This window comes from Mesotoga sp. Brook.08.YT.4.2.5.2. (assembly GCF_003351125.1).
Lineage (GTDB): Bacteria > Thermotogota > Thermotogae > Petrotogales > Kosmotogaceae > Mesotoga.
The window spans coordinates 1-89,839 of the sequence record NZ_JPGZ01000001.1 but is presented as its reverse complement, the minus strand read 5'-3'; the positions used below and the strand labels follow the sequence as shown (position 1 = coordinate 89,839).

79 protein-coding genes, 1 other RNA gene, 3 pseudogenes and 1 riboswitch are annotated in these 89,839 nt (G+C 46.6%); of the genes and pseudogenes, 36 read left to right on the top strand and 47 right to left on the bottom strand.

Going from position 1 to position 89,839, the window contains the following annotated elements:
• The first annotated feature begins 602 nt into the window (after nucleotides 1–602).
• From Q502_RS00420 to Q502_RS00400, 5 genes are all read left to right on the top strand, one after another.
• Complete coding sequence (locus Q502_RS00420; RefSeq protein WP_099831022.1) at nucleotides 603–1,316, top strand: glycerophosphodiester phosphodiesterase family protein; 714 nt, start codon at nucleotides 603–605, stop codon at nucleotides 1,314–1,316.
• Complete coding sequence (locus Q502_RS00415; protein ID WP_099831021.1) at nucleotides 1,313–1,837, top strand: hypothetical protein; 525 nt, start codon at nucleotides 1,313–1,315, stop codon at nucleotides 1,835–1,837. The genes Q502_RS00420 and Q502_RS00415 overlap by 4 nt, the downstream gene beginning before the upstream one ends.
• A 56-nt stretch (nucleotides 1,838–1,893) precedes the next feature.
• On the top strand, nucleotides 1,894–2,532 hold the full coding sequence (locus Q502_RS00410; RefSeq protein WP_243392457.1) for a lipid-binding SYLF domain-containing protein: 639 nt from the start codon (nucleotides 1,894–1,896) through the stop codon (nucleotides 2,530–2,532).
• A gap of 162 nt (nucleotides 2,533–2,694) precedes the next feature.
• On the top strand, nucleotides 2,695–3,183 hold the full coding sequence (locus Q502_RS00405; protein ID WP_099831019.1) for a hypothetical protein: 489 nt from the start codon (nucleotides 2,695–2,697) through the stop codon (nucleotides 3,181–3,183).
• A 47-nt stretch (nucleotides 3,184–3,230) separates the two neighbouring features.
• Complete coding sequence (locus tag Q502_RS00400; RefSeq protein WP_099831018.1) at nucleotides 3,231–6,035, top strand: response regulator; 2,805 nt, start codon at nucleotides 3,231–3,233, stop codon at nucleotides 6,033–6,035.
• A gap of 72 nt (nucleotides 6,036–6,107) precedes the next feature.
• On the opposite strand, the gene Q502_RS00395 is transcribed toward Q502_RS00400, so the two are convergent.
• The 3 genes from Q502_RS00395 to Q502_RS00385 form a co-directional block, all read right to left on the bottom strand.
• Nucleotides 6,108–6,359, bottom strand: coding sequence for an MMPL family transporter (locus Q502_RS00395; RefSeq protein WP_258006136.1), 252 nt, complete (start codon nucleotides 6,357–6,359; stop codon nucleotides 6,108–6,110).
• 12 nt (nucleotides 6,360–6,371) lie between these two features.
• A complete protein-coding gene (locus Q502_RS00390) occupies nucleotides 6,372–7,004 on the bottom strand; it encodes a hypothetical protein (protein WP_102819070.1) in 633 nt (210 codons plus the stop codon).
• A 322-nt stretch (nucleotides 7,005–7,326) separates the two neighbouring features.
• Nucleotides 7,327–7,905, bottom strand: a complete 579-nt coding sequence (locus tag Q502_RS00385; protein ID WP_099831016.1) for an MMPL family transporter — start codon at nucleotides 7,903–7,905, stop codon at nucleotides 7,327–7,329.
• A 185-nt stretch (nucleotides 7,906–8,090) separates the two neighbouring features.
• Here Q502_RS00385 and Q502_RS00380 point away from each other — a divergent pair, with 185 nt between their 5' ends.
• Nucleotides 8,091–8,294 carry a hypothetical protein gene (locus Q502_RS00380; RefSeq protein ID WP_133117348.1) on the top strand — a complete coding sequence of 68 codons (204 nt, stop codon included), beginning with the start codon at nucleotides 8,091–8,093 and terminating at the stop codon, nucleotides 8,292–8,294.
• Between the two features lie 480 nt (nucleotides 8,295–8,774).
• Nucleotides 8,775–9,845, top strand: a complete 1,071-nt coding sequence (locus tag Q502_RS00375; RefSeq protein ID WP_099831014.1) for a DUF362 domain-containing protein — start codon at nucleotides 8,775–8,777, stop codon at nucleotides 9,843–9,845.
• 35 nt (nucleotides 9,846–9,880) lie between these two features.
• Here the strand turns inward: Q502_RS00375 and Q502_RS00370 are convergent, their stop codons facing one another.
• Nucleotides 9,881–11,149 (bottom strand): glycosyltransferase family 4 protein, encoded by a 1,269-nt coding sequence (locus Q502_RS00370; protein WP_258394271.1) that lies wholly within the window; start codon nucleotides 11,147–11,149, stop codon nucleotides 9,881–9,883.
• A gap of 220 nt (nucleotides 11,150–11,369) precedes the next feature.
• Here Q502_RS00370 and elbB point away from each other — a divergent pair, with 220 nt between their 5' ends.
• Nucleotides 11,370–12,035, top strand: a complete 666-nt coding sequence (gene elbB, locus Q502_RS00365; protein WP_114794101.1) for an isoprenoid biosynthesis glyoxalase ElbB — start codon at nucleotides 11,370–11,372, stop codon at nucleotides 12,033–12,035.
• A 25-nt stretch (nucleotides 12,036–12,060) separates the two neighbouring features.
• Here elbB and Q502_RS00360 read toward each other — a convergent pair whose 3' ends face one another.
• The 3 genes from Q502_RS00360 to Q502_RS00350 form a co-directional block, all read right to left on the bottom strand.
• Entirely contained in the window at nucleotides 12,061–13,011 is a 951-nt protein-coding gene (locus Q502_RS00360; protein ID WP_099830282.1) for a lysylphosphatidylglycerol synthase domain-containing protein, read from the bottom strand.
• Nucleotides 13,011–13,886, bottom strand: a complete 876-nt coding sequence (locus Q502_RS00355; protein ID WP_099830281.1) for an acetamidase/formamidase family protein — start codon at nucleotides 13,884–13,886, stop codon at nucleotides 13,011–13,013. Before Q502_RS00355 ends, Q502_RS00360 begins: the two co-directional genes overlap by 1 nt.
• A 67-nt stretch (nucleotides 13,887–13,953) precedes the next feature.
• Nucleotides 13,954–14,847: an SMR family transporter gene (locus tag Q502_RS00350; RefSeq protein WP_099830280.1), complete on the bottom strand. Its 894-nt coding sequence runs from the start codon at nucleotides 14,845–14,847 to the stop codon at nucleotides 13,954–13,956.
• A 104-nt stretch (nucleotides 14,848–14,951) separates the two neighbouring features.
• On the opposite strand from Q502_RS00350, the gene Q502_RS00345 reads away from it, so the two are divergent.
• Entirely contained in the window at nucleotides 14,952–15,968 is a 1,017-nt protein-coding gene (locus Q502_RS00345) for a TIGR00341 family protein (RefSeq protein ID WP_099830279.1), read from the top strand.
• A 75-nt stretch (nucleotides 15,969–16,043) separates the two neighbouring features.
• Nucleotides 16,044–16,361: a cupin domain-containing protein gene (locus Q502_RS00340; protein WP_243392369.1), complete on the top strand. Its 318-nt coding sequence runs from the start codon at nucleotides 16,044–16,046 to the stop codon at nucleotides 16,359–16,361.
• An 81-nt stretch (nucleotides 16,362–16,442) separates the two neighbouring features.
• On the opposite strand, the gene Q502_RS00335 is transcribed toward Q502_RS00340, so the two are convergent.
• Nucleotides 16,443–17,474 (bottom strand): GNAT family N-acetyltransferase, encoded by a 1,032-nt coding sequence (locus Q502_RS00335; RefSeq protein WP_099830284.1) that lies wholly within the window; start codon nucleotides 17,472–17,474, stop codon nucleotides 16,443–16,445.
• A 7-nt stretch (nucleotides 17,475–17,481) separates the two neighbouring features.
• Entirely contained in the window at nucleotides 17,482–19,431 is a 1,950-nt protein-coding gene (locus Q502_RS00330) for a S9 family peptidase (protein ID WP_099830277.1), read from the bottom strand.
• Between the two features lie 98 nt (nucleotides 19,432–19,529).
• On the opposite strand from Q502_RS00330, the gene Q502_RS00325 reads away from it, so the two are divergent.
• Nucleotides 19,530–20,132: a pyroglutamyl-peptidase I gene (locus Q502_RS00325; protein ID WP_099830276.1), complete on the top strand. Its 603-nt coding sequence runs from the start codon at nucleotides 19,530–19,532 to the stop codon at nucleotides 20,130–20,132.
• Nucleotides 20,129–20,878, top strand: coding sequence for a nitrilase-related carbon-nitrogen hydrolase (locus Q502_RS00320; RefSeq protein WP_099830275.1), 750 nt, complete (start codon nucleotides 20,129–20,131; stop codon nucleotides 20,876–20,878). The genes Q502_RS00325 and Q502_RS00320 overlap by 4 nt, the downstream gene beginning before the upstream one ends.
• A gap of 37 nt (nucleotides 20,879–20,915) precedes the next feature.
• On the opposite strand, the gene Q502_RS00315 is transcribed toward Q502_RS00320, so the two are convergent.
• Nucleotides 20,916–21,158: a (2Fe-2S) ferredoxin domain-containing protein gene (locus Q502_RS00315; protein ID WP_099830274.1), complete on the bottom strand. Its 243-nt coding sequence runs from the start codon at nucleotides 21,156–21,158 to the stop codon at nucleotides 20,916–20,918.
• A gap of 136 nt (nucleotides 21,159–21,294) precedes the next feature.
• Between Q502_RS00315 and Q502_RS00310 the strand changes: the two genes are divergently transcribed.
• Together Q502_RS00310 and Q502_RS00305 are read left to right on the top strand one after the other, a co-directional pair.
• A complete protein-coding gene (locus tag Q502_RS00310) occupies nucleotides 21,295–21,972 on the top strand; it encodes a response regulator transcription factor (protein WP_099830273.1) in 678 nt (225 codons plus the stop codon).
• Nucleotides 21,953–23,239, top strand: a complete 1,287-nt coding sequence (locus Q502_RS00305) for a HAMP domain-containing sensor histidine kinase (RefSeq protein ID WP_099830272.1) — start codon at nucleotides 21,953–21,955, stop codon at nucleotides 23,237–23,239. The genes Q502_RS00310 and Q502_RS00305 overlap by 20 nt, the downstream gene beginning before the upstream one ends.
• Nucleotides 23,240–23,823: 584 nt before the next feature.
• Here the strand turns inward: Q502_RS00305 and Q502_RS00300 are convergent.
• Nucleotides 23,824–24,873, bottom strand: coding sequence for a BMP family ABC transporter substrate-binding protein (locus Q502_RS00300; RefSeq protein ID WP_099830271.1), 1,050 nt, complete (start codon nucleotides 24,871–24,873; stop codon nucleotides 23,824–23,826).
• Between the two features lie 179 nt (nucleotides 24,874–25,052).
• Between Q502_RS00300 and Q502_RS00295 the strand changes: the two genes are divergently transcribed.
• The 3 genes from Q502_RS00295 to Q502_RS00285 all read left to right on the top strand — a co-directional run bounded on the left by Q502_RS00295 (nucleotide 25,053) and on the right by Q502_RS00285 (nucleotide 27,867).
• The gene (locus tag Q502_RS00295; protein ID WP_099830270.1) at nucleotides 25,053–25,433 is read left to right on the top strand and encodes a hypothetical protein; all 381 of its coding nucleotides are present in this window, start codon (nucleotides 25,053–25,055) and stop codon (nucleotides 25,431–25,433) included.
• A 323-nt stretch (nucleotides 25,434–25,756) separates the two neighbouring features.
• On the top strand, nucleotides 25,757–26,428 hold the full coding sequence (locus Q502_RS00290; protein WP_099830269.1) for a response regulator transcription factor: 672 nt from the start codon (nucleotides 25,757–25,759) through the stop codon (nucleotides 26,426–26,428).
• Nucleotides 26,425–27,867, top strand: coding sequence for a cell wall metabolism sensor histidine kinase WalK (locus Q502_RS00285; protein WP_099830268.1), 1,443 nt, complete (start codon nucleotides 26,425–26,427; stop codon nucleotides 27,865–27,867). The genes Q502_RS00290 and Q502_RS00285 overlap by 4 nt, the downstream gene beginning before the upstream one ends.
• 314 nt (nucleotides 27,868–28,181) lie before the next feature.
• On the opposite strand, the gene Q502_RS00280 is transcribed toward Q502_RS00285, so the two are convergent.
• The 3 genes from Q502_RS00280 to Q502_RS00265 all read right to left on the bottom strand — a co-directional run bounded on the left by Q502_RS00280 (nucleotide 28,182) and on the right by Q502_RS00265 (nucleotide 31,930).
• Nucleotides 28,182–29,042, bottom strand: coding sequence for an ROK family protein (locus Q502_RS00280; RefSeq protein ID WP_258001713.1), 861 nt, complete (start codon nucleotides 29,040–29,042; stop codon nucleotides 28,182–28,184).
• A 685-nt stretch (nucleotides 29,043–29,727) separates the two neighbouring features.
• Nucleotides 29,728–31,104 (bottom strand): NADPH-dependent glutamate synthase, encoded by a 1,377-nt coding sequence (gene gltA, locus Q502_RS00270; protein ID WP_099830265.1) that lies wholly within the window; start codon nucleotides 31,102–31,104, stop codon nucleotides 29,728–29,730.
• Entirely contained in the window at nucleotides 31,097–31,930 is an 834-nt protein-coding gene (locus tag Q502_RS00265) for a sulfide/dihydroorotate dehydrogenase-like FAD/NAD-binding protein (protein WP_099830264.1), read from the bottom strand. Before Q502_RS00265 ends, gltA begins: the two co-directional genes overlap by 8 nt.
• A gap of 356 nt (nucleotides 31,931–32,286) precedes the next feature.
• On the opposite strand from Q502_RS00265, the gene Q502_RS00260 reads away from it, so the two are divergent.
• Both Q502_RS00260 and Q502_RS00250 read left to right on the top strand, forming a co-directional pair.
• A complete protein-coding gene (locus tag Q502_RS00260; RefSeq protein ID WP_099830263.1) occupies nucleotides 32,287–33,756 on the top strand; it encodes a catalase in 1,470 nt (489 codons plus the stop codon).
• Between the two features lie 30 nt (nucleotides 33,757–33,786).
• Nucleotides 33,787–34,236 (top strand): annotated as a pseudogene (locus Q502_RS00250) (YbaN family protein).
• 120 nt (nucleotides 34,237–34,356) lie between these two features.
• Here the strand turns inward: Q502_RS00250 and Q502_RS00245 are convergent.
• The 6 genes from Q502_RS00245 to Q502_RS00215 all read right to left on the bottom strand — a co-directional run bounded on the left by Q502_RS00245 (nucleotide 34,357) and on the right by Q502_RS00215 (nucleotide 41,377).
• Nucleotides 34,357–34,959 (bottom strand): DNA polymerase ligase N-terminal domain-containing protein, encoded by a 603-nt coding sequence (locus Q502_RS00245; RefSeq protein WP_099830260.1) that lies wholly within the window; start codon nucleotides 34,957–34,959, stop codon nucleotides 34,357–34,359.
• Between the two features lie 163 nt (nucleotides 34,960–35,122).
• Nucleotides 35,123–35,818, bottom strand: coding sequence for a queuosine precursor transporter (locus Q502_RS00240; protein WP_099830259.1), 696 nt, complete (start codon nucleotides 35,816–35,818; stop codon nucleotides 35,123–35,125).
• Nucleotides 35,819–36,516: 698 nt separating this feature from the next.
• Entirely contained in the window at nucleotides 36,517–37,761 is a 1,245-nt protein-coding gene (gene rmuC, locus Q502_RS00230) for a DNA recombination protein RmuC (protein WP_099830257.1), read from the bottom strand.
• Between the two features lie 236 nt (nucleotides 37,762–37,997).
• Complete coding sequence (locus tag Q502_RS00225; protein WP_099830256.1) at nucleotides 37,998–38,633, bottom strand: corrinoid protein; 636 nt, start codon at nucleotides 38,631–38,633, stop codon at nucleotides 37,998–38,000.
• A 68-nt stretch (nucleotides 38,634–38,701) separates the two neighbouring features.
• Nucleotides 38,702–39,763, bottom strand: coding sequence for a nitronate monooxygenase family protein (locus Q502_RS00220; protein ID WP_099830255.1), 1,062 nt, complete (start codon nucleotides 39,761–39,763; stop codon nucleotides 38,702–38,704).
• Between the two features lie 132 nt (nucleotides 39,764–39,895).
• Nucleotides 39,896–41,377 carry a DUF2779 domain-containing protein gene (locus tag Q502_RS00215; RefSeq protein ID WP_099830254.1) on the bottom strand — a complete coding sequence of 494 codons (1,482 nt, stop codon included), beginning with the start codon at nucleotides 41,375–41,377 and terminating at the stop codon, nucleotides 39,896–39,898.
• Nucleotides 41,378–41,638: 261 nt separating this feature from the next.
• Between Q502_RS00215 and Q502_RS00210 the strand changes: the two genes are divergently transcribed.
• The 4 genes from Q502_RS00210 (at nucleotide 41,639) to Q502_RS00195 (ending at nucleotide 46,369) form a co-directional block, all read left to right on the top strand.
• Nucleotides 41,639–42,697, top strand: coding sequence for a uroporphyrinogen decarboxylase family protein (locus Q502_RS00210; protein ID WP_099830253.1), 1,059 nt, complete (start codon nucleotides 41,639–41,641; stop codon nucleotides 42,695–42,697).
• A 33-nt stretch (nucleotides 42,698–42,730) separates the two neighbouring features.
• A complete protein-coding gene (locus tag Q502_RS00205; RefSeq protein WP_099830252.1) occupies nucleotides 42,731–43,429 on the top strand; it encodes a vitamin B12 dependent-methionine synthase activation domain-containing protein in 699 nt (232 codons plus the stop codon).
• A gap of 201 nt (nucleotides 43,430–43,630) precedes the next feature.
• On the top strand, nucleotides 43,631–45,409 hold the full coding sequence (locus Q502_RS00200; RefSeq protein WP_099830251.1) for an ASKHA domain-containing protein: 1,779 nt from the start codon (nucleotides 43,631–43,633) through the stop codon (nucleotides 45,407–45,409).
• Nucleotides 45,410–45,412: 3 nt separating this feature from the next.
• Nucleotides 45,413–46,369: a uroporphyrinogen decarboxylase family protein gene (locus Q502_RS00195; RefSeq protein WP_099830250.1), complete on the top strand. Its 957-nt coding sequence runs from the start codon at nucleotides 45,413–45,415 to the stop codon at nucleotides 46,367–46,369.
• A gap of 45 nt (nucleotides 46,370–46,414) precedes the next feature.
• Here the strand turns inward: Q502_RS00195 and Q502_RS00190 are convergent, their stop codons facing one another.
• Nucleotides 46,415–47,626 (bottom strand): uroporphyrinogen decarboxylase family protein, encoded by a 1,212-nt coding sequence (locus Q502_RS00190; protein ID WP_099830249.1) that lies wholly within the window; start codon nucleotides 47,624–47,626, stop codon nucleotides 46,415–46,417.
• Nucleotides 47,627–48,724: 1,098 nt separating this feature from the next.
• Between Q502_RS00190 and Q502_RS00185 the strand changes: the two genes are divergently transcribed.
• Nucleotides 48,725–50,542, top strand: coding sequence for an Ig-like domain-containing protein (locus tag Q502_RS00185; protein ID WP_099830248.1), 1,818 nt, complete (start codon nucleotides 48,725–48,727; stop codon nucleotides 50,540–50,542).
• A gap of 49 nt (nucleotides 50,543–50,591) precedes the next feature.
• On the opposite strand, the gene Q502_RS00180 is transcribed toward Q502_RS00185, so the two are convergent.
• The 6 genes from Q502_RS00180 to Q502_RS00160 all read right to left on the bottom strand — a co-directional run bounded on the left by Q502_RS00180 (nucleotide 50,592) and on the right by Q502_RS00160 (nucleotide 54,828).
• The gene (locus tag Q502_RS00180) at nucleotides 50,592–51,305 is read right to left on the bottom strand and encodes a hypothetical protein (RefSeq protein WP_099830247.1); all 714 of its coding nucleotides are present in this window, start codon (nucleotides 51,303–51,305) and stop codon (nucleotides 50,592–50,594) included.
• A gap of 66 nt (nucleotides 51,306–51,371) precedes the next feature.
• Nucleotides 51,372–52,151, bottom strand: coding sequence for an amidohydrolase family protein (locus Q502_RS14520; protein WP_243392366.1), 780 nt, complete (start codon nucleotides 52,149–52,151; stop codon nucleotides 51,372–51,374).
• A gap of 45 nt (nucleotides 52,152–52,196) precedes the next feature.
• Nucleotides 52,197–52,661, bottom strand: a complete 465-nt coding sequence (locus tag Q502_RS14515) for a hypothetical protein (RefSeq protein ID WP_243392365.1) — start codon at nucleotides 52,659–52,661, stop codon at nucleotides 52,197–52,199.
• A complete protein-coding gene (locus Q502_RS00170; protein ID WP_099830246.1) occupies nucleotides 52,645–53,577 on the bottom strand; it encodes an ATP-grasp domain-containing protein in 933 nt (310 codons plus the stop codon). The genes Q502_RS14515 and Q502_RS00170 overlap by 17 nt, the downstream gene beginning before the upstream one ends.
• A gap of 154 nt (nucleotides 53,578–53,731) precedes the next feature.
• Nucleotides 53,732–54,631 carry a carbon-nitrogen hydrolase family protein gene (locus tag Q502_RS00165; protein WP_099830245.1) on the bottom strand — a complete coding sequence of 300 codons (900 nt, stop codon included), beginning with the start codon at nucleotides 54,629–54,631 and terminating at the stop codon, nucleotides 53,732–53,734.
• On the bottom strand, nucleotides 54,628–54,828 hold the full coding sequence (locus Q502_RS00160; RefSeq protein ID WP_099830244.1) for a hypothetical protein: 201 nt from the start codon (nucleotides 54,826–54,828) through the stop codon (nucleotides 54,628–54,630). The genes Q502_RS00165 and Q502_RS00160 overlap by 4 nt, the downstream gene beginning before the upstream one ends.
• A 50-nt stretch (nucleotides 54,829–54,878) precedes the next feature.
• Nucleotides 54,879–54,956: riboswitch (Fluoride riboswitch) on the top strand.
• Here Q502_RS00160 and Q502_RS14510 point away from each other — a divergent pair.
• The 4 genes from Q502_RS14510 to Q502_RS14495 all read left to right on the top strand — a co-directional run bounded on the left by Q502_RS14510 (nucleotide 54,937) and on the right by Q502_RS14495 (nucleotide 56,145).
• Nucleotides 54,937–55,224 carry a cation:proton antiporter gene (locus tag Q502_RS14510; RefSeq protein ID WP_308410404.1) on the top strand — a complete coding sequence of 96 codons (288 nt, stop codon included), beginning with the start codon at nucleotides 54,937–54,939 and terminating at the stop codon, nucleotides 55,222–55,224. It overlaps the preceding riboswitch by 20 nt.
• Before the next feature lie 99 nt (nucleotides 55,225–55,323).
• Nucleotides 55,324–55,578, top strand: coding sequence for a hypothetical protein (locus tag Q502_RS14505; RefSeq protein ID WP_243392363.1), 255 nt, complete (start codon nucleotides 55,324–55,326; stop codon nucleotides 55,576–55,578).
• Entirely contained in the window at nucleotides 55,533–55,880 is a 348-nt protein-coding gene (locus Q502_RS14500; RefSeq protein WP_243392362.1) for a cation:proton antiporter, read from the top strand. The genes Q502_RS14505 and Q502_RS14500 overlap by 46 nt, the downstream gene beginning before the upstream one ends.
• Nucleotides 55,881–55,965: 85 nt before the next feature.
• Nucleotides 55,966–56,145 carry a hypothetical protein gene (locus Q502_RS14495; RefSeq protein WP_243392361.1) on the top strand — a complete coding sequence of 60 codons (180 nt, stop codon included), beginning with the start codon at nucleotides 55,966–55,968 and terminating at the stop codon, nucleotides 56,143–56,145.
• A gap of 290 nt (nucleotides 56,146–56,435) precedes the next feature.
• Here the strand turns inward: Q502_RS14495 and Q502_RS00150 are convergent, their stop codons facing one another.
• The 4 genes and pseudogenes from Q502_RS00150 to Q502_RS00130 all read right to left on the bottom strand — a co-directional run bounded on the left by Q502_RS00150 (nucleotide 56,436) and on the right by Q502_RS00130 (nucleotide 60,085).
• Nucleotides 56,436–57,377: a DMT family transporter gene (locus Q502_RS00150; RefSeq protein ID WP_099830243.1), complete on the bottom strand. Its 942-nt coding sequence runs from the start codon at nucleotides 57,375–57,377 to the stop codon at nucleotides 56,436–56,438.
• A gap of 772 nt (nucleotides 57,378–58,149) precedes the next feature.
• A pseudogene (locus Q502_RS14980) lies at nucleotides 58,150–59,148 on the bottom strand (glycerophosphodiester phosphodiesterase).
• A 332-nt stretch (nucleotides 59,149–59,480) separates the two neighbouring features.
• Nucleotides 59,481–59,783: a hypothetical protein gene (locus tag Q502_RS00135; RefSeq protein ID WP_099830240.1), complete on the bottom strand. Its 303-nt coding sequence runs from the start codon at nucleotides 59,781–59,783 to the stop codon at nucleotides 59,481–59,483.
• The gene (locus Q502_RS00130) at nucleotides 59,780–60,085 is read right to left on the bottom strand and encodes a hypothetical protein (protein ID WP_099830239.1); all 306 of its coding nucleotides are present in this window, start codon (nucleotides 60,083–60,085) and stop codon (nucleotides 59,780–59,782) included. The genes Q502_RS00135 and Q502_RS00130 overlap by 4 nt, the downstream gene beginning before the upstream one ends.
• 196 nt (nucleotides 60,086–60,281) lie before the next feature.
• Between Q502_RS00130 and Q502_RS00125 the strand changes: the two genes are divergently transcribed.
• Both Q502_RS00125 and Q502_RS00120 read left to right on the top strand, forming a co-directional pair.
• Nucleotides 60,282–61,268, top strand: a complete 987-nt coding sequence (locus tag Q502_RS00125; RefSeq protein WP_099830238.1) for a coenzyme F420-0:L-glutamate ligase — start codon at nucleotides 60,282–60,284, stop codon at nucleotides 61,266–61,268.
• Between the two features lie 257 nt (nucleotides 61,269–61,525).
• The gene (locus Q502_RS00120; protein ID WP_099830237.1) at nucleotides 61,526–61,999 is read left to right on the top strand and encodes a hypothetical protein; all 474 of its coding nucleotides are present in this window, start codon (nucleotides 61,526–61,528) and stop codon (nucleotides 61,997–61,999) included.
• Here the strand turns inward: Q502_RS00120 and Q502_RS00115 are convergent.
• From Q502_RS00115 to Q502_RS00100, 4 genes are all read right to left on the bottom strand, one after another.
• Entirely contained in the window at nucleotides 61,982–62,485 is a 504-nt protein-coding gene (locus Q502_RS00115) for a flavin reductase family protein (protein ID WP_099830236.1), read from the bottom strand. The two genes, Q502_RS00120 and Q502_RS00115, sit on opposite strands and share 18 nt — an antisense overlap.
• A 43-nt stretch (nucleotides 62,486–62,528) precedes the next feature.
• The gene (locus Q502_RS00110; protein WP_099830235.1) at nucleotides 62,529–62,996 is read right to left on the bottom strand and encodes a peroxiredoxin; all 468 of its coding nucleotides are present in this window, start codon (nucleotides 62,994–62,996) and stop codon (nucleotides 62,529–62,531) included.
• A 78-nt stretch (nucleotides 62,997–63,074) separates the two neighbouring features.
• An RNA gene (ffs, locus tag Q502_RS00105) (signal recognition particle sRNA large type) lies at nucleotides 63,075–63,336 on the bottom strand.
• 45 nt (nucleotides 63,337–63,381) lie between these two features.
• On the bottom strand, nucleotides 63,382–64,806 hold the full coding sequence (locus Q502_RS00100; protein WP_099830234.1) for a phosphoribosylaminoimidazolecarboxamide formyltransferase: 1,425 nt from the start codon (nucleotides 64,804–64,806) through the stop codon (nucleotides 63,382–63,384).
• A 135-nt stretch (nucleotides 64,807–64,941) separates the two neighbouring features.
• Between Q502_RS00100 and glnA the strand changes: the two are divergent.
• Nucleotides 64,942–66,265, top strand: a pseudogene (glnA, locus tag Q502_RS00095) (type I glutamate--ammonia ligase).
• Nucleotides 66,266–66,586: 321 nt separating this feature from the next.
• Here glnA and Q502_RS14975 read toward each other — a convergent pair.
• From Q502_RS14975 to Q502_RS14480, 5 genes are all read right to left on the bottom strand, one after another.
• Nucleotides 66,587–66,799: an FmdB family zinc ribbon protein gene (locus Q502_RS14975; RefSeq protein ID WP_374704132.1), complete on the bottom strand. Its 213-nt coding sequence runs from the start codon at nucleotides 66,797–66,799 to the stop codon at nucleotides 66,587–66,589.
• Between the two features lie 8 nt (nucleotides 66,800–66,807).
• Complete coding sequence (locus tag Q502_RS00085) at nucleotides 66,808–68,151, bottom strand: TldD/PmbA family protein (protein ID WP_099830232.1); 1,344 nt, start codon at nucleotides 68,149–68,151, stop codon at nucleotides 66,808–66,810.
• Nucleotides 68,151–69,536, bottom strand: coding sequence for a TldD/PmbA family protein (locus Q502_RS00080; protein WP_099830231.1), 1,386 nt, complete (start codon nucleotides 69,534–69,536; stop codon nucleotides 68,151–68,153). The genes Q502_RS00085 and Q502_RS00080 overlap by 1 nt, the downstream gene beginning before the upstream one ends.
• An 88-nt stretch (nucleotides 69,537–69,624) precedes the next feature.
• A complete protein-coding gene (locus tag Q502_RS14485) occupies nucleotides 69,625–70,008 on the bottom strand; it encodes an EamA family transporter (protein ID WP_243392360.1) in 384 nt (127 codons plus the stop codon).
• Nucleotides 70,009–70,031: 23 nt separating this feature from the next.
• Nucleotides 70,032–70,412 carry an EamA family transporter gene (locus tag Q502_RS14480; protein ID WP_243392359.1) on the bottom strand — a complete coding sequence of 127 codons (381 nt, stop codon included), beginning with the start codon at nucleotides 70,410–70,412 and terminating at the stop codon, nucleotides 70,032–70,034.
• Between the two features lie 1,509 nt (nucleotides 70,413–71,921).
• Between Q502_RS14480 and Q502_RS00060 the strand changes: the two genes are divergently transcribed.
• Together Q502_RS00060 and Q502_RS00055 are read left to right on the top strand one after the other, a co-directional pair.
• On the top strand, nucleotides 71,922–73,301 hold the full coding sequence (locus Q502_RS00060) for an MATE family efflux transporter (protein WP_099830228.1): 1,380 nt from the start codon (nucleotides 71,922–71,924) through the stop codon (nucleotides 73,299–73,301).
• A 93-nt stretch (nucleotides 73,302–73,394) separates the two neighbouring features.
• Nucleotides 73,395–73,739 (top strand): MarR family winged helix-turn-helix transcriptional regulator, encoded by a 345-nt coding sequence (locus Q502_RS00055; RefSeq protein ID WP_243392358.1) that lies wholly within the window; start codon nucleotides 73,395–73,397, stop codon nucleotides 73,737–73,739.
• Nucleotides 73,740–73,844: 105 nt separating this feature from the next.
• On the opposite strand, the gene Q502_RS00050 is transcribed toward Q502_RS00055, so the two are convergent.
• The 3 genes from Q502_RS00050 to Q502_RS00040 form a co-directional block, all read right to left on the bottom strand.
• On the bottom strand, nucleotides 73,845–75,392 hold the full coding sequence (locus Q502_RS00050) for an ankyrin repeat domain-containing protein (RefSeq protein ID WP_099830227.1): 1,548 nt from the start codon (nucleotides 75,390–75,392) through the stop codon (nucleotides 73,845–73,847).
• Between the two features lie 246 nt (nucleotides 75,393–75,638).
• Nucleotides 75,639–76,328 carry an aspartate/glutamate racemase family protein gene (locus Q502_RS00045; protein ID WP_099830226.1) on the bottom strand — a complete coding sequence of 230 codons (690 nt, stop codon included), beginning with the start codon at nucleotides 76,326–76,328 and terminating at the stop codon, nucleotides 75,639–75,641.
• Nucleotides 76,325–77,554: a S9 family peptidase gene (locus tag Q502_RS00040; RefSeq protein WP_099830225.1), complete on the bottom strand. Its 1,230-nt coding sequence runs from the start codon at nucleotides 77,552–77,554 to the stop codon at nucleotides 76,325–76,327. The genes Q502_RS00045 and Q502_RS00040 overlap by 4 nt, the downstream gene beginning before the upstream one ends.
• Nucleotides 77,555–77,682: 128 nt before the next feature.
• Here Q502_RS00040 and Q502_RS00035 point away from each other — a divergent pair, with 128 nt between their 5' ends.
• Nucleotides 77,683–78,693, top strand: a complete 1,011-nt coding sequence (locus Q502_RS00035) for a phospholipase (RefSeq protein ID WP_099830224.1) — start codon at nucleotides 77,683–77,685, stop codon at nucleotides 78,691–78,693.
• A 109-nt stretch (nucleotides 78,694–78,802) separates the two neighbouring features.
• Here the strand turns inward: Q502_RS00035 and Q502_RS00030 are convergent, their stop codons facing one another.
• The 3 genes from Q502_RS00030 to Q502_RS00020 all read right to left on the bottom strand — a co-directional run bounded on the left by Q502_RS00030 (nucleotide 78,803) and on the right by Q502_RS00020 (nucleotide 83,962).
• Entirely contained in the window at nucleotides 78,803–81,151 is a 2,349-nt protein-coding gene (locus Q502_RS00030; protein ID WP_099830223.1) for a Lon protease family protein, read from the bottom strand.
• A 109-nt stretch (nucleotides 81,152–81,260) separates the two neighbouring features.
• Nucleotides 81,261–81,770: a 2'-5' RNA ligase family protein gene (locus Q502_RS00025; RefSeq protein WP_099830222.1), complete on the bottom strand. Its 510-nt coding sequence runs from the start codon at nucleotides 81,768–81,770 to the stop codon at nucleotides 81,261–81,263.
• Between the two features lie 68 nt (nucleotides 81,771–81,838).
• The gene (locus Q502_RS00020) at nucleotides 81,839–83,962 is read right to left on the bottom strand and encodes an RND family transporter (protein WP_099830221.1); all 2,124 of its coding nucleotides are present in this window, start codon (nucleotides 83,960–83,962) and stop codon (nucleotides 81,839–81,841) included.
• Nucleotides 83,963–84,149: 187 nt separating this feature from the next.
• On the opposite strand from Q502_RS00020, the gene Q502_RS00015 reads away from it, so the two are divergent.
• Nucleotides 84,150–84,905, top strand: coding sequence for an ABC transporter ATP-binding protein (locus Q502_RS00015; RefSeq protein ID WP_099830220.1), 756 nt, complete (start codon nucleotides 84,150–84,152; stop codon nucleotides 84,903–84,905).
• 9 nt (nucleotides 84,906–84,914) lie between these two features.
• Nucleotides 84,915–86,417 carry a hypothetical protein gene (locus tag Q502_RS00010; protein ID WP_099830219.1) on the top strand — a complete coding sequence of 501 codons (1,503 nt, stop codon included), beginning with the start codon at nucleotides 84,915–84,917 and terminating at the stop codon, nucleotides 86,415–86,417.
• Here the strand turns inward: Q502_RS00010 and Q502_RS00005 are convergent.
• Nucleotides 86,414–89,353 carry an HD domain-containing phosphohydrolase gene (locus Q502_RS00005; protein WP_258006128.1) on the bottom strand — a complete coding sequence of 980 codons (2,940 nt, stop codon included), beginning with the start codon at nucleotides 89,351–89,353 and terminating at the stop codon, nucleotides 86,414–86,416. The two genes, Q502_RS00010 and Q502_RS00005, sit on opposite strands and share 4 nt — an antisense overlap.
• Nucleotides 89,354–89,839: the final 486 nt, after the last annotated feature.

Here is an 89,839-nt window from a genome sequence, read left to right as displayed (position 1 = left end):
TGCTTTTCATTTTCTTCTTCTCTGGTAAATAGAAACAAACGTCAAAACTTTCACTGGATATGTCCACTCCTACATACAACATGAGGGTTCCTCCTTTCACAACCTCGTACAAGGTGCGGTCTTTTCGACCATTACTCTCAATCGTGTTAAGAAGGGTGCCCAACCTGGCATACAGGCTCTAAGCCTAAGGATGACGACTGGCTACTCCCTCTACCCTCATTCTATACTCTCTACTTCCTCTCTTATGACAATACACGAGAATGACGGGATTTGACTTTTTCTTTACTTTAGGGCTTGCAACTCGGAACTGAGAACTTGCAACTGCTCCATCTCAAGGACGGCGGACCGTTGACGGGCAACGGTGTTTTTCATCAGCGACCAGCGGGTTCACCGCTTTTAAGCGCACAGCGGCTCTTATGCCTGCAACTTGGAACTGACAACTTGCAACTGATCTTTCGAAGGACGTCTTTTCAAAGCTTACGTGCGTCTTCACCTGCGTCAGCAGACTGGCGTGTTCTTGCCTTCGAATGCCTTGACTGAGTTGGGCTAACAAAGTAGAATGAATTCAGCAACGCTATATGCCGTTTTTGGAGGCGATTCTGATGTTGGTTTTAGCTCATAGGGGTATGGGGAAGGGCAGATACGAGAATACGCTGAAGTCTTTTGAGGAGGGTCTGTCCTTTGGCGCACATGGCATTGAGCTCGACGTAAGGCTTACGAAGGACGGCGCAGTGATCTTGAATCACGATCCCGATCTCAAGAGAACTCTGGGATTGGATGTCAAGCTATCTGAAACGACACTCGACGAACTGGACAAGATGGACCTGATTGGATTTGATTCTCTAACTACTCTCGAAACGGTTTACAAAGAGCTCCCCGAAGAGACATTTATTGATGTCGAAATCAAGGCCGTTGAAGCCGTCCCTCAAGTAATAAAGATTATCAAGAGGTTTGATGCGGTTGAGAGAACAATGTTCTCCTCTTTTCATCATGATTGTTTGCTTGCATTCACCGAGGAGTTCTTCGGCAATCCAATGATTGCACCTATAATAGATAAAGAGATCCGCCAAGTCGGCGGCGAAGAGTATCTGGCGGGCGTCATAAAGAAGTACAAGCCCTACTCAGTAAATCTCAACAAGGATCTCTTCGAATATTTGGGATTGGAAAAGGGCCTCTCTATGTTGCGGAAGGTACGTGAAGGCGGAACAAAAATTTCACTCTGGACGCTGAACGATCAGAATTTGCGCCTCAAGGTCAGGGAAGTCTGCGACTTTTTGATCACCGACTGTTCTGATAAGATGAGGGAGGTAGTATGAAGAAAACTATACGCAAAAGTCTAATTGTCACCTTTCTAATCTTAACTTCACTGACGATGCTTCTTGTATCCTCTTGCGGAGAGAAGACAGTCCAGCCCGAAGAGCAAATATCGCTTTCTCGGGAAGAGATTCTTGCTCTTTCGGGAATTGAGGAGAGTGAGATCGATTTCAGAAAGGTCAAGCTAGACGTTTCAGGAAAGCCTCAGCTTACTATTGCCGTTTACGACGGAGAAGGGAGAGAGATCTTCTCAAAGGACTTCCCTCAAAGTGAAGTTAAGGGAGGCTACGTTGCGGTTGCAGTGATCAAATCAGAGGTACTCGATGCCTTGCGATTTCTATATGGCGTGACCGACTCGAAGGGAAGTTTCTTCCCAATAGTTCAGGACTTGCCGTACTTCCAGTATCAGAACGTTGTTGTCAACAACGCCGATGTTCCAAGAATATCCTCAAAAGGAGAGTTTAGATTGTCTAGCGTAACCTTCGGTCAGGAAAGGCAGGAGGTTTTTCTTAGAGTGAAGTAGACTCGATACTTCGGGAGGGGATTGACCTGAAAAGGCTTTTCGTGGTGGTGATTCTTATGGCTTCTTTAATGGCATTCGGAGCAAGCTTGCCCAAAGAAAGGATTCAAAATGCCCTAAGTATTCTTCAAGAGCTTTCGGAAACGGAAGACAGTGGATCTTTTGCTGAGTTGATGAGTAAGTCTAGCGGAATAGTGATTTACCCTGAGATGGTGAAAGCCGCGCTTGGATTCGGCGGGCAGTTCGGAGAGGGTTTTCTGCTCAAGAGAGGAGAAGATGGCCGCTGGTATGGACCGTTGTTTCTCAAGCTGTACGGTATAAGCTACGGATTTCAGGCCGGCGTTCAAAAGAGCGGTCTGGTGCTTGTCATTATGAACGAGAAGGGCATTGAAGGTTTTCTAAGCAATAACGTTACCCTTGGCGGAAGCGCCTCAATTTCAGCCGGGCCCACGGGCAAGACCCTCTCTGCAGATACTGATTACAAACTAGAAGCTGCCATTTACTCTTATTCAGTCAGTAACGGCATCTTCGCCGGTGTATCACTGGGCGGTTCGATTGTACGCCAGGACACCGAAACAAACAGGGAGTATTATGGGCTATCGCTTACTCCCACCGAGATTATTGAGAGGGAAGCAAGCGGAGTGGGAATCGAAGAGCTTGTTGGATTTCTCAATTCATTGATTGGCCCCAAAGAATAGGCTTGCGCTTTAGCAATAAGAAACTGCAATATTCCGAAAAGCAAATCGAGTCTCAACTTCGATGCTCAGGTTTGAGAGCTTCTGTTTTTTCGATATCCAGCCTTCACGTACTATAATGGCACCAAGGCAGTTCTTCCTTTGCCAGATAGGGTAGGTGAGGTTTTGAGACTTCTCTTGGTTCTGTTCATTGCTCTTGTAGCGGTTGGTCTTGCTGTGAATATCGAAACGATTGAGAGCCTCAAGGACAGCTGCCATAGTGCGGATTCTAAGGGCTTTGAGATGGAAGGCGGCAGCTCCGCAACCGTTACTGCAATTCCCTATGAAGCCGTCTCGGAACTGGGCATTCCGATCGATGATCTAGTAGGGCTCTTGTTTTTTGAGCTGCCGGAGAACTCTTCGGAAGTATCCTTTCTAAATGTTACTGTGGCAGGGAAATGCAAACGTGGCGAAGCTGTGGATGGGGTTTGGGCAGATCTTTATGTAATTGGGGAAGGGTTCCTTGTTCAAACTACAAGGTATGATCCATTTATTCTGATAGATTCAAATAGACTAGTAGTTGCTCTTTCGAGTTATCTCGATACGTCAGTTTACTATTCGGTTGTTCTGAACGGAAGTAGAGCAACCTTCAAATGGGAGTTCAACGTTGACTAATGATGTAGTTAGACGATCGCATTCAGAGAATAGAGCGGAGAAAGTAAATGAGAAAGCTTAGCAGAAAGATCTCACTACAGTTCCTGCTCTTCGTTCTTGCGGTGCTAACTTTGCTTGTAACGTTGCTGGCGATCACTTTCATCCAAACAGCAACCGATGAGTACAAGAGCTACCTAACCGAAAAGAAACAGTCTGTCTTTCAGTGGTTCATAGATCTGCGCAGAGATCTGAAACTCTTTGTCGATCGTTACGCTCTCGAGCAGGTCCTTGAAAGTGGGTATGACATTCTCGTTCAACTCGGTGATGAGAGAGAGATTATTCTTAACAGGTCGGCTCTTTCCGACGAAGAGATTGATGAGATCGAAAGGTCGGGAAACGGATTTAAGATGCTTGAAAGGCAGCTCGTGTACTTCTCTACAATAGTTAGCAATGAAGTTCCGTACCTCGCAGGGATTATCTTCGACAACAACGATATCGAGAGTCTTTCGTCGTTTATCGGACAGGATGGGATTGCCTTCCTGCTAATCGGCGATTACTTTGTTATTCCGAGAGAGTTCTCGGACTCAGGATTATATGTGAGGACTGTTCTGGATGAGGAGAAGTGGTCGGAAGAGACACCTTTCACTGTCAGCGAACCCAGACCGGCTTTCTCTTTCTTCTCGTCTGGTTCTCTGTTCATTGTGGACAAGGTCTCAATTGGGGGCGCAGATATCTATGTGCTGCAATCACAGGGCCTCCTCGTCAAGCTAAGAAACAGACTGCTTCCAATTATCAGCATCGTTGTCCTGGGTGTCTTCGGTTTTTCCTTCGTACTTTCATTCTCGCTAAACGCTCATATATCCAAAGCCCTCTCGGAATTGCTGAAGGGATTTGAGTCGATAAAGAAGGGGTCGTTTTCCAGAGTCAAAATCAATTCGAATGACGAGCTTGGCGAGATAGCCTCTGAACTCAACAACACCATGGTCTTCATAGAGAGGACACTGGACAGATTGAAGAATTCCAACGAGCTCCTGAGAAAAGTATCTAAAGAGGCCCAGCAGGCAAGTAAGATGAAATCGGAGTTTTTGGCGAACATGTCACACGAGATGCGGACTCCAATGAACGCTATCCTTGGGTTCGCCGAGCTTCTTATGAACGACGAGACGAACCTCGAAAAGATGAAATACCTTAAGACTATCTATAGAAGCGGTGAACACCTTCTAAGCCTTATCAACGATGTGCTTGATCTCTCCAAAATTGAAGCGGCCCGTTTCGACCTCATGATCTCCCCTTACAGCCCATCGAAACTTGTCAATGAGCTTACTGAAACTTACCTGCCGATGGCCTATTCTAAGGGTCTGCATTTTGCAAACAGCGTAACGGAAAGAGTCCCGGAGTATGTGGATGGTGACGAGTTCAGGATGAGGCAAATCCTGACCAATCTGATTTCCAACGGACTGAAGTTTACCGAGAAGGGATACGTCTCGATACTGCTTGATTATGATGGAAAGTATCTCATATATACCGTTCAGGATACAGGCTTCGGGGTCTCCAGGGACGAGCTGGAAGAGATATTTGAGCCATTCATTCAGGCAGACGGAACCATGTCCAGAAAGTTTGGTGGGACGGGTTTAGGTCTTGCAATAACCAAGAAGATAGTTGAGCTCATGGGGGGAAGGATCAGATTCGAGAGTAAGGTTGGGGAAGGATCTAAAGTGACCGTCAGAATACCTTCGCAGGTTTCTAAAGAAGCTCCAAAACAAAAGGAGAGAGCCGAAATCTCTGTGGCCGGAAAGGTCATTCTCGCATCTGACGATGACGATTTCTTGATTATCGTCGGCTCCATGCTAACGAGAAACGGCATTCATTATCAACCCGTCAAGAACCTTACAAATCTCTCCAGAGCGGTTAAGGATCTCGGAGCATCACTTGCGATCGTAGACACTCCAAAAAAAGCTAGCGAGGCCCTTACTGCCCTTGATGGTATCTACGACGCTTCAATTATCGCAATCACGGATGCTGCCAAAGACGAAGTCCAGTTCGGCGACAGAGTAGATGAAGTTATCCAGAAGCCGGTAAGAGAAGAGGAGCTGATGAAAAGTATAGGCAACTACTTCGAACTCGCTCCGAAAGCAGGCGGTAAGAAGTACAGGATTCTGCTGGCCGAAGACAACGAGGCCAACCAGCTGTTGATAAAGGAAGTGCTGGAGAAAGCAGGATATTCGGTCGATCTGGCGAGCAATGGCAAAAATGCTGTTGAGATGATACGGAACAACAAGTACAATCTCGTTCTGATGGATATGCAGATGCCGATCATGGATGGATACGAAGCCACAAAGGTATTGAGAGAAGAGGGCTACAAGATTCCTATAGTAGCTCTGACTGCCCATACCATGCAGGGAGATGAGGAGAAAACCATAGAAGCCGGTTGTGACGGCTTTCTGGGTAAGCCTGTGAGTCAGTCTGATCTTCTCGAGGTAGTTCGCTATCATCTTGGCATCTATGACAAGACCGGCAAAAAGAGAGATGGAGAACAGGCAAGATCTTACAAGGCTAAGCATACGCAAGACAGCATCTCTCTCTTCGCTAAGGATATGGGCTTGTCGTTCGAAGAGGCCTCGGCGATGTTCGAAGAATATGGGGAACACATCCACAAAACCATTGACGATATTCAGAACGCTTTGGAAAGAAGAAACTTCGACTCCATCTCCAGAGACGGACACAGCCTCAAGGGCTCCGGAAGAATGTACGGCGTTGAAGAGCTGTCTGAAGTTGGATTCAAGCTTGAAACAGCAGGAAAGAGCGGAGACGACAAGACGATTGCAGACTGTATATTGGAGCTTAAGAAACTCTATAGAAAACTCTGGGCGTAGTGCTGGCCGAAGTAACCTGAGGACGTATCACTTTGCTTTTCTCGAGAGCTTCTCTGTCAACTTTGATTCAAGTCAGCTAGAGCTAAGAATCGCCGGTATTATTACAAGTGTGGACATAGAACTGATCGCCATAGTAAAAATCGCTAGCAAACCAAATACCGAAACGGTTAGAAATCTCGAAAAAGCGAGAACTGCAAATCCCGAAATCAGAGTCGCCGCATTCACCAGCAACGCATGGCCCGCGGTTCTTGAAGCTTTGCTAGAAAGCTCCTGAAGACACAGCCCCATCTTGAGCTCTGGTCTTACTCTTTCGATGAAGTGGATCGCATAATCTATTCAGACTCCCACTGAAATGCTAGCCACGAGAACAGTTGCCGCATCAAGCGAGACCCCTAGAATACCCATGGTCCCCACACTGAACGTAACGGCAAAGAAAAGGGTAGCATGGCCACCGATCCCACCAGGAGAGAAGAAAACATTAGCGATACAAGCGACCATACGACCAGAACCGAGAATGCGAGACTGATCGCCTGGCTTCTGGAGAAACTCTCCATGTGAAGCTGAATAATACGGGGGTGTGCCCTTAAGGGTGACGCTGAATTCCGCTGGAAGTATCTCCTTAAGGCCATTCTCAACGCGGACAAGAGTTCGGGAGATGTCTCTTGCGTTGGTATTTCTTATGTAGGTGTGAATTGCTGCTCTTGACGAGTCTTGATTAACGGAGCCCTGAATAACGGTCCCCGCAGTCGTACCTCTAAGAAGGTTCAGCTGCACTTGAGTCGGCAGGCCAGAATAGACGCTCTCAATCAGATTTGCAAAAGTTGAGGTCTTCGAGAGAATATTAAAGCCTTCCAGGAAACTTTCCAGATCATTCAGAGTATCTATGAAGGCCGGTGTCAGTACACCGCCCGACTGGTTTGAATCAACGACTTTCAGGAGGAAGGAGGATCCACCAACCCTTTTTTTCAAAGGCCTCTACTTCCTTTGAGACTTCGCTCTCCTTCCTGAAATATTCCGAAAGATTCGACTCGAACTGCAAGTTAGCAATTCCAAACGCGCACAACTACCGCCAGAATTGACAGATATGTCACCGGTTTTCTGTGTCTGGATACTGAAAGAGAGAGTCTGTGGAGCAACCTTTCTATGAGCGGCTCCTTGAGTCCTCTTTAGGTGGCGATCACAAACCTAGTAGTTGGCAAGACTTTAATAAGCGCAAGGACGGCTAAGAGTGAGAATATCATAGCGTAGAGAATCCCGAATACGCTGAAATAACCTAATTCATGCATTGGAATCACGCTTGAGAAGGCGAGAGAACCAACCCCCCCGCTGTGGTTAGCGAGGTCATCATAACCGGCTGAATCATCGATTTCATCATCTGCATTATCGCCTCCCTCTTTACCGAGCCCTTCAAGATCTCCACTCTGTACCTGCTGAATATGTGAATACTGTCGGGGCGGCCCATGGCTATCAAAAGAATTGGAAGAACTGCACTCATAATAGTGAGTGGAGTATCCGCCACTGCCATTGGTCCGAGAGTCACCGCCACACTTGAGAGCGCTCTGATTGACGGTGTTAGAACACCCGCAACACTCCTGAAAGTGAGAAAAGTCACGAGAAAGGCAATGACTATGGCTATCGGAAACAGCAGGAGAACATCTGCAGTGACAGTGTTGTCAACTGAATAACCCAGAAATAGTTCGCCGGTCAATCTATATCTGTCCGCGCCCCACTGTGAATCGAGTGTATTCTGAATTCCCTGAATAGCCGTTTTTCCCCTGCTGCCCAGTCCGCCTCGTACATACAGTTTCACGAGGGCCGCGTCGCCTTTTGAGCTTGCCGCGAAGTAGCTATCAAAACTCTTTTCGAGCAACTTCCTGAAAGCCTTGACTTCCTCAACCGTAAGTGGAACCTGGTCGTAACCGGAACTGTCTTATGACCAGACCCTGAAGAGTGATATAGGTAGTATCAAGAGGGCTCAGAGCCCTCGAAACATTTGGAATTTGTCTTATGGTCGAGATTGTCTCGGAGAGTTTCTGCCATGAGGCGGGATCATCCATGTTTCTTAGAAGCGCAAGGTACAGCGGCTCCCAGACAGAGAACTCTCTGGCGGCCAGTTCATTCTTTCTTATGACTCCCTCGGAGTCCGAGGCAAGATTGTCGATATTTGTTTCAAATCTCAATGAAGTAACCGTCAATCCGAAAAGAACTGTGATAGCAAGAAACGCAAGAATTGCCAACTATGGAAAGATTATGCTGTAAGGCATCAGTCTTTCCGATGCTTTCAAAAAGATTCGGGTTATGAATGGCTGCTTCCCGGCCTGTAGTCTTTTCAGCTTCTCCAGCCCCCCAAAGAGGCGGTCGATTATTGATATGATACCATTGAGAATGTAGGTTGAAACATTTCGTCCTTGATAGCGATCGGCTTTCAACGTGTTGGAAATAAGAGCGAGCCTTCCAGGGTTCGCGGAGCTTTGGATCAACGTTTATTCTAGAGAGTTAATATGGAGGGAGATGCAGGTTGGATATTTCCGGAAGAATCAGAGGTGGTCTTCTTCACCTCCCTGAGTTCAGTTGCAAACTCCTCTTTTGATGCATCGTTTTTGCTTTGAGTAGCTTCAGTCATGTTATATTGATTAGTCGGATAGTTAGCCCGGGATAGGGGAAAGTGAAGGGGATCATGGACCCGACCCGAAGTTTTGGGCTTCCACAGAGGTTTTTCCTATAAGGGAGGAGAGATATATGAGCACAGTCTATTTCACGGATATCGATACTACTCCGCAGATGGGGCTCCTGAAAAAGGTTGAGGCTCTTCTAAAGAGAGCGAAACTTGAAGAAGTGGTGGAAAAGAACAGGCTGGTTGCCGTTAAGCTCCACTTTGGAGAGTACGGAAATCTCGCATACATCCGTCCAAACTTTCTGAAGGTTATAACGGATCGGATCAAGGAACTGGGAGCCGTGCCTTTCTTGACAGATGCCAACACTCTTTATAAGGGCAGCAGATCCAATGCTGTAGACCATATGAAAACCGCTTCACTGAACGGCTTCACGATGGAATCTGTGGGTGCTCCAGTTGTAATTGCAGATGGCTTGAGAGGTTCAGACGAGATTGAAGTGGAGATTGACGGCGAGTACATAAAGAAGGCGAAAATAGCATCGGCAATCGCTCTGGCTGACTCCCTGGTAGTCGCAAGTCATTTCAAAGGACATGAACAGACGGGATTTGGGGGAGCTCTTAAGAATATCGGAATGGGAGCAGCCTCAAGAGCGGGAAAGATGGAACAGCACTCCGAATCTAAGCCCGTTGTTAGAGAGTCAAGATGTGTGGCCTGCAGAATGTGCGAAAGGAACTGCCCAACAGGAGCAATAACCGTTGAGAGAGTCGCAAGAATAGACTATGAGCTCTGCATTGGCTGCGGTCAATGCATCGCTATGTGCAACTACGGTGCGATGACGGCCGGACCTGGAGGAACCCCCGAATCGCTGAGCAAGAAGATCGCCGAATACGCTCTCGCCGCTACGAAGGGTAAGAAGGCCCTTTACATCTCCTTCATCAACAATGTATCACCCGATTGCGATTGCTGGCACATAAACAGGCCCCCGGTGGTTGATGATATTGGAATAGTCGCCAGTAGAGATCCCGTTGCACTGGACAAGGCATGCATAGATCTTGTAGTAGCAAGGCTGGGATACGATCCTTTCGAAAGGGCCCATCCCGGTATCACATGGCGTTATCAACTTGAACACGCCGAGAAGATCGGCCTTGGCAAGACAGAATACAAACTCGAGAAAGTCGCCTGCTTCGGTGAGTAATAGTTCCGTGTTTGATCAGAGACCCGGCTCTTGAATCAGAGTGGCTCCTCTACAAGTTCTCGAATAATCGCGCTCAGTGTTTCAAAGCTGAATTTCCGGCTTCCTAGCTCGAAATTGCTTTCTGTTACTTCCCTGTATCTCACCGGATCGAAGAGAAGTCCGAGCGTATCCTCGCTCGCTCTCTTTAGATTGAGTTCTGGAACTTCAACCAGTCCTTCTACATAGCTGTACTGATCGCCTAGATCCACAAAGGAGATTCCACTGTCCTGAATATCGCTCTTGAAGACACTGTATCTAAAGAGGGCAATCGGTTTTCTGGCGAAAAGGGCTTCTAAAAGCTGATTACCCCAGCCTTCATAAACGGTTGGATATACCACGATATCTGCGATACTATACGATTCGAAGAATGACTGCTGAATCGATGATGTCAGAGAAGAGATATCGATTACTTCAACACCCAACCTTGAAGCGAGACTATCCAGCTTATTTCTGTAATTCAAAGACTGTTTCTCCGTCAACCCGGTCAAGACAAGAACCGTCCTCCCGGTGAAAACCTTATTGCTGTACAACTTCTTTCCTGCAAAACCCTCTGCAATCTTTCTAAACTCGGCCGTGAGCCTTATTGCTGTCTCAACCGCCTTTCTCTCTGTTATCCTTGTCGCCTGCAGAAATACGATGTCTCCATCGTCTATCCCGGCTGCGCTTCTAAATTTCCGATTGTTCTCTTCCGACACCCAGCTCATACAGTGAAAGTCCATAACATTCGGCACGACCTTGGCCCGAATGCCTCTCCTTGCCAATAGGTCTGAAGCGGAGATCGAGTTTATTGCCAAGTTCCTCACGTTCTCAAGATCCGGCGGGAAGTTGTTATTCAGTAATTCCATGACACTTCCGTATGGGCTTCTGTAGTATGGGCGGTCCCACCAGAAATCGTGATTGTGGGAGATGAAGGACTTTCCGCTCTCCTCAGCAAAGTCGTGCAAAGCCAACCCCGAAGGTATTGACCACCCGAGAGACCAGATATTGTTTGGAATCACAAGATCGTATCCAGAAAGAGCGTATCTGAAACTGCCGAGAATCTGAGAGGTCCGTATTGAAAGCTCCTCATGAATCTCCCTTTCGGTAGCCGGTTCATAGCCGTAGAGCTTCAAATTCAGCTTCTCATTTGCCTCGTCGTTGTACTCGATCTCGGGAATAATTACATCTACTCCCGGGGCAGCATTCCCGGCGACAATATCCACCTCATGTCCCATTCCGGTCAGTACTTTCTTCCACTTCTCCATTTCCAGAGAGACGCCGTCCATCAAACCGGCCCTATAATGAATCAATCCTATTCTGATAGAAACACCCCATTTCTAAAAGCATATTTCGATACCAATATCCTACATTCCCACTCCAATGTCAATAGAATGGTAGCAAGCACGTATCGTTTTGTAACCGGTGACAAAGATGCTAGAATCCATTGAGTTTTTCCAGCTGAAACTGGTCAAAGTTTCTTGCAGGCATAGGAAGAGAGGTGATGTTTTGAAGAGTGGTGTGGTGCTATCCGGATGCGGAGCTGAAGACGGAACGGCAATCGGTGAAGCGATACTGACCTTTCTTGCTCTGGAAAGAGCGGGAGCAGAGATCATCTGTGTTTCCCTTGACAAGGATCAATACGAGGTATTCAATCATCACACGAGGAAGTCGGCAGAACTTGAGCAGAAGAGGAATCAGCTCATAGAATCGGCCAGAATTCTGAACCGCCCGGTGAAAAGTATAGAAACAATCAGTGAAGATGAGTTCGACCTGCTTGTCATTCCTGGTGGAAATGGTGTACTCAAGAATCTATCAACCTTCGTGGACGAAGAAGATCAGTTCAGAGTGAACAACGGGCTACAAAAACTCCTTGCCGGCTGTTTCATCAAGAAGAAGCCTCTGGGCGCGATCGGAGAAGGGGTCTTTCTGATCGCAAGATCTCTGGAGGGTATTGCCGAAAACCTAGTAATCACGGCTTCCGGAAATCCAAGTGAGAGAGTGAATGTAGTTGAAAGACTTGCGATCAATCACGTCCCCTGTGAAAAAGGAGAAGTCTGTATCGACAGATCTAACAGAGTCGTTACGGCCCCGCTTATAGAACAAGGAGAGAGTCTTCTGGAGAAGAACTCTACCATCGAGAAGCTCGTCGAGAAGCTTTTGGAAATGCTATGAGAGAAATGAGCAGCAGGCAACTGACTCACTCCGTTTTTTTAAAACCTGTAAAGAGAAACTCATTCACTCCGAAGACAACCAAGGCTATCAAGAAAGGAGCGATGTAAAAAACTATCCTGTAGAGAATGAGCGTGGCCATCAGAGCATCTGCCTGATAGGCGGGGGAGAGAATGACAATCGTGAGTGCTTCGAAGACTCCCAAGCCACCCGGTACCTGACTCGAAAGGCCGGCGAACTGTGAAAGGAGGAAGACGCCAAGCACCTCGAAATAACCGGTTCCAGCGGGTAGAAGCATGAAGAGCACGCCGGCAGATAGCAGCCAGTCAAGAACCGATATTCCGGTCTGAACTAGAGTGAAAGACCTTCCTGGAAGAGTGAAGCTCCTACCCTTGATTCTGAACGGACGCTGCCTGAGATTCACAAGAAGAAAGTAAAGCACATACAAACCGACACAGACTACTCCGATGACCTTGAGCGATCCGAAGGGCACCGTTACGGCCTTCTGAAGAACCGGGGGCCATACTATGAATAGTATCCCTGAAAGAGCGAAGAAGCCAAGCCAAAAAGTTAGATAGTTGAGGATTATTATTGCGAGAATCTTCCCTCCTGAGACGCCCCACTTCCCATATAACCTGAAGCGGACGCTTGTGCCCGAAAGAAACGTGAAACCGATATTCTTGCTGAAAGTGTATCCAACGAACGAGGCAAGAGCCGTCGAGCTGAGCTTCAATTTTGCGCCTGCTCTTCTGGAGGCGATCAGGTCGTAAAAGGTGAGGTTGAGATAAGTAAGAAAGGTCAGGAAGATCGCCAAAACGAACCTTGAAGCGGGAATTTCCCCGACCTTTGCGAAGATGTCGCTTAGTGTGTATCGTCTCAACTCGCTGACAAGAACGAATACCGAAACACTGAATAATGCGATTCCCAGAAAGGGTAAAAGCTTTCTGAAAGAGAGCACAAATCTGTTCAGAGTAATCACTAGAGAATCACTTTTGGGACTCTCACCCTTACGGTTACCAGAGGATTCACCACCTGGCTAATCATCAGATCGCAGGCGATACTCGCAAGCATGTAGGCCTTCTCTTCGGGAATCGACTTCCAGTCGGCTATGAACTCAACTGCTCTCTTAACCGCTCCGTGGCTCGCTTCTTCCAGCGACTTTGCGCTGAACAGAAGATAAAAGGCTTCGTCGTTCTCAACAGTGGGGCTTTCTACGGGCATTTTGTCCATATCCACGGTAAGCCTTACAAGAGCCCTTATCTCAATTCCGCTTCCTCCGACTTCTCCGTCTCCCATCCTTGCGTGGACGTCTCCGAGCGAGAGATTCCCTCCCTTAACGAACACCGGCAGATATACTCTCGACCCTGATACTATATCCCGGGTATCGAGATTTCCTCCGTGCCTTCCCGGAGTTGTACAGGGAATCGACTTATCTGCAGGTGAATTGCCGATAACGCCTATCATCGGCTTTATCTCAATTCGCTCTCCCATAAACGACGCGTAATTGCCCTGAATCTTCACTATCTCGGTAACACAGCTCTTTGAAACATTTTTGACCGGTCCCCAGGCAGGGCAGGTCTCGACGACTCCCTGATCGTCCAGCTCTATGTTCTCTATACTGACTACTATCGTGTCACCCGGCGTCGCTCCCTTTACTGCGATGGGCCCGGTGGCAGGATTCACATGAGTAAAGTCGAAGTCTCCCCCAACGGTCTGAGACTCTGAAACGATCTTATGGCAGAAGCAATCCTCCGTCTCCACAATCACCGTATCACCCGGGCTCACCTCCAGAACGGGCTTGTGTTCAGGCGACATATCGTACACTACTTTGTCTCTTCCAATTCTGTGTAACATGGGACGCACCTCCATTGACTGATATTGTCTCAATACTACCTCGTGGTTGTATTAATCCAAAGAGACATCATATGTTTATTACAATCAGGGAGACCAGCACCATTCCCAGGGAAATCATCTCGAGCTTCTTGAGCTTTTCACCGAATAGCAACAGGCTTCCAAGACTGATCATCACAACGCTTCCGGCACTGTATATGGGGAAAACCACCGAACCCTTCATTTCTTCAAGAGCCATTATGAGAAAGAAGGAAGAGAAGAGATTAGGTAGTCCCACAATCAGCCCTACAAAAGCTTCTCTTTTCATTGCCGGTTTTCCAGACTTCTTGAGAAAGATCGCGCTTATTATGAAGGCGCTGGCAAAGACGCTGAAGAGAAAGATGCTTTTGTAACCGCCCACGGTGTAGTTCTGGAAGAGCTTGTTCATGAATTCGGCAAGTCCTCCAGTAATAAACAACATAATTAGAGCGGGTTTGAAGTTTCTTCTGGTTGATCCGAATGGGTTGTTTACAAGAATTATTGAGAATATCGCGAGAGATATCCCGACCCACTGGATAGCTTCAGGGTATTCCTTCCACACCAGAAGCGACAAAAGCATTGGGATTAGAATCCCCAGCTTTCCGAAAGCACCGGAAAGGCTTGCCCCGCTTTCCCTGACGCTCTTCTGATAGAAGATGAAGGAGAGAAAGAAGAAGAGGCCGGAAACGAGTCCCAAAGACAGGCCCCAGACTACGCTACTGGTGAGACTGAAAAGACGTTCTCCCTTCGCGATCACTTCTGAAGGAGATCCTCCGCCGGGACCTACGGCCGGTCTTTCAACCGCTACCATAACCAGCGCTATGAAGAACGCGCTCAGGTAATTAAACGTCGTAACCGCAAGCCTGTTGTAACATCTCCCCTCGGTCACCTTGAAAATCATTGCTATAGAGGAACTGGAAAGTATCGCCAGCAAAAGATAGACCACTCCGACCTCCCTGATTCCACGCCTTCTCTTCTTAGTCGCAGGTGTAGTATATTCTTAGCAAGCACAACAATTATGCCACAGTCTCTCAACGGGATGGTGATTAGATGGCCGAAAGACTGATAGAAGTATTTTCAGGCTCCGACCCTGAAAAAGATCTTGAGGAAATGCTGGAAGAAAAATCGATAATCGCTCACTGGACGGTTAAGACATCGGAAAAGCTCTGGCAGACGAAGATACTGGCGCTTGCCGAAAACAGCGAGAAGGTCCTGGACTCTCTCGAGCAGCGCTTCACCCAGGATGAGTCCTTCAGGGCGATACTCTTTCAGGTGGAAGCCTCGCTTCCAAGAACTCAAGAAGAGGAGAAAGAAGAGGAACAGGCCGAGGAAGAAGAGAAGAAGCCCGAGAAGGGAATCTTCAAGCGAATAAGCAGAGAAGAGCTGTATCACGACATCTCTGAAATGATATCTAACGACGCAGTTGACATAACAATGATTATTCTTTCGACCATCGTCGCAACGATAGGGCTTCTTAGGAACAGCCCGGCAATAATAATCGGGGCGATGGTCATCGCTCCAATGCTCGGGCCAAATGTCGCACAGTCTTTCGCAACGACGCTCGGAGATTTCGGACTTCTTGCAAAATCCGTGAGAACGAATCTGATCCGCATCGGACTGGGCTTTGCCTTCGCTCTTGTCTTTGGGCTCCTGTTCAGGCCAGATTACACTACTCACGAGATAACCAGCCGCACGGTGGCCAACCTGGGTGACATTGTGCTCGCCTTTTCATCCGGGACGGCCGCAGCTCTCTCAATTACCTCCGGCGTCTCGACATCTCTTATCGGAGTTATGGTGGCCGTTTCCCTGATGCCACCGTTGGCTACTGCAGGAATGCTGCTGGGCAGCGGCAATGTGGCCGGCTTTTCCGGGGCGATACTCCTTTTCTTTGTAAACATAGTCTGCATAAACCTCGCCTCGATAATCACGTTTAGGCTTCAAGGGATAGGACCGCGCTCATGGTGGGAGGCGAACAAGGCAGGTAAAGCCGTCAAGGTGACGATAATTGGCTGGCTGGTCGTTCTTGGATTACTTGCGCTGTCCTTATTCCTGAGCAAGGCACTGTAAGAGGGTAACATATGTTACCGCTCAGAAGCCAAATTTCGGCTAAGATAATACTAGATCAAAAGCGAGGTGATGGAGATGTTGAAAAGTTCAATAGAAAAAGGGAAAGTCGTGCTTGACAAGTCAGGTCTCAAGGGTCGGATTATCTACGACAAAGAGACTGCACAGGCAGTCATTATAGATATTGAAAGGGGAAAAGAGTTAGCCGAGCACAAGACTCCGGTAGATGTATTCATTCTAGTTCTAGCCGGAAAGGGAATAATCACTATCGGTGGAGAAAGCCATGAAGTTGTGAAAGACGACATCATAGACAGTCCGAAAATGATCCCGCACGGAATAATCAATACCGGAGAGGAGCCGATGCGCGTTCTGGTAGTGAAGGCGCCGCATCCATAGACATTAATACCGGGTCTGACTTTTTCGACCCGGCATTTAATTTGTGAAGCCTTCAGTTCATCACGAAACAGGATTTTACAGCTATATCGTCGGAGTTCTGATTATAGGTCTGCTTCCTCTGTTTATGCCGTTCTTCTCATAGATCATTATCTCAAAGGGAATCCTGAAACTGAGTAGACCCAACGCATCCTTCATGCTCCCAAGGCTTCTGTCCCTCGAAAAGTTGATCAGCGTTATACCCTCTTCCCAGGCGCATCTGTGAATCTTTCTTACGGTCCTTCTGGCGCTTCGAATATCGCCCCAGTCAAAGAGAAGAACGTCCCAGGATCTCAACCGCTCATTCATCCTCGGAATCCTTACCAGTGGCGAAAGAGTTCTCTGGGCCAGAAGCTGGAATGCCCTCAATCCCTTTGAAAGTCGCGTAATTCCGAAATCCTGCTCGCCGCTCGTGTCGAGAACCAGGGCGGACGCCCCTTCCGTCTTGAACAACCTCAATCTTCTCTCTGCAACCATAGACTCGAAGGCCTTCGTACCCTGAAGGAGGAAGTCACGATCCTTCTCGAGAGGTCTGTACAGGTCCAATATTGTTTCGAGGTCTACCTCCCTTTCCACAAAAACCGACTTCTCCCGGGAGGTCTTCCTCACCGGACAGGCGTAGAAGTCCAGTGTAGCCGTAGTCGAGAACCCCATGTGTTCCAAGATCTTCTTCGAGGCAACGTTGTCGGCCTTGACCGACGCATATCCGAAATCGAAATCCGTGGGGCCAAGGAGATTCTGCAGTTCCTGGATGATCGATCTAAGCCAGCGGGCGACCTTGAGCCTGTATTTCGGATTGGTGCGCAGTCCGAAGAGATATATTGCTTTCTTGATTTCCCCATTGACTATCAATCTGTCGATTCCAACACCGATGCATCCGATAATGTCGTATGCGTCTTCGGCAATCATAATAAAGCCCTCTTCAAAGTACTTCAGTCTTCCAAAGAAGTCTTCTCTGAAAGCGACGAGCCAGATATTCCCCTCCTGAGCCGATTCTTGCTCTATCTTGAGGAGCCTTTCGTTGTCATCGATTGTGGCGAACCTTACATGTATGTTTCCTGCCTTTTTGTTTTCCATCAACGACTCATATCTTCAGGTGGGAATCGAACCATTCCAGTATTGCCCTCAAACGCTTTTCCCTGTGTACGGGAAGGCCTCCTCTGGAAAGCTCGTGGTTCTCCTTCGGGAAGAGCACCATTTTGGCCTCTTTTCCGAGATACCTTAACGCCGTGAAGAACTGCATCGCTTCGGGGACCCAGCATCTGTAGTCTTCAAGGGAGTGAATGAAAAGAATCGGAGTGACGACGTTGGGCGCCGACATCAGAGGAGACTGTCTGAGATAACCCTCGAGGTTGTCGAAGAAATCGCTGCCGGTCTGGTCGCTTGCAAAGAAGTATCCAATATCTGTGGTGCCGAAGAAGGAAATCCAGCTCGAGATAGACCTCTGAGAGACGGCAGCCTTGAAGGCGTCCGTATGTCCTACAATCCAGTTTGTCATAAAGCCGCCGTAAGAACCTCCGGTGACTCCAAGCCTATCCTCGTCAACGAAATCATATTCGTTTATGACATACTCGACGATCTCCATTATGTCTTCGAAATCCCTTTCCCCGTAGTGACCCCTTATGTCGGCGAAGTCGGTTCCGTAACCGGCACTTCCCCTCGGGTTGCAGTAAATAACTGCGTACCCTTCAGAGGCTAGAGTCTGGAATTCATGTACATATCCGCCGCCGTATGCCGTCTTAGGACCTCCGTGGATCTCTACGACTGCCGGGTACTTCTTGCCTTCCTCGAAGTCTACGGGCTTCATTATCCAGCCTTCGATCTTCTGCCCGTCGGAGGCCTCCACTTCGAAGCTTTCAGGTTTCGACAGCTTAAGACCTTTCATCCATGAGTTGAAGTTTGTGAGCTTCTTCCTCTTGCCTTTGACAAAAGAGTAGATCTCAAGCGGCTCGATCGTCGTCATCTCAGAAAGGAGAAGCACTTCGCCTGTGATATCGAAGCAGTCAATGCTCCCCAAAGAGACAGCGATTTCCTCTACCTTTCCCTCTTTATCCATAGAAATCAGCTTTATTTGCGATCCCGCAGTTACCAGTGAAAACAGCTTGCCTTCCAAAACCTTCATGGAAGTGTTCGGCGACACACCCCTCACATCGCTGTTCAGGCTGTTGCCAAAGTACAGGTCCAACTCTCTGGCAACTATATTAAGCGTAAGAGATTCCAGATCTACATGGACAATGAAGGGATTGGTCGGGAAGCCTTTTTCAAAGTCGGTTGCGACAGCGAATAGCTCGCGTTCGCCTGACCACTGGCAGTGATAGAAAGAGAGAGTGTCGTCTCCGATTCTCTTCGCCATTCCGTTCTGCAAATCGAGGATGTAGAGACTGCTCCATACCGGCCTCTTCTCCATATCTTCGGTCGTCATCACCGCGACTCTCTTTCTCTCGGGAGATACAACAATGTTTTCGATATCGCCTCCAATGGCTTCAACCGGTTCCATCTTTCCGTTTTCGAGTTTCATCTTATACAGACGGCCTACTCTGTTCTCCGTGAATCCAACTCCGTTAGAGACAAATGGTATTTTGTCTATCTCGTAAACCTTCTTCTCTGGCGGATCGTCTTCTTCCATCTTCTCGGGATCTTCCCCGGGCGCATGCTTCGTTATGAAGAGAATCGTCTCCGAATCGATCCACGAAACAGAGGAGAATCCTCCTTTGAGAGTCTTCACCAGTCTGCTTTCCCCGCCCTCAAGGGGCAGAAGATAAAGCCCGGATCCTTTCGCGTCCTTGTCTCTTCTCGAGACAAAGAGAATGCTCTTGCCGTCTGGACTGACGGCGGGGGAACCGTCCTTCCCGCCCCGGGTCAGCTGACGGATTTTCCCATTTTTCATGTTGCCCGACCAGATGTTGCTTTCGTACCGGTTCTCCTTCTTGTCTATCGTCTTTCTTACAAAGACAAAGTTTTCCCCGTCGGGAAAGATGTGAAGATCGCCCACAGTGGAGTATTTGTAAAGATCCTCAAGCTTCAGCTTCTTCAACTAGATCACCCCTTTCAGAATCATTCTACCAGAATGGCGGCTTTTCCTTCTCGACTTCCATGTGATGCTAGAATTATACTGAATGAGAGGTGTAAGAGATGATACTAGTGACCCACTTCGATCCTTTCGGAGGAAGTAAAATGAACGCTTCGCAGATAGTCGTGGAGCTTCTAGCGGAAATCAGGGAAGGCATTGAGCTCATGAGCCTTCCAACGATCTTCGGCGACGCCTTTTCTCGACTGAGGCAGCGTTTATTGGTCGGCGTCCCGGAGGCATTGATTATGGTCGGCCAGGCGGCCGGGAGATCTCTCATCACTCCGGAGAAGGTTGCGATCAACTGGAAGGAATCGGCGACTCCAGACAACAACGGATTTATTGCGATCGGGGAGAAGATTATATCTGATTCTCCCGACGCATATTTCTCGAAGCTTCCGGTCGACCGTATTGTCTCGAAGCTGAAGGCTGAGGGCCTTCCCGTCGAAAAATCTTTCTCGGCAGGCGCATTTGTCTGCAACTATCTCTTTTACAGGTGTATGGATTTTCTGACGAAGAAAGGCATAAACATACCCTCCGGATTTGTACATATACCTTGCATTCCCGAACAGATAGGTCCGGGAGAAGACAGACCTGCAGTAGAGGCGGAAGTCTCGGCTAGAGTCCTTTCGAGGATAATAGATCTTGCACTGGAGGAGAATAGATGAGAATAGGCGGCGTTCCTCTCAACATCGTCTGGGAGTCTCCGGAGATCAACATGAAGATAATCGAAAGACTTTTCGCAGGGGCCTCGGCGGCCGGGGTCGAGCTGATTGTCTTTCCTGAAACTACCTTGAGCGGGTTCACTCGTAACGCAGAGAGAGCCTATGTGAAAGATGCGTGTGATTTCTTCAAGAAGCAGGTAGATTACTGGGGTATTCCGGCTGTCTACGGTTTCATAGACAAAAGAGAATCGAAATTCTACAATTGCGCCGCTTTTCTCGCTTCGGGCTCGGAACCTTTGATATATCGAAAGAGAAAGCTTTTTTCATACGGAGGAGAGAATACAGTTTACACCCCCGGTGATTCCAATCTCTCTTTCGCGATGAAAGAGATACAGTTCTCTCTGAATATCTGCTATGACCTTCGTTTTCCTGAGCTCTTCAGGGCTAACTTGCCTGCAGAGGTCATGATAGTGATTGCCAACTGGCCGGAAAAACGGGCAAATCACTGGCAGGCTCTTCTTAAGGCAAGGGCAATCGAGAATCAGTCATTTGTTCTGGGGCTAAATAGAACGGGGGTCGACGGCAACGGCATCGAATACGACGAAGCCTTTTCCGTCCTCTTCGATCAAGACGGTAACGAGGTACCTTTTGAAGCCGAGAAGGGATTGCTTCTTTGGGAACTGGACTATGAGAGACTGAGTATTCTAAGAGACTGGCGGGAAAGATTCCCCGCACTCAAAGACATTTAGACATATCCTTTCTTGCCGTTGCAAATCTTAATGACGTCTATTCCCGCTGAAGTATCTCCTTCTTGAAGAAATCATCTATATTATGCACTGATATATTCGTGAACCTCTTCTCATCGATATCGACAACTACTCCATCAGAACAAGGCCCCATGCAGTGAGAACCCTTGATTGTTGTGAATCTACTCAAACCGTGTTCGGTCACTAACTCTACCAGTCTCTTGGAGACTTCGGGAGAACCCTTCATAAGACAGGCGCTTCCCATGCATACTCTTATAATCACCCGCATTCCCTCCATTTGTGACTTCTTTCACAACTTATTATAGCCTATTCTTCAAGAGATTTGAACGAAAAACTGTAATCGCTTTCTCGAATATTTCACACTATTGCTGTTATTATTTCTTCGTGGGGGAAAACACATGAAGGTTCTGATTGTAGAAGACGAGCGTGACCTGGGAAGACTCCTCAAGGAGTTCCTGGAGAGAGAGGGTTTTGTTGTCGAGACCGCTGCGGACGGTGAAGAAGGACTTTACATGGCTACCAGCGGTCCGTTTGATGTCATTGTTCTCGATATTCTGCTTCCAAAACTGAACGGATGGCAGGTGCTGGAAGGGATCAGGAGTTCTGGGAGCAAGATACCTGTGCTCATGTTGACCGCCTTGGACGGCATAGAGGACAAAGTAAAGGGTTTCTATCTGGGAGCCGACGACTACCTATCCAAACCTTTCGACATCCGCGAACTAGTTGTAAGAATTCAGTCGTTGCTAAGAAGGAGCCAGCCGGTCGGAACTCCTTCAAGTATTCTGAAGGTTGGAGACCTCGCTCTGGATATGTCGCTCAAAACGGTGATAAGGGGAAATGAAAGAATAGCGCTCCGAAAGAAGGAGTACCAGATTCTTGAATACCTCATGCTTAACAGCGGCAGGGTAGTCCCGAAAAGCGAGCTGGAAGAGCATCTTTGGAACGAAGACGACGAACTATGGTCAGATGTCATAAGAAGCCATATCAAGAACCTCCGCAAGAAGATTGACGGTGGTCACAAGAAAAAGCTGATAAAGACAGTCAGAGGTATGGGATATGAGATCAGTGACAGGTGAAGAGCTTTCTTTCAAGAAGGCAAAGAGGAGATGGACACTGTTCTTCACGCTGGTCGTCGTTACTCTCGTCTCCGTTCTCAGCCTTCTTATCTTTGTGCTTGCCCTAAGACTTGAAGGAAGAGCCGAAATAATCGAACTGAACAGAATTGCCGACAGAATCGAGTCTAGAATAGGTAGGCCTCCTGCAGTAGGAGTCGAGCGGATGATCAGAAACTATCCCGGGAATCTCGACATCTTCACCTCAGAAGACGAAATTCTTGAGTTTGTAACTCCCTCTGGCGAAATCCTCCTGCAGCTTGGAGGAGCAATAATCAGTGACATACCGATTGCAGAGGGCACCTCGAGAGTGAAGGCAATCGACTATGGAGAATCCGAGCACGAGTACACCGTTCTGACCAGAGAGATAAGAGGGATTGCAGGGCAGCCCGTCTTCTTCCTTAGAGTCGGAAAATCAACTGAGGGACTCAGTGATGGGCTGAAGAGCCTTCTGTTTTCGCTGCTTCTTCTTGTCCTGATGGTTGCCGTAATCTCCTGGGTAGCCGGTATGACTCTCGCAAGATATGTTTTGACTCCTTTGAAAGAGAGTTATGAAAGACTCCAGCGCTTTACCGCCGATGCCTCTCATGAGCTGAAAACACCACTCACAATTCTCAGATTGGGTGTAGATATGCTCAAGGAGAGAAAACTGGAGAAAGAATCGATGGAAAAGATCGATATGATTGATGGGGCGACCAGAAGTATGCAGAACGTTGTGAACAAGCTGCTCCTTCTCGCGAGAGTGCAGAACGAAAAGAAGTTAGAGATTGCCCCTGAAGATGTGGAGCTAGGAGTTTTCCTCGCTGAACTGAAAGAGTATCATCGACCTCTTGCAGAGTCAAGGGGAGTTCGCATTCTCGTTGAATCCCGCGATGATGTTGTTCTGAAAACTTCCTCAGACAATCTCAAAGTTGCGGTCGCGGCAATTCTAGAAAACGCAATCAAATTCACTGAAGAAAACAGCGATGTCACCATAAAGGCCTTCGAGAGTGAAGGATTTGCCCTCATTCAGATAAGCGATCTCGGTTCAGGCGTAGCCGACTCTGAAAAGGAAAGAGTCTTCGAACGATTCTATAAGACCGATGAATCTCATAACGGCCCAGGAAGTGGTCTGGGTCTTTCAATCGCAAGGGAAATTATCGGTTCTCTAGGAGGCGAAATCACAGTCAGAAACCATGTCGACGGAGGAAGCACATTCGAAATACGGATACCATTAAGAAAACACAAATAGGCTCTTCCTTCACTCCGTCGTTGGATAAAGTTGCAAGCTGAATAAGAACCGGTTATCCGTTCTCGGTTTACCGTTCTCCGACAAGAGCAAGATCAGTTGCAAGTGCCAAGATGCAAGTTGCAAGCCCTAAGCCTGAAAAAAACGTCACATCCCGTCATGCTGAACTTGTTTCAGCATCTAGCTCTGAAGTGCCGTCCTTCGTTGCCCTTCCCGGATCATGGACCAGTCCTTGAATAACATCAAGCGAGAAAGAGCATTATCGAGTGTTCGCTCACGAGAAGAGCGGGATTCTGAGCAGAATCATCTCAGAATGACGCGATGCGAGAGAAGACTGTCATCCCAAGTCACTCGTGCAAACTCCTTACTTCATCATCCCGTAAGGCTGAGCGAAATGTCTCTGTTTGGGGCTACTGTTAAGGGCCCTTGCACGGGATCATGTTCTTCTTGTCCTTGCTCTTCAAAGCGATCATCGTCTCCTGGCAAGAGTGACCAGCGGATCTTCAGACGGCGGACCGTTAACGGATAACTGCTCTTATCTCTTACCAGAGTAGCAGGAATGCTCCATCATACTGCAATAATAAGCCTCACTTTGGGCTGCCGACGATATTGTTGACAAACCAATCCATTGCTAACAGTTCTTCATCTGTAGGCGTCTCACCCTTTGAATATCTCGTGTTTCCTTCTTGATCGATCAAAGGACCCTCAAACGGGTGGTAATCACTCTCGATTATCCTCTTTCTTTCATTTTTCACTAGGTCCATCAGAGCCTCCGGAACGAGGTCGCTCATTACTATGTCGACAACCCCATCACCGATTCCACCCCAGTACTGATTGCTGATCCATTTGTCGTCCATCAACTCATTTATCACTCTTTCATAGAAGATGCCCCAATTCCACACAGGGGAACTAAGAAAAGTGTCTGGACTGAAGGCGCTCATATCGGTGTTGTAACCAATAGCGTAGACGCCGCGCTGCCCGGCCGCCTGAACGGCAGCCGGTGAATCCTGGCTCTGGGCGATGACATCGGCTCCAAGGTCCAGGAGGGCATCGGCCGCCTCCTCTTCTAAAGAGGGATCGAACCAGGTCTCAGTCCAAATAACGTGAATTTGCGCATTTGGATTAGTCTTTGAAACTCCTATTGCGAACGCATTTATACCCCTGATTACTTCGGGAATCTTGAAAGTGGCAACATATCCTATCAAGTCGCTCTTTGTCATCTCGCCGGCGATCAACCCTGTCAGGTAGGCCGGTTCGTATATTCTCCCGAAATAAGTCCCCAGGTTCTCTGCCGTCTTGTAACCAGAGCAGTGCATGAAAACCGTGCCGGGAAAGTTCTTCGCAACTTCTACAACATCGTCCATGAAACCGAAGCTAGTGCTGAAAACAAGCTTGAATTCTCTCTCTGCGAAACCTCTTAGCACTTCAAGATCCTGTTCGCCTTCGGTTACGTTCTCAATGAATGAAGTCTCTATCCGATCGCCAAATACCTTCTCAATATACTGCCGACCCTCATCATGTTTCTGTGTCCAGCCTCCGTCGTCTACTGAACCTACATAGACAAACGCTATGCCGAGAGGTTCTGCAATCAAAATGGAAGCAAAGAGAACCAAAACAGCGACAAGAATTACTTTCATAAAACACCTCCTTAAGAAAGTCGGAGCAACGGTAAGGCCGAAACAATGTTACTCCTAGGCCGGCAAAGCTCAGATCTACAAATCCCATTATATCCCACAGAATTCCCGAATTCTCCCGGACATTTCTTCCTATAATATTACTGAAGCTAAACCATAAACCCCCAAAAGGAGTTGAAAACATGGTTCTCACAGGCGAGAAAAAACGATCTTCAAACAAATCGGAAATGACCATCAGCGGTCTCATTGAGAAAATAGAGGAACTGGGACTGGAATCTATAGAAAGAGTTGTCGTCAGCGAAATTGAGGGAACTGAAACTCGCCTCGTAACCGACAACCGCACGATTGCTCCGGAACAGCTCAAGGATACACTCCGCCGCTGGGATTCGGAGTCTATATCGAGAGTAATGCTGCTCGACATGACACCGGTCTACAAGCAGTACAGTTCATTTTCAACCGGCCAAGAAGAGATCTACAGACCACCTGCCTTTTCTATCCAGATTACAAGGGTGAGCAACGGCGCAGAGACAATAGTGGTAGCAGTCAAGAGCATCGACCTTTAAGCAGTACCCGTGGAAAAGTCTTTCGAAAAGAAAACGAGAGACGCAATGCAGAACGAGCAAATGCAGTCTTACATAGATAACGTGACCCCCCATCCGCTACACAGAAAGGAGCGTGCTAGTCTGGAAACGACTGATGATGAACGTGAAACATTCCGTAAGATAGAATCGTAGCTTCTTGTTCCTCTGTTGAAGAAGTTCTTTGAAAAAGGCCGGACCGCCGAATTCCAACTGAGACAAAAAGTGGCAGTCTGGCCTACTGGTTAGTTATTATTGACGTGATCGATTATTATTGAATGAGATCTGGCACTCTAGAGGTGAAGTTCATGGCAACAAGAATCAATCTGGTCGAAGACGAAAGAAATCTGAACAATGTACTCACTTCTTATCTCGAAAAGGAGGGATGGGAAGTCAGATCGTTCACAAACGGAAGCGACGCTTTCGACGAAATAGACGACACCCCAGACATATGGATTCTTGACATTATGCTTCCCGGAATTGACGGATTCGAGCTCCTCAGAGAAATCAGAAAGAGAGATTCAGTGATACCGGTAATCTTTATCTCCGCAAGAGACAAAGACATAGATAGAGTTGTAGGACTTGAGATGGGAAGCGACGACTATATGCCCAAGCCCTTTCTTCCGAGAGAGCTAGTTATAAGGGTGAAGAAGATCCTCGACAGGGTCCGTCATTCCGAAGGGGTAATCACTATTCCTCCCTACAAAATCGATGAAGCGAGAAGAACAGTTATTGAAGAGACAAATGACGAATCTAGAGCCATCGAACTCACTTCAATGGAGTTTGACCTGCTTCTTCTTTTCGTTAACGGCAGAGGCAAGCCCTTTTCGAGAGACCAGATCCTGGACAAAGTCTGGGGTTACGACCATTACGGAAGCGATAGAGCGGTCGATGATTTGGTTAGAAGACTGAGGAAGAAGATGCCTGAGTTCAAGATTGAAACCGTGTATGGATTCGGATATAAGAGCGTGAACATATGAGGGCCTGGAGCTTATCTGACAAGCTTTGGCTACTGTTTGCCACCGTTCTCGCGATTTTGTTTCTCCTCTTGGGAATCGTCTTTAGATGGTCGATAAGAGACTTCTTCACCACCGAGGCGTACAGGACCATTGAGTACGCCCAGGAAGTCAAGCTGATAGAGTTACAGGGAGGATTCATTCCTTTTGAAGACATTGACACGAACAGCTTTAAAAATGCTAGAGACGTTGGACATATAGTCGTTTTCGACAGAGAGTTTGACCTCATAGACAATTATCTGCATAGATTCAGGACACAGGAAGATACTGAGAAAGTCTCTTCGCCGACTACAACTTCGAAGGGAATTGTAATCAGCGGAACGATAGTGCCTGAGATTCTGCCTGTGATTGATTCTATAAGAGCTAATGCGGAGGTTCAAAACACATCGTCAGAGAGGTATGAAGCCAGGTTGAACAACAGGAGTCTCTTCTACGTCGTTCGGTCCGGTCAACTTTCGGGAAGAGATGTCACAATGATTTCCTATATGTGGGATACCTACAAGAACACTCTTTCATCGACGTTGCTCTCAAGACTATTGCTGGTGATGGCAATAATGACCGTGGTAAGTCTGATAGTCATCATCGTTTTCTCAAGATATATGACTAAACCTCTTAAGAGACTCTCCGAAGACGTAAGAATGATATCCAAGAGAAACTGGGATAAGCCGATTGCTTTGAACAGAAGCGACGAAATCGGAGAGCTTGCCGATTCAATTGAAAACATGAGAAGGAGTCTTAGCGAGCAGGACAAAGAGCAGCAGTCTATGCTCCAGTTTATCTCGCACGAGCTGAAAACACCTGTAATGGTTATCAGGAGTTACGCGCAGGCAATAAAAGACGGTATCTATCCTGGTGGGGATCTAAATAGCGCGATAGATGTTATTGACAGAGAGATTCAGAGAATGGATCTGAGAGTGAAGGATCTACTGTTTATCACCAGACTGGAGTATCTGTCGCGTCACAACCTGGAGACGGAAGAGGTCAATCTTTCGGAACTGATTGAAGATACCGTCGGGCGCTTTTCTTTCCAGAGAGACGACATAGACTGGAACCTGAACCTGAGAAATATCACTGAGCAAATAAACGAAGAGCAAATGGCAATAGCGATAGAGAACATTCTTTCCAATCAGATCCGCTATGCAAGAAATACGATAGAGGTCACAATGGAAGTCAATGAAAAAGAAGAGAACGTGGTTATCCGCTTCGCAAACGATGGTGAAAGAATCGAAGAAGAAAGACTGGCCACGCTTTTCAAACCATTCATCAAAGGAGTCGGCGGCGAAAATGGACTTGGGCTGAGCATAACGAGAAGGATACTCGAGTTGCATGGAGGAACGATCTTCGTGAAGAACGAAGAATCGGCAGTGGCAACAATCGTTGAATTGCCTATTAAGAGCATCTAACCTTTGAAAAGGTTAATGAATAATTTCATCGCGAGATTGATTGAAAACAGGAGGATAATCGTTGCATCCTCCTGTCTCATTCAGAAGATCTTTCAATTCTTACGGCAGTTGATTCGACCTGTCAAGTACCTGAAATCAAGCTATTCCTATTATCTCTCATCAACCAAGGGATTTCTTCCCCGCTCCGCTTACTCCTTGCTGAGCCAGCTGATCGGAGAGCCGCTTAGTGTTGTAGCTCCAGTAAGTAAAAATCACAATGCTATCAAGAGCACTACTCCACGTTTCAACTGTCATCATCTCTCTTCAAATTCGGGCTATAAAACGCCCGTTTCTATGTTTAGATACTTCCTCAAACCCATCAACGCCCCTCCAAAAATGGGGCCCTCTCTGTCATCAAAAGCAGATTTAACGATCTCCATCGAGGACAGTTCGAAGAGCGCGCTGTTCTTCAGTTTTGTTTTCAGGGCAGGCAAAACGCTGTCCCGGTATTCTTCAAGGGCACCGCTAATTACAACCAGATCTGGATAAAGACCGTTTACGATATTCATGAGACCGATCGAGAAGGATTCGATGTAATCATCAAGTCTTTCACTTATAACGAGATCATCAAGTTCTCTCGAGCCAACCATAGTAAGCCAACAGCCCTTTCTTCCACATGAACATTCCGGTCCGTTTCGATCGATAGACATGTACCCAAATTCGCCAGCAATATGATTACTTCCAACATATATACTGCCGTTGATGAACAGTCCAATTCCGACTCCTTCCTTAACAAGAGCGTAAACTATGTTCGCAAAATCATCAGGAATGTCCCTTTTAAGAGCTACCTCAGCGAGAACTCTCAGTTTTGCATCGTTGTTGCTCATTACCGGAGAATCTAGCCCTTTCAGCTTAAGTCGGCTCTCAACGAGTTCTGCAAGTACGAGGTCGGTCCAATGGAGCAAGGGAACATTAATTGCAGTTCTCAAATCACCGCGAACAAGACCCGGTACAGAGATCACCAAATACGAAGGAAGCTCGTTTTCTTTGTCGCAAAGATCTGAAATGCAGTCCACTAATTCGCAAGCGAATTTCTCCGGGCTCTCGGATGTTCCGATTTCGCACTTGTCTGTGACATTCATTGAAAGATCGACTCTGGCGACTATAGTTGTTGCGAGTCCGACATCAACCGAAATAACGAAGGCTTTCCCGGGATTGAAGGAAAGAAGTTCTTGCCTTTTTCCCAGACCAGAAGAAGTCTTGCCAGCGCTTACAAGATATCCCTGTCAAATTGGAAATCTTTGTTCTTGATATGGGCTGGTATCTTGATACAACGTCCATTACTGTCTTAAGATTTCTTTCCCTAAGTTCAGAGAGTACTCCAGCTGATCTTCTCTCAGAGATTGGCAAATTCAGTCCTCCTAATTAGTTAGTTTCTGAACCTAAATTATTCCAGCAAACTCAACAGTCTATTTGAAAACACTCTTTTAGGTAGAACGGATTAAACATCTGGGAATAAAAGAGGTTGATCGGGTATGATCGTATCTCACGAGGAATTTTGAGAATATGACGCGCCAAAAAGGGAGAAGAATGAAAGCTCTGTATCACCGAAAGCTGTTTTTCGTCATTTTTTTCATTGCGAAGAGAAGTCTCCTTTATCGAGAGAAATATCAGAATTCCATGATTCTCAGATTATCAGATTGGTTTTGAGAGTTGATCTATTCTTTGAACAAAAAAACTCTATTGAAAGGAGCCGGCAATTGTCTCCGAAATGTAGAGTCTCGGTGCAGAAAACCATTGACGGGCTTCTCGCGTTTTTTTGCTCTATAGTCTTCCGTGATTATTTACATTCAAGATCTGGCGCAGGTATCATGAAGCACATCACTTGCGCAACAAGTACGCCTTAATTGCTCTCGCAGAACGCTTTCCTGCTCCCATGGCTTCTATAACGGTAGCGGAACCGGTCACGATGTCTCCGCCGGCGTAGATGCCTTCATCGACTTTGCCGCTGGCTTCATCGGCATCGATACTGCCCCATCTATTCAGTCTCACCTCTGGAAAACCGGCTTTCAGAATGGCGTTTGGAGTCTGCCCGATCGCTTCGATGACCATATCCACTTCCATGATGAATTCCGATCCCTCAATTTGTATCGGCCTTCTTCTCCCCGAATCATCCGGTTCACCCAAAGTCATCTTAACGCACTTCATTCCAGTGACGTTGTTGTTTATGTCCCCTTCGTACTCAACGGGAAGGGTCAGCCAGTGAAACACTATCCCCTCTTCAACGGCATGGTGGTACTCCTCTATTCTTGCAGGCATTTCTTCTTCGCTTCTCCTGTAGACCACATGAACCTCTTTGGCTCCAAGTCTTTTGGCCGTCCTTGCCGCATCCATTGTGACATTTCCTGCCCCTATCACGGCTACCCTGTCCTTTATCTTGACAGGCGTGTCGTACCTTGGAAAGAGATAGGCTTTCATAAGGTTGGTCCTCGTGAGGTATTCGGAAGAGGAGAATATGTTGTTGTGATTCGATCCCGGTATTCCCATGAATCTAGGAGCGCCCGCCCCGATACCAATGAAAACTGCATCAAATTCGTTTTTTATCTCTTCGAATGGAATCGTTCGGCCTACAATCTGATTGAAACGGAATTCAACTCCCAGGCCCTTCACAAATTCAACTTCCTTTGCAACGATCTCTTTGGGAAGCCTGAACTCGGGAATACCATAAACAAGCACACCTCCCGCAGTATGGAAGGCTTCGAAGACCGTAACCGAAAAACCCTCTTTCGCGAGATCGGCTGCGACCGTTAGACCGGCCGGACCTGCACCGATGACGGCAACTCTTTTGTTTACGGACGGTTTTACGGCAGTTTCGAGAGATATATTCTGGTCGGCGACGAATCTCTCCAGTCTCCCGATTGCGACAGGTTCACTGCCCGGGATCCTGCCCACTACGCAGGCAAGCTCACACTGCTTTTCCTGAGGGCAGACTCTTCCGCAGATTGCTGGGAGGTTGTTGGCATCTTTCAAAATCTTTGTGCTCTTCTCGATGTCACCCTCTCTCAGTGCTTTGATGAAACCGGGGATATCTATTCCCACCGGACAGCCGCTCACACAGGGTTTGTGCTTGCACTGGAGACATCTGTTTGCCTCTGCAATTGCCTCTTCCTTGGTGTAGCCAAGGGCAACCTCCTCGAAGTTGTTGACTCTCTCTAAAGGATCTAACTCTCTCATCTTAACTTTGAATTTCTCAGGCATTAATCTCACCCGATTCACGTATGTACTCCTCAAGAGCAATCTGCTCCTCTTCTCGGTACTGATACTGCCTCTTGATGAGCTCGTCCCAGTTGACCGACCTGCCGTCAAATTCCGGTCCGTGAACACAGGCAAACTTCATCTCGCCCCCTACTTCTGCTCTGCAGGCTCCGCACATTCCCGTCCCATCTACCATGATCGGATTAAGTGAGACCCAGCATCGTATGTCATTCTGGGAGGCTAGAAGCGAGACAAACTTCATCATTACCATGGGCCCTATTGCCCAGATTGAAGCTGGTGGGTGATCCTTGATAACTTCCTTAAGAGGATTTGTTACCGTTCCTTTTGAACCAAGGGAACCGTCGTCGGTCGTGATGTACAGCCTGTCAAGAAATGGTCTGAATTCATTCAGCATTATAAGCTGCTCCTTCTTTGCAGCGCCCAGTATTCCTATAACCTCATTTCCTGCCTCTTTCAGTGCCCTGGTAATAGGAAACAACGGTGCAATGCCAACACCACCGCCCACTACACAGACCGTTCCAATCTTTTCTATCTCGCTGGGATTTCCTAGCGGGCCTACGATATCCGCAACTGATTCGCCCTCGCTCAAAGAGCATAGCTTGTAGGTACTCTTGCCCACGGCCTTCACAATAACTCTTACCCTTCCTTTATCGGTTGACGCAATTGTGAGAGGAATTCTCTCACCGTATTTGTCTATCCTTACTATCAGGAACTGGCCGGGCTTCGCGTATTTATAGATCTCGGGATGAGAAAGCCAGATATCAAAGGTATCCGGCGAAATTCGCTCTTTTGAGAGTACTGTGAACATTCAATCACCTCAATAGAATAATATCAGAATACAAACTACATTGCCGAAAGCCTTGAAGCTGGCCGCATATCCAAGGCAGAGAAACAATGTGATTAAGAACTGGCGTTGCGCTTAAGAGTGCTGCAAATACGAGTTTCCGCGGTATCTAATGTTAGAATAATTTAAGCTAGTAAAGATTCCAAGACAGTCTTGTCTACTGAGCCCGACTTGCTCTAGTTAGAGTTTGCTTCTATGAAATCGTGAGCCATGAATGCATGTGTGTGTACTCGGCTTATTATAGATCTTTTGAGAACCCCAACCCCTTAAATAAACCCTACGATGTCCGCTTTTGCCGGACGATAAGATTGGAGGAGAATATGGAAAAAGATCCAAAAAAAGAGAAAATGACCACGGCAGCTGGAGCGCCCGTAGTCGACAATCAGAACTCAATGACTGCCGGTCCGAGAGGCCCGATGTTGCTGCAAGATGTCTGGTATCTTGAGAAGTTGGCCCATTTCGACAGAGAGGTTATTCCGGAAAGAAGAATGCATGCGAAAGGCTCTGGAGGCTTTGGAACGTTTACCGTGACCCACGACATTACAAAGTATACCAAAGCCAAGCTCTTCTCAGAGATGGGCAAGAAGACTGATATGTTTGTCAGGTTCTCCACGGTAGCCGGAGAGAGAGGCGCTGCCGATGCCGAAAGGGATATAAGAGGTTTCGCAATGAAGTTTTATACAGAGGAAGGCAACTGGGATTTAGTCGGCAATAACACGCCAGTCTTCTTCTTGAGGGACCCTCTCAAGTTCCCCGATCTGAATCATGCTATTAAACGTGATCCGAAGACCAACATGAGGAGCGCGAAGAATAACTGGGATTTCTGGTCTTCACTTCCCGAGGCTCTTCATCAGGTAACAATAACAATGAGCGATCGCGGGATTCCCTTTTCGTATAGACACATGAACGGTTACGGAAGCCATACTTACAGCATGATAAACGCCAACAATGAAAGGATATGGGTGAAGTTCCACTTAAAGACGCAACAAGGAATAAAGAATCTCACCGATGCCGAAGCTGAAGTCATAGTCGCAAAAGATCGGGAGAGCCACCAGCGCGATCTCTTCGAGAGCATAGAGAGAGGCGACTTTCCAAGATGGACCATGTATATTCAGGTTATGACGCTGGAACAGGCCGATAAAATGCCCTACAATCCCTTCGACTTGACAAAGGTCTGGTACAAAGGAGAGTTCCCGCTCACCGAGGTTGGGTACTTCGAGCTGAACAAGAACCCTGAAAACTACTATCTTGATGTTGAACAGGCTGCCTTTAATCCGGCAAGTATTGTTCCCGGAATAGGTTTCTCTCCAGACAAGATGCTTCAGGGAAGGCTCTTCTCCTACGGTGACGCCCAGCGTTACAGGCTCGGGGTTAACCATCATCAGATTCCAGTTAACAGACCACGGTTCCCATTCAATAGTTATCATCGTGACGGACAGATGAGAGTAGATGATAATGCAGGAAGCACGATAGGCTATGAACCCAATAGTTATGGAGCATGGGCTGAACAACCTGAATTCAAAGAACCCCCTCTAGAGCTAAAGGGTGCCGCCGATAACTGGAACTTCAGAGAAGATGACGATGATTACTACACCCAGCCTGGAAAGCTTTTCAATCTTATGACTCCAGAGCAGCAGCAAGTTCTATTTGAGAACACAGCAAGGAACATGGGAGACTCGACAAAGGAAATCAAGATCAGACATATTGGAAACTGCCTGAAAGCCGATCCCGCTTATGGAGCGGGGGTTGCGAAGGCTCTGGGGATTTCGCTGGACGAAGTTTGGAAGTAGCCAAATATTGAGCGATAAGAAAGGTAACTTGTGAGGCTTAAACAAGTTTTGCTGGTAATCGCAGGATCGGGTTCCCTTTTTCTTGGCGTAACCGGAATAGTTCTTCCATTGCTGCCAACAACTCCTTTTCTGTTGTTGGCGGCATTTTGATACCTAAGAAGCTCAGAGAAGCTGTGCCGATGGTTGATCGGCCATAAGCTATTCGGTGCGTATATCTACAGTTATCTACATTTCCGAGCAGTAAGGAGGAGAGCAAGAAATCTTGCACTTGCTTTGCTGTGGTCCACTCTTACCTTGACAATGATACTGATATCGAATGCTGTTGTCACGGCAATTCTTGTCGGAGTTGGCACTGCCGTTTCTATTCATCTATTGAAGTTGAAAACATTGACAAGTGAAATGCTTGAAGAAGTCAGGAAGGGTCTGAAGAATCCTGATAGGATCAATAAAGACACTACCTCGAATAGCGGCAATACTTAATCACGATCACAATAGTCCCGATCTCTCGCCATCAAGATGAACTCTCGCAGCTCCAAAAAGCGAAAAGATAATATCCGGCTTACTCATCTCCTGATCTTGAAGGCTCGCTGTATAAGTTGTCTAATCTCTGGAGTCGCGAATTTCTTCAAGGCTTCTTCCTGTCTTGACTGAATTGGGCTCGGTCGACGTTGGGTTTCTTCTTGCATCGGCTTCTTTATCGTTCATCTTGATCAGAAGCCACCGCGCATTCTCCGCTTTTCCCGTTCGGACGAGCGCGTAGCCACCCTTAAGCTTCTCTCCTTCGAGCCAAATTGTGATATGACCATCTTCGATTTGTTTTGTGAGTGGGTTCGATTCAGGGTCTTCCTTCAGATTTCTGTAGCTTCCCCGGTCCCAAAGAAGAACCGTGCCTCTGCCGTACTCTCCTTCGGGGATATTTCCCTCGAAATCGCCATACTCGAGGGGATGGTCTTCCGTGGGAACGGCCAGCCTTTTTTCAGAGGGGTCGGTTGACGGACCTTTGGGAACGGCCCACGACTTCAGAACTCCGTCTACTTCGATTCGAAAGTCATAATGAAGAGTCGATGCGGCGTGTTTCTGAACAACAAACACCGGTCTATCTTTTGCCCATTCAAGAGAGGCCTCTTTACCGTCGGGCTCCGGCGTTTTGTTGAAGTCTCTCTTCATTTCGTACTTATTCAGTTTCCTTTCACTCTCGTCCACAGTTTACCTCCTGATCTGTTTGTCAGCCGGGGAGTTGAACAATCCATTCCTTCATAAATATTTCTCTTTCATATGAATTATATCAACCGACGGCCGAGAGCTTTCGGAAGCACAAGAGAACACAGCATGAAGCTATCTCGAGGAGGATTTCTCATAAAGAATCTCAGGGAACAAGATCCTTGATTTTACCCTCGTCTTTCAGTTTTCGGGCTAGATAGATGAATGGAGTGTCTAGAACTGCAACGACCCACTTTAGAATGTAAGTGGACCAGAATATCTGCCACCACACATCGGTCGAAAAAACTCCTAGAAAGGCTAACGAAGTAAAAACCGCCGTATCGATCAGCTGCGATACCATCGTGCTTGCGTTATTTCTGAGCCAGATGTGCTTCCTGTCAGGAAACCTCTTCTTCCAGAAATCATATGCCCAGACGTCATGTAACTGAGAACACCAGTAGGCTGCCAGACTAGCCAGAGCAATTCTGGGGAGAAGGCCGAATATTGCTGAGAGATGCTCCTGAGAGAAATCAGAGTGATGAGGCTCGAAGGCAAGAGCGATTTGCATTATCACGGTAGTCGATATCAGAGAGAAAAAGCCGATGTAGACTGCTCTCTTGGCCTCCTTCTTTCCATGATTCTCAGAAAGAATATCCGTAGCCAAGAACGACGTCGCATAAACGATATTTCCCAAAGTCGCGGCCATCCAGAAAAGTGAAACCGTCTTTATTACCTGAACATTGGCAATTATCGTAGCTATGGCTACCCAGACGTACAATCCTGTCTTTCCCCACAACCTGTAAGCAACTATGATCAAACTGAAGTTCACTACAAGCATCAAAAACCATAATAGTTCGTTCATCTATACCTCCATTCCGAATCCTTCACAATCAGCATCAAGAGACCGGCAAATTTCTGTCATCGGAAGACCGGACATTGCATCCCCTCTCGCATTTTATCGCATAAAGACTTTCAGAACCACTCTCGCGTATCATAATATTGTCTTACTGATGGAACAGGCAGCCGGGAGCGAAATCACATGGATTTTACCTTAAAGGGAAGAAGAGATTGTTATTTTCTATAAAGCGGTGAGATAGTCGAAAAAACTGCAAGAACGACGAAAATATCTTCGGTTACGACATCCGGGCACATCAAATACTGACGGTGGTCTAACTCAACTCGCTTATCCTTGCCGAAAAACTTAATGCAGATCGCTCTGTAGTAGAAATTACAGCGTTACTTCACGACTACGCAAGTATCAAAGACAGCAACCTTTACAGGGACCAGCATATACACGGTGCAGTCGAAGCGGATTGAGTTGCAAGTGCCGATGCGAGTGCCCATATTGTTGGTCTGCCCTCTTTATTCCGTCTAGCATATGTCAGCTACTTTCGATTAGGCTGGCGGATGGATTTCGGGAAAGACCGAAAGAAGCTGGCAGAAGCTCTGCTCCGAAGCAAAAAGACTGATCTTTGATGACCACATCGCGGCGAAAAAAGTTCTCAACCGCCTCTGAAGCGATCTTTCCCAAGTCCAGTCTCTGTATTTTGGCGCAGGAGATCAATCATAGTTCATATTTTCCGAAGATCTCGGTTCCTCGGCAATCCCTTCAATTTCGGGAAGCCTTTCGCGTGTCTCGGTAAGAGTTTCGATCTCCCTGACTTTCGGAAGCAGCCTGCTTTCAAAGGAACCCACTCCATCATTGTAGGCACTGACGGCGTTCTTTAGGTGGCCCTGCAGTCTGTTGTAATGAGCGAAGAAAACACCGAATCTATTATAGAGTTCTTTCGAGGCTTGAACAAGCCTCTCAGCGTTTTCGGTAAGGCTGTACTGCTGCCACCCATAGGCTACAGACTTCAACAGCGCAACGAGATTCACCGGAGAAGCAATAAGGACCTTCTTCGCAATAGCATATTCAAAGAGGTCCGGGTCTGTTAGAAAAGCCGCATTTATTGCAGACTCCACCGGGACAAACATTACCACAAAATCGGCATTTCTGCTGAACGATTCAGAGTAGTTCTTGCTGGCGAGTCTATTCACTGTCTCTCGAACATTCCTTGCGTAGACGTTCATGAACTGGCTTCTCGACGACTCGTCATCTTCTTCCAATGCGGCCAGATAACTGTCGAGCGGAACTTTGGCATCTACCGGTATGTAAGCTTCATTAGGTAGTTTTACAATAAGATCTGGCCTGCCACTGTCAATCGATTCCTGTTCCACAAAATCAACATGTTCGGTCATGCCGCTGAGCTCAACTATTCTACGAAGCTCAATCTCACCCCATCTTCCACGAGTTGATCTATTTCTCAAGGCGCCCTTCAAATCCGTAACGCCCTGCCTAAGATCGGTGTTTGCTGTCGCAAGAGTCCTCAGTTGTTCTTCAAGAGCTTTGTATGCTCCTTCTCTCTTAGATTCCAATTCCCTCACATTTCTTTCCAGCTTTTCCAGGTTGTCTTTCACCGGACTCACGAGACTCTCGAAATCCCTTTTCTGACTGCCCCAATCTTCTTTCTGCAGCTTGAGCAATCCCGAGAACTTGTCATTTGCCTGTCGAATGAAGTTTTCGGTACTGGAATTGAGAACATCAGAAGATATCGCTTTGAAGGTCTCTTCAAGCTCCTCTTTGGCAGAAGTTAGCCAGTCCAGTTTTTCATCCCTCTCTGCGACATCTCTCTCCAGGTCCTTTTCTTTGAGCTGGAGTTCCTGATTCCTCCTGATACTCTGAGAAAGTCTTCTGACAGATGCAATTGCGAAGAGAAAGGAAATCAGAGTGACGACCGACATTATTATTAACGCTGTCAACATCTTGAACCCTCCATCCGTAAATAGACAGCTTTACAGCCGTCAAAATGAAAAACCGGAATAAATGAATACCATCGGTATTATATCAACTTGTCTTTGAAATTGCACTTTGTAAAGGTTCCCTGAGCACATTTAGTCGTGTATTGAGTACCTATTCTATTCTTTGATTTTCGCGTTGAGCAAACGGTCTTCTCGACGATTCCGGATCGCCACCGGACACTCTTCAAAAATCAATGAGCTTACCCAGATACGAACATCCTTGCCAGTTCGACGGCTCCGGCACTGTCGGGAGAATAACCGTCCGCTCCAATTTCCTCAGCATAAGTTTGACTCACGGGCGCCCCACCTATGAGCACCTTTACTTCTTCTCGAATGCCGGCCTTTTTCAGTTCTTCTATCACTCTGGGCATATTAAGCATTGTGGTCGTTAACAGGGCGGAAATAACAAGAATATCCGGCTTCGCACCTTCGGCTGCCTCAACGAACTCTTCGGGCTTCACATCGACGCCAAGGTCGATTATTTCGAAGCCCGCTCCCTTAAGCATCATACACACCAGGTTTTTTCCAATGTCATGGAGGTCACCCTCGATAGTCCCGGCAATCACTTTGCCGATCTTCTTGACCCCTCCGCTGACAAGAAGAGGTTCAATAAGGTCCATACATTGGTTCATCGCCTTTGCAGCAACAAGAACTTCGGGAACGAAATACTCGCCCTCTCTGAATAACCTGCCAACTTCATCCATCCCCGGGATAAGTGCGCTATCCAGAATTTCCTTTGCGCTGAGGCCTTCCGCTAGAGCCTCTTCAGTGGCAGCTTTTGCCTGAGCAGGCATTGTTTCGATGATCGCGTTCGTTATCTTCTCCAGGGTTCCCATCTTCAACCTCCCCCACATTTATTTGCGGTGCAGACAGACCACTGACTTCTTAAGATACATCAAGAGAGCTAGCGCCTGTTTTCACCGAATAGTCTATCTATAACCTTCTTCACTGTTGTAATGCCTTCTATCCTGTATCCTTCGCTTCCCGTAAAGGCAAAGCCATTTTCCAGATCTCCCTTGCAGGCATTCATGAGCGCCTCTGCAATGCAGTATGGCGCCTCTCTGTAATTGCATGTCTTTATGCACTGAAATGAGCATTTAAACGGCTTTTTCTTTCCCTGCTCAACATCGTCCAGAAACTTGTTTTTTATTGCTCTGCCCGGCATTCCCACAGGACTCTTGATAATGGTTATATCCTCCCGACAAGCATTCACGAATGCCTGCTTGAACCTGTAGTCTGCATCGCATTCTTCCGTGGCCACAAAGGCCGTCCCTACTTGAACTGCTGAGGCCCCGAGCTTGAAGGCTTTTTCGACATCATCTCTATCGAATATCCCTCCGGCCGCTATCAACGGAATATTTTTTCCAGTATCACGTTTCACCTGATCTACAAACCTTCTGATCTCAGGTACGGTCTTTTCGAGAGAACTCTCTTCAGAAAAGATCTCCTCGACTCTGTATCCGAGGTGGCCGCCCGCCTTAGGTCCCTCCACAACGAAGCCGTCGGGGACGTAGCTGTACCTGCGAAACCATCTCTTGAATATTACGGTCGCAGACTTCAGAGATGAGACCACTGGAATTATAGCCGTTTCCGATCCATCATCGAGATAAGAGGGGAGATCAAGAGGCAGTCCCGCGCCGGAGATGATCACGTCTATCTTCTCCTTCACGGCCGTTTCCACCATCTCTGCGTAGTTTGTGAGGGCTACCATAATGTTTACTCCCAAAACCCCTTTTGTCTTCTCCCTTGCCCTTCTTATGGTATTCTTGAGGCCATCTATGCTTGCCTGCCTGAAGTTCTTTCTGTAACCGTCAACCGTCATACCAATACCTGCCGTTCCAATAACCCCTATTCCACCTTCAGAAGCGACGGTAGCGGCCAGATTGTCCAGAGAAATCCCTACGGCCATTCCTCCTTGAATAAGGGGAAGCGATGTCTCATGATTCTTTATCTTGAAGATTTCTATGTCGTCACATCCTCTCGATGCCTAAAGTATGCATGATTCATAATAACCTAATTTGATGACCAGATTATTCTACTTCGAAAATAATTCGATTAAGTCGTATGCTGACGATTCACATTTGTATCAACAGTATCCTCATTCCGATAATAGATCGCAGAGAAATTTGTGAATCTCTACCATCGCCAGTGTATCCATCTTGCAGTACTCCAGCATATCTCTTCTTATTCTCTCTACCTCGGGCTCTCTGTAATTTCCCAGAGCCATATTCACGAAAACATACCTGGCATCGTCACCGTTATGGATGAACAGTCCCTCATAACCAACCCCTTCTACAAGTGCAGGAAGAAGCCTTTTGATTGAGAAGCTTCCCCCGAAGTCGGGATGATATATGTGGTCTTTCACAAGCAGTTCCGAATCTACAAATATCTCCGAGAAGGATATGAGCTGTTCTGAAAGTTCTGGATAGTCTTTGTATCTGTTAGACAGCCATCTCAGAATATTCCTCTCAACGGAAGCATGGTGCGCCATAAGTGTTCTGCAGTCCTTGAGGTCCTCAACCAGCCTTTCGGCGAGCAGGAGGCTTTCATCTCTCGAAGGATTGCCGAAGAGAAACTCCCTGTGTTCAAGGACTTCCGGGTCTTTTCTTCGAATGTGCAGTGAATACTGATACGGGATCCCCTCGTAGGGAGCCAGACCATCATACAGGGGAATAACTGAAGCTGCAGTCTCGAAATCGAGATAACCTATCGGATACTCCATACTATTCAGCTTTTCTCGAAGTTCTTCGGGCTTGTCAATCACTATCCCTCCTGTTTTTGCTCCACGAAAGACTCTTTGCAGAAGAGGTTTGTCACCAAGTATCTCTCGCGGAAGCTCTTCCAGATAGAAGTATCCCTTTTCGATCAAAGCATCTGTCTTATCGGCACCCAATCTGGGAAGCTCAAAGATACTGAGTCTCCTGTCCAGACCGAAGCATCTTCGAAGATGCTCGCAGTCTCTGCATTTGTACCCCAATGAGCCGGAAGGAATCAATGTTGAAGTCAAGATAACTGATGCAAGTTCGAGTTTGGCCGTTATCTCTGTTTTCTGCTTCGAAACCTCGTCCGTTACGTCTATGATCTCAAAGAGCTTCCGGTCATCGTCACCCTTGCGATACATTCTTGAGACCATAATTAAACATGCTTTCTTGACTCTGTAACCCGAGCTTTCTATAACTGAGATTGTGTAAGAGAGATCTCTTATGTAGTCCTTTGTGTTCGATGAACCTGCTAGGCTCGCTTTGACCTCGAAGACATCCAGTCCATCTGCCCCTTTTCTCAAAACGTCCGCCCTTGAGACGAAATCGCCGCTAATGAAAGCGGGTTCAAACAGTGTTACGGACTGCCTGTCTCCGATAATCCGCTCGGTTACGAAGGAGGCCTCAAAGGGATCCAGTTCCTCTATCAGAATACCTTCAGGAAAGAGACTCCTCGCCCTTCTGCCGACATCTAGACCCTCTTTCATCCTGAAATCTTCTGCGATTGTCGGCGTGAAATCCCGAGGTTCATTCCTCTCGATCCATCCCCTGACAGGGCAGTAATCGTACTCGAGAAACATCTTATTAGTAATAAGTCTCAACTAGCTTCACCTCGAGTCTTGAAGAGTGTTGAATGCCTGAACTCAGATAACGTCTCATGATGATTATAACAGTACCGACAGGTCCGATTTTCAGGCCTTGTTTCGAGCCTTTATTTCTTCCGCAACTGCAGGTACGCATTCGTCGAGCTTTATTTGAGATATGGATTGATGCTAGAATGCTTTTGATGAGTACCCGATATACTTAAACACGATCGGAGTCTCCGGAGACTTGACTCTTTGGAAAAAATGGGGGGGATTCAGTTGAAACCGGCACCCGATTTCTCAGTGATTCTGGACGTCTTCAGGCGCAATGAAGAACCTTGCAGAGTTCCGTTCTTTGAGCTCTTTGCGGACGATAAAATAATGGAAGAAGTGATGGGCTACAAACTTGCCGTATTAGAAGAAGATCCCGACAGGTACTTCGACCAGCTGGTCGGTTTTTATGAGGAACTGGGATATGACTACGTTCCCTTCTATCAGGCTCCCCGCTTTCCCACTCCCGATTACATTCATGGTGAAGACACGGCAACATACCGCAGAGAAAGCAGGAAGTGGATGAATGAAAAGGGCGGCCCCATTAAGACCCTAAAAGACATCCAGGAAGCGGACTGGCCGAAGGCAGATGAAGCTGTCGATTTCGACCTTTTCCGTAAGCTGGGTGAGCACCTTCCCGAAGGAATGAAAGTAGTTGGAGGGGCTTCCGGCGGGCCATTTGAGCACTCCAGCTTCCTGATGGGTGTTGAGAATCTCTCCATGGCCGTTTACGAGGATCCCGAGCTGGTCAACACTCTTAACGAAAAGATCGGCCATGTTCTCGTTGGAGCCGCAAAGATCATCTCTTCAATGGATTGCGTAGGCGCCTACTGCTTTGGAGACGATCTCGGATACAAGACATCGACCATCTTCTCTCCGAGACATCTCAGAAGACTGGTCTTCCCGTGGTACAAAGAGATAGCCAGCGTGGTACATGCAAACGGTAAACCCTTTGTCCTTCACAGTTGCGGCAACTTAACCACTGTAATGGACGATATAATAGAAGCCGGAGTCGATGCAAAACACTCCTTTGAAGACCAGATAATGCCTGTTCCAGAAGTGAAAAGAAGATGGGGCAAGAGAATCTCGATCCTCGGAGGAATAGATGTTGATTTTCTATGTCACGCCTCCGTCGAGCAAGTTAGGAATCGAACACTCGAGACTCTCGAACAATGCGCTCCGGGAGGCGGGTATGCTTTAGGCACGGGCAACACCGTCGCCAACTACATCCCGGTGAGAAACTACCTTGCAATGCTGGAGGCTGGAAATGAATTCAACTCTCGCTAGATACGTCGAATCGGCTTTCGATTCGGTCGGTTCATGGTAGAGCGCGAGAAAAACATCTCAGTCCTGAAAGGCATACCTTTCAAGATAGAGGCGGCTTCGCTTGTAGAAAGCCTGCGGATCAGAGCCGGTTCTGAGGAAGAGACGACTTTCAGAGAGCTCGTAGAGAATGCCCGTGAGACTGCAAACCCAAAAGCGATCTACAGGACCTGCTTTGTCGACTGCGTTAACAACGACGAAGTTACAATAGAAGGTGTTCGCTTCGAGAGCCGTCTCCTGTCGAAAAAACTCCATTCGGTCGGCAGAGTCTTCCCGTTCGTCATAACTTCCGGACGAGAACTTTACGAGTTCCCGCTCGATCGTACAGACTTTCTCAAGATCTTTCTCTGGGATAGTGTGCTGGAGCACATACTACATGAGGCAGCCGGGTTCCTAAGAAGCGAGATTTCCAGGAATAACCTGATCGAAAACCTCGTATGGATGTCTCCAGGCTCGGGAGATGCGGAGATCTGGGCTCTGCAGCAGCAGAAGGAATTGTTTTCCTTGATTGGAAATGTGAAGGAAGAGATTGGGGTCGAACTGAATGAATCTCTACTCATGATTCCGACGAAGTCAATTTCGGGAATTGCATTTCAGTCCGAGAAGGATTACAGGAGCTGCATGGTTTGCAGAAGGGTTAACTGTCATTACAGAAGCGCACCGTATGATCGGAAGCTGAGGAACTCCCTTGAATAGAGTGGCTCAGTCTTCAAAATCAGTCTGGTTGGCGAGGTTAGGAGTTGCTGGCAAGAGGTTGGAGCAGAAAAAATTAGTTCTTAGTTTGCCATTGTCCATTCGGAAAGACCGTTGCCCAAAAGGAGCCGCTGCGGTGTCGCTCTCGAGTGAATGCATAGGTTAAATGAGATCGGGGATACCGATGAGGAGAGAGGTTAAGTAATGAAAGAAGCTGTGTATAAGGTCACATTCCTGCCTTCGCAAAGAACAGTAACGGCAAAGAGAGGCGATTTGCTGCTCGATGTTTTAAGAAGGGAATCGCAGCAGGTGAATGCCGTATGCGGAGGGAGGGGAAACTGTGGAAAGTGCAAAGCGCTCGTGGCTGAAGGAAGCAAGGCCTTCCCGCTCACCCTTACCGAGTCAAGACTCCTGACACGAGACGAAATTGCGGCCGGATACAGGCTGAGCTGCCAGTACAAAGTCATGACCGATGTCAGAGTCAAAACAGAGGACCCGGCTCTGAATTCCGCAGTTTCCAAACCGCCTCTTCCGAAGGCCTCGATAAGAGAGATATCTCCACAGGTTAGAGTCGAAGAGTTTTCTCTTTGTAGGCCGGATATTGATGACCAGACTTCAGACTATTCAAGACTGATGAGTGCTCTCGTTACCGAAAGACCGGGGATTGACAGACTTAGTCTTCTGAGAAGGCTTCCCCATGTCATAAGGGAGCTGGATTACAGAGGCAGGGCCGTCTTGTACGGAAGCGAAGTAATCGACATACTACCTTTCTCGGACGAAAGCGGTATCTTCGGCGTCGCAATCGATATAGGCACGACAACCCTCGCAGTTTACCTGGCAGATCTTAAGTCGGGAGAGATCGTTGCGGTTCGATCTGCTTCCAATCCCCAGTCTGCATATGGCCAGGATGTCATTTCCAGGATTGACTACGCAATCAAGAGAGACGAAGGAATCGATGAGCTGAGAACTGCAGTTTTGACAACACTGAATAGGCTGATTGACGATCTTTGCAAAGGAGGAGCAGTATCGAAGGAAAGGATCTACGATACTTCGATAGTGGGAAACACGACGATGATCCACATCCTTCTCGGAATAAGCCCGGAGAGAATCGCCTCCTCACCTTTCATACCGGCATTCACTGGAGGAAAGGTCTTCGAGTCGCGGGAACTGGATTTAGAAGGGTCCATTCCAAATTCGAAAATCTACATAATGCCCGGAATCTCAGCTTATGTAGGCTCGGATATCACGGCCGGTATTCTCTCGTCTGGATTTGTCGAAGATTCCGGCAACGTTCTCCTTGTGGATATCGGAACCAACGGGGAGATGGCCCTCAAGAGCGGCGGCAGAATCTTCACTTGCTCCACCGCGGCAGGTCCGGCATTCGAAGGAGGCAACATAAGCCAGGGAACTATTGCCAGACCGGGAGCGGTCGATCATGTGTGGTTCAATGGAGAAGGTATCGGATTCAGTACAGTGGATGGTTCTGATGTTTCTGGAATATGTGGTTCGGGATTGATAGACGCGATTGCCGTAATGATAGATGCAGGAGTAGTCAACGAATCGGGAAGAATCAAGGGAGAACACTTCGAACTTGATGGCCGGTCGGGAAAAGTGCGGATAAACAAGAGAGACATTCGTGAAGTGCAGCTTGCAAAAGCTGCCATTCGAGCAGGAGTATCCGTTTTGATGGACCGGGCCGGCATCGATACGCGAGATATAGACCGGATTCTGCTTGCCGGAGCCTTCGGAAACTACATCGATCCCGAAAATGCCCTGCGAATAGGCATGCTTCCCAAAGTACCGGTCGAAAGAGTTTCACCAGTCGGCAATGCGGCCGGTCTGGGTGCAGTTCTGGCAGTTCTCGATAGCGGGATTCGAGAGAGAGCGGAAAGTCTCAGCAGTGAGGTACATTATGTAGAACTATCTGGGAGAAAGGATTTCAACGAGATCTTCGTTGAGAATCTTGCCTTGAGGGAGGGATAAAGAATGGCTTTCACTAGATCAATCATACCTTTGCTCGGCGCGCCGGGAGCAAGACTGACGGGAACAAAGCTTAAAGAGAATCTCACAAACGTGGAAATCCAGTTCAAGTCTTTGTCGAAGCTTATGGAAGAGTTTCAGCCCGACGGGATCTTCTTCATGATGGACCTGACAGTCGAAGCCGAGGCGTTGGGAATGGAGATCGGTTTCCCTGAGGATGACAATCCCTTCGTTAAGGAACATCCAATAAAGGGACGCGACGAGCTGGCCTCTGTCGAAAACTCCTGGAGCGGAGTATCCGGCAGAATGAGGATCTTCACAGAAGTTGCAGATAAGATGGCGAGAGAACTGCCGGGAATGAAGGGCAGCTACGTTATCGGTCCACTTAGCCTTGCAGGAGAACTGGTTGGGGTTACAGATCTCTGTATGAAGCTGATAGAAGAGCCGGATTTTGCAGAGAGCGTAGTAGACTTTTGCGCAAGGGTTGTAGGTGAATACTCCAGAGCGCTAATCGACCACGGTACGGACACGATAGCCGTGCTTGAACCGACTGCGGTGCTCTTATCCAAGAGACAGTTCAAACGTTTCGCGCTTCCATATTTTGAAAAGCTCAGATCGGAACTTTCAAAACCTTTAATTTATCACATCTGCGGAGACACGGAACACATAGTAGAACCTATGGGTGCAAGCGGCGCCTACGGACTGAGCCTTGACAGCATGGTGGACCTGAAGGATACGGCGGAGAGAATTCCCGAAGATGTTTTTCTTATAGGCAACATAGATCCGGTTAAGGTCTTCCTTCAGTCAAACGGAGAGGAGGTCGAGAGAGAAACTACAGAACTTCTCGAGAAAATGAAGGACGTTCCCAACTTCATTTTGAGTTCCGGCTGTGATATTCCACTGGAGACTCCTCATGAGAACATCGCCGCCTTCTTCAGGGCCGGCAGGAATTTTCGGTCATAATACAATACATCAGGTTCAGAAGAAGAGCAGCTTCTTCAGCGAGTATTATCGAGAACCATATTCGTAAGCGCATTCAAAAAGTCTGAAGATCTTCTCGGGTGATACTTCGGCCTGAATGTTGTGGATAGGAGCAAAGACAAAGCCTCCGCCCGGAGAGAAAATGTCGATGCGCCAGCGAATATCGTCCTCCAATTCCTTGAGCGTTCCGAAAGGCAGGACGTGCTGTGTGTCACATCCTCCTCCCCAGAAGACGATATCTCTTCCAAATTCCTTCTTCAGCCTTTCCGGCTCCATATTCTTCGCGTTAGTCTGAACCGGGTTCAGGATCTGAACCCCGGCTTCTATGAAATCTGGTATGAAGGGATAGACGGACCCGCAGGAGTGAAGAAAGATGAACAGATCGGGTTTCTTAATGTGAATGAAGTCGCACAGGTTTTTCAGTCTGGGTTTGAAGACAGATCTGAAAATCCGGGGCGATATCGCCGTATTTTCCTGGGTGCCGTAATCGTCGCCAATCTGAATAATATCTATATCGTCTCCCACGTTAGAGAGATACTTTTCCAGATCTACAATATAGGTTTCGAGGAGCCGGTCGAGAAAGAACTCCATAAGAGACCGGTCGGTAATCAGCCTCTCCATGAACTCCTGGTACCCGAACATTGAATGGCCCGCCTCGAGGAAGTTTCCCCCGAAAGCCCCGATTACGGCGCAGTCTGTTGACTCACGTATTCCCGAGAGCTGTCCTTTCAGGAACTCTATTTCCTCGTCAGTCAGTTTTGGCAGAACAAGAGCCGAGATCTCCTCTTTGCTCTCGGCCTGGGCAAGGGGAAAGTAACTCCTGTCGAAGTAATGGCCGCCTCGGGGCATTCTCGCGACTTCGACACCGTTCCTCTCGACTGCTAGCGAACCGTCCTCTTTCACTTTGAAGTCGAAACCATCTGGAAAGAGGTATCTCGACCCATCTCCAAAGATGTCTCTCCTTATCCAGGAATCGATTCTAGTTTCAAAGCCTCCGTTCAGTCTCTTGAGTTCGATCACATCGGAATGTACTTCTCTCCTGATCTCCTCATCGATAAAGGCAAGCATCTGATGAATATCGAAAACCCTTACTGAAAGATCACAATAACCGAGATAATCTACAAGCTTCTTGTAAGCTTTAGCATGAATGCCGGTCGACCTCATTCCTCCCAGATCGATAGGAATACGGTCAGGTTCGCGGTGTTTCAACGTTTTCAACACTCTATCTCGCGAAGTCATGCAGTTTCTCTCCTTTCAGATCCTTCTCTCCTGAGATTCTACGAAACAATTATGCCTGAGACAGATTCTATTGCTTCGCTACTGTAAGATTTAGAAATAGGATCAACCTCTCTTTAAGCTCTTAATTACCCATAAGTTACGGAGCTAAATAGAAATCATATTGTGCTTCTTCTCCCTTGACAGTATATGCTGTATTTGGCTCCTGATGATCCTGATCTTAAGTCCTCCCTTGAGGGAGGAGGACCACGAATTGGCGGAGGGTGTGCACGCTCGTCTTTGAGAACTGCAAAGGCCGCTGCCTTGAAATAATCCCAAGAGAGCGGATGTTGGTTCCTGGTAAGAACATATTGCACAGACCTACTAAAGACGTGAAGAGCGAATACATCCAATAAAGCTCGGCCAGGCTGATCGATGCGGGACGCGCTTCAAAGACGTGCACACACCCCACCGCAAGCGGTCCCCCCGCTCGAGCGGGGATTTAAGATCAAGAGCAGAAGAGCGGTTCATCGTTGACACTCCGCGTCCGGGGTCGGTCTTAGTTAAAAACCACGAGATGATGAGATGGGTTCCAGAGAACATCATGTGGGTAATGATGAGCTCTTTAAGGACAGCAATAAAGTGAAACGTACGCGTGCCCCAAGTTCTTTGAAGGAATGACCGCTGTAACTTTCAAAACTATCTTCTGAAAGTGTTTAGCAACTTTTCAATTATTGCAGATTTACACTTTCTCTTCAAACCAAAATCAAAACGCAATATCATAATTCTGAGTGATTTGTCTAGACTTATTTATCATTCCTGGTAAGGGCTTCAGGTAACCGCTTGAACCGTTAAGCCAGATGAGTCTGTATCTGTCGAATCTTAGTCTCCCTTAGATGATGTCTTTATGATTAGTCTTTAGTTTCGCACTTAGCAAGTTAACCATATTGGCGTAATTAAGGAAACTTACATGCTCTTTTCGAAACAAATCCGATTGGCATTCTTATTATTTGGAATCTTCGTATCGAAAGATAATGTCGAGCAGCCGTGAAATATACTGAAACTACAGGAACAGTTGACTTCAAAAACCGCTGAAATTGTTAAGTATGGGGGGTGTTTAGAATGCTTCTGAAAAAGAACCGTCTTGTCTTGCTACCTGTAGTTTTCCTTATCCTTTTGCTGTCTGCATGTCCATTCAACCCGCCAAACAAGATTCCGGTCTGGTTTCTTCCAATAGGAGATCAGACTGTGGAAGAAACCAAAACCCTAGAAATCCTTCTGAGCGATCACGTCTCAGATGAAGACGGCGATGCCTTGAGCTTCTCGGTAACAGGAAAGGGAAGCGTAGTTAGCGGTCTATATTCCTACACTCCGGGCATCGGTGAATCTGCAATTGAATTCGAGGAAGAAGCGGTATATGCAGTTACGATAACCGCAGACGACGGAAAGGGCGGAACGGCAAGCGAAAGTTTCAACGTCACGGTTATGCCCACGAACAGGCCTCCAGTCTGGATAACGATTCCAAATAAAACTGTTCTGGAGGGTTCCACTCTTACAGTTCTTCTTACAACCTACGCTAGCGACCCGGATGGAGATGCTCTTACATTCGATATTCTTGAAGGTCCCGGTGAGATTGACGGAAACAACTATGAGTACTCTCCCTCCTATGAGGATGCAGCAATTTACTTTGAAGAATCGGCAGTCTACAGTGTTGTTTTGAGAGCTATTGACACAAAAGGGGCCGAGGCGACGACAAGTTTCTCAGTGACCGTTACTAATAAGAACAGAGTTCCCGAATTGTCGATACCTTCCCCGCAATATGTTACAGCCGGAACGACATTAACACTGGACATCGCCACATTCGCGAATGATCCCGATGGGGATTCTCTTACATTCTCAAGAGTAGCCGGGGTTGGAGCAGTCGCAGGTAGCACCTTCACTTATTCTCCGTTATTGAGTGACTCAGGAACAAGAAACGCAACGATCAGAGCAAACGATGGAAATGGAGGCCAAACCGACCAGACATTCGATATAACAATCAATCCAAGTGGAATAAACAACCCACCGAATACCCCTTCGAATCCTACTCCTGTCAGTGGGGCACTTACACAGCCAGCCAATCTTACACTCTCTTGGATCGGGGGAGATCCAGACGGCGATGTAGTTACATATGATGTGTATTTAGGTACCTCTCCAACGGCTCTTGTGTTCAAAACAAACAGGAGTACGACTACTTACCCTACCGGCACTTTGAGTAGTTCGACTAATTACTACTGGCGGATTGTCGCGATAGACAGTAAAGGAGCCACTAAGACCGGCCCCATCTGGAGTTTCCGCACTGCGCCAACAAAAGCCTTTGGAGAGAATTTTGAGACATATTCTACAGGCACCATCACAGGTTCATTCGGGAAGTGGTACTACACTGAGTCTGGCAGTGTGCCTAATCCAGTCATTACAACGATCACCGGTCACGGTAAAGTCATCGCCTTCTACGGTGGAACTGGAGGTTACTCCACGGTCTACACTTCATCGGTGAAACCTATAAAGCTTGGCTATCTAGAGTACGACGTTAGGCTGAGCTCCTCCACAACAAACAAATGGGGCTGGATTGGGCCGAACAACACTAATGCATACACAGGAATAGGATACCTAGGAGGAAGTCAGGCGATAATCTGCTGGACAAATTCCGGTGGTTCCTACCATTCCGAGAAAGTGATGGATATCTCACCTGGAGTCTGGTACAAAGTGAAGGTGATCTTTAATCACACAACGGGAAACGCGGCAGTATACGTAAACGATTTATTCAAGAAGAGTTTTACCTATAGTCCTGTGTCAGCGGGCACAAATGGAGTTAGGATGACTACGAGCAATGGCGTTTTGTCTTACGTCATGTTCGACAACATAAGCTTGTGGGCCACGGATGTCAATTACGTGCCATAAAAAGTGGGGGGGTCAGAGAATCTAGCGTCAAGTTCGTAGATAGACTCCGTCATGTTTGAAGAATTTGCTCTTCTCTCAAAAGAGAGAGATAGTTCTTGAAGAGATCTCTGGAGTCATTTGCAATGCTGAACGGACTTCTGCCCTTCCACAATCTCGTTGCCAGAACGGGGTACCGTTCTGGCAGCTTCTTGAACTTGAAACTCTCTTGAATGCCGTCGAAGTAGTCATAATTCACGTGCGTACAGTTCAGAAGACAGAGAGCGGTTCTCATTTCTAGCAGGGTCTCTATTGAGGCGCAGTAGATGTCCTCGTATCTCTTCCTTGCAATGCAGGAGAAGATTCTCCCGCAAGACTCGAATACGAGCTCCGAAAGATTGTCCTTCAAAGCCCTCCTGAACTTCTCTTCAGGAACACGGCAAGCGAGAGCGTAATACTGCCCCGGCTTCGACGCATCGCCTTCCAGTACGACAAGGTTTTTCACCAATCCAGCGTAAAATGGCCATTCAACTCCCGGTTCCTCGAGTAATCTGCAGAGTCTGTTTTCGGTTATCGAATTTATAGTGACCGGGACTAAGCCATCGAGAAAGGCTTTCTTGGGAACCTCTTCTCTGGTTATCATAAGCATTTCTAGATCGGACCAGTGAGTATCGGTCCCTCTCGATGTAGAACCATACAGGCAGAAGCAAATCAGATTGTCCTTCACCTCTCTCGAAACCTTTCGAGAAATCTCCAGAGCCAAGTTGTACCTCTCCTCATGTGTCAATTGATCTCCACCTTCTCGTTTTCCAAAACCGCCTTTGCTGAGATTGCTTTGCAGATCATAGATTGTTCAGGAGGATTTTTTCGGATTGTTATGGAGAATTCGTTCGGCAATCATCATCGCCTGTAAGAGCTTTACAGTCTTCTCACTAATCTTCTCCTCCAGAACTCTCGCGATATTTTCTCTTGCCATCTTAAGGTGCCCGTAGATCGCTTCGACGATTGCATAGTCCCCGCCAAAGCCGGATATCTTGTTGAACGGCACTGCATCCAGGAATTCGCTCAAGGCGTTCCGCGAAGAAATTGGCGAGATGATGTGAGACCAGCACATGTCGATGAAGACGTTTGGATAGGTCCTGGCAAGGGCCGCAGTCACTCCCCAGTAAGGATATCCAATGTGAAAGAGATCGAATTTCACTCCCGGATACTTGAGAAACAGGTTCTCGAGAAGCTCGGGGTTCAAGTTGCTTAACATTCCACGATTTCCTTCCAGCAAACCGGTGTGAAACTGAACGAAAACTCCACGTTCATTCGCTGCAGACATTATAAGATGCATCACATAATCCTGCACTACTTTGGGTAGAACTAGACTCTTGTCTCCATACACACACTTCTCGGTTCTCTCTTTCAGAGCCTTTTGAAACACGATTGCAGCGTCTTTAAAACTCACTTCTTCAAATCTAATCGGCCTCTGATAAGCAATAACACTCTTCAGACCAATGATGCCATTTGCCAGATTCTCATCCAGCTCCCTTTCGAAAACCTCTAGCCAGTCGCTGAGCGATCTTATTTCTACGGCGTAGGTCTCCTCCAGCCATCCTACTATATCGAATTCAGGTGGCATTGGCATTATGTAGTTTTGTGGCTGCCAGACCCTCCTGAAATGGCTCCTGTCTCATTCGAATCGGCTGGTCCAGGGATCTATTATCGCAAGTTCTATGTTACAGAGATCCTTCAGGATTTCTTTCAAGTGTCCCGGTCTGTTTGCCTCCCTGAACTTCTCTCCGAGCTCCTCTATGGTCGAACCTTTTATTCCGTCGATCCCGTATATCTCTCTAACCGAATCATCGAGAACCCTGCCGTAACCGGTATGTCGGCAAAACTCCCAGTGTGGTTCTATCAGTTCCCAGCGTCCAAGTATATCTCTCTTCTTATCTCTGGCAGTTCCTAGAGTCTCGGCTTTAAGTCCAGTAGAAATCATATCAGAGCTCATAAAGTGAAGAAGGAACTCCTGAAGAACGTCGTCTCTCCCCAGGAGCAAATCTTCAGAGTGGACCAGGTGTTCATGTGTGTCGATCACAGGGATCTGTCTTATGTAATCAAGTATCTCTTCATAGACTTCCTTATTCTCCGATTCCATATCTACTTATTGCTGAAGCGACAATCCTGTTAATGAGATCACCGTAGCTCCACCCTCTCGCCTCGGCCATTTTGACGATATCTGAGTAATCAGGTACGAGAAGAGGAAGGGAATTGACCTCTAGGAAGTAGATCTTTCCTTCGTCGTCAATCTTCAAATCGATACGGCAATAGTCCTTCAAGTCGAGCACCTGGACGACTCTCATCGAAAGCTCGCTTATAGCTGTTTCCTCTCTCTGTGAGATCTTCGCAGGACAAATGTAATTCGTCTCGTCACCGTGGAACTGTTTCACCCTGTAGGAATAGAAAGTTTCAAGGTGATCTGGCAGCGACGAGAAATCTATTTCCATGATCGGGAGTACTTCACTTCCAACAATCCCAACGGTGAACTCCCTTCCTTCAATGAACCTCTCAACCAGAGCGGGCTGTTCAAATCTCTCGTGAATACGTGAAACAGCTTTCTGCATGTCATCAACTCTCTCTACGACCGAGTCCTCCCAGATACCCTTTGCTCCGCCTTCCTTAACGGGTTTGACGATTGCCGGACTGAACGGCAGGTTGTCGGCGGTATCTCCGGGACGTACCGAAAAGAATTCGGGAGTGGATATTCCATAGGCTTTCATGATCAACTTTGTGAGCGCCTTGTTTATACAGAGAGCGTTCGCCGTAGCACCGGAGCCGGTAAAGGGTACTCCCAGAAGATCCAGCACGGCCGGAAGATGGACCTGCCTCTCTGCACTGCCCCTGCCGGTAGTGAGATTGAACACGAGATCAGTGCCTCTAAGTCCGCTAACAGCATCGATCTCGAATGGTCTGGAATCGACTTCAAAACTATTCTCGAGTGAACTAACAACACTCCTGACCATCTCTTCATGATGAAAATCGATTGTCGTGTCGTGAACGACAGTGATTCTCATAACATTCCTCCCTTGGGCATCTTCAAAGTATCACTACAAAGAAATTATACATATTCCTCGTTTTCGATTTTCCGATTTAGTATCAATGAAGGAGAACCCCGGTCTCAAAAGATAGAGTGGACTTCGACTAGTGCTGCTGATGAAGCTCACCGCTTTATGTCGTGACGTTGAGAATCTCTTCCCCATCGAATTTTCTGGCAACGGCAAGCGCTCTTCCTCTGGACCAGATGGAAGATCTTCCCTGCGCTTTGTCTCTGCCAACAATCCCAGTCGCCATCGGATTTACGAGATAGCGAATCTTCTCTCTACACGATGATGCCCTGATCGGTCCATCGCGAAACCAGACCCTCTCCTGCGTCGAACCGCGCATCGATCCTTTCCACTCAGCAAAATTGCAGGAGGGAACCAGTATCAATTCGCAACCGGCTGCATCCAGTCTCTCGATTTCGCTTTGAAAGAACATATCGTAACAAATCGCTATACCTATTATGCCAATCTTCGTATGAACCACATTATCGACCGGCTCTCCTCTGGAAAACAACACGGAGCTCTCGGCTTTGGTAAGATTGTGCTTCAAGGCTCTTGTCAACAACTTTCCCTCAGGATTGAATAAGTAGGCCATGTTATAGAGCCTTCCATCCCTAATGAATCTCCCTCTCTCAGATTCTTCATCGATTATGGGAAGCAATATCGACGGGGCAAGAAGATAAGTTTCGAACTCCCTGGCAATGGTACTGAAAACTCCGTGATAGTAGGCTTCTATCCCAAGGGCATCTCTTAGAAAAGCCTTCTTCAAAGGATTAAGAGAGAACCCCATATTCTTAATTGCATACTTTGCAAGAGTCTTTGTTGTCGTCTCCTCGAAGCTGAGTTTCCTGAAGGAAGGGTATAGAAATGTTGCAAAAAACTCCGGGAAGGCAATGATATGGTTACTCCCCTTCCACAGAAGTGAAGTCTCACTCGCATAGTCTCTCATCTTTCTGCGAAATGTCTCTTCGCCATAAGACTCCTGATCGAACCAGACCTGTATTGCAGTAAGATCGGTGTCTTTCATGACGCAAGCTTAACAATAATCAATATTAGACCGACAACCAATAAGATCGGCAGGAAGACAACAAAAAGACCTGCTATGGCAAATATCACTATCATTATCACTCCTACGCCGGCTACTACAATAATCAACGCAGGGAAGAACCTAATTGCAAGATATAGCAGGAACAATGCACCGACAATGGCTAGAAAAGTGCTCAATAGATCACCTCCGTTCACTGGTCATTGACAGTATAACGCATGGACTATATAATTCTCTAGGCAATGAAGCTTGCCTTGGAGAACAGTCTTCCAGAACCGCTTTTTTGGCTGATAGTTTCTGCGATTATCATCCTCTCTATCGTTATCCTGTCACTATTCGACAGAATCAATCTACCCGGTTTGATCGGCCTTGTTATGCTTGGAGTGATTCTTGGTCTTAGCCTTCTCAATACTATCGATTCGACTCTTCTGTCTATCTCGGCAGAGGTCAGACTTCTGGCACTGATAGTTATTCTCATGCGAGCCGGACTTGGATTGAATCGAAGAGTCATTAAGAAGACCTGCCCTGTGTTCTTCGTCTTGATCCTTTCAGTCTGTCTCTCTTATATCTGTTGACATAGTAGAAGCCTGAGTTTCATTCCGGGTCTTTTTGAGAGCTTTTCAATAATGATCTTGTCTCACTTTCTGCTGAATTTGAGTCTACTTCAGGGCGGGATGCTTAGATTCATAATAGCAGCGGTTTCACCTGCGGTAGTTGTTCCTGAGATGTTCAAACTTAAGGAGAAGAACTTCGGAAAGAGAAACGAGATACCTTCGACAATTCTTGCCGCCGCTTCTATAGACGATGTTGTGGCCATCACTCTCTTTAAGTCTTTCTGGGGGTCGAGAGCGGTCAGGACATCAGTACAGGATGGTCCCTGCTTATGGTACCGGTGGAGATCATTCTCGGTATCTTTCTGGGAGCGTTAATCGGGTTTCTTTTCAGCCTCCTTTTCAGGAAGTTCCACACTAGAGATACAATGAAGGTTCTTCTGATGCTTTCGGTTGCATTCATTTTCCACAAAGTGGAAAACTTCTTGCCGGTGGCGACTTTGCTGGAAGTGATGGCAATCGGCTTTATCCTCCGAGAGAAGCTCCCAGACGCCGCCGATCGAATATCTGGAAAGATGGAGAGAATATGGGTGGTCGCCGAGCTCTTCCTCTTCGTGCTTGTGGGTGCCAGTGTGAACATAAACGCGGTAAGGGACTCGTGGTTAATGAACTTGCTATAATAGTCTTGGAGCACACATTTAGAAGAGCAGGTGTCTTGGCGGCAACCATCGGTCAAGACTAGATCTACGTGAAAGACTATTCTGTATGATTTCATATTTACCCAAAACAACTGTTCAGGCAGCAGTAGGGGCAATATCCCTGGCAATGGGGGTTGCTTACGGAGATGTGATACTCTCGGTTTCGTTTCTATCAATCCTTACAACGGCCCCTCTTGGCGCCATTGGCATAAGACTCGCTGCAAGAAGATTCTCGAAGAACACCTGAGAGAGTCGACTACGTCTTTCTTCGAGTCTCTTCATCAAGTTATGAAAATGTGAAGTCTGTTTTCGATCCGGAGAAATCGTCGATTACTTTTAACCCCGTTTCATTTCAAACCAAAAAGCAAATTGAAGCGGGGTACTCCAGTTTTCTTTTTTTGTGCCGCGTCTTTCTGCCGGAGTGATTCTTGATTGAAGAAAAGATTTACCCGCAATTCTTTTCGGTAATAGGGAGTGCTCAAAGCTCACAGTGGGCCTTAAGTTTCCCTATGTGAATTTCCAAAGGTATATTCAGATTTACCGAGCGGAACTATCTTCTGAAACTACCCTGTTCTTCCAGTTGACAACAACAATACCGGCCGAAACCAATATGAGGGCAAACGCCATGTACGAATTGAGGGCCTCTCCCGGAATGAAGGCTGCGGATAAAAATACTCCGGCAACCGGAATCACAAATCGGAACATAGTTATCTCGCCGGCTTTATGGAGGCTGAGAACCGCGTACCACAAGGAAAAAGCCACTGCTGAAAGAAGCATCGAGTAAAGGAGCAGAAGATTTCCTTTGAAAGTAAAACGGAGTGAATCCCCTCTTAACCCAGGAAGGCCAGCGACCAGAAGAAGAAAGCCGCCTATCGAAAGCTGCCATCCAGATACCAGAAAGGGAGAGCGATTCGCCGACATCCATTTGGCGTACATAGTGCCAAGAGCGCCGATGGTTGCGGCAATCAACATAAATCCATCGCCTTTGAAAACGAAGCTCAGAGTGAATCCCGCCTCGAAATTCGCGAGAAAGACCCCGGCAAAACCCAAAAACATGCCCAGTGTCTTTCTCCAGCTAAGGCGGTCATTCTTGTATATGTAGTGAGCAAGAAGGATCACGAGGAAGTTCTCCCCCGCCATTATTATCGAAGACTTCATTCCCGTTGTATGACTGAGCCCATTATAGAAGAAGAAGTACAGAAGAAAAGTCTGCAATACTCCAAGTGCAAACAAATGCATGTAGTCCTTCTTAACGAACTTCACTCTTCCCTTTCTACCCAAAGGTATCGAAAGTAGAAGCACCATAATACCGGCTCCCAAAAACCTGATTCCGGCAAAGACAAGCTTAGCTGAAACATCATCCGGGGAAATTGCCATCTCCTCGTAACCGAGTTTAAGAACGGGAAAAGCGCTTCCCCAGAGAACCGAACAAAATACCGCGACCAAAGCCGCGATCCATTTCTTCTTCAAAATATCCATGAAATAAGTCTACACTAAAACCGGCAGACAAGTAGTTCTTTCCATTTGACGGCATTTTACTTTTACCGGAGCGCATAGACAAGCAAACTTGTTCTTTTTTTGTGGTCGAAGGGGGCCCCACCTACTTGTAAGCTTGATAATGGGGGATATTCTGTGCGGCTTCACGCTTAAGAACGAAGGCCCGTTTCCCGAGAAGATGAATCGAGAAAGGGCATTGTTGAGATGCTCGCTTCGCTCACGAGAAGACTCCAATTGACACGTCAACCGTTGAATGTACGCCGTTCTCCGACCGGAAAAAGGCCGAGACAGATTGATGAATTATTTGTTGAAAGAACATGCTGCCGCACAACCATCTAGATTGGTCGATATCTTCACCGAATACCTTAATGAATTTGAAAAGCTTTTTACCTAAAATATCAGTTCATTAGGAGGGCGAACAGCCGTTTGCCCCTACAAAAGAATTGTCTAATCGTTTGACATTGCCATCTCGTAGAGCCTGCCCATAAATCCTCTCACTTTGTTATCCCATGATGTGCCTGCACGAGATCTGGTTTTTTACCCTCCTGCCGAAGGCAGCAATGCGTCCGCCGATGTTCTTTCGGCGCCTTGCGTCTTATTTCAACAGGGACCGGCTCTTCTCACGTCCTCTCGTGAGCGCAACGAACTCTCGAAAATGCTCTTTCTCGTCAGATAAAATAAACAAAAGATACCCTGGAGAAGCATTTCATTTTCTTTGAGCTCTGTAACCTATGGTATTGTCAGGAGTTTCCTGTTAAGTCATCAAAATACTGAGAACTCTAAGCTGGAAGATAGACATCTCGGCCTTCCTGAGAAGAAGTTGAGATAGGGCATCCGGTCTGTCGGTTATTATCGAAGCAACTCCCATTGATGAGTATCGACTCATTGCATCCGTGTTGTTCACTGTCCAAACATGGACATCTCTCCCCATTGATCTTGCTCTCTGTATGAATCTATCATTCAAGATTGTAGTGGACACACTGTAGAAGTCCACATCTACCGACCAAACGAGGCTGGTCAGATACCCTACAACAAGTCCAATAGGTATCTCTGGAGCAAGCTCTCTGACAGCGGTCAATCTTTCATTACTTGTTTACGTGATCACCACCCTGCTCTCAAAGCCCATCTCCTTGACTAACTCTATCGCTGCTCTGGAGATCTCTGGAGAGTAACCATAATCCATAAGTTCAATGTTCAATTTCACACTTGGAGGAATCCCGGTCATGCATTGAATAACTTCTGCCAGTGTTGGAATTCTCTCTCCGGCAAACTCGATTGAAAAGCGACTGCCTATGTCAAATTCGGCTATCTCAGCGTAGGTAAGGTTATGGAATCGTTCTCCGACACTTGCCACCTTTGATAGCGACCTATCATGATTTAGAACAAGCACTCCGTCACGTGTCATCTGTACATCGATTTCGATTGTGTCTGCACCATCCTCAATTGCGATTCTAACCGCGCTAAGCGAATTCTCAGGCGCTTTGAATGAACTTCCTCTGTGAGCGGTGACCAAAGGCAGTTCAATCTCGGAAACAACTAGAAAACGACCCAAGTATCCGAAGAAGACTCCCTGAATGACTAGAATGATTAGTAGAGGGAGTAGCCAGGGCCTTCGAGTCACAACAGGTCTATCAGTAACAGCATCCTTTCCTAGCAATGTTTGAGAATCAAGGGCTTCTCCTTCTTTTATCGCATAGAAGAGCCTGGTTGTCAAAATAGAATAAAAGATAGATATCCCTATAGAGACAGCCATAGTAGTCATTGTCTCAGCTGAAGCGAAAATGGAAAGCTTCAGGATATTCATCGATGTGGGATCATAGCTCGATCGGATAACGAAATCTCTCGTGATCCTAAAGACGAAGGAATTACCGATTATCAGCAGCAGAGAGGGAGTCCAGAATGCCAACGTGCTTAGCAACACCTTCTTTCTGTTGCCGTTTACCAGACTTGTGCTTGCCCTGAGAGCACCGGCAAATGTCTTTCGATCCAGAGCGGCGTAGTGAATCGCGAAAATCCAGGAGACAAAAAGTCTGATCATTATCATCAGTGATATTATCGCTGCAATCCAACCAAACGGTCTAGTAACTACAGATGGGTACATTCGACAGGGAGCTCTCTCGAAAACGCTCTCTGCAATACGGGAAGAATCCTCAATGCAGGCAAAATGCACAACAGGAAGATCCCCGCTTTAAATGAAGCTAATCCAAGAAGTCTGGGAAGAATCCTTAGAATCCTCGCAAGCACAGATCTTACTCTATCCTCTCGTTCTTTGAGTGTGGCAGCCGAAAACTTCACTAATCCGCTCTGTTCAAATGAAAAACCAAGCAGCCAGAAGAAAGCCACCGTTAAGACGATGACTATTCCAGGAAAACTCTCTGCAAGACTCAAAAAACTCCAGTCAAAAACCATTTTCCGCCGGTGAAAGAGAACAGAGAGCCAAGCAAAAGGGCAATTAGAGGTACTGTCAATGAAGAGAAGGCAACCTTCATAAGAACCATGAAAGTCACAGACTTCGAAGGCATTTTCAGAAAAACATGATACATCATCTTTGCCCCTATCTTCGCAATGAGAACAACCTCCCACAAACGCATCTCTCTTATAATATCAAAATCACCAAACGTCAGGACTGTCAGGACCGACCAATTTGCCAAACGTTGTATTTTGATATGCGTAACTATGAAGAAGTTCAATGTATAATCCTTCAAATGTTTGCTTTGGATGACAGCTAAAATAAGAGTACAATGTCATTGATGTCGATTACGATAATTTCAAGTCAGTTTGGCTATTGATTCGAATAGGGGTTTTTCAGTACGATAGATTGAATAACTGTTCTTAATTGATTCTTGATGGGGAAGTCATGCCTTATTAAAGAGTGGTGATGCTGAAGTGGATAGCACTGTTCTCAAAACCGTTGTAACAAAAGTGAAAGACGGCATGTCAGCAATAACCGTTACTCCAGTGAGACTTATTTCAAGACTCGAGCCCGGTAAGGAGTATCCTTCACCTGGATCTTTTATTCTTCGATCAGTAGAGAGTGCCGGGGAGGTAATTGAAAGTGGGGATGTAATAGTCATCACTTCAAAGATCGTTTCAATTCTGGAAGGAAGATGTTATGAGCTAAGTCAAATAAGGCCCTCGCTACGTGCGAGACTGCTTGGGAAGCTCTTTGGAAAGCAATCCTCGAAAGTAGAATTGATTCTCAGAGAAGGGAGAATATCAGCTGTGTTCCCTTACAAGTCTGTGTTAAAGAACAAGGTAATCAGAAAGAGAATGCAGGAGGTATCAGTTGATCAAAGCAAGAGTGAGAAGGTTATTGACAGCTTTAGAAACGTGTTCATGATAAGGAAATATGGTGTCTATCTTGATGAAGCCGGAATAGATGCGTCCAATCTTCCGAAAGGATGGGTATCTCTCCTCCCAAAAGATCCGTGTGAGAGTGCAGAGAAGATCCGTCAAGAAATCGAACTGCTTACAGGTAAGAAAGCAGCAGTAATCATTACGGACACCATAGCATCGGTTGGGAAGACCGGTTCACTTGATGTCTCTATTGGTTTCTCTGGAATTGATCCTTTATCTAGAGAACATGCAAGAACTGATCTGTTCGGGAAGCCAAAGTCCGGTGGTATGGACATTGTTGTCGACTCCATTGCTGCTTTTGCAGGTACAGCTATGGGTGGCTTTGATGAGTGTTCGCCCATATGCATTGTTCGAGGTCTTAATTATAGATACACTGAAATCAAGTATGACTTTGATTCAATCACATATCCTGCAAGTGTCACAATCAAGTCCTTTATCAAAATGATCATTCCGAACTTGATACTATTGTTAGCGCTGCTAATATCTGTCCCGTTTGCAAGAAACAATCAAACCTAGTCATATGTAGAATGACAGACTTTTCGAGAGAGCGGTCCGGCAGACAAAATGTTATTTGTCGCTTATTCATCGATTTGCTCCATTCAAATGACCTAAGATAGACGGCTCCAGTGAAAGATCTAGTTAGCTTTCGATAATTAGTATTACTTGCAGTATAATAATAATAATGCGCACGCAAATGATTCAATATACGTACTACTTTGGAAGCTTTGCCAACTTATTGTAAGAGACCGTAAGTTTGGAATATTGTTGTCTGGGTGAATGATTTGAAGAAGAGAGAACATGGAGCGATAAGCGTTGTGCAGGCCAGAAGAAGAGAAAAGGCCTACATGCATTTGACTTCAATAGCTACGGTAGTCGGTTTGCTTTCGGTCAGTCTTATTATTATAGCAAATCAAATGTCGGATAATGTTCTTCAGAACCCTGAGTCCGTAAGACTAGTCTTCGTCATGGGAGTTGCATTGGCTCCAGTTTCATTCGTAATTTACATCTTTGCTCATATCGCTGCAATAGTTGCCCAAAGAAGGGGATGGAATTTCGTCGTTGGGTTTCTTTCTTCACTCCAAACCATTATCTCTCTTATCTTTGCCAGAGACATTCTTCTCATTGACTCTTCCTCAAGACTAAGCCATCAGACGCCTAATTGGTCGTCGTATGTACTGTGGTCTATTCTTATAGCGTCTCTTCTGCTAACTTTGACTCTCGGCATTTACTCAAGGAAGAGTGTATGAGTCGGTAATCTCTCCAAATATGAGTGAATGGTATGAGTTATCACCATAGAAAGTACTGGCAATACTTCCATTAAGGGCTAGCGGTGTTAGTGCTTCTTTCGATATGACACGACATTCCAGCACCTTGTCTGCCTCACCTACCACTACAATCGATGGTGAAATTCCCTCTTGAGGGGTTAAGCCTGTCTCTTTGAATTTGTCGAAGTATTTTCCACTTCTTGTTCCGCAGAAATTAAGTGCCTCTTGCCACTTCGCCGACATGAAGTTAACCGAAAAGCCGTCACTGCTCCTGAAGAAATTATGAGTGAATCTGCTTGGCCTGATCATGGTAATAAATACAGGACGATTCCACGTGTATCCCAAGAAGCCCCAGGCAACTGTCATCAAGTTAGTTTCTACTCCGTCTGTCACACCTATTAGCACCCTTCCTGATTTAAGATACTCCAGTAGCTCGGTCGAGTATTCCGGAAAACTGAATTCAGTCATGCTGACCTCCTATTACAAAAACGACGTGGGGATCCCCCTGTCGTTAAATCCTCTTCAGTTGATTCGCGATCTCTGTGTAGTCAGGCTCAACTCTAGGATCATCTGAGACCCACGTGTAAGCGATCTTGCCATCTCTGTTCACAATGAATACAGCTCTCTTAGAGACAACTAGTCCCTTCACGCCCGAAAAGTCCTGGTGTACTCCTCCGTATTTCCTAGATACCTCCCCTGCGACGTCAGACAGAAGTTGGAAGGAAAGGGAATTCTGCTCCTTAAAGGCTTTGTTGGCAAAGGGACTATCCATACTTATTCCAAGAATCACAGCATTCATACTCTCGAAGTTGGCCAGCGAGTCTCTGAATGTGCAAAGCTCTTTCTGACATACACTTGTAAATGCTCCCGGATAGAAAACAAGAACTACTTTCTTGCCTAGATATTCATTGAGTTTATACTCCTTAAGATCCGAACCGAAAAGCGAGAAGTCTTCTGCCTTTTCTCCCTTAAGCAACATTCTATATACCTCCTAATAACCGTCTATAATTGTCATATTAATTCTAGCAGATGATAAGCATGATACATAGAAGAAACACCATGCATCCTCCGTCGACATTGACAACCTGGCCGTATTTGCCATCCGGCTCAGACTGAGCGGCCCCGCGGCACACGGGAGTGCTTGCTTATGGCTGCTTCCTCCCGGACCTGACCAGGTTCGCAAGTTCCCATTGCGCAGGACTCAATCCTCAACACCTTCAAACAAACCGACACCAAACCGGCAAAGCCTCGGAAGGCATTCGGCCCCGCGTATGGCGGATTTCGGGTACAGGGAACCGCCAGCTCCCCGCCTAGCATGGTGTAACTACATTATATATTCTGACTCTACAGCTTTCAAGTGCTCCTTAGTTGTTTAGTCTAGTAAAGTCGATTCCCAGAACGAGTACACTCTTATGAGAATAGGTTCTTCTTGTGCCTGGCAAAATCATTCTTCTAACTCCGGCGGCCTTGAGTCTTGCGAGCACTTCATCGGTAAGATCATTATCTGATGCCATCACCGAATCCTGAAGGTCGTGATCCTCAAAGTCATAATTCATGAGCTCTGTGTAGCTCAATCCACTCTTCAGAAGGGCGCTCTCACCCTCTCTGAAGATGGATAAGTTGTTCGCTCTATTCACTCTAGAACAGAAAAGAGCAAGCTTATCGTCATTCTCAAGATCGTAGTCCTTCATTTTATATGATAGTTCTCTCACGAAGTAATTTCCGAAGCCTGAGTAAGTCTCTTCTGAGAGAGACACCGCTTCGTGCGCAGGAGCAGTGAGTATCATAATATCTCTTTCGCGTGCAGCAAGAATTGCATCACGGTCGAAAACTCCGCCAAAAGCTTCAACCCCGCCCTCGTGAAGCTTCTTGATGGTATCTCCATCAATAGCAAAAGTAGATGCAAACATCGTGTCTGGGCCACCTTCCGAATAACCGTCACGTAGCTTGCCGGCAAAGACCTTCGTTATCTTTCCCTTGTCTAGAAAGACAGAGATATTATCACTGTAGTAATAGAGCTCCATGAATACATTCATGTTCCTCAACTGAGACTTCTTCAGCCCCACAGCAGGATTACCGATCTGAACCTCGTCCAACAGGCCGGGTTCTTTTGAGAGCTTCAGGAGGTATGCCTTCTGAGAGGGATTGTCCCCGTAGAGAAGCTGCATAACGTGCTCCATGACTGTGTAATCATATTTTTCAGAAGCGAAAATCTGAGAGAGCGCCTTATGAATAGACGAATTATAAAGCATCGCCGCATAGATCGCTTTCAGAGCATACCTTCTCCTCTTCAGAAGAAGAACATCGCCACATTCTTCCAGACTCTCTATCACTTCATCATAGTCTGTCGGATCGGAAATGACGACTATATCCCTGTGATTCTTGGCACCTGCCATAAGAAGTGCAGGTCCACTCACATCGATCTCCTTAGAAAGGTTCAACTCATCGGGTGATTTCTTCACTGCAGACTCAAAGGGCTTGAGGTTCAGGATTATTATGTCAAAGGGAAGAATCGAATGTTCCTTCATCTCCGTCATGTGTGAGGGAAGATCCTGGATCGCAAGTATTCCTCCGATTATCCTCGGATGAATCGCCTTAAGCCTTCCGTCAAGTATTGATGGAAACCCTGTGTAGTCTGCAACCTTTATTGCATTGATTCCATGATCTATAAGATATTCCGCGGTGTGATCTGTAGCAACTATCTCCACCCCATTAGAGGCAAGATAGCCCGCGATCTTCTCCACTCCCGACTTGTTGTGAACACTTATAAAGGCACGCTTAATATTCATCAGGCACCTCCCTATGATTAGTTTATCATCAATTTGTACTCCAAAACTTTTCGATTGGTTCGAAGAATCTTATTGAACAAGGCATATACTTTAGTATCACATGCCCTTGGGTCGTGCAAGGATCGCGGGGGTAACGTGACCGAAAAAGAGCAGGTTCAGAAGAGTGGATCTGGGGAAATTGGTTTCGCAAGGCTTCAGATAACAAACAATACGGGATGCTGAAGAATGTAGAAGTGCCCGCAAGGATGCTGCCAACTATTCTTGAGAAAGGCGCTATGTTTGATGGTTCTTCAATTGACGGGTTCGTGAGAATCGAAGAGTCCGACATGTATCTAAGGCCTGATCTATCGACTTTCGCTTTACTTCCATGGGACAACGGCAACTCTAATACGATAAGGCTGATCTGCGACGTGTACAAACCAGATGAAGTTCCATTTGATGGAGATCCAAGGTATATACTGAAAAGGTCATCGAAAGAGCGAGAAAGATGGGATTCGAAGCTTTCGCAGGGCCAGAACCGGAGTTTTTCATTGTTAGAAGGGATAGTTTTTGTGGAAAACCCGTTGGCAAAATGCTTGATATAGGGAGTTATTTCGACTTACTTCCCGTCGATGGAGGCGAAGAAGTTCGAAAACAGATTGTAATGTCGCTACAAGAAATGGAGTTTGAAGTTGAGGCTGCACATCATGAGGTTGCTCCTTCACAACACGAGATTGACTTCAGATACACGGACGTATTGAAGACCGCAGATAATATCCAGACTTTCAAATGGGTGCTAAAGACAATAGCAATAGCCGACGGATTTCATGACACATTAATGCCCAAACCCTTTTCAGGAGTGAACGAATCTGGAATGCACATTCATATGAGACTCCTTTCTGAAGGCAAGAATGCCTTCTTCAGTCCAAGCAGTCCACACGGTCTGAGTACCTTTGCACTGAACTTTGTTGGAGGTCTTATCTTTCATGCAAGAGAAATCACCTCAATAACGAACCCCACAATTAACAGTTATAAGAGGTTGGTGCCTAGTTACGAAGCTCCTGTAAACATTTCCTGGGCTCTGTGCAACAGAAGTGCGATGATCAGAATTCCCAAGACTAGAAAAGAAGGTACCAGGCTGGAATTCAGGAGCCTTGATCCCACATGTAATCACTATCTTGCACTTGCTCTTACACTCGCAGCCGGGCTGGACGGGATTGAAAAAGGTATTGAACCACCAGTCCCAATAGATGAAAACATCTTCAACATGAAGGGATCAAGAAGGAAGGAGCTTATGATAGAAAGCCTTCCGGGCACTCTCTGGCAATTTCTTGAGTTCACAAAAAACAGCGAATTTGTTAGAGACACTCTAGGCAAGCATGTCTTTCATACTTTCATGAGATCTAAAGAAAGCGAATGGAGCGAGTTTTGTGCTTCGGTAACAGACTGGGAAACTAGCAAGTATCTTGAGCTCTACTAGGTGAAGTCTAGCCTCGAACATTGTCGATATCTAAGAAGGAACTCGACAGCTGAATCGGTGAGAAGATGCCTAGAATGCCTGGGTGTCTCGTAAACGCTTGGTCACACTGCTTGCAGGCCAAAGGCTAGACAATTTCTTCGGTTGTCTTTCCGGGTCAGAATGAACCGAAATATATATGAATCAAAGCGATCGGCCAGAGATTTTGAATGCAGAACGGAAGCTACAAAAACGAATAACTGAAAAGAGCTTTAAAGGTAAACAAAACTGGAAACCGGATAACAAAAAAGCCCGGGGATCCCCGGGCTTGTGTTCATAAAGAGTTCAATTGCCACAAGTAGAGCAGCTTCCACCAGAGCAGGATCCGCAGCTTTCGGAACCTGAAGAACAGCCAAAGCTTGAGATGTTGGTTATCTGCTTGGAGAGGCTGCCACCACATTTCTCGCAAGGGGGCACCTGAGAGTCAATCTTCAGAAGAAGGCTCTCTTCATTACCGCAATCTTCACAGACAAACCTGTATAATGGCAAATAACGCACCTCCCTTATCACTCAGATGCAACATCGATTTCGTCCACCAGCACTGAAGGAGAAGTAACACGATAAATTGAGGAGATTGGATCGCACCCAACTTCAGCAATTCCATTATAGACCTTCAATATGTTTGAGGATATTGTGAACTGCTCAATTGGATTACTGATCTTACCGTTTCTGACATAGAACCCGCTGGCGCCAAGAGAAAACTCCCCTGAGACCTGATTTGTTCCTGAATGCAGACCCGTTAAGTCGGTCACAAATATCCCTTCTCCCATAGTCTCGAGAAGTTCGTCAAAACTCTTCTCTCCTCTCTCAATGACAGTATTGACGGGAGCAATGGAAGGCTTTGCTCTGTGAGTTCCTCTCACTGAATTGCCTGTTGACTTCTTCCCATCCTTTTTCGCAGTTCTCAGATCATATAAGAAGGTCATAAGTTTTCCATTCTCCACGATCGCTTTCTTGGAAGTCGGAAAGCCTTCGTCATCAAAAGGCTTGCTATAGGGACTTTCGGGCAGTAAAGGATCGTCATAGACAGTCAGCCTGCTTGATCCAATTGCTGTTCCCTCTTTTCCCTTCAAAATCGAAAGTCCTCTCTGAACATTATCTGCTGAATACATTGACATGAAGGTCCCAAATAACTGTCCAAATACGTCGTTCCTGAAGATTACTCTGTACCTTCCGCTCTTGACTTTTCCAGCACCCAGCTGTTCCACCGCTCTCCTGGAGGCCTCATGACCGATTCTCTCGACATCAAGCTCCTCAGGTCTTCTAACAAGTGAAAAGGAAAAGCCCGTCTTCTTCGATTTCTCATCTCCCGCAAGGCTCACAACGACAGCAAATCCGTAATCGCTCTTATACGTTTTGTTAAGACCTAGGGTGTTTACGATAACAAGTTCCGACCAGCTGTCTGCATTTATGCAAGTCGGAATCATAACGATTCTCTTGTCGTAGTCCAGCGCCGATTTCTCCAACGCGATCACCGTATCGATCTTTTCCTTGACTGATTTCTTCTGAAAGTCTCCTGAATAACCATCGAACTGCGCATAATCGCCTGATCCATCGTGAAACACATATACATCTTCTCCACTTGCTACAGAATAGTTCTGAAAAGCCTCATCGACCAGCAGTTCTGCAGCTTCTTCGCTAAGAACCTCGGAAAAAGCAGCTCCGATCTTTCCGCTCTTAAGTCCTCTGAAGTACACTTCTGTCGAACTGGCATCCTTATACGAATCTATTTCGCCGTTCAGAGAGCTCAGCTGGAATTCTCCACCGCTTGAGTAATATATTTCGGATTCCTCGAACCCTATCTTTCTGGAGATTTCGAAGGCTTTGTCAGCGAAAGTCTTGATATCCATCAGTTTCGCCCCCCAACTATCAGTTCAGACACTTTCACAGTGGGCTGACCTACATCGGCGGGAATCGAGCCAGAGATAGATCCGCACATTCCCTGACCTCTCGCCAGATCATTACCGACCATGTCTATCTTCGTGAGAACCTCATCGCCCTTCCCAATTAGAGTCGCACCGCGTACCGGCCTGGTTATCCTGCCGTTCTCTATCATGTAACCTTCCATTACTGCAAAGTTGAATTCACCCGTGGATGGCATCACGGAACCGCCTCCAAGGGATTTTGCGTACAAACCGTAGTCTGTTGCTGCGATTATTTCCTCCGGATAGTACTCTCCCGGAAGGAGGAAGGTGTTGCTCATTCGAGATGTCGGAGCGTATGTGTAATCCTGCCTCCTGGCGCTTCCAGTGACCTCCATTCTCATCTTTATCGCTCCGAGGCGGTCAATCATGTAGTTTTTGAGGATTCCCTTGTCTATTAGAAGATTTCTTCTTGTCGGAGTCCCTTCGTCATCTACATTTGCCGATCCCCAAGCATTAGGTATCGTCGGGTCGTCTACGGCAGAGACACATTCATTTGCTATCTTCTGTCCCAGTTTCCCTGCAAAGACCGACGCCCCTTTTGCTACTCCGGTTGCTTCCAGGGCATGACCACATGCCTCATGGAAGATAACCCCGCCAAATTCATTGGAGATTATGACAGGCATCTTTCCCGCAGGCGCATACTCAGCCTTAACCATCCTGTCGGCGATTCGAGCAGCTCTTTCACCAGCGGCCCTTGGGTCCTTGATATTGAAGAACTCAAACCCCATTGCACCTCCCGGACCATAGAAACCCGTCTCCATATTGCCGTTTTTGGTAGCAACAGCGGATATCGTCAATCTTGTCCTTGAACGATGATCCTGCGCTTTAACTCCTTCGGAGTTATAGATCCAGACATTTTGATCATACTCGATGTAATTCACGACAACTTGAGATATTGTGCTTGAGAAAGTCGAAGCTCCTTCATGAGCAAGCTTCATAACACCGACTTTTTCCTTTTTCGGAATGCTTTCGGGTGCATGAAGAACCGGACAAAGATCAACGTACTCTCTCTCTCTGAAATCAATTACGGTATCCACATCTCTTTCTTGATCAATGACCGCCTTAAGCCTATCCGCAACTTTCATAAGACCATCAAGTGAAAGGTCGTTTGTGTAAGCATAGATACTTCTTGTCCCCTTAAAGGCTCTCAATCCTGCTCCAAACAATTTCCCCGAAACGCTTCCTTCCACCTCACCTTGAACCATGCTTATACTTCCAGTGTATCTATCTTCCAGGAAGATTTCTGCAAAATCCGCTCCGCCAGACAATATCTTAGTGATAACCGCGGAGTATGCTTCATCTGAATACATGATGCACCTCCATTCTTGTTAGGTATTCTTACTATTTTACAACATTATGAGTTGTGAGGTACGTGTAATTAGAAACTCGATTAAGAATCTATAGTCTATTACGCTTGAAAAGGCTTCTGGCGGCAGCATATTTCAGCGCTATCGGCTTTCCGGAAAGCCCCCTCGCAATGAATCTGATAGTTATCGCTCCAATTACTATGGCTCCTCCGATCATTGGCAGTTTTCCCGGGACCTCTCCAATGAAGAGAAAGACCCATACTGGGCTGAGAATCGGTTCTATCATGAGTATCAGGACTGCTTCCAGTGCAGTAGAATGCTTAATCGCTTCTGAATAGAAAACATATGACAAACCAAGCTGTGCAACACCCAGTATAATAAGGTTTACCCAGCCGGAAAGACTCGGAAGAGAACCGATAAGAAAGGGAATTCCAACAACGGCAGTAAGAATATTTCCTAGCAGCACAGACTCCATCGGAGACCCATCCTTTTGGAGTCTCATAAATACATTGAACAGAGCGAAAGTAACTCCGCTTCCTTCAAAATCCAGGCGCTTAAAAGCGCAACATATATGGGAGCAGTCGACTGCAGCAAAATCGCGTTTGCAGCTGTAGTCATTTTATTCGCTGAAACGAACAGGATCACTGTGATTGTGTAGGCTAGAGCCGAGGCTATCTGCGAAAAAGACCAGGTGAACTTTGGTTTTCCGAGAGCTACAAGTATTACTAAAGAGGCAATAATACTTCTCATTCCGGAAATCGCAAGTGGATTTGAGTCTACATTTTTGATCAACAGACCTCCCGTACTCCAAAGAAGACCCGTAATAACTAGGAAGAATGCCGACTTGGCCTTAATAGACTTCTTGTTGCCCCGGATCATAAATTCACCTCAAATATTGAGCGTAAAGTCCCATGGAAGAAGAATACAACAGACACTCTTGGTTGACAAGCTGCCAATCATTGAGACTTCGACCCTACCGATGCCGTCGTCGACGTGACCGGGGTCGGGGATTGCAGGTTGAGGTGTGCCAAGCGAGATCACTTGGCCGTTGAATGGTTCTCCGAAAAGAGAATGGGAAAGAGCGGAATAAGACGCAAGGCGCCGAAAGAACATCGGCGGACGCAGGGCTGCCTTCGGCAGGAAGCGATCTGAAAGCCAGTCACCTTCGGTGGCCAGTCAGGCTTTGCCTGGCCAGTCTCGCCTTCGGCGAGGCCAGTTCCGCTTCGCGGGCTAAGAAACGCTATGAAGATCCGTTCTCCGTTGACCGTCCAAGAGCAAAGACCCGTCCACCAAGAAGAGCAATCGAGAAAAAGCTGGTAGAGACGGTCGCTTCGCTCACGAGAGAACCGAGATCCAGGCTGGTATCATGTCAGAATCACATAAAAAACGGCTGTCATCCCGTAGAGCCTGCCCTGAGAAGCCTGCCCCAAAATGCTCCTGTTTGGGGATCCTGTTCAGGGTAACTGATCGGGATCTCCGCGCTATTCATCGAGATTCTGACAAGAAGCGTGTCAGAATGACGCGATACGATGCTTTTCGAATAACCTAAGGCCGGCATCCCGAATTACTCTAGTATCAATCCCTTTCTTTGTCATCCCGTGATGGGTCTGCACGGGATCTCGTCCTGAGAGCCGCTATTCGCTTAAGAACAAGGACCCGCTGGTCACTGACGGAGACAACGTTGTCCGTCAACGGTCCGCCGTCCACCGAGAAGAGCGTTTCAAGATACTTAGAGAGTTTATTAGCTTTTGCTCTTACAACTCGCAACTTGTCACTGGCAACTGTTTCAAAGATCGAGATCCTTGCCAGAAGCGTGCCAGGATGACCTGAAGTAAGAAAAGACTGTCATTCCGCAGTGCTACAAGAAAGAGCGATAATAAATTGTTCGTTATTGGTTGTTGGTAAGAGCAAACAAGAAAAGAAGCATTAAAACTCGTTTCGCTCTGAAATGCTTCCACGTCATGTCATCTCGTGATGCTTCTGTACGGGATCTGGTCTTGAAGTACCGAGGTTGCAGTGTGCAGGTTCGAAAAACCTTGAGAGCAGTATTTTGAAACAAGTTCAGCATGACGCGATGTGGTGTCTTTTGAATAACATAAGGCAATCATTTCAGACTCGGATCCTGAATCTTGTTTTCAATCTTCTTCGTGGCTTTTACGGAGAACGGAGAAGCGATGACGGTCAACGTGGTTTTTCATCAGCGTTCAGCGGGTTCTCCGCCTTTAAGCATACAACGGCGGCTCCGGAGAACGGTGGACCGCTTACGGACAACGATTGCCAACTCGCTTCTAATCGAATCAGAACTACCGGCACGAAAGCGAGAGAGAAAGCATTCGGTACTACTATGAATTATAATAGTTGAATATGCAACTGTCTTAGAGGTGAGTTATGGCAAAAGACATACATAAGATGCTTGGGGAGGAGAGGATTGGAAAGCTTCTTCTCAGTCTTTCTTTACCTGCAACTATCGGCATGCTTGTTCAGGCAATGTACAACTTCGTTGATACAATTTACGTCGGAAGAGGCGTCGGGTCGATGGGCATCGCGGGCATATCTATTTCTTTCCCCGTTCAAATATTCGTTATGGCATTTGCTCAGTTGTTCGGAATCGGCGGCGCTTCAGTTATATCGAGGGCGCTGGGTGAAAAGAATCACGAAAAGGCAAGACGCGCCGCTGGAAACGTAATGGCTTTCTCGATCGCCTTCGGATTGGCGATGACCCTGCTGGGATACTTTTTTATAGATCAGTTGCTCATACTGCTCGGAGCGAGTGAAGCCATCATTCCGTATGCGAGAGAATACCTGAGCATAATACTTCTCGGAAGCGCTTTCTTTTCTTTTGGAATGGCTATGAGCCATGTTATTAGGGCAGAAGGAAAACCAAAGATAGCAATGGCTGCAATGTTGATCTCTGCTGTTCTTAACATAATTCTTGATCCCATTTTCATTTTCACTCTCAACATGGGCATAAGAGGCGCGGCGCTGGCAACCGTTTTGTCTCAGGCGATTACCTCGATCTATATTCTCTTTTACTTCATTAGCGGAAAGAGTCTGCTGAGAATCTCTCTGGCTTCTTTGCTTCCAGAGTGGACAATCCTGAAGGGAACCGTCTCCGTGGGTCTTTCTGCATTTTCAAGACAGGTGGCAGGCAGCCTTCTCGCTGTGGTTCTCAACAATTCGCTTGTATTTTACGGCGGGGATATTGCCGTTGCGGTGTATGGAGTAATCAACAGACTTCTAATGGTTTTCATAATGCCTATGTTCGGCGTCAATCAGGGATTTCTTCCAATTGTCGGATACAACTACGGCGCCAAAAAAATGAGGCGAGCAAGAGAGTCTGTCAAACTGGCCTCCGCAGTTACCACGTTGATCGCCCTTTTCTCGGCAATCATAATGTTCTTCTTTGCAAGACAACTCATATCGATTTTCACTGATGAAATCGAGCTTATTGAACCCACAATTTCTGCTCTCAGGATTGTTATCCTTGCCATCCCGACCATTGGCATCCAGGTTATTGCTTCTGGAATGTTCCAGGCTCTTGGCAAGGCCATACCCGCACTTTTCTTATCCCTCCTTAGACAGATAATAATTCTGATACCACTGATTCTAGTGATTCCGCGCTTTCTAGGGATTAATGGCATCTGGATATCCTTTCCACTTGCCGATTTGATCGCTTTCGCAATATCGCTGGTTTTCTACCTTAGAGAACTGAAGATATTCCGTTCAAGTGAGCTCAGTGCTGAGGCAGGCACAACGGACGTCGCGTGATCCAGCCTTCGATAGAGAAGAGTACATTGGCCGCTGGATATATCGCATTTCGCGCAGTGCAAATGTCTATTTCAGCAGGGAAATGCAGAAATTTTGACTGGGAAATGGTCATTTCTTCTTTGTGAGAGTGCTGATGTCCAGGACGGAATAAGCCAGAATGAGCTCAGCGAAATCCTCGGTGTCGATAAGGGAATTACTCCTGTAGCCATGAAGAAACTTACCGAAGCAGGCTATATAAAGAGGAAAACCGACCCATCAGACAGCCGGAGTTACAGGCTGTTTCTCACAGAAAGCGGCATAAGAATTGGTCAAGAGCTAGGAAGGCTTGGAAGAGATCATGAAACAATGCTAACAGAAGGTTTCTCCAACGGCGAAAGAGATTGCCTGTTTTCTCTTCTTCAGAAAGCCGCTCAAAATGCCAGAAGAGTCAATGATTGACAATGACGTTTCTTGGTTAACATCTTATGGCCCATTACAAACAACCGGTCCCTGCGCAAGGCAGACACCGGTTTAGTAGTTTGGATCGCGGACTTATCCGAGACTTCAATAAAGCGTTTTCAAGAATCCAACTATCTCTTCTGATGCAGCATAATCCTCCGGAGTCATTCCTGCGTTGTCCTTTGTATCCGGCACCAAACCGAATCCGCTCAGGATCGTAAGCATTTCGATCGCGTCCCATTTGTCCTCGACAGCGTAGTGTGAGGGCGTTTTCCCGCTGTGATCCTGATGATTGACATTCGCTCCTCTCTCACCGAGGTAAGAAATCGCTTCCATGTTGTAGTCTTTAACAGCATAGAAGATAGGCGTTCTGCCTTCGTTATCTTCGGCCTCAATGTCAGCTCCGCTTTCGAGCAAGTAATCGACGACTTCCGTCTTTCCCCTGCGGCCGACAGCGGAATGAATTGGAAGGATTCCCTCATCTGTCTCGATCGAAACATCCGCGCCTCTTTCTAAGAGGTACTTGACAATATCTAGCTTTCCATAAGCGGCTGCGATATGAAGCGGTGAGATACCGCTTTCTACTTCATTGTTATTGATACTGACACCCGCAGAAAGCAAGCTCTCAATAGTTTCTTTGTCTTCTTGGTAGACAGCGAGATGCAAGTGTAGGGGCAGGTGATTATTGTTATCTCTTGCCAGGACGTCGGCTCCAAGCGAAATAAGGAGCTTGACATTTCTCAAGGACTCGTTCTCTGAAGCGATATGCAGAGGAGTTTTCCCTTCATAGTTCCTTGAATCAACTTCGATTCCAAGCTCAACAAACATCTCGATGTTCTTGGTAGATCCCTTACCTGCAGCGCGATGAAGTAGGGTATTACCTGAATCATCTACTCCAGAATAGTCGGCGCCAAATTCGATCAGCATTTTCGAAATATCATTATTGGACTTCGATACGGCCAGTTGAAGCGGCGTATAGTATTCATTGCCGATAGACACATCTGCCCCATGTTCTAGAAGCGCTTCTATGCCCTCAATTGGGAGGCCTTCCGATATAGCTAGATAGAGAGGAGTTCTTCCGTCCTTGGCCGGTCGATTTGGATCGGCTCCGTTTTCAAGCAGGAAGACTACGGTATTTGTCCCCTTCGAAAATATCGCAGCAATCAAAGGTGAGCGGAAAGCATATTCAACTCTCTCCAGATCGGCTCCCTTCTCCACAAGATACTTAACGACTTCCAGAGTAGCATCGTTCTTGGAGTTGTCACAGGCAAGGATCAAAGGTGTATAGCCTTCATAAAACATCGAACTGGCCGGATGAGCGTTTATGTCCGCCCCTCTTTCAAGGAGCATCTTCACGACATCGAGGAGACCCTTTCTCGCAGCGTAATGAAGAGCTGTATAGCCATTGTCGTCAACAGTTGAAATGTCTGCCCCAGATTCAATAAGGTAGGTTGCTATTTCCGAGTGGCCGTAATCCGCTGCGACCATCAAGGGTGTTTTGTTTGCATAGCCACGCTCGTTAATATTACCACCGCTGTTGACAGCTTCCTTTACCCCTTGCAGGTCACCGTTGGACGCACTATTGTAAACGCTAGAAAAAGAGACTACCGATAACAGCAGTACTGATAGAAGCACTAACAAGAGTCTTTTCATACTTAGATCCTCCTTCCGCGAAGTGAACGATCACTAGCAATTTGAAATAGCTGCTAATCATGTGAATAGCAGTATCTACCTGAGAAAATAGCCTTCCCTGTCGAGATTCACACAAGAGTGATTTGGAATCTCGGATCCGGTCGAACTTACCGATTCAGAAGCAAAACGCTTTTGTCTTGTGAGTCAATCTCATGCGTCATGCATTCTCTAGAGAACTGTGGACTATTCAGTATTCTTGATTCCGAATCACGCAAGAGCATGATCGACGGCCGCCCGGGCGTGAATGGCCGTAGTATCGAAAACGGCAATGTCAGCGTCTGATTCTTTGATCAGCAGAGGTATCTCAGTGCAACCAAGGATAACTCCCTCGGCTCCATTGAACTGAAGACCCTTAATCACTGCCTTATAGACTGACTTTGATTCCTCCCTGAAGATTCCTTTGCAGAGCTCCTCGAAGATAATCATATCTACTACTACCATTTCTTCAGCTGAAGGAACGATAACATTTATGCCAAATCCCGCCAAAGTATCCTTGTAGTAAGCCCTCTCCATAGTGAATCTTGTGCCGAGGAGTCCAACGGTTTCAAGTCCCCTTCTCTCGATCTCCTCTCCGACTGCCTTACCGATTTCTAGGACTTCAAGCCCTGATGCTCCTTCGATTTCTCTGGCCAAAAGATGCATTGTGTTGGTACATATGATAAGAAAGTCTGCACCCGCTCTCTTCAGATCAATGGCTGCGGCAGTCAAGACCCTCTCTATACCCTTCCAGTCATTACTCTTTAGCATCTCCGAAACGGGGCCGAAATCAACTGAAGCCAAGGTGCATTCTGCGGAATGCAATCCCCCAAGCCTGTTCTTGACCATTTCATTTAGCAATCTGTAGTACTCCAGTGATGATTCCCAGCTCATCCCACCCAAAAGGCCAATACGCTTCATGTCGTTGCTCCAAAAACATCGTCCAGCCAATCAAGAAGCACTGAATTGGACAAAGGAAGATTAGTAACTTGACAATGGGAATCTGCGCCTTCCTGCTTCTTGAATATTCTCATTGTTGACTTTCCCGAAACGTTATCTGAGGCTTCCCTTGCCTGGATGAGCGCCTCTTCTCCTTCTCCCTCTCCCACCATGGCAAGGAATGGAACCTGAATACTCTTTATAGCGTTGCCTACAACGAAATCCCTCATTCTTTTGAAAGCCTTGGACATGGAGACCTCGCCGAACCTGAGCATTATGTTGACGAGCTGGAGCTTTTGAGCCTTAGACAAATACTCCGAGGGCACAAGGTCGACCGTTTCCAGTGTAATATCTTCAGGAGAATTGATAGCTTCTCCGGCAAATGCAGATAGGTACTTGTAGATATCGGTAACAGGTGAATTGGAAATCAGGGCTTTTATTCTGGAATCGTGAGCAGCGGCCCTAAGTGAGAAATAACCTCCGAGACTAATGCCATACAGCGCGAGTCTTGATGGATCGACATCCTCCTTCGACAAAGCATAGTCGACAACTTTGGAAATCGGAACTTCGTAGTCAGGACGCAACGGAGTCTCGGGCGAAAACCTTCTCATTCCTACCTGACCGGGGCCATCGAAGAGAACAACCGCGTAACCCCTCTGCAAAGCGGCCGAGCCTGCCTGGAAATACATCTCTTCCGATGTCCCGTCAAAACCACTCATCATAATTATCGTCTTCTTCGTGCCGCCGGTCGTTGGAGCAATCCAGTACGCCGGAATGAAATCCTCACCGTAGGGTATTCTCTCAGCTTCGAACTGAATATCAGTGGTTCTGAAAGCATATACAAAGCAATCTCTGCTTTCCATACCGATGTACCTTGTCTTAGAGTCTCGAGGATCTCCGAAGTACTCTGCTGCTCTGAAGTAACTTGCTGCTCTCAGAAACTCCTGTCTAGCAGTCTCGCTATTGCCCTTCTGCAAAACCTTCAGAGCGTGGTTCTTCAACCTTGTTGCCAGGTCCTTGAATGACTTCACCCAAGTTGATGGGTCTTCACAATCTATATGCGGTACAAGCGAAAGAATCTCTCCTACGGTGCCTCCTTCGTACGATACTGCACCAAGAGACCTGTAGAGCTGGAAATCAAATTCAATATCTTGAAGAATCCGCACGTCTAATGAGCCTCTTGAAACTCCTCTAGAAGCGTCGGCCATATTGCACCTCCCTAAACTGCTTTTCTTAGACAATACTATCAGAAAGCTTGCCTATCACGAAGCTAATCGGTATCAAGAAGACAATAATGCAGTTTGAATCTGTTATTATAAGAATTGGAGGTGGTTACGTGAAAAAGGTGATGATGATTCTAATACTGCTATTAGCCGTGTTCGGATTTTCATGGTCGGGGCACGATGCTCTAACGTATTTGATTGTATCCCAGTATGAGGAGGTTTTTGACAAGTACGTTGAGATAACCCCGTACACATACGCCGATGTTGACACTCGTGAATACAATCCGGCCATAGAGGGTTTCTACGATTATCTCGGCGAGAGCTATCTGCCGGAAGAAGATCTCGACCTATACAGCGCAGTCTTCCCAAACCCCAGACCTGTTGACAATTTGGCACCCCTGTGGCAGATCCTTTCGGTCTATTCTTACGAGCCCGATCTAGGCATGGATAAGGGGCTCGAACTAAAGGGAATAGAGACGCTCCTCGGAGACAGCCAGGGATTAAGACACATGGAATACAGAATGCTCTTCTTCGTTAGAGTCGGAGAAGTGACTGACGTCGTTCAGTACTTCAGCGATCTGGCCGAGATCGCTTATTCCAGAGGAGACCATTATTGGGCATACCGCTTCATGGGTAGAGCAATGCACTATCTTGAAGATGTCGGCCAGCCTTTTCATACATTCCCCGCGCCGTTTTTCGAACTGCTGAAGCTTCCTTTCAACATGGACAAGTGGCTCGCCATCTTTGCGAATTATCACTTCGCATACGACTTCTACGGTGGTTATTTGATTTGGGGACAATACGAGCCCCTGCTAATGGCGCTCGAAGAGGTTCCTGCCAGAATCGTCAAGAATCCGAAGCAGGCCGCGGTAGATTTGCGGAAGTACTCCAGAGAGAAACTCAATCCAGTATACTATGAACTCAAACATGTTATGGGAAATGAACTTGAGAAACCTCAGGCAGTCTGGCTAGGCAAAGAGTATTTCGATGATCTTCACGAAGCAGGCAAGACATCGAAATTAGACAACCTCTCCGTTGAGATTCTCAGAGAGACTGCTTCTTATGTAAAGGGATACATAAACTATATGCTGAACAGATTCGCGGCAATAGACTCCGAATCATGATCAGGTAGCTGCCTTACGAAAAATGGCGATGGACATGCCAGATATGTCTGTCGCCATTTTTCTTATTGGCCATTTGAACAACCACCATTGATTTACGTATCTTGCTTAGTCATTTCTTCGATTGAGAAGCTATCTCATAGTACTTCATCAACTTCTCTATTACCCTCTGGTTGAAGCTGCCAGGCGAGTACTCTCCGCTCTTCCCGAGCTTTCCCGACTTCATGCCCGTCAGTACCTCAATGGCCTCGTCCACGGTCTCAACGGTCCATATGTTGAATCTCCCTTCCTTAATGGCATTAATTATTTCGTCAGGGAGAACAACATTGTCAGAGTTCGCCTGAGGCACGACCACTCCCTGTTGACCGGTAAACCCCTTTATCTTGCAGAGATCATAGAAGCCCTGAATCTTGTACTGAACTCCGCCTACGGGTTGGACTCTTCCGCTTTGATTGATCGAGCCCGTAACTGCTATTGACTGCTTAATCGGTACATCGGCAATTGCAGACAGGAAAGCGACTGTCTCCGCCACGGAAGCGCTATCCCCTTCAACTGTCGAATAGACCTGCTCAAAACTTATCGAACCGTTCAGACTCAGCGGGAATTGCTGCGCATATCTCGAACTCATGTATCCCTGAATAGTCAGGCTGGCTTTGTTGTGGATGCTTCCACTTAGTTCCGATTCTTTCTGTATGTCAACTATACCGCTGTTGCCCGGACCGGCTTTGGCAGTTATTTTCACCGGTATTCCAAAAGAGAGATCCTCTGTCTGGACTACTGTCAAACCGTTTATCTCACCAACAAGCTCACCATCTGTCTGAACCATCAATGTCGAGTTCTTGAACATTTCCTTTATCTTGTCCTGATAGAGGGAGACCCTTGTATGCATCTCTTCCCAAGCGGTCGATACATCCTCAGCCTCTATCATATCGTGCTTCTTCATATCCGCCATGGCCGAGCTCTCCAGGAGGAGCTGTTCAAGGGTACCAAACTGAGTCGAGACTTTCTTCCTGCTTCCCGAAAGGAATATCGCTCTCTTTATCACTTCTTTGATTCCGTCCCTTTCAAGCGGCTTCAAAGTATTCTCCCTCACAATATTGCAGGTTAGCCCACAGAGCTTGCCAATCGTGTCCTTCTCCAACGCCATTTCCCAATCAAACTCGGCTTTAATCTTGAAGAGCTTCTTGAAATCCGTATCGAGCGTACTTAACATGCTGTATATCCACGGCTCGCCTATCATGATTATCTTTATATCCAGCGGAATTGGCTCAGGCTTCAGACTAACAGTCGATAAGAGACCGATCTTGTGTTCTAGATTCTCAATTCCTTCGAGACCGGAAAAGAGTACCTGCTTCAGAGTCTGCCAGACGTAGGGTTCGCTCAGTACGCTCTTGGCATCAAGGACAAGATACCCGCCGTTCGAGTTATGTATTGCGCCTGGCCTTATCATGGTGTGGTCGGTATCAAGCATTCCCATCTTTGCTACATACTCTATTCTTCCGAAAAGGGAGGAGTAATTGGGGTTTGTTACCTCCACAACGGGTTTCCCCTCTATTCCCGAGTTGTCGACAAACAGATTGACCGCATATCTCTTGCCGAAGAAAGCTTTGGAGTCGATCTCCTGGCTGAAGAATACTCCCAGATTGTCAAGCAAGTCTTCCTTCATGCTCTCTATAAAATCAACGACCTCTTTGTTCTTGCTAAACTTGTCTTTCATCTCCTTTATGTGACCTTCAACTGCGAAAGAAGCCACGTTTCGATTCAATTCCTTGTACTTCTCACCATACTCCTTTTCCATCTTGCTCAATCTAAGAAGATACGAGTTGACTAATTCACGGACTTCCTCGCCTTTCTTGGTAAGCTGCTTCTGGTATTCCTCCGGTAAGGCTTCGTACACTTCCTGGGTAAGCGGTTTACCGTTCCAGAGAGGAATCGTTGCAACTCCTGTCTGGTTTATTTGAACAGTGAAATCCTTTTCTTTCGCCTTTTCTAACAATTCCTTCAGCATACTTGAACGCTTTTCCGATTGCTCATTCTGGATCGAAGTTACCTTCTGCTGGTAGTCCTCACTCTGAAAGCTCTCGCTGATCGAGTTGATAGCTATCTCAACAAACTCGTTCATCTCTTTCTGAAATACCTTCCCAGCGCCCGCTTCAAGTGGAATTGAATTTGGCGACCTTTGTTCATCAAAGTTGTAGACATATATCCAGTCGCCCGGAGTCTTTGTTCCTTCGACCTTCTTCTTCAGATAACGACTGACAAATGTCCTTCTTCCGGTGTTGTTACTGCCGGAAACAAAAACATTGTATCCCTTTGCGTTTATATGAAGCCCTGTCTCCAAAGCTCTTATGGCTCTCTCCTGTCCGATGAACTCCTCTAGTTCACTTAAACATTCAGTTGACTTTACATTCTTCGGCAGTGGAATTTTCAAATCTATCTCCTTCCAGCCAATTCTTTTCATTCATCTACCTCCTTCTTCTGATCGATTATAACAAATTGGACTCTTTGAGAGCCCATCTGAGACACTGAAAGTCACGAAAAATGATTCATAAAGATAGACCAGCTTGTCTTCAGGAACAGGTGAGTCTGAAGCTCTTACTGACAACAATTCCCTTCTCTGGAATCTCTTCAAGAACTGCCAGATTGTCAATTACAAACTCATGATGGAAGTCCCTGAATGCAAGTCTCTCCATCACAGGACCTATGTTGCTTCGATTAATATCATCTCCATAGGCAAGTGTTATATGAGGAATCCAGCGAGTCTCGCTGTAAACGGCTGCTTTGCTGTCTACCGCTTCACAAAGGACTTTACATAGCGATTTATGAAGAGAAGCCAAACTAGGACTTTTAGCTACTCCAATGAAAATAACCGGTCTCTCACCAGTGAAAATACCAAGATATTCTGTCTTTGCCGGGAAGGCACCCATAACGGCCGCAATCTCTTCAAGCATGGAATCTGAAGTGACAGTCGTCTCTTCGAAAATGCAATAGCTAATGTGTGGAAATGGATTGAGCATAACCGAACGTAATCCGAAGTCTGTTTTCAATTCATCCCACAGCTCTCTGACAAACCGATTCAGATCGTCTGGAAGAAGAGAAACGAGAGCTTTCAGAACGCCACCTCCAATCTGAATATAAGTGAATTATATCAGTCAGAGGCTTTTGCCCTATCAGAAAACTTCTTACTTCTAGATGCGATCTCTGGCAGAAGTATTAGAGTAAGAACCATTCCCACAACAAGTCCGCTAACCATCAACTTCGCCACATCAACGTACAACAAGAGAGGTGAAAGCAGAAGAACTGAAAAGCCAGCAACAAGACTGAGCCCGTTTGCAAGAATTGCATTTGCGGTCTGTTGATATGCCCTACGTGAATCGCCGAACCTCCTGAACCAGATAGTGAAGTGAATCGAATAATCGATTACCAGTCCCATCAACATTCCCGAAATGAGCGCTGTAGAAATGCTCAACGGGATCCTGAAAAGCGCCATAAAAGCGAAGTTGAAAAGAGTTGTAAGGAGAATAGGTATCGTGGCGATGATTGTCGACTTCAAACTTTTGAATATCGTGAATAGGAGGAGCATGATAAGCCCAAACGATACTATCAAGCTCTGAATCTGATTGTTAACAACAGAGGAGTTCACGCTCTTCCATATAAGCGTAGTTCCAGCCAGATTGAACCTGAAATTGTCATCCAGTTCCGGATAGCTCATTATTAGTTCTTCGACGGCCAACTTCAGTTTTTCGGCGCTTCGACTGTCGCTCTCCGGAGAGAACAGATTGAATCGTATAGCATTGTCGCTCACAAGAAGTGTTGTAGAGTCACCGAAAACATCACTTGAGTTCAGTGCTCTCACCATAAGCGTCAACGGAACACCCGTCTCTCTTGACAGATCGAGTAGACTCATGACCTTCGAAACTCCATCAAGTCTCTTTAGCTCCGCTTCGAACGCTTCCAAACTCTCTACATGATCTGTCGTTAATGCAATGCTATCCCCTTCTTTTGGTGTAACCATCAGCGAATAATTTGTCAGCCAACCGAAAGCCTCTTTCATGGTGTTTGCGCTTCTTCTAATCTCCGAATTCTCTTTGAAGAAATTATACTGGTCAATAGTCATTGGAATTGTCATGATCAGAAAAGGAGAGGCGATACTGCCCACTATAACGGCCCAGACAACTACCTTTTTCGCAAGACGATTTACGTCTCTTGGAGGTGATGCACGTTGCGGATTCACAGTTTCTCTTGAAGGCACAAGTCCCGGGAGCACGACAATTGTGAAAACCGCAGAGAGGAAGATTCCTGAACAGACGAATATACCCATCTCCTGAAAGGCCTTCAAGTCGAGCAGAATGTATGAAGAAAAGCCTGCCATCGTTGTCAAAGCAGATAAAAGAACAGGAACTCTCTCCTCGTGAACTGTCCGACTGACGGCATTCTTAAGATGAATGTTTTCTTCAAACCTTGAGAGGAAATGCATCCCGTATGCACTTCCAATAATGACGATAAATGAAGGGATCATAACGGTCAAACTGTTGATCGAAAGCTTCATTATACCCATTACTCCAACTATCGCCATTACGGAGGCTAGAGGAGGAACCAGTGTAAGCAAAGCAAGCGAGACCTTTCTGAACTTGATTACGTAGACCATGAGAATTGCAAGTAGAATGAAAGGTGGATACTTGAAGGTAAGATCGATTATTGATCTGAATGTCTCTGTGTTGGCAACGCTCTCTCCAATTAGTCTATAGCCCTTTACATCGAGAGAATCGAGTTTCGATCGAAGTTCAGGGACAAGTGTGTCGCTGCTCAACTCATTTCCGTCTGCGATTGTAATCAGTATGCCGTAATAGCTGCCGTCAGAAGATATCAGCAGGTTACTGTATATCGGATCTGTCAGCAGATCTTCATTCAGCACCAATTTCCCATCTTCCAAGTACACGTAGTCCTCAGTTGGAATTCTCAAAGTGAAAAGATTGAACCTTCCCAGCTTCATCGCTTCAGTGGCTGACAACACCGAGTTGACCCAGTCAAGAGACTTTATCTCATCTGATATTCTTTTCAGAAGCTCGAGTGGAGTTTCCGATGCATTAAGAATCACCATGATCGATCCAGTGTCTCCAAAAACCTCCGCGATTCGGTTGAACGCTGCCAGTTCAGGATCATCATGGCTCAGAAATGCTGCGGGCGAGGGATCGAAGCTGAGACCGTTGATTCCCGACAATAGAATTATTACTACGGCAGCTAATAATGCGAAGGAGACAGCTTTTCTCATATGCCCACCTCATAAACTTAGCCAATTATATCATCCGGCAACAGGATTGCCTGCGCTGTATAGGAATCATCTGCCAGATCAACAGAATTTCTTGACATTTTGTGAAATGTATCGGGTCTTGTCGTAGAATAGGTTCGGGTCATACACGAAGATCGTCCTGAAGCAATACCGTCTGGAGGGATGCTAGATGATTGACTGTAAAAAACTTACGAAAGCATTCGATAAGAGCCCCGTAGTAGACGAGATAGATCTGCTGGTGAACTCTGGCGAGATATATGGCTTTCTGGGACCAAACGGAGCTGGAAAGACAACAACGATTAGAATGCTTACCGGTACGCTTAGACCTACTTCTGGAGAGATAAAAATCCTCGGCATGAACTACTCGAATAATGAGCTTCAGATAAAGAGCAAGATCGGTGTTGTCCCTGAAGAACCAAGAATCTATTCCTACTTTACAGGAGCGGAGTTCCTTGAGTTCATTATGGATGTCTTTCCCGATAAGAGACAAGAAGCGAAGAAGAGAGTCGGCGAACTATGTGAAGCGTTTGGAATAGATTATCTGGGGAAGATGATATCTGAGATGTCTCACGGTATGAAACAGAAGATAATGGTTATCTCTGTTCTGATGAGGAGACCAGAAGTCATCTTTTTGGATGAGCCGACCGTAGGTCTCGATGCAAGAAGCGCGAAGATACTTAAGATGCTTCTTGAGAAGTATAAGGGCGAAGGCTCTACCATTTTCATGACCACACACGTGCTGGAGATAGCGGAAAAGATGTGCGACCGTATAGGCATAATCAACAAGGGGAAGCTTATTTCCGAGGGCACGATGGATGAGCTAAGAAAGAGAGCAGGAGCCGACAACAAAGAGACTCTAGAGAACCTCTTCCTGCAGCTTACTGGCGAGAACGAAGACATCCAGGAAATTGTAGGCGCATTGTGAGGTGTCTATTTGAACGACCTTAAGCTGTTCCTTAAGTACAAGCTCTTCATGTTTCCGGGCAAGAAAGGCACAAGAGGAGGCCTTTCGGGCCAGCTATTCGTCTTTGCAGTATTCACAATCATGATCGGAATGTTTCTCTGGAACGTGTATGGTGCGACTTCTGGAGTAGCCGTTGAAGGCGTCTCCCTTGGCAAGGTCATGGCCGGATTCTTTCTGACAATCTCAGGGCTGTTCTTTCTAATCTCGTTTTCGGCCACATCGTCTTATCTCTTCATGAGAAACGATGAGATAGACATGCTTCTCGTTCTTCCGGTAAAGAGAGTGAGTATCATAGTCTATCAGATTATTATCTCGACCCTATATCAGGGGCTCACTCTGTCCGTCTTTCTGGGAATCGCTCTTCCATACCATCTCAGGATCGATCCCAATCCATGGATCGGAATCCCTTCACTTGTTCTCGTGGTAATAAACACCGTACTTCTGGCTTCCATCGTTTCTGTAGCTCTTGGGAAATTCATGTCCAGGGCAGTCGCAAGAAAAGTAATGTTCATCGTTCAAATTGCGGCAGCTTTCATGTTCTTCATAATAGTTCAGTTAGTTCCACAGAGCACGGATAACATACCGCTTTATCTGCAGAAGCTGGCAAGCGCTTGGGAGGTTTTTTCAAACCCTATGAATATCTTCACCTGGAGTGTTAAGTCTTCGGAAAGCCCTCTGTACCTCCTAGTTGGAGTAGCAGCAATTCCTTTGCTGGGATATGTTTTTTTCAGGGTTGCCTCATCTATCAAATTCGAACCGGTATCATATTCCAAGAACAAGCAGAAGACCGTGACCTTCAATGACAGGCGGGGATGGGTTTTGCTCAGAAGAGAACTAAAGATATATAGACGCTATGAACAGCTAATATACTATCTTTTCTATCCCGTTGTCTTTGGACTTGTTTTTGGACTTATATCAGAAGAAGTAGTAACATCGATCTTCACTATGGTACTTATTAGTACCATCTTCACCACTATACAATCCGCCTTTTTGATGGGCAGAGAGTATCCCTTTATTGAGACTACAAAGATATTGCCTCTTTCTCTGGGAAGGATGATAGCCATAAAAACCACTCTACCTGTTCTGTTGGGGACAGTTCTCTTTGTGGGCGTTCTAGGCGTAAGCATCTTGATCAAGAGAGGTTCTTTCGGTTATCTTATGGTTGTTCCGGCTGTCTTTGTGCTTTATGTGACATCCTCTCTGCTCGGTATAAGAGGTGTTCTTTCGTCACCTCCCGATCAAATGGATAATCCGAATGCATTCATGAGAACGAAATTCGTTCTTCTGAACCAATTGATCTGCATGGGATTGAGTTTTGGGGCAATAATGCCTATCACGTTGATTCTGAAAGGCGCAGTTGACGGCACCGGCACAGCTTGGCTCCTTCTAATATCACTATCATCGTTGGCAGTAGCGCTTCTTATATCTCTTCTGAGCTACAAAAAAATCTCACAAATAATCAAGAGCATCTAGAAAGACTCTATCTCTATCATTTCCCTAAACTTAATCACCAGTTCGGGGTCAAATTGAGTACCGGAACATCTCTTTATTTCGTCAATTGCTTCCTGCCTGTTCCTGGCTTTGCTGTATGGTCTGTCATTTGTCATTGCATCAAAGGCATCTACAATAGAAAGAATTCTGCATTCAACGGGGATCTTATCGCCCTTGATACCCAGAGGATAGCCCTCACCATCCCATCTTTCATGATGCCTGAGAATTAGATCTGCGACTGAAGAGAGGTCTGGAGATGACACGGCGATCCTGTATCCCTTTTCTGGGTGAAGTCTCATCACTTTCCATTCATCATCATCTAGTGGGCCTGGTTTGAATAGTATTCTATCTGGAATTCCAACCTTTCCTAGATCGTGAACCTGAGCAAAAAGCGCTAGGTCGCTGAGTTGCCGAGAACTCAGTCCTGCTCTTCTTCCCAGTTCTAGGCACATCCTCTGCAGTCTCTTCGCATGACCGCCAGAGATTTGATCCTTTTCGGCAAGAGTAACTAGCAGCGTGTTCACCATCTGGCTTCTGACGCTGGAGCTCCTGTAAAGTTTGTCACGATACATCAGGTCATCTGCATGCCTCAGAGTCTCGACAAGAGATTGTTCCTGTCCCTTACTGGTAGCGATTCCCATGGAAACACTCAGAGGAGGTCCGATGTGATCTCTGTTGAATTTACCGACAATCTCCCTGACTCTCGACGCGATCTTCTCGGTAGTAGCTTCATCCGTTCGTATGAGAATAACTGCAAATTCGTCTCCACCAAACCTTGCAATAACATCATTCTTTCTGAAACAGGATCTCAGAATTCTCGAAAACTCCAAAAGTATCTGATCTCCTCTTGCATGGCCCATCGTATCGTTAATTAGCTTCAGACCGTCGACATCGGCCGAAACGATTGAAATAGGATAGAATCTCGATCCTTCCAACCTGATGAGTTCTTCCTCGAAATAGAACCTGTTGTACAAATCAGTAAGCCCGTCATGAAGAGACATGTAATTCATACGCTTCTCGGTCTCGATTCTCACGATCGCTTCGCGGACGTGAGACATAAGAAGTTCAGTCAGTCTTAGCTCCTGTTGGCCAAACTTCGACCTATTCGCGGACATCGCCTGAAAGACTCCAACATCTCCAATCGGAACGCTTAGGCCAGCACGGTAGATGTCGTTTGATTTGAGAGTGCCGGGGAACTCCTGGATATCATCGATTATGTAAGGCTTCTTCTCTCTGAAAGTCTTCCCGACAATTCCAACATCTTTCGGCATTACAATTGGGTCTCGCGGATTTAGGTTGGAAGATGCCTTGATTACTAGATTATCCTCTTCGTTGACACAGATGAAGCATATATCAAATTCAAGGATCTCATTAGCTGCTTCAATCACAGAGTCATATACATCCTGGAGGGTTCCGCATCTTTCCAGATTGAGAGCTGCATCGTGAAGCCGTTCTATTCTGAACCTATCTCTCTCAAGAATCTCCAGATTTCTCATGCGTTCAGATATATCTCGGGCAAAAGTAAATTCGTATTCGCTTTCATCGTACCTGAAATAATTCCTGTTAATCTCGACGGGAAAGACAGAGCCGTCCTTTCTCACATGATAGGCTTCAAATGTATCCCTTCCTTTCGACTTAAGCCTTTCCCAGCTTACTCTTCTATCCATTGCCTCCATCGATTTATCGAGATCATTTACCTTCAGTCCGGAAATCTCATCCTTTGTGTATCCAAGATTCTTACAGGCTTCGCTGTTTGCATACAGTATCGTGCCGTCAGGTGCAATCCAGTAGGCCTCATCGTTCGCGTTATCCAGCCCAAATTGGATGAGCTTGATCTTGCTAAGAGCCTTTCTTTCCTCTGTGACATCGTTTGCAGAACAAACCACGGATTTAATATTTCCGAACTCGTCGATATCCGGCGTCTTCGTAATCTCCAGGATTCTTAGCTCTCCAATCGAGTTCTCTGAATTCTGCTCAAAAGCAAGTTTCTCTTTTCGAGCGAAAACTTCCTTGTTGCTCTCAACACATTCTATTGCCTCCTGTTCCGTGAGAATCTCAAAGACATTCTTCCCATCAATTTCCTCCGGGTGCCTGCCAAAGAACTTTGCAAACGACTCATTGACGATTCCGAAAGTCTCCTGATCTCTGAAGCACCAGATCAGTGTCGGAATCTTTTCCAGAAGCAGAGACATTTCTCTGTTCCTTCTGACAAGAAACTTCTTGCCAGTCATTCGCTGTATAGTAGCGGTGAAGGCGAATGTCAGAAGAAAGACGAAAGCGATTGCGGCATAGTTAGCCGGTAGCCATCTGCGCTCAAGAGAAACTGAGACTCCTGCTAATAGCAGACTCCCCTTCTCGCTATTCAAGCTGTATCCTTCTGTTGTAAGCAGACTCAGAATTCCCTCGAGATCTAGCTTCAGAATGACATACCCATCCTTTGAGCTCTCTGAACCAGCGTTGTTGGTGAAGGCAGAAATTGCAAAAAGATCCTTGCCCACTGAGAAGATCTCCGAGTAGTCTCCTCCTTCAACAGTAGGCGTGACGGCAATTTCAAACTTCTCACCAGCAGACGCAAAAACCTCATCATTAAAAAAAACAGCAACACCTTTGATATGCATATTACTGGCCAGCATCTCCATTAGGTAGTGATTGGTGAAATCGTTGTCATTCTGCATAACAGCTTCATAAAACGAATCCCGATGAAAGTGGCCGATTAATGTGGTCTTTGCAGTGTTTTCCGCGATCATTCTTGCGGAGTTGGCAATTTGACTTTCAACTTTAGAATACCTGACTTCTGTCACCGCAAAACCTATAACGGCCCAGAAAAGCGTTGCTAGAGCAGCCAGAGAGACAGCTATAAGCCAATTCTTCATAAATACTCCTGTATGAGAAACGACTGGTTTTGTCAAGTCTATCATTTTTGCCTTCACGATACCCAGAAAGCACTACTCAGTGACGGGCTCTTGACCGCTAAAGGATTCTTCAAGATCAGAGTTTTGAAGACTGATCGTTTGAGCAATGCCATTTTCTTAAGAATCAATCATTTGCATTAAAATTATAGTGAAGATTGCGAGATTTATAATGTGGAATCTCCATAGTTGTTTCCACAATACTGGTTGCGGTTGGTGTGTGCCAAGAAGGCGAAGAAGGAAACTTCAAGCCATGCTTAATTGAAGATGAGGGAGGGCCCCTCGAAGCCGCCATGCAGGTGGAGGCTTCAAACCACCGTAAGCTGCTGTGGTAAAGAGCCATGGTAGTGAACGTTACGGGAAAAGGCGGGACAGCGATCCCGTCAGGTGAGTACCAGAGGAGACGAATACAAGTGAACCACCGTGAACGTGTCGTAAGAACTACTAGTGTCATCAAAACCGGGAGGACATACTATCCCGGGATAAGTCTGGAGG

Bases quoted from the DNA above. Each gene is read 5' to 3' on its own strand.
- Q502_RS00420 (WP_099831022.1), top strand. From the start codon at position 603: ATGTTGGTTTTAGCTCATAGGGGTATGGGGAAGGGCAGATACGAGAAT.
- Q502_RS00415 (WP_099831021.1), top strand. From the start codon at position 1,313: ATGAAGAAAACTATACGCAAAAGTCTAATTGTCACCTTTCTAATCTTA.
- Q502_RS00410 (WP_243392457.1), top strand. From the start codon at position 1,894: ATGGCTTCTTTAATGGCATTCGGAGCAAGCTTGCCCAAAGAAAGGATT.
- Q502_RS00400 (WP_099831018.1), top strand. From the start codon at position 3,231: ATGAGAAAGCTTAGCAGAAAGATCTCACTACAGTTCCTGCTCTTCGTT.
- Q502_RS00380 (WP_133117348.1), top strand. From the start codon at position 8,091: ATGTTTCTTAGAAGCGCAAGGTACAGCGGCTCCCAGACAGAGAACTCT.
- Q502_RS00375 (WP_099831014.1), top strand. From the start codon at position 8,775: ATGAGCACAGTCTATTTCACGGATATCGATACTACTCCGCAGATGGGG.
- Q502_RS00370 (WP_258394271.1), bottom strand. From the start codon at position 11,149: ATGGACGGCGTCTCTCTGGAAATGGAGAAGTGGAAGAAAGTACTGACC.
- Q502_RS00355 (WP_099830281.1), bottom strand. From the start codon at position 13,886: ATGTTACACAGAATTGGAAGAGACAAAGTAGTGTACGATATGTCGCCT.
- Q502_RS00345 (WP_099830279.1), top strand. From the start codon at position 14,952: ATGGCCGAAAGACTGATAGAAGTATTTTCAGGCTCCGACCCTGAAAAA.
- Q502_RS00340 (WP_243392369.1), top strand. From the start codon at position 16,044: ATGTTGAAAAGTTCAATAGAAAAAGGGAAAGTCGTGCTTGACAAGTCA.
- Q502_RS00335 (WP_099830284.1), bottom strand. From the start codon at position 17,474: ATGGAAAACAAAAAGGCAGGAAACATACATGTAAGGTTCGCCACAATC.
- Q502_RS00325 (WP_099830276.1), top strand. From the start codon at position 19,530: ATGATACTAGTGACCCACTTCGATCCTTTCGGAGGAAGTAAAATGAAC.
- Q502_RS00320 (WP_099830275.1), top strand. From the start codon at position 20,129: ATGAGAATAGGCGGCGTTCCTCTCAACATCGTCTGGGAGTCTCCGGAG.
- Q502_RS00310 (WP_099830273.1), top strand. From the start codon at position 21,295: ATGAAGGTTCTGATTGTAGAAGACGAGCGTGACCTGGGAAGACTCCTC.
- Q502_RS00305 (WP_099830272.1), top strand. From the start codon at position 21,953: ATGAGATCAGTGACAGGTGAAGAGCTTTCTTTCAAGAAGGCAAAGAGG.
- Q502_RS00300 (WP_099830271.1), bottom strand. From the start codon at position 24,873: ATGAAAGTAATTCTTGTCGCTGTTTTGGTTCTCTTTGCTTCCATTTTG.
- Q502_RS00295 (WP_099830270.1), top strand. From the start codon at position 25,053: ATGGTTCTCACAGGCGAGAAAAAACGATCTTCAAACAAATCGGAAATG.
- Q502_RS00290 (WP_099830269.1), top strand. From the start codon at position 25,757: ATGGCAACAAGAATCAATCTGGTCGAAGACGAAAGAAATCTGAACAAT.
- Q502_RS00285 (WP_099830268.1), top strand. From the start codon at position 26,425: ATGAGGGCCTGGAGCTTATCTGACAAGCTTTGGCTACTGTTTGCCACC.
- gltA (WP_099830265.1), bottom strand. From the start codon at position 31,104: ATGCCTGAGAAATTCAAAGTTAAGATGAGAGAGTTAGATCCTTTAGAG.
- Q502_RS00265 (WP_099830264.1), bottom strand. From the start codon at position 31,930: ATGTTCACAGTACTCTCAAAAGAGCGAATTTCGCCGGATACCTTTGAT.
- Q502_RS00260 (WP_099830263.1), top strand. From the start codon at position 32,287: ATGGAAAAAGATCCAAAAAAAGAGAAAATGACCACGGCAGCTGGAGCG.
- Q502_RS00240 (WP_099830259.1), bottom strand. From the start codon at position 35,818: ATGAACGAACTATTATGGTTTTTGATGCTTGTAGTGAACTTCAGTTTG.
- rmuC (WP_099830257.1), bottom strand. From the start codon at position 37,761: ATGTTGACAGCGTTAATAATAATGTCGGTCGTCACTCTGATTTCCTTT.
- Q502_RS00225 (WP_099830256.1), bottom strand. From the start codon at position 38,633: ATGGGAACCCTGGAGAAGATAACGAACGCGATCATCGAAACAATGCCT.
- Q502_RS00205 (WP_099830252.1), top strand. From the start codon at position 42,731: ATGGTAGAGCGCGAGAAAAACATCTCAGTCCTGAAAGGCATACCTTTC.
- Q502_RS00200 (WP_099830251.1), top strand. From the start codon at position 43,631: ATGAAAGAAGCTGTGTATAAGGTCACATTCCTGCCTTCGCAAAGAACA.
- Q502_RS00195 (WP_099830250.1), top strand. From the start codon at position 45,413: ATGGCTTTCACTAGATCAATCATACCTTTGCTCGGCGCGCCGGGAGCA.
- Q502_RS00190 (WP_099830249.1), bottom strand. From the start codon at position 47,626: ATGACTTCGCGAGATAGAGTGTTGAAAACGTTGAAACACCGCGAACCT.
- Q502_RS00185 (WP_099830248.1), top strand. From the start codon at position 48,725: ATGCTTCTGAAAAAGAACCGTCTTGTCTTGCTACCTGTAGTTTTCCTT.
- Q502_RS14520 (WP_243392366.1), bottom strand. From the start codon at position 52,151: ATGCCAATGCCACCTGAATTCGATATAGTAGGATGGCTGGAGGAGACC.
- Q502_RS14515 (WP_243392365.1), bottom strand. From the start codon at position 52,661: ATGGAATCGGAGAATAAGGAAGTCTATGAAGAGATACTTGATTACATA.
- Q502_RS00170 (WP_099830246.1), bottom strand. From the start codon at position 53,577: ATGAGAATCACTGTCGTTCACGACACGACAATCGATTTTCATCATGAA.
- Q502_RS00165 (WP_099830245.1), bottom strand. From the start codon at position 54,631: ATGAAAGACACCGATCTTACTGCAATACAGGTCTGGTTCGATCAGGAG.
- Q502_RS14505 (WP_243392363.1), top strand. From the start codon at position 55,324: ATGCTTAGATTCATAATAGCAGCGGTTTCACCTGCGGTAGTTGTTCCT.
- Q502_RS14500 (WP_243392362.1), top strand. From the start codon at position 55,533: ATGGTACCGGTGGAGATCATTCTCGGTATCTTTCTGGGAGCGTTAATC.
- Q502_RS14495 (WP_243392361.1), top strand. From the start codon at position 55,966: ATGATTTCATATTTACCCAAAACAACTGTTCAGGCAGCAGTAGGGGCA.
- Q502_RS00150 (WP_099830243.1), bottom strand. From the start codon at position 57,377: ATGGATATTTTGAAGAAGAAATGGATCGCGGCTTTGGTCGCGGTATTT.
- Q502_RS00115 (WP_099830236.1), bottom strand. From the start codon at position 62,485: ATGACTGAATTCAGTTTTCCGGAATACTCGACCGAGCTACTGGAGTAT.
- Q502_RS00110 (WP_099830235.1), bottom strand. From the start codon at position 62,996: ATGTTGCTTAAGGGAGAAAAGGCAGAAGACTTCTCGCTTTTCGGTTCG.
- Q502_RS00100 (WP_099830234.1), bottom strand. From the start codon at position 64,806: ATGAATATTAAGCGTGCCTTTATAAGTGTTCACAACAAGTCGGGAGTG.
- Q502_RS00085 (WP_099830232.1), bottom strand. From the start codon at position 68,151: ATGGATATCAAGACTTTCGCTGACAAAGCCTTCGAAATCTCCAGAAAG.
- Q502_RS00080 (WP_099830231.1), bottom strand. From the start codon at position 69,536: ATGTATTCAGATGAAGCATACTCCGCGGTTATCACTAAGATATTGTCT.
- Q502_RS14485 (WP_243392360.1), bottom strand. From the start codon at position 70,008: ATGGAGTCTGTGCTGCTAGGAAATATTCTTACTGCCGTTGTTGGAATT.
- Q502_RS14480 (WP_243392359.1), bottom strand. From the start codon at position 70,412: ATGATCCGGGGCAACAAGAAGTCTATTAAGGCCAAGTCGGCATTCTTC.
- Q502_RS00060 (WP_099830228.1), top strand. From the start codon at position 71,922: ATGGCAAAAGACATACATAAGATGCTTGGGGAGGAGAGGATTGGAAAG.
- Q502_RS00050 (WP_099830227.1), bottom strand. From the start codon at position 75,392: ATGAAAAGACTCTTGTTAGTGCTTCTATCAGTACTGCTGTTATCGGTA.
- Q502_RS00045 (WP_099830226.1), bottom strand. From the start codon at position 76,328: ATGAAGCGTATTGGCCTTTTGGGTGGGATGAGCTGGGAATCATCACTG.
- Q502_RS00040 (WP_099830225.1), bottom strand. From the start codon at position 77,554: ATGGCCGACGCTTCTAGAGGAGTTTCAAGAGGCTCATTAGACGTGCGG.
- Q502_RS00030 (WP_099830223.1), bottom strand. From the start codon at position 81,151: ATGAAAAGAATTGGCTGGAAGGAGATAGATTTGAAAATTCCACTGCCG.
- Q502_RS00020 (WP_099830221.1), bottom strand. From the start codon at position 83,962: ATGAGAAAAGCTGTCTCCTTCGCATTATTAGCTGCCGTAGTAATAATT.
- Q502_RS00015 (WP_099830220.1), top strand. From the start codon at position 84,150: ATGATTGACTGTAAAAAACTTACGAAAGCATTCGATAAGAGCCCCGTA.
- Q502_RS00005 (WP_258006128.1), bottom strand. From the start codon at position 89,353: ATGATAGACTTGACAAAACCAGTCGTTTCTCATACAGGAGTATTTATG.